Here is a 115343-nt window from a genome sequence, read left to right as displayed (position 1 = left end):
TAGCCACTACTCACAAACAAGAGCAAGTTGTCAAAATCTTGGAACGATATGGCGGCAGAATTGACGTCTACTAAGTAGGCCTTGTGTTAGCACTTAAATAACGTTCACAAGTGCCATTGTTTTAATTATGAATTGAGAATCACTTTTTAAAATAAATTTAGTGACTGCTTTTAGCGCAGGATGGGCACAATATTTTTCCATCCACTATTTGCCAGCCTGCTTTATGCGCTTTCAATGCAGACGGTAACGATGCCGCATCCCCCTCTAACGATTTATCGACTTCATCAACAAACTGCGCGTTGCAACCTTCGTTTTGACAAACCAATAATTTCTCTTGCTGAATATCTGCCATAACGTTTCTCTAGCTTATTCGTAATATATGTTTACACGCGCTACTCTGCGTCATCTATAAATGGCCGTCAACCTTATCGAATACCAGCTTGAATGGAAGACCATAAACATTTTCACCAACTCCACAATTTCAAATCAGCTAAATGTCGACAAGCCTGCCAATGGCGACTTGAAGCCAACTAAATAGCCTCTATATGATTGACCATCAACTGCAAGGAACGTCGACCACGAAATTCGTTTACGTCCAACTTATAGACGAGACGTACTTTTTTCGCGTCCATATTCGGCCATTCGTCAGTATCGATGTTAAATGCAATAGCATCGAAGATAATTTGGCTTTTTTCGGTTGCGGATAACACCATTTTCAAATGCTTTTGACCAACGATGCGTTGTTGCTGCAAATAGAATTCACCATCGAATAATGGTTCGGGGAAGTGCTGCCCCCAAGGACCGGCATCGCGGAGAAGCTCGGCTAACTTAAGTGAAAGATCGTCTTCTTCAAGCGTCCCATCTGTTAGGAGTCTTGCTTGCAGATTTTTTTCCGTAAGCTTTTCACGAACAACCCCATCAAACGCTTTTTGAAAAGCAGGGTAATTCTCTTCGCTTAAGGTAAGGCCCGCCGCCATTGCGTGACCGCCAAATTTTGTCACCAACCCTGGATTTTTAGCGGCAACTTCGTCAAGCACATCGCGAATATGTAGACCTTCAATTGATCGGGCAGATCCTTTAATTTCACCCTCTCCAGCTTCGGCAAACGCAATAACAGGGCGGTGAATTCTATCTTTAATTCGCGAAGCGAGGATTCCGATTACGCCCTGATGCCACGTCGGGTCGTAGAGACAATAGCCCCACGGCAATTCTTGATCTTCGTTTAGGTGCAATGCATTCAGCGTCTTAAGTGCTTCTTCCTGCATACTCCCTTCGATTGCTTTTCTATCACGATTTAAATCATCTAATTCAATCGCCATTTCCCGAGCAAGGTCAGTACTGTCGGTCAGTAGGCATTGAATGCCTAGAGAGATATCATCCAGTCGCCCCGCTGCATTTAAACGTGGCCCAATAACAAACCCCAAGTCGGTCGCTACGATGTTGTTAAACTTTCTATTTGCGACTTCAACTAATGCAAGAATGCCCGCACGTGCGCGCCCCACTCTAATCCTCTGCAACCCATGGTGCACTAACACTCTGTTGTTGTGGTCTAAAGGCACAACGTCTGCGACCGTACCCACCGCCACAAGATCTAAATAATCTGCCATGTTTGGCTGAGGGATATTTTTCTGCTGGAACCAGCTTGCCTCACGTAATGCTGTCCGCAAGCTGGTCATCACATAAAAGATAACGCCAACGCCCGCGAGATTTTTACTTGGAAAGTCACAACCGTGTTGATTGGGGTTGACGATCGCGTCTGCATTAGGCAACTGATCGCCAGGCAAGTGGTGATCTGTAACAACTACGCGAATACCTAATGTTTTCGCAGCATCTACACCGTCAATACTCGAGATGCCATTATCTACAGTAATGATGACATCAGGCTTATACCCTTTAGCGACATTGACGATTTCAGGCGTTAACCCATAACCAAACTCAAACCGGTTGGGCACAAGGTAGTCAACACTATCAAGTCCCATTGCCTTGAGCGCCAGAACGGCTAGTGCACAGCTTGTAGCCCCGTCAGCATCAAAATCTCCAATGATTAACACGCGCTGCTGCTGTGTAACAGCCGCTTTCAAAAGCGCAACAGATTTTTCGAGACCTTTTAACACTGTCGGCGTTAGTAAGTTCTGTAGATTGTTTTCAATTTCAGCATCACTCGTAATGCCGCGACCGAGATAAATCCGCTGCAAGACATCGGGAATAGGCGTTGAAAAATTAGCTTGGGTTAGATCGACTTCACGGCGTTCAATAATTGTTGTGGCTTTCATTACTCCACCATTACTTAACGTTGACTACAGATTAAAAGTAGCGCCGTGTATATAGAAACAATGAGGCAGCCTTCGCTGCCTCATCTATCGGGAGGGTTATGCAGTCAGATGCGAAGCAATATGTTGTTTAACCGCATCCAAATCATTTTTCACAACCGTGAATTTTTCTTCTCGGCTAAAAAGATCGCGCATATGCAGCGGTAAAGCAGGGTCTTCAGGGTAACCTGCTTTACGCACAGCTTCTGGGAACTTCGCCGGATGCGCAGTCGCCAAACACACGATCGGCTCCTTGCGATCACCACGCGTTGCTCTGGCCGCCTCTACACCAATGGCCGTATGCGGATCAGCTAAGTACTCAGTGTGTTCTAGAATATCAGCAATCGCGGCAATAGTTGCCTCATCGTCGAGCCGGTGACTTGAGAACAATGCACGTGCACGAGTTAATGCTTGCTCGCTTAATTGCATACCGCCCGTTTTGAGGTCACTCATTAACGCTTGAATGGCGTTGCCATCACGATCATATAAATCGAACAGCATGCGCTCAAAATTACTCGACACCATGATGTCCATACTCGGTGACAACGAGTGTACTAAATCATGTTTGGTGTGGTCGTTTTTGCTAATACAGCGATGCAAAATGTCATTAGCGTTAGTTGCAATAATTAAACGCTCAATAGGTAAACCCATTTGCTTGGCAAGGTAACCCGCAAAAATATCGCCAAAGTTCCCTGTGGGAACGGAAAAACTTACTTTCCTACCTGGCGCGCCAAGCGCAGCCGCCGCATAAAAGTAGTAAACGATTTGCGCCATGATACGCGCCCAATTGATCGAGTTAACCGCAACTAACTGGCGACCTTCTGGTAAAAATCCTTGATCGGCGAAACTTTGTTTTAAGATGTTCTGACAATCGTCAAAATTCCCTTCAATAGCCAAGGTGTGAACATTGTCTGCCAAGACTGTTGTCATCTGACGACGCTGAACTTCCGACACGCGCTCGTGGGGATACATGACAAAAATATCAACGTGGTCGCTGTGGCGACAACCTTCAATTGCAGCCGAACCAGTGTCTCCCGACGTCGCGCCAAGAATCACAACTTTTTGATCACGTTTTTTCAGTGCATAGTCTAATAGGCGACCAAGTAATTGCAGGGCAACATCTTTAAACGCTAACGTTGGGCCGTGAAATAACTCCAATATCCATTCGTTACTATCAGTTTGTACGAGTGGTGTAATAGCCTGATGGCGAAATGTTGAGTAAGTCTTGTCAATAATTGCTTTGAAATCAGCATCAGGAATGTCACCACCTACAAAGGGTGACATTATTTTAAATGCCAACTCTTTGTAGCTAAGGTCCGCCATTGCCGCAATCTCACTTTCAGAGAATTGCGGTAGTTTTTCCGGCACATAAAGACCTCCGTCACTTGCTAAGCCTGTCAACATGACTTCTTCAAATGAGAGGGATGGTGCTTCGCCTCGGGTACTGATGTATTTCACGATATTTCCCTTGAGCTTTTTACAAATTAGATTGCGTATCGACTTCGACCACTTAATCGCTTACTCGGTATTAACTTAAGTCTTCTACACGTATACGAGCGATATCACCCACTACACTATCGAGCGCTTCAATCTGCTCGATTGCTTGCTTCATTTTGCCTTCCTGCGTGCGGTTAGTAAGCAAAATAACAGGAACGACTGTCAGCCCTTCAGCGGCTTCTTTTTGAATTAACGCTTCGATACTGACACCGAGTTTACTGAGAATCTGCGTGATATCTGACAATACCCCCGGCTTATCTTCGGCGGTAATGCGCAAGTAGTATCCCGTTTCGGTTTCGTCCATTGATTGCACATTAAGCTTACTAACGTAGTCCGTACCAAAACCGAGGTGCGGCACACTCAATGTGGAGCCAACGGCGAGCTCGCGTGCTATATCAACAATATCGGCAACTACCGCAGAAGCAGTTGGCTCATCGCCAGCACCAGGGCCAGAATACATTGTGGAACCAACTGCATCGCCCTTGACCAAAACAGAATTCATTACGCCATTGACGTGAGCAATTAGCTGCTTTTCTGGAATTAATGTCGGATGCACGCGCATTTCAACTTTATCACCATGGCGGCGCGCGATGCCTAAATGCTTGACCCGATAACCTAGCTCTTCAGCAAACGCTAAATCACGTGGTTCAATTTTTGAGATCCCTTCCGTATAGGCACGCTCGTACTGAAGAGGCATTCCAAAGGCGATGGCTGCGAGAATCACTAATTTGTGAGCCGCATCAATACCTTCTACATCAAAGGTAGGGTCCGCCTCTGCATAGCCAAGCGCCTGTGCTTCAACCAAGACATCCGCAAATTCGCGGCCTTTTTCTGACATCTCAGTCAGAATATAGTTACCGGTACCATTGATGATCCCAGCCAACCATTCGATGCGATTCGCCACTAAGCCTTCGCGAAGGACTTTGATAATAGGTATGCCACCGGCCACACCGGCTTCGAAAGCAACACTGACATTGGCCTCTTCAGCCGCCGCAAAAATTTCATTTCCAAACTCAGCAATCAGGGCTTTATTAGCCGTAACAACATGCTTACCTTTGGCGATAGCTTGCAAGACGAGGTCTTTCGCGGTGGTGGTACCACCAATCAATTCGACAATGACATCAACGTTTGGGTCATTAACCACATCAAAGATATCACGACTGACTTTGACACCGGTTAAATCACAGGCGGGGTTATCTCGACGCGCGCCCACATGGGTTACGCTAACGGCGCAATTCGCGCTCGCTTGTATCTCTTTGCTGTTACGTTTGAGTACATTGAAGGTACCGCTACCTACTGTACCTAGACCACACAAGCCTATATTGACCTGTTTCACCGATTACTCCTGAGAATAGATAAGACGAGGTGCCAAGAAGCAGCATGAAGGCGCTGCCGCCCGACAAAAGACGGCAACGATACTGAGACTCTATAAGGGTGTCAATCGGTGATTAGAGGAGCTACTGTCGGTCTAATTGACCGCAGGGGCTGATGTAGATGGCGGAACGACACGGAGGTATTCAGCAAGCTTTGCAGCCGGCGCATAACCGCCAATCATCTCCCCTGTTTCGGTGACCATATTGGGCGTACCGGTCACCCCCATCATTAGGCCGAGGCGATATTGCTCTGCAACCGGATTGTTGTCGCAGACCTCACTATCAACATTTTGCCTATTCTTCAGCTTAGTGAGAGCGGCTTGCTTATCGTCGGCGCACCAAGCCTGAGCAAGCTTGTTAGCACTTTCTGAGTTAGGTCCAGACCGAGGGTAAGCCAAGTAACGCACTTCGATTCCAAGCGCGTTAATTTGCTCTATTTCCCTATGGAGTTTTTGGCAGTATCCGCAATCAATATCGGTGAAGACGTTGACGACAGCCTTGGTTTCACCTTCGGGAGAAAAAATAATCTGATCAGCCGGGTCGATGTCAGCCAAAAGGGCTACACGCTCTTTCTCGCGCTGCTGCTCTTGCAGATTGACCAGGCGCGTACCTTCAATTGCAAACAGGTCTCCACCAGCAATAAAGAACTCCCCCCCCTTTTCCACATAAAGGGTTGGCCCACCAATCACTTGAACCTGATATAAGCCCTCAATCGCGGCCGGTTTAGGGTCGCTAAACTCAAAATCTGGGCGCGCCGCTTGCAGCCGCTGCATGATCACCTCTTCGACGCTGGGCTCAGCTCCTGAAATTTGGCTTCCATTACCGTCACCCACTGAATCATCACAGCCAGCGATCATGATCAGACCTAAGGCCATCAGGGTTATACTTTTAATCTTGGTCACATCAACCTCGTAGTTTGCCTAGTGTTTTGGATATCTGCCGCAACGCCAGGCATCCTAACAGAAATTTTAGCCAAGTCGCTTGCGAAAAAACGGCAGCAAGAGACCTAACACAGATTAGAACATGATTTGGCCATTAGGTTCACCCTCGAGGGTGATGCTCTGCGTGCAGGGCTTGCAGGCGAGCATTTGCCACATGCGTATAGATCTGAGTGGTGGAAAGGTCACTGTGCCCGAGAAGCAGCTGAACAACTCGTAAGTCTGCGCCATGATTCAAAAGGTGCGTAGCAAAAGCATGCCGCAATGTGTGCGGAGATAGTGGCTGACTGATATCCGCAATCTGCGCCCAATATTTGATCCGGTGCCAAAACGTCTGCCGGGTCATCTGCTGGCCGCGTCGGCTCGGAAAGACGATGCCATCACTCCCAGCCGGCAACAACTGAGGTCGACCATCTCTCATGTACCGCTGCAACCAACTGACCGCCTCTTCACCTAAGGGAACAAGCCGCTCCTTACTGCCTTTCCCAATAATTCGCACCACGCCCTGGCGCAAGTTAATTTGACTGACACTGAGCGAGATAAGCTCACTGACGCGCAAACCGCAAGCGTAAAGCACCTCTAACATAGCCCTGTCACGCAACCCCAGTGGATCCTCTATATTTGGTGCCGATAGCAAGGCATCAACATCAGACTCCGTGAGTGATTTTGGGATTGGCTTCGGTAAACTGGGGTTCTCAATATGCAGCGTTGGATCAACGGCAATCTCGTTCTCTCTCAGAAGATACAAATAGAAACCGCGCAAACAGCTAAGGAACCGAGCCGTAGAGCGGGCAGACAGTTTTTTTTGGTGACGTCTAGCGAGGTGTCTCTGAATTGACTCAGAGGACACCGTTTTCAAATCAACACCATCGACCGCAAATTGCTCCAAGTCGCGACGGTAAGACGCCAAGGTGTTAGCACTTAGGCCTTTTTCCATCCACATCGCGTCAAGGTAACGGTCAATCAATTCAGCATTCACTCGCGCAATAACCCCAGCTCAATAGGATTGTTCAACGGTCATGTGATGCGTTATCAACTGATCACTGACGCCTGACGATACTCGCTTAACCATGTAGCATAATCATTGGAAGAAACGGGACGGGAAATAAAGAAACCTTGCGCATAATCGCACCCCAAGCGTCTCAACTCGTCAAGCACGTCAATAGTTTCTACACCTTCAGCAACAACACGCAGACCAAAACGGTGGGCCAGATCAATAATCAGCTGCGCAATATTTCTATCACCCTGACTGTTGGCCATATTCAACACAAAGGATTGATCAATTTTCAACTCGGTGGCAGGAATAGTTTTAAAGTATTGCAATGAGGAGTAACCAGTACCGAAGTCATCAATTGAGATTTCAATTCCCCGACCTTTTAAATAACTTAGGTTATTATAGCCGCCCTGCTGATCTTCAAAGATCGCGCTCTCAGTAATTTCTAATGTTAGTTGGCTCGGCTCAATTCGCCATAGCCTTATCGCATCTTCTACTAATTGCCTGAAATCTGGATGGTGCACAATATTCGCAGGAATATTCACAGCAACGCCATTGGCGCCCCAGTCAGTCGGCCACTGATTTACTTGACGTAATGCGGTATGCAGCACCCATTTAGTAAGCTCAAACTCTCGACTTAAACGCGCAATCATGTCGACCAAAAAGCTTGGAGCGATAGCGCCTCGTGTCGGGTGAGTCCAACGCAATAATGCTTCGGCGTGAGTCGGCTTTCCCGTATTTAAATCAATTTTCGGCTGAAAAACCATGGTCAGCTCGTTGTTATGCAACGCGCCGAGAAGCTCTTGCTCCAATTGCCAAATGTCGTCATCGTCACCATGCTGACTTTCGGTTGCATAACAGAGTGTACGGTTTTCTAGTTTTGCACGCTGCAATAAATGCTCGCAACTGCTCAGCAACTCTTCTGGAGAAGTCCGGTCGGCGGGCAATGCAATACACCCCATATTCACGTCGACATTTATTTCCTTGTCCTGCCAAAAGAACGGCATCCGTAATTTATCCAGCACGCTGTTAGCTTCGATGACTATTTCGCTTGGATTGCTCAGAGCGGGCACAATAATGGCAAACTCATCGCTACCTACTCGGTAGAAACAATTCGCATGGTCAACACATTCGGCAAGGCGCTGCGACATGAAGTACAACACTAAATCGCCGTACTTAAAATCAAACACGCGGTTAACGCTAGTGAAATTTTTTATATCAACCAATAACAGTCCAACACAGACACCAGCCTTGTTCGACGCAAGAACATAGTCGCCTAGAGACTTAAATAGGCCAAAACGATCACTCGGTGGGACACTTAATAAGGCCACAATTCCCCTCGATAAAACAATCAGATGTTAGGCGGGCTCGTAGGCAACCATTTCGGGGTTCACCCCGTATGCGCCGGGTTCAAGACTTTGAACAATATCAACCGGCTTGTTAGTTGCTGGGCAGAGCCTGTCAGCTAGATTTTGAACTTCCCACTTATTGAGTGGGTTCTTATTTTTATCTAATAGAAGTAAAACTTGTGGTTTAAGGCGTCGAGCCCGACCTTCAGAAAGCACAATGGCTACTTCACCCGTCGAGAGCAATACTAGTGTACCAGCTGGGTAAAGGCCAATAGCCTGAATAAACTCTTCTACTAAAATTGCGTCATATTCCACATCACGCAGATGGTAAAGCTTCTTTACAGCTTCGGAAGGAGAGACCGGCTTTTCGTAATACCGGTGGCTGATCATCGCATCGTAACTATCGACAATGCCAGCAATTCTCGCAAACAACGGTATTTCATCCGCCTGTAATCCACGCGGATAACCCGAACCATTATGGCGCTCGTGGTGATATGCCACCATATCCCATATATCTTGATTTAACAGCTGCGACTTTTCTAACGCCTGCAAACTAAAATTAACATGCTGCCTCAACTGCTTTTCTTCTTGGGCATTTAATGGGTCTGATTTATTGAGCAATTCGCTCGGTATTTGTAATTTGCCAACATCAAGCATTAGCGCACCCATTGCTAAAGACTTGAGATCTTGCGGAGGCAAGGCTAATTCCCGCCCCAACGCAACCGCCCATATCGACGTGGCCACCGAGTGCTTATAGATATAGCTGTCGCGATTTTTTAACCGCGCCAACCAGATACAGGCGTCGGGGTTTCGCTCAATACTATTGACTAACGGTGTTACGGATTGCTTAAGCTTGGCGTACGGATATCGCCGATTTTGACTCAACGCTTCAAACATTTCTTTGACCGTTGTCGTTAAGCCTTCAACCGCGCGATGCGCCTGCCCAACCTCCTTGCGCCACTCAGTAGTGTCGGTATAACGACGCTTAGTCCGCAGAGAAAGGATCTCCGCTGTCGTTTTCCCTGGAGAAGGTTTTTTGGAGGTTTTTAGATCTTTGTGGAAACTACGAATGGAATGGACAACAGAGACATCTAGCTTGCCTTTAGCCACATCTACGTAGACGTAATCACAGTAACGGGAAAGAGCCTCGATTTCCTCTTTCGACTCTATGAGAAAGCCCTGCATTAGAAAGGGAGTTTCTAGCCACGGACGGTCGAGCTCACAGACATACATGCCTACAGCTAAGTACCCAACATCAACCTTTTCTTTTTGCATTTGCATGGCATTGACCACTTTGCCCCGACTTAAGCAGACAGCCAGAGCGCAGCACTGCAGATCATCCATGGCAGTGAGTGAACATCACAAGCCGACATTTTGAGACCGAAAGGCCTAACGCCGGTCACCCTTATACTAAATAATTATTACTACACGCACATTAACTAGAATAAAGGCAAACTGCAATATCTTGAAAACAGGAAATTTCAACAGAAACAATCTATTAGCGCATAAAGTGCGCGTAGTCTGTAACTATTGATTATATTAATGTGGAATACGACGACAAACGACTACAGGTTATATGGCCAAGCCGCAATTCAAGAGGAGACGTGAGACAGAAAAAAGGCGGGGGAAACAGCGGCCCAAGGCCGCTGTATGACTTAAACTTAGTTTAGCTTTTCTTTAATTCGAGCCGCTTTACCAGTCAACTCACGCAAGTAGTAAAGCTTCGCCTGGCGAACATCACCACGACGCTTAACAGAAACACTGTCGATTAGCGGGCTGTGAGTCTGGAAGGTACGCTCGACGCCAACACCATGCGAGATTTTACGTACAGTAAACGCCGAGTTAAGACCGCGGTTTCGCTTACCGATTACTACACCTTCATAAGCCTGAAGACGCTCGCGATTACCTTCAATTACCTTCACTTGAACAACTACTGTGTCACCAGGGCTGAACTCTGGCAGATCGCTTTTCAGTTGCTCTTCTTCCAACTGCTGGATGATTTTGTTTTTGCTAGACATTGTCCATGCTCCTTAAATAAAACCGATTACAGCCACCCAAATTGGCCAACTGCGAATTTCGTAAATTACGTATGTTGCGATTGCTCCATCTGAAACTCGTTCAGTAGCGCTCGCTCTTCATCGCTGAACTCACGACCCGCCAACAGTTCCGGTCGAACTTGCCAGGTCTTTCCCAGCGCTTGTTTCAAACGCCAGCGACGTATTGCTTCATGATTGCCAGATAACAACACCGCCGGGACAATTTGCCCGTCGAGCACTTCCGGCCTAGTAAAGTGCGGCCAATCCAGCAGCCCATTACTAAAGGAGTCCTGCTGAGCAGACTCCGCATCCCCCAGTGCACCCGGCAACTGACGGATAAGCGCATCAATAAGTACCATAGCGGGCAGTTCGCCACCGCTCAGCACATAATCGCCGATAGATATCTCTTCATCGACTAGCTGATCAATTAATCGCTGATCCACACCTTCGTAACGACCAGCTATCAAAACCAAATTCTTTCCCAGCTGTCCGCCGCTCGCAAGCGATTCAACATACTGCTGGTTAAGGGTTTCCCCTTGCGGCGAGAGGTAAACAACTTTGCTCTCACCGGCCCACTCACTCGCAGCCGCGATGGCTTTGCGGAGAGGGTCGACCTTCATCACCATACCTGGACCACCACCGTATGGGCGATCATCCACCGTTTGATGCTTATCAGACGTAAAATCTCGAGGATTCCATACGCGTATCTCTAATAAACCGTTCTCGATCGCGCGACGGCTAATACCGCTTTCTGAGATGGCGGTAAACATCTCGGGGAAGAGGCTGATAACAGCTATCTTCATGACACATCTCTTTGCGAGCGGTGTTTAAAAATCGGGATCCCATTCCACATCGATCTGACCTTGCTCTAGGTCGATCTTGGTCACCACCTGCTCTGGCAGATAAGGGACAAGTCGTTCTCGCTTATCAATACTAGGAGCGGCTGTACTGTCGGGCGCCCCTTGCACAACAAGGACGTCGTTGGCACCAGTCTCTAATAACTTAGTAACCCGCCCAATCGGGGTAGACACCCCTTGATAGCAGGCAACGACCCGCAAACCTTCCAGCTGATGCCAGTAGTACTCGCCCACCGGCAATGCGGGAAACTGATCTGCAGATACCGCGATCTCGACATTGGTGAAGGCCTTCGCCGCATCACGATCTGACACGTTAGCTAATTTCACCAGCAGCCCATCGCTGTGTGGCTTAACTTGCTCCACACTGGCCTGCTTCACGCCGTGGCGAGTCTTTAACCACCACGGCTCGTACTCCAAAATTTGATCTGATGGTTCGGTGAATGACTGGAGCCTCATCCAACCTAGCACACCATTAGGAGCGCCAAGCTTACCGACCGTACGCAGCGAACTCCCTGATGGTTTTATCTCTGTCATAACGAGATTTAGCTCTCTAACCAGCAGTGCGCGTTTTACCCAAAAGCAATTTTAAGCAGCTTGAGTGTTAGCTTGTTCTTTTAATACAGAACGTACTCGATCAGATAGCTGAGCACCTTGGCTTACCCAGTAGTCCACACGCTCATTGTCAATGCGGATGCGCTCTTCTTGTCCACGAGCCAATGGGTTGTAGAAGCCAATACGCTCAATGAAAGCACCGTTACGTGCTTTGCGGCTATCAGCCACTGTGAAGTGGTAGAAAGGGCGTTTTTTAGAACCGCCTCGAGATAAACGAATAGTTACCATGGGTACCTGTTTCCTATTAATGCTTTAAGCTAGCTAATTCTGTCCTTCAGAGAGGTCCGCGTAATGAAATACGTCCTCTCCGCGTAACGAGCCAAGCCCGTTTAAGAAGGCGCGACATTGTACGGGAATCAATTTAGCGTGTATAGACTTTTTACGGCCCAATTTGATGGCTTTTCAGCCACAGATGCTGGCTATTTAACGACCAAAGCCAGGAGGTAGACCACCTCCGCCTCCCATCATGCCTTGCATGCCCTGCATCATTCTGGCCATGCCTCCGCCTTTCATTTTCTTCATCATCTTTGCCATTTGCTTGTGCTGCTTGATGAGACGATTAAGGTCTTGAAGCTCAGCCCCAGCACCCGCGACAATTCGACGCTTACGGGAACCATTGAGAATATCAGGATTGGAGCGCTCAGCAGGAGTCATGGAGTCGATCAACGCTTCCATACGCTTAAATTGCTTGCCAACATCGGCCTTCTCCATCATTTCAGAGACATTGCCCATGCCTGGCAACTTTTCGAGCATAGCTCCCATGCCACCCATATTACTCATTTGTTGCAACTGGTCTTTAAGGTCAACCAGATCAAACTTCTGGCCTTTCTTAACCTTTTGCACCAATTTTTCGGCTTTCTCTTTGTCGACTTTTTGCTCTACCTCTTCGATGAGAGATAAAACGTCGCCCATGCCCAGAATCCGGCTGGCCATCCGCTCAGGATGGAAAGGCTCTAACGCATCAACTTTTTCGCCAACACCTAAGAATTTGATGGGCTTGCCTGTGACATGACGAACCGACAGAGCTGCACCACCTCGTGCATCACCGTCGGCTTTGGTGAGAATCACACCGGTCAGCGGCAATGCTTCGTTGAATGCTTTGGCTGTATTCACCGCATCCTGGCCGATCATGGCGTCAATCACGAAAAGGGTTTCTTTGGGTGAAATAGCGCTATGGAGTCCCTGAATCTCTTCCATCAGCTGGTCATCAATATGTAAGCGACCTGCGGTGTCGACAATCACGACATCGCAAAATTGTCTCTTTGCATGATCGATAGCTGCGTTAGCAATATCGATGGGCTTCTGCTCAGTGGTTGATGGGAAACACTCCACTTCAATTTCATTGGCTAGCGTAGCCAACTGCTCAATTGCGGCGGGACGATAAACATCCGCACTGACAACCAAGACTTTCTTCTTTTCGCGGTCTTTTAAGAAACGCGCCAACTTGGCGACGGACGTCGTTTTACCCGCCCCCTGGAGACCGGCCATCAAGATCACTACGGGGGGCTTAGCGGCCAGATCGAGTGATTCATTCGCATCCCCCATTACTGCCGTTAACTCTGCCTCAACGATCTTTAAGAACTGCTGACCCGGGTTTAGCGCCCGAGAAACTTCCTGACCTAAGGCGCGCTTGCGCACATGGCCTACAAACTCCTTCACGACAGGTAGCGCAACATCCGCCTCAAGCAGCGCTTTGCGAACCTCACGAAGGGTGTCGGAGATGTTCTTTTCGGACAGCTTCGCCTTGCCAACTACGGTACGAAGCGATTTGTTAATTCGGTCGGAAAGATTTTCAAACATAGCAATAACGATGTTGGTTTCTTGAAAGGGCGCGGATTATACCTCATCTACTGCAAATACGGATGGGGCAATTGCGGATGGATTTACTTCTATTTGCTAGGACCTTATGACAAACTCCCTGTTCTATCACAACGAAACGATAATATCGCCTTAAGACTATGCTTTCGATCGCTTCTGCCGCTAACTTTGCTGCGATTGCCCTATATATCGCCGCCACTGCTTACCTGATCAGCGAATACAAGCGACAGAGAGCACCACGGCAAAGAATACTACTGGGGTTGACTCTCGTGGCCCTGACACTCCATGGTGCCGGCATGCAATCCACGGTCTTTGTGGACAACGGAGTAAACTCTAGCCTATTCAAGCTCCCCACCCTCTTCTTTTGGGTCATCAACCTGATTGTTTTGATCAGTGGGCTACGTAAGCCTTTATATAACCTCTTTATCTTCCTGTTCCCACTGACCACGGCCGCTATACTCGCCAGCCACTTCAGTGAAGGCGAGTTAATCAGCGCGACTCCGCTGCTAGGGCATATTTTTTTGGCGATCCTCGCATCGGGTTTTTTAACGATCGCGACGCTCCAGGCCCTGCTGCTAGCATTCCAAAACCGGCAACTTAAGCACAAGCACGCAACCGGCGTAATCAGAGTCCTGCCGCCTCTACAAACCATGGAACGCTTGATGTTTGAGCTACTGTGGATAGGCGAAATCATGCTGACGCTGCTTATCGCATCTGGGCTTTTCATCATTGATGATATTTTCGCTCAGCAACAGGCACACACCTTAGCCTTTTCAATCCTTGCATGGATTGTTTATGCCATTCTGCTGGCGGGGCGTTTTCGCTTGGGATGGCGAGGGAATACCGCCATCCGATGGACGCTTGGCGGATATGCGATTTTGATGCTGGCCTACATGGGTACCCAGCTAGTGTACCAAGTTGTCCTAGGTTAACTCCGAAAGTTGCCAAACGACCGAGATGACTGCAAGATGCCAATCTTCCTCACTTTTAAAATTCTAAATATTGCCGTTAAGGTTTCCCGTTGGACGACATTCCTGTAAGCGTTCTGCTCGCCATAATTATTGGGCTTATTATGTGCTCTGCCTTTTTCTCGAGTTCAGAGACTGGCATGATGGCACTGAACCGCTATCGCCTAAAACACTTGGTTAACAAGAAAAATAAAGGCGCAATGCGGGCAATGGAATTGCTCAAACGGCCTGACCGTTTGATCGGTGTAATACTTATTGGTAACAATCTGGTAAATATTCTGGCCGCACAGCTTGCAGGAATCTTGTGCGTGGAACTGTATGGCGAATATGGTCTTTGGGTTGCATCAATTGGCTTAACAGCCGTTTTATTGATTTTTGCAGAAGTCACGCCTAAGACAATCGCTGCGCTGCACCCCGAGAAAATCGCCTTCCCCGCTAGCATCTTACTTAGGCCGCTTTTAACCATACTCTACCCAGCAGTCTGGCTAATCAATCACGTTTCCAATTATCTAGCACGCTGCTTCGGTGTCGATCCTCACTCCCACAACACCGATGAGCACCTTCACCCTGACGAGCTAAGGACCGTCGTTAATGAAGCAGGCGAACTAATTCCCGATCAGCACCAGGCGATGCTGTTAAATATCCTGGACCTCGAAAAAGCTACGGTGGAAGACATTATGATTCCACGCAACGAAATCGTCGGCTTGGATCTCGACGAAGACATCCCCTCATTACTGCGAGTAATCCGCACTGCTGACTACACTCGCATGCCGGTCTATCACGGTGACATCAACAATGTTACCGGCATTCTCCACCTTCGTAACGCATCGCGATTTCTCTACGGTGAAGACCAAGAAATCACTCACGACGCGATAAAGCGCTTCACACGCGAGCCCTACTTTGTACCCATTAGCACGCCATTGCATACGCAACTAATGAATTTTCAAAAGCAAAAACGACGTATAGCGATGGTGGTGGATGAGTACGGCGATGTGCAAGGTATCGTAACGCTAGAAGATTTACTGGAAGAAATTGTTGGTGAGTTCACCACTAACCTCGCTGAAGATCAGCACCAGGAGATTACACCACAGGCGGATAACTGGTATCTAATTGATGCGAGCGCCTCGATTCGAGACATTAACCGCGCTTTAAACTGGGACTTGAATAGCACCGGACCGAAAACACTCAACGGTCTGATGATGGAATATCTCGAAAATATTCCTGACGGGAATACCAGTTTTCAGATTGGCAACTACCGGTTTGAAACGGACACCCTGTCCGAAAAAATGATCGAGCTTGCCAAGGTCAAGGCCATTCCCGTTCAGCGTCGATTACTTTAAACGCTGACGACCTTATTTCGTCTTAGCACGAAGAGGTTTTCGCTCAATTTCTGGCGCAGCGCTTTCTCTGCCTAAATCTAAGCCCCAACCACTGTTGACAAATTCCAGTAACATTTTTGCTGTTAGGCCCCAAATCTTATAGCCATGATAATGGTAAACAGGGGACCACCACTCTTCGCCATCACGAAAATACACATCAGTTTGTGTGCGTTTGTCCTCAACAAAGTGAGATAACGGCACGCGAAAAATTGCAGCAATTTCGTGCGGGTTAGGGCTTAACTGAACATCGTCAGGAACAATCCCAACGAAGGGCGTCACCTCAATCCCCCACCTTGAGATCATTGGTGGCTGCGAATTAATCACATCCACATCACCAGGTGGCAAACCAATTTCTTCGTAGCTTTCACGCAGCGCAGTATCCACCAAGGTGCGATCAGCTTCTTCCCACTTACCCCCTGGAAATGACACTTCGCCACTATGGGACGATAAATGCGCGGCACGTAGGGTTAAAATAATTTCGGGGTCATCATGCTGATCAGTTATCGCAATTAATACGCCTGCGTGATTGTTGAATGGACCGGGACGCTCAAACCTCTCCCTAGGGACCGCATACGATTCGCGTAATTGCCGTAACATGAAAACACCTAAATCACTCAGTTCTGCTATCACGGTAATCAGACCAATGATTTATGCGCAGAAAAAATTCTCAAAACGGGAAATATACCATATCAACTAGCGAAGGTTGTGACCGACTACACTGTGCTGTGCTGTGCTGTGCTGTGCTGTGCTGTGACAAGTTTAGAAAAGCTCAATATCTGACAATGAAGCACCGTCATCTGTCTGAGAAGGCGTGGTATGAATCGCGGTTTCGAGAATTTGATTTTGTTCGTCAGTCAAGTAACTTAGCAATCGTATTACCCCCTCCAATGACGCCTTTAGCCCCGTATTTTGATCTATCAAGGCTGCTGCTGACGCAAACGCCGTATCGACCGATTGAATAATGTAGGACTCCTGATCGTCTTCCAACCCCATTTTGGGCAAGGCCATTTCAAGCTTGTCCAACATATCCCGAACCACTTGCGTAACCGCCTCTTGGTTGCCCTGCATGTTACTAGTGATTTCTTTCAGTGTGGTTTTCACCGCATCAACAGAGCGCGATAGGTTTGCGGCCTGCTCTCGCAAGGCATGCTCTGTATTAAGTATTCGAACTTTTTCGTCCGAGGCGGCTAACACGAAGGGAATGAGGTCTTTGATTCGTCCATAGTTTTCACGATTATCGAGGGGCATGTTTTTGACCAATAATGCCACACTCGGATAATTGACCTGAGTGCGACAGCCAAAATCATAAAAGCGCTGTTCGGAGTGAAGCATCTTCATCAAATCTTGCTCCAACGGAGAGGCCACCCCACGTCCCTGCGTAAAGCACTCGTCACCCGCATCCGTTTTAAATAGCAGACAGCATTTGAGGCCAAGCCCCTCTAGCAGCTCAAATAGCTTGCTCGCCAATTCACTATAACTAGTTAAAGAAAAGCTCGATTCCACAAAGCGAATTGCTTTCCCAAGCTCCGAGCTACCCGCAATTGCCTGCAGCGCGGTTTGCTCAGCGGATTTGGCTTTGGTCGAAAGCTCGGTTTGCAACTCGACTCGCTCGGTCAACTTCTTGAGTTTAGCCTGAATAATTTCAGCACTCGCAGGTTTAGTCAGGTAGTCGTCCGCACCCACCTCGTAACCCAGCATGCGCTCCCGCAGTGAGCTGCGACTGGACAAAAAAACCACCGGAATATCCTTTGTGGACGCTTGGTTTTTCAACGCATCGCAGACTTCGTAGCCGTTCATTCCTGGCATTTCAACATCGAGCAGAATGACCTGTGGCGACTCCTGACTCGCTTCAAGGATTCCTGCTTTACCATCAAACGCGGAGTACACATCAAATTTATCCAGTAATGCCTTACTGATAACTTTGTGCGTTATTTTATCGTCGTCGATTACCAGTACTTTTTTCTTAAGATCCATTAAGAACCAGCCCAATAGCTCAGCGAAAAACACCCATATAGGCCCATACCTATACCTATTTCGGAACAGCAAACTTTACAACGGGGTCAGAGACGGCAATTTAATCGCCTCTCTAGTTAAATCTAGACAATATTGAGCATCTTGCCCGAAGAAAGGCACCAGAAAAAACACAGGATAACTATTGCGATGAAAAACAACATTTTTGATCTAAGACTAAGCCACCAGGTCATTTGGAAATATGACCCGAGCCCCGAAGGCAGTCTCAAATAACCGCAGATCAAAGATCGGTCACCAGATCATAAGCAATTGATAAATATAAGGTTTTACGGCGTACATTTATGTCCGCCCGGCCATTTTCACTTATAATTATTTGATCTAATATCATCCCTACACATTACATTCCGTGTTTTGTAGGATTCCTCTTGAGCTATCCGCGCTGGCATTACAACTCAGCACGATGAGCGAGCAAGACAGGTGGGGGCCTGTCTCGAGAACAAACTAGCGTCGACTGAGTCGCGCTGAAGATAGATCCATTACTTGGGGGAAACGAGGATGCAAGACTTGCCAGACTTCGACACATTGAAAAATTTAGCGGCAGAGGACCCAGACGCGCTGGAAGCTTTACGCCAACAGCATGTCGATGCGCTGATTTCTAGCGCGCCAGCGGAGCACCAACGCCGACTGCGGGGATTGCAATTCCAGATCGATGCACAGCGTCAAATCCACTCTCAGCCGATGTCAGCTTGCATCAAAATTTCGCAAATGATGTATGAGTCTTTCACCGAGATGCGCTATTTGCTTAACGAAATGACTGACCAAGGCGTGCAACGACCTCGCGTTGATACCCCGGCCACGGCAGAGCCAGCAAAAGTGTTGGATTTTTCCGCTCAGTAGCTCAACAGGCTCAACACCGTCTTGGCGTTTCTTCTTCGAAACGCCTCCTCTTCATACCACTTATAGTATACTGCCCTGCTAATAAACTACCTTTCACGCTAGTAGCTCCGACGAGCTACCTCAACCGGATAGCGTTTCATGAAGTTTTGCAGTAGTTGTGGCAGTACAGTAGAAATTCGCATTCCTGACGGCGATGATCGCGAACGACATATTTGCGTTGAGTGCGAGACAATCCATTATAGCAACCCACGGATCATTACCGGCTGCCTTCCCGTATACGAAGACAAGGTACTATTATGCAAACGCGCTATTGAGCCGCGTTATGGCTATTGGACGTTGCCCGCTGGCTTTATGGAAAACGGTGAAACCACAGAAGCAGGAGCCTTGCGTGAATCCTGGGAAGAGGCACGTGCAAATATTACTTCGCACTCTCTCTATACTTTGTTCAACTTGCCCCACATCAACCAGGTCTATCTGTTTTACTATGGCACCCTAAAAGATTTAGATTTTGCTGCTGGACCAGAGTCGCTCGAGGTCGAACTGTTTACCGAGGAGGAAATCCCCTGGTCAGAGCTTGCGTTTCCGGTTATCAAGCGAACGCTCGAGTTTTATTTTGAAGACCGAAAAAATAATAGTTTCCCTCTACACTCAGAGGATTTAATTTATAAGAAACGACCATAGAGATTAATTAGATTGGTACTTTTATCAACTCAATAATATCGAATGCTGGCTCTTCGTAAGGGTGAGCTAATCGCATTGCATAGATAGCCTCTCTCAAGTGCACGTTGTCACAAACCATCTCTACTTTATATTCGCAAACAGTCTCAACCTTTCCCTGCTGACCAATAAATGGGCTGCTACCAGCCAATGGCCTGAATTGTCCCTCCCCCTCTGTCTGCCACGCACAGCAGTCATAATCACCGACCTTCCCAGCACCAGCAGCAAACATTGCTGCCTTAACCGGCTCCAAATGATCACTTGGAATGAATACACTGATTTTGTACATACGATTGCCCCTCTATGGTTGCCCACTTTGATCAAGTGACAACCATCACAGTTTGAATATTGTATAAAACTGTCAATATATGACAGCGATGTTTACTAATATCCTATAATATCGTTTCGCTCAAGATTACAAAAAACGGCTGCCCGTTGTGCGCCCTCAATTTTCAGCTAAAAACGATACACAAGTTATGAGCAATTCTATTTATCGGAATGAAACTGCCGCAACAAACATAGCGGGCAAATACGGAGAATTACTGCGCCACTGGCCAGTAATGAAAGACGAGTCCACCATCAGCACTCGCCATGGCGATACCTTTATTATTGCTAGTGGCCACCCTGATAACCCACCGCTCATACTCTTTCATGGTATGGGTGTAAATTCGCTCATGTGGATTAACGACATTAATACCTTGAGTAAAAGCTATCGAATTTATTGCATAGACACGCTTGGCGAGCCAGGACGATCAGCAAGTAACCGCCCCTCGTTAAAAGGTGATGCATATGTCGAGTGGATCGAAGATATTTACGAGGCTCTAGGTATCCAGAGCGCAGCCCTGATCGGTATTTCTTTTGGCGGGTATCTCGCGCTGCGTTTTGCCTGTGAACACCCTGACAAAGTATCTCGCTTAATTACACTCTGCCCTGCAGGTATTGTGCGCCCCCGACTTTCATTTATTCTGAAAGCTCTTTTTAGTCACTTTATCTTTGGATCACTGGGAAGAAAATGGTTATTTAGACACATTCAAGGCCGCGACAACCTTGAAGCGAAAAACCAGGAGTTTTTTTCGACAATATTTCAAGAATTTAAAGGTAGAGGAAGCATTCCAATCATCCCGGATGAAAAACTGGCTCACCTGTACTGCCCGAAGCTACTCATTGTTGGCGGTAAAGACGTTATTTTCGATTGCAACAAAATATTGTTGCGCTTAGCACGAACAACTCGCGAACTCGAAATCATGTATAGAGCGACCAGTGGACATATGCTGACCGAGTGCACTCGTGAAATTGATCGATTTTTAATGACAGAGTTCGCACCAGATTAATTCCGTTTGCGTACTGAATAGAATCGGCTCGGCATACCCTACCTACTGAGTATGCCGCTCGATAAAATCCTGTAATTTACTTTCGGCGCTTCCATAGAATAATAACTTAGCAATGTCTCTTAGGCCGGGATGCTTAATTAGCTCTTCAGCGGACATGACCATTAACACCTTACTTCGGCGACGCAAGAAATCCTCAAGCGTAATAATCATTTCCGTTTTGGCCATTAACATAATCTCACCGCGAGTATATTCAATTTCTTGAATTGGTTTTTCAAGCAGCGTGTCATCTTCAATCATCGCATTCAGCAACTCATTGGCGAACGCCCCATAGCGGCGCCATATCCGTTCAGACAATGGTTCACCAGATAGCGTTTTCACCTTTTTATCAATGTTCAATTCCGCTGCTCTGGCTAGGAATACTTTTTTATCACTCGCAGGTGGTTCTCCATACCAAACCACAGGATTCTGAGCGGCTCCCACGCCGAAACCTGATACGATCTGCGCTACTTCTTCCCCAACATTAATACAGTCTGTTAACTTTCCGCCAAATATACTTAACAACCGTTTCGAGGCGTCGACTTCCGTTACGTGTTTTCTCGATAAGGTAAGCCAGTCATCTCCAGACTCCCGCGCTTTTTTGACCGCCAAAGGTCGGACACCGCAGCGCTCGGCGATGATGTCTTTGGTAGTTAATTTTCGGGGAAGGTTTAACATTTCGTTGGCATTGTCTAAGACAAATTGCCGGTCCGCTTCGCTCACTGTCGACGTCGGAGAATCGACGCGTGTGTCCGTTGTGCCAATGCAGGTTTTCGGCCCCATAGGCAATACGAAAAAAAGTCGTCCATCGCTGGCGAAAAATGCCAACACTTTATCTTCAGGCATGACCTCCCTGGGTATCACCCTGTCGACTATTAAATGAATACCTTTAGAAAATACGTGTTGGTAATTGGTTTCATGCTGAATCAGTTGGTTAAAATGATCAACATAGGGACCACAGGCATTGATCAACACGCGCGAGCGTATTTGAGTCGTTTCGCCGGTAAGACGATCCTCAACAGTCGCCAGCCAGCAACTTTCGCCTTGCTCTACAGTACCTAATTGCGCACTCTTAACCTCAGCATAGTTCACCGCGCAACAGCCGGCCTCCATGGCCTTACGAACAAACCGAAAAACGAACCTGGAATCATTGTCCGGCAAATAACAGTCAGAATACTCCAAACCGCCAACTATACTGTCGGCATTTATAGCCGATACGCGCCTAACAATATCCTTCTTCCGCAAATAACGAGGCGATTTAGTAAAACAAGCGCCGATAAACCAATAAAGCAAAGCACCAAGGTAAATAAAAAACGGAGGCATTCTAAACCCGCGTCGAATCGTGGTCAGAAAACGAATCTCCTTTACGCTTGACGGGTAGTGCTGCATTAAATGGTTTCGACTACGGCAAAGCTTGTTGACCAATAAAAATTCGCCGCTTTCTAAATACTTGATTCCACCCCATGCTAAATTTGATGACTGTGAACTGGAACCACTGGCAAAATCACTTCGCTCTACCAAAGCGACCTTAACGCCACGGGCCGCTAAGGACGCAGCGGCCACCGCTCCATTAATGCCCGCTCCGACAACCAACACATCGTAGTCAACGCTGGAAAGCGCTTGCCAATTATTCGCACGCGAAAATAAGTCGTCATTTATGCCTAAAATAGTGTCACCTTCGAAAGGTTAAAAGTGAATCAAGGGATAAGAACCATAGTGTGCAACGTGAGCCTTAGCTTGTACATAGCCAGCCTGCTGTTTAGTATACGCACCAATAAATAACATTAATTTATTCATGGAGATACAATGAACTTGAAAGTATGGACGATCATTGCGTTTGGACTACTCTGCGCAACACAAGCAAACGCTGGGGAGTGGAAGTTTGGAGCGCAGATCAGCTACGTGCCAGGTGTTGAAGATGTACTGGACATTTATGAAGACAACCTACGCTACGAACCTCCCGGGTTCTATTACGACGTCGACGTCGCAGAAACGCTCCCGATTGGGATTGGCTTTCGAGGGGTCTATCACGCCGACAATGGGCTCCGCACTGATCTATCCGTTGGCCCACTTTTTTTGATTGCAGGGGATGCGGACCATCTTCAACTACCTGTAGCAGCTACCATTGGATTCAATTTTAATCACGGCGGCACCGTCACGCCGTATGTGCGCGCGGGTTTATCCAACCATTTCACGAGCGGGGATTACGTGGAGGACACGTCAATTGGCGCACTAGGGGCAATTGGTATTGAGTTTGGTCATGGGAGGTTTTTCTCGTGGGGCTTAGAGCTAGCTGTCGACACCGCTAGCATCACATTGGAAGACTATGGCCCGCATAATGATGTCGGGTTTGGCCTGCGAGGACTCACAGAGGTAGAAGCTTACGATCGAGTCTTATCTTTCTACTTTACTTTTTAATGCAGCTCCTAATGTCATTTACCACATTTAGAAAATTTGAATACCCTACGAATAAACAGGGCATTCAGACTCTAGTAACGTTACTATTTTTTATTCAACGATAAGCTGTACAGATCAGTTCGACGCTGTTTCAAGTTACGAACCGATCCTTCGCTATGCAAAATCTTTAGCTTGTACATGTCGAGATCAGAGAAAAGTAACATTTCTGTATTTGGTGTCGCCTCAGACAAAACAGCATCATGCGGAAAGGAAAAGTCTGATGGCGACAGCACCGCCGATTGAGAGTATTGCACGTCTAGACTTTCAACCGCAGGTAAGTTGCCAACGCTTCCCGCTATCACTACATAACATTCGTTTTCAATCGCTCGCGCTTGTGCACAATGTCGAACACGTAAATAACTATTTTTAGTATCTGTCCAAAACGGAACAAATAAAATCTGCATTCCCTGATCGGCGAGAATTCGCGACAACTCAGGGAATTCTACATCATAGCAAATCAATATGCCGACTTTTCCAGCGTCTGTATCAAATACGGATATCTGATTCCCGCCTTCAATGACCCAGTCATTTTCTTCATGCGGTGTTACATGAATCTTACGCTGCTCATCTATTTTTCCACTGCGATGACAAAGATAGGTAACGTTGTATAACTTCCCTTCCTCTAACAAAGGCATTGACCCGGTAATAATATTGGCATTATATTCAATTGCCATTCCGGCCATTCTTTCTCGAATCTCATCGGTAAAACTCGCAAGATAACGAATAGCTTCCATTTGAGAGCTACTAGGTTCAATACCCATCAAGGGTGCATTAAAGAATTCCGGGAAGACAATAAAATCTGACTGGTAGTCAGAGACTGTATCGACGAAAAATTCCACTTGAGACATCAAATCTTCAAGTGATTTAACCCCGCGCATCTGCCACTGTACGGCCCCGACTCGCACGACGGGCTTTGCGGTTTCAAGCACAGTGGGCTCTGGGTCGAACAAAATATTGTTCCATTCTAATAATGTTGCGTAGCCTTCGGAGTCTTCGTCCTCTGGCAAATATTTTTTCAACAAGCGCTTAACTTGAAAATCATTCGACAATTGAAAAGACAAAATAGGATCGTACAACTCCTTGTTGTCGACCTTTTCGATGTACTGCATCGGCGTCATCTCATCACGCACTTTATGGTAATTAGGAATTCTTCCGCCAGCGAGAATAGCGCGCAAATTGTATTGTCGACATAGTTCCTTTCGCGCATCATACAGCCGTCTACCCAAACGTAAGCCTCGATGGCGGCTACCGATAACCACGTCTAACCCATAAAGCGCGTCACCTTTTTTGTCGGAATAAACGTTATCGTTACTATCGACAATGTCGTCGTAGGTATGTGGGTTAGAAAAGCGTTGGTAATCCACCTGTACACTAAGAGCTAAGCCAACGAGTTCCTCTCCATCTAAAATACCCAGCTGCCCTTCTGGAAACTCCTTTATCAGACGTTGAATAGTATGACGAGGCCACGCGCCACCTAATTCCGAATACACCTCATCCATTAACGACTTAATCTGTGGATACTGCGCCAATGTAAGATTGCAAATAGTAATGCGAGCATTTTCGATAGACATAACACTTTCCGGGATGTTTGAAGACATTTAGATTATCATAGACCGGCCATTCGTGGAAAAATGTGAAACCCCTTTTAGCCTTAGAAGCATGCTGGCTACACTCTCCTGTACCAGCATCAATGCCATGTTTGAATACTTGTTGCTTGCGTTTACCTCACTACTTGCTGCTACGCTGCTGCCGTTGTCGTCGGAGGCCGTCATCATCGGCATGCAGCTAGAGAGTTACTCTTTGTTTTGGCTTTGGATTAGTGCGACGGCGGGCAATACGCTAGGCGCGGTAATTAACTGGTGGCTAGGTCGTTACTGTCTGCACTTTCAAGATCGTCGATGGTTTCCTGCGAACAAGACAGACATGAATAAAGCCCAGCGATGGTTTCAGCGCTATGGACGATGGAGCTTATTGTTTTCGTGGCTGCCGCTCATTGGTGATGGGCTTACATTTGTTGCGGGCATTATGCGTGTACCGATTTGGCAACTCGCGATTCTCGCCGCAATGGGGAAAGGAGGCCGCTATGCGGTCCTAATGTGGCTAGTCGCTCAAGGGCAAATCATCGCACAATAAAAAACCCAGCCGAAGCTGGGTTTTTTTAAAACGTTTAATAGACGCTAAATTTAGCTCAGCACGCGCACGCTAATAACATGCTCAACGTCGCTAATCGCATTCACTACGTCTTCACCCGGCACGTCTTCAACATCAATAATGTTGTAAGCCACATCGCCACGGCTCTTGTTCATCATATCGACAACATTCACGTTATTGTCAGCCAATACTGTCAGAACATGACCGAGAACACCGCTAACATTGTCGTTTGCAAACGTAATACGCGCTTTACCGGCGCGAGACATTTGTACAGCAGGAAAATTTACCGAATTCAGGATATTACCGTTCTCTAGGTAATCCATTAATTGGTTTGCTGCCATTACCGCGCAATTTTCTTCAGCTTCGGCTGTACTCGCGCCGATGTGAGGCATTGCGATAACATCGCTACGACCGATCAAGCAAGGCTCAGGGAAATCACACACATACTGTCCGAGATGACCTTCATTGAGGCTTTCAACAATTGCTTCCGCATCAACAATTGCATCACGTGCGAAATTTACTAGCACCGCGCCTTTCTGCATAGACTTTAATGCTTCCGCATTAATCAAGCCTTTAGTGGCCTCCAGGGCTGGCACGTGAAGACTGATGTAATCGGCGTGCGCCAACAACGATTGTAAATTTTCTTTGCGAATTACTGCACTCGGTAAACGCCACGCCGCTTCGATTGAAATGGCAGGGTCGTAACCCGCAACATCCATTCCTAGGGCCAAGCCCATTTCCGCAACCATAGAACCAATAGCACCCAAGCCAACCACGCCTAGTTTTTTACCGTACAGCTCATTACCAGCAAAGCGCTTCTTTTCCGATTCTAGTAACTTGCTCATTTCACCCGCATCGGTCATTTCACCCAAGGTAGAAACAAAGTTCATACCGGAAACGATACCGCGCGAACTAAGCAATAAGCCAGCGAGCACCAACTCTTTTACCGCGTTAGCATTTGCACCAGGCGTATTAAATACAACGACACCTTTTTTAGTGTACTCATCCACGGGGATATTGTTGACACCTGCACCGGCACGAGCAACCGCTTTTACAGACGATGGAATTTCTTCGCCATGCAATTTGTGGCTACGCAAAATATAACCGTCGGCCGAAGTAATCTCGCTAGCGACTTCGTATTTCTCGCGACTGAAACGATCAAGGCCTTTTACAGAGATCGCATTGTACGTTTTGATCTTTAACATTGATTGATCCTTACCTATAAATTTGAAATCTTTTACCCAAGCGTGTTCGCTACTACGCTCTTACGACAAATATGCGCGTTAAGCTTTTGCCTCTTCGTAAGCCCAAGCCAGCCATGGACCAAGCGCTTCGAGATCTGCAGCTTCAACTGTCGCACCGCACCAAATACGAAGGCCCGCAGGCGCATCTCGGTAGGCACCAATGTCGTAGGCCACTCCTTGCTCGTCAAGCAAGGAAACCATTTTCTTAACCTGTTCCGGCGTTGCATCTACCGTTAAGCACACAGACGTGTTTGAAAGCGTTGCTTCGTCTTGCGCAAGGAAGCTGATCCAATCGTTGGCATCAACAAATTTTTTCAGCACCGCCAAGTTTTCTTCAGACTTCGCAATTGCTGCGTTCACACCACCGAGACTTTCGACCCACGCCAGTGCATCCAAGTAATCGGCTACTGCGAGCATTGATGGCGTGTTAATAGTCGCGCCAGTAAAGATGCCGTCAATTAGCTCACCGCCTTTTGTTAATCGAAATATCTTCGGCAGAGGCCACGCTGGCGTGTAACTCTCAAGACGCTCTACCGCACGCGGACTCAAAATCAGCATACCGTGGGCACCTTCGCCGCCGAGTACTTTCTGCCAAGAGAAGGTAATCACGTCTAACTTCTCCCAGGGAAGCTCCATGGCAAACACGGCGGAGGTTGCGTCACAAATAGTTAGGCCTTCGCGATCATCGGCAATCCAGTCACCGTTCGGGACTTTGACACCCGACGTAGTGCCATTCCAAGTGAAGATGACATCATTGTTAAAGTCGACCTGGGATAAATCCGGGAGCTGGCCGTAGTCAGCTTCAAGCGCGCGGACGTTATCCAACTTCAATTGTTTGGTGACATCCGTGAGCCAGCCTTTACCAAAAGACTCCCACTGCATGACGTCGACGCCACGAGAACCAAGCAGTGACCACATTGCCATCTCCATAGCGCCCGTGTCGGAGCCTGGAACAACACCGACTTTATATCCTTCAGGTAGACCTAATGCGGCAGCCGTATCGAGGCACACTTGCTTTAGTAACTGCTTGCCTAGCGAGGAGCGGTGCGATCGACCTAAACAGCGAGTATCCAAAGCACTAACACTGTACCCAGGGCGCTTGGCACATGGACCAGATGAAAAATTAGGATTGTTAGGTTTAACCGTCGGTTGCATAGTTTTCCTCAAGCTGCACAAATCGGTGGGACGTCGCTCGCCGCTGGCCAGATCTGGCTTAAGCGGGGCCAATTAAGAACCCCCAGTTTTGGGGCGCGTTATTATGCCAGCATTCGGTCTGAGAACCCAGCGCGAGAAACGGCTTTTCAATAAGAATATAGCGGAGATAAGTCTTCGTTATGGGGTGGCCCCCCTGGGGGTGGCGCTCTATTTTGCTTGGCTCCGCCTCGGAGCAGCAGCGGCCGGGCTATCAGCCGCACTTGCGTCAGATGGGTCAAGCTCAGGAAGATCTGGACGTGGATATCGGTCGAAAATTGCGTTTAAGCTAGCCTGCCGGACCCGACTGCGCTCCACTAACCGAGCGACTTGTCGCTGAAAGTGACGATTCCACTCCAGCGCACCTCCCACATCCCGAGCAATAATCGCAACAGAGTCACTATATTGGCTCAGGTCGTCGGCAAACTGGGCCTCCACCTCTTGCACCTGAGCCACAAGCTGGCGCGCATCAAACAGAACATACTGCGTATTTGGGTTTGCCAGCGTATTTTTCGTCGATTCGATGGATTCATCGAGCCTCATGACCGCCTCTCGATAATCGATGGTCAAAGTATTTACCTGATATACCGGCAAGTCTTTAAAGGCGGTTAGCGAGTTGCTGCCCGTATACCAAACCGTCGCTACCGCGCCAACACTCGTCACAACACCTAAAAATGCACAGACAAACGACACGATTCGCCAACGACCGAGGGACTTACGCAGAGTCGCGACTGGGTCGGCTGTCTCTGTATTGTCAATAGCGTCATCAGACATAATGTTCTCAGTGGAAATTTTTCGCTACTTTTTGGCCGACTTGTCGGCACTCACGTCCTCGGCACCTTCTTCGTCAGGCTCTCGTGGCGTCATCGATTCTTTGATAGCTTTTTCTCTATCTAGGGACCGCTTCTTGGCAGCCGCGGCGGTCTTTTTAAAGTCCTCCACCCAGCGCCTATTGCCGGGCATCATTGCCGCTATGCTTTCATGACCTGAAGCCATGATATCGAGCATTTTGCGTCGATCCTGCTCCTGACTCATCATCTGTTGGCGCAACAGATTGATTTCCTCGGTGGTATACAGCGCTTTGACTTCATCAAGGGTATCCTGGAAATCAAAGTAAACCCTAGCTTCCGAGTTATGTAGGACACTGATGTGCTCTAACTGAGAATTTAGCGTCGCCAATTGCTCCGCAAATTCTTCTGACGGCACCTCGTTGCGCTTCGACAATTGGATATTGATCACCACGACACTGGTGATCAATATGCTAACGATTACCAGCAAGGTCACCAGAACCGAGAAGAACAACGTCCGCGTTGTTTTCGCCGACTTTTGCAGTTTTTTGAGTTCGGCGCCTTCGCCGCCTCCCTCATCTTCCTCGTCTACCGCCACCTCGCCAGCCCCGTATACCGAATGATTAAATGAAAATACGGCTGCACCCTTAAAGTGAAACCTTTAATTAACTATAGGTAATGAGGATGGATTCAGCCATTCAAGCGTGCACTACTAAGCTAAGCTATTCTTTTCATTAGAAAATTTATAGCTACGAAATAATTGCAGACCACCTTAGCCATAGAGCTAAAGTAGAAAAACCGCTACTATCAGCATCCACCCATATCGCAAGAAAGAAGATCGAGTTTTGAGCCCTCCACAACAATGGCAAAACGCCGACGATAATCCCCTGCACCGATTCATCGGCGTTTTTCGCTACAGCCGACGCGCACTTGAGCTGGTGTGGAGCACCTCCCACAAGATGACCATCGCGCTGGCGGTACTGACCCTACTGACCGGGATCATGCCAGCCATCATTGCGTACATTGGCCAACTAATTGTCGATGGTGTTGTCGCCGCGATAGATGTCTATAAAGCCACACAAACAGTCGATGCGACCGAGGTGTTGTGGTTGGTGGTCTACGAAGGGCTGGCAATCATCGCGCTAACGGTTGGTCAGCGAGGGATATCTATCTGCCAATCACTATTACGCGCGCTCCTGGGTAATCGAGTGAATGTAATGATTCTCGAAAAAGCGCTAACACTGCAACTAACGCACTTCGAGGATTCAGAGTTTTACGACAAACTGACGCGCGCTCGGCGCGAGGCCTCGGCAAGACCATTGAGTTTGGTAAACCGCACCTTTAGCTTGATCCAAAACGGTATTTCATTAGTTAGTTTCGGTGTGCTACTCGCACAGTTCTCGCCGTGGGTTATTGTTATTTTAGTGCTCGGCGCCTTGCCTGTTTTTTTAGCGGAAACTAAATTTTCCGGTGATGCTTTTCGCTTATTTCGTTGGCGCTCGCCTGAGACCCGCATGCAAATGTATCTAGAAACAGTGCTTGCCCGCGAGGATAGCGCCAAAGAGGTCAAACTCTATCAACTTGGCCCACTCCTGCTTGACAGATACCGCGAAATTTTTGAAAAGCTGTACGCTGCTGACCGCTCGTTAACCATTCGACGGGATATTTGGGGCGGAATATTAGGCTTAGTTGGAGCCGCTGCTTTTTATGGCGCCTACGCCTGGATCGTATTCGCGACCATTATGAGCAAGATCACGCTCGGTCAGATGACAATGTACCTTGCCGTCTTTAAACAAGGTCAGTCGGCTGTTAGCGCTAGCTTAAGTGCCATTAGCGGTATGTACGAAGACAACTTGTACCTCTCCAATTTGTACGAATATCTAGAACAACCCGTCGACCCAGAGTATGGCACGGCAATATCTGGCCCAAATCCTGCCGACGGCATTCGTTTTGATAATGTCAGTTTCACCTACCCAGGTTCATCCAGCCCAGCCTTAGAAAATATTAATCTGCATTTAACGCCGGGCAGCAGCCTTGCCTTAGTCGGCGAAAATGGCTCAGGAAAAACCACCTTAATTAAATTGCTTACGCGGCTCTATACACCCAGTACGGGTCGAATTCTGATTGATGGTTTAGATGTTCACGAATGGGATGCTGAAAAACTGCGACAGCGTATCGGTGTTATTTTCCAGGACTTTGTTCGCTACCAAATGCTCGTCGGCGAGAACATCGGTGCTGGTGATGTTAACGCCTTTAGCGACGACCAACGTTGGCAAGATGCCGCACAAAAAGGCATGGCAGAAGACTTTATCCAACAATTAAATCAAGGGTACAACACCCAGCTGGGACGCTGGTTCAAAGGCGGACAAGAACTGTCTGGCGGGCAGTGGCAAAAGATCGCCTTGGCACGCGCGTTTATGCGCGAAGAAGCCGATATCTTGGTCCTCGACGAACCTACCGCTGCAATGGATGCACAAGCCGAAGCTACAATCTTTGAACATTTCCGGCAACACGCTGCCAATAAAATTGTAATTTTAATTTCTCACCGATTTTCCACTGTGCGCATGGCGGATCAAATCATCGTAATGGATCACGGTCGGATTATTGAACATGGCGATCACCAGCAGTTGTTGGAAAAAGAGGGCCAGTATGCGCATTTATTTAAACTGCAAGCGAAAGGCTACCAATAACCCAACTAATCCAGCAGCAGAAAACGTTTTTACGCAAAATTGCAACCGCAATAAGTTTTTGAGGAGAACATGATGATAGATGTCTACACCGCTGCGACACCAAATGGTAGAAAAGTTACCATCGCCCTAGAAGAGATGAGCGTCGACTATAACCTCATTGCGCTAAGCTTACAGAATAAAGAACAGCACACGCCGGAGTTTCTTAAAATCAACCCTAACGGGCGCATTCCTGCCATTGTTGACCGGGACGAAGGCGACTTTGCTGTATTTGAAAGCGGCGCCATCCTGATTTATCTCGCTGAAAAAACAGGCTTATTATTACCTAGCGATATGAAAGGCCGATCGCGTGTGATCCAGTGGTTGATGTTTCAAATGGGCGGTATTGGCCCGATGATGGGACAAGCCAATGTGTTCTATCGCTATATGCCAGAAAAAATTCCTGCCGCAATTGAACGCTACCACCGAGAAGTAAAACGACTATTTACCGTGCTGGACACCCATTTGGCCGAAAACGAATTTCTCGCCGGGGAATATAGTATTGCAGACATAGCCAACTGGGCTTGGGTAAGAACCTACAAATGGTCTGGCGTAGAAATTGATGACTTACCGCACTTAAAACGCTGGTCTTTTGCCATTGGCGAACGTCCCGCGGTCATAAAAGGTAACGCACTGCCGGAGGTCAAAGAAGATTCAGGCGCAAGAGTCAATAGAGCAAGAGACATGTTAGTTTAACTCAACAAAATCAGTGCATATTAATGAATCAACAGCTCATTTTTTTACCGTTGCTCGTCCAAATTGTTTTGGTATTTTGGCTTTACATAAAGCTCATTAATGCAAAGGTATCTGCATTAAAAAACAATATGGTCGACGAAACTCGTCGCGCACTTCACGACGATGCCTGGCCAGATAGCGTCATTCAAATTAATAACTGCATTCGAAATCAATTTGAAATACCGATGGTATTTGCACTGTTGTCCATTCTTATTTGGTTGCTGCAGGGCGTAAACATGTGGATATTAGCCATCGCCTCACTATTTACAGCCAGCAGAATCGTCCATGCATTTATACATACCGGTAGCAACCGAGTCTCTTTGCGCCGCAGAGCTTTTACGTTGGGTGTTGTACTAAACATGATACTCTGCGCGTACGCGTTTTATCTTGTATTACGTTAATTCCAGTGATCCGAAAGAGGTTAAACCATGACCATCCATGTCGACCACTTTTCTGACATTCTATGCATCTGGGCATATGTTGCTCAAATCCGCATGGATGAGCTAAAGCAAGAGTTTGGTGAACAGGTCCACATTGATCACCATGTGTTCCCGGTATTTGGTGACGTGCCATGTAAAATGGAGCGGCAATGGAACTCTCGAGGAGGAATTGAAGCCTATAATAAGCACGTACAATCAGTCGCGGCCAAATTTGACCACATCAATATACACCCGACCGTGTGGTCCGACGTTCAACCCAGCTCTTCGATGCCTGCCCATCTCTATTTATCCGCTATTCAGGAACTCATAAAATCCGATGTGCTCGAATGCGAAGCTTTTGACTTAGCGATCAACGCGTTCAGGCAGGCTTTTTTTGTCGAGGCAAAAGACATTAGTAATACCGCTGTACTTCATGGTGTTCTCAGCGATGCAGGATTTAAGCTTTCTGACATTCAGCAAACCATTGATGACGGCACAGCCTTTGCCAAACTCGAGCGTGATATTCAGCTATCGCAAACCAAACACGTCAAAGCCAGCCCTACTCTGATATTTAATGAAGATCGCCAACGATTAACAGGTAATGTCGGTTACAAAATTATTCAAGCCAACATTCGAGAACTTATCGATAGCCCGGTTGATAGTAGTTCGTGGTGTTAACCTACTACGTCGATAAAACACAAATGTAGTTTTCGCGTAGCGTCATCGCCTAACGTGACATGTCATTGCAGTATAGTGTTTTCAAATGTCTGTAAACAGTCCGACGACCCGATACAAAACGTACCGTGGTCGCCAGATTTGCTGTTTACAGTTAGCCTTCTCCACCTAAAAAGACTTTGCGTTGTTGACCATGCGGGTCATTAACGACCTTGGGCTCGACATCGAATACCATGGTCGCGCGTGTCTCTGCCTTGAATTCGGGCCAAGCGGGAAGGCCTTGGTGTTGCGGGTTGCCAGTTTTAGCGAAGGCCAACCAAGATTCACTCATTAAATCAGCAATGCGTTGTGCATCATCACTGAGCCCAGACATCGACGCTGACTTAGCCACATTGTCAAAAACCATGCCGATCTCTAGAGCATGAGGTGAGAACCATTTGCCGTTATCGACGGGGGTATCCCAGTTCAACAAATAGAAGTACACCGGAGCTCCTGGTTGCGCGCCTTTCTTATCCGCAAGCTCGATAGAGCGGTTTAAAAAACCTCGGTCGGTTGTTGCTGTAAAATACAGCTCTACAGCACCCATGTCTGGATGCAACTTGCGGTAAGTGTCGATCACCTTTTGCGGTTCCACTTCCGGTGCCACACTAGCCAAGGCCGCAGGCAAGGTTTCCCATGTTAAGTCGAATAATGCAGGGTTCCGCGAGCCTGATAGCAACGAGGTTTCAGTGCGCGTTGTACCAATTAACACAGGGACATTCGCTGATTGCGGAGGAGCGCCTTCGGCAAACGGGTGGCGAGGGATATTAGCCCCATCTACAGTGGGACTACTGGCGATGCGCATTTTAGTGGCTGCAGCTACACTACGAGCGGCCTCTTCGATGCGCTCAGCAGGCATCGTTAGAATTTCATTAATACTTTCTTGATTTAGACCCAGCGCCTCCACTACGAGTCGCGCTGCTTTTGCAGATTCATCAGCTGTCGACAAAGTCAACGCAGGACCACTTTGTACTACCGCTTTATGGAATAAACCTTGGGCTTTATCCATAGCGAGAAGCGTACTGACTTTCATTCCGCCGCCAGACTCGCCAAAAATAAGCACATTATCTGGGTCACCACCAAACTCTGTGATGTTGTCTCTCACCCATTCTAACGATGCGACCAAATCGAGCATACCGGCCGCACCGGAGTCGGCAAATTGCTCGCCATACTCAGCCAAATTTAAATAGCCGAAATAGTTAAGACGATGATTCACTGTTACTACAACGACGTCCCCTCGGTTTGCCAGGCGCACACCGTCATATGCCAAGCTTGAGCCAGAGCCTGAGGTAAACCCACCGCCGTGGAACCACACCATCACTGGCCGATTTTTGCCATCTCGCAATGCTGGTGTCCAAACATTAAGAAACAGTGAATCTTCACTTAGTTCGGGTACCGGTGTTGGTTTCCACGAAGCAAATAAACCGCCGCCACTTCCTGTGGGGACCTGGCGTGTTGAATTTCCATACTCTAGTGCGTCTTGTATTCCTTGCCACGATTCAGGTGCTTGAGGTGCTTGAAAGCGTGTATTCGCGGTATCAGCACCGTAGCGCACACCCTTGAAGACACTAACACCATCTTCAACGAATCCGCGCACTTTACCGTACTGAGTTTGTGCCACGGGTGCTTGCGCAGACATTTTTTGGTCTGTTTGATTTTTCGCAACTGGTTGTTGCGCATCAGCCGACACCTGTGACGAAACTTGTTCGCCGGTTTCTGTTTGAGTGGATTGACCACAACCTGCCAGCAACGTGCAGAGCAGCGCGGCACTTAGCAGAGGAGTGAAAAACGATGAGGGATTATCTGTCGACTTTAAATAGGGGTATTCGGATGAAATTCGCATGACAACCTCCGTTGTTATATCTGTTATTAAAAGAGAGGATGGATAGTAGAACTGCGCAATCAGTTTGCCACAGGCGTTATAAATTCACCTGACAAAGTTCGCAAAGTTATGTTATTGGGCAGCCGCGCGTGGCAATGAGCACATCGGTTGTTAGTCACACTAACCAAATGAAGAATTCAACGTCTTGAGATAAAAAAGGCGCTTTTAAGCGCCTTAGTAAATCACTTAGTTGTAGGGCTGTCTGAGCGCTATAACTCTTTTACTAGCTCTACATTCATCAAGGTTTTAAGGCAAGCATTGGCGGCTTCCTGCCCTTTAATTTTGAAATGATCAAAAAAGTAATCGTGGTGTGCTTGATGTTCATGGAAGTTATGTGGCGTTAACACGGCGGAGATAATGGGTACCTCTGTTTCCAACTGGACTTCCATAAAGCTTTTGATAATGGCATCCGCTACAAATTCATGACGATAAATACCACCATCTACGACTAAGCCACTCGCGACAACAATATTGTAACGACCCGTTTTAGCAAGCAGCTTGGCTTGAAGCGGAATTTCTAATGCACCTGGCACTTCGAAACAATCGATATTGGACGGTTCAATACCTTGCTCAATCACCGACGCGATAAACGAGTCGCGACATTGATCAACGATATCTTTACTCCAACATGATTGAATAAACGCGATGCGCGTGTCGCTCGGCAACTTACTAGCGACATAAGAGTTGACTTGGTTAATCTGATTCATGGTTTCCTCACTTAATTCACTATAACCAGAATCAGGGCGCACGGGAGTGTCTCGCACATAGGCAAGCCATATGCGGTTTGCTTTCCCATTCTCTTTCATCCGGACTATGACCGTCGGCTTCGGTTTCTCACCGAATCTGCTGACCTCACTGCGCTAAAAATCACTTAAGTTGACTAGGCTGACGCTTAGAAAACCTGGGAGATCTTTAGCGCAAGAGCGCTCGCGGGCTTATGACATGCTATCAATTGTATTGATTAATCACTTACCGCCGGTGGGGAATTCCGCCCCGCCCCGAGAACGAATTGCGGCGAGCAAAAAGCTCGCGCCGGCGCATTGTAAAGATGAATCGAGAAAAGGTACAGACTAGTCCTTAATAATGACATTCGCCTCAATAGGGTCACGATAAACACGAGTGCGATTTGCAGCCACGCTTTCATCCTCATACCCAAACGCGATACCGAATAGAATACGGGTTTGTGATGAAACACCAAAAGCCTCACGAACTAAGTCCGGATAGCTACGCATCGATCCCATTGCACAACTATGCAAACCAAACGCCCGCAAGGTCAGCATAAACGTTTGGGCATACATTCCGATATCTAGCGCAACAGGAGCACTAAACTTTTCATCCATACCGATAAACGCCATATAAGGCGCATCAAAGTATTCGTAGTTACGCATCACGCCGCGAATACGCCCTTCTTTATCACCGCGTTCAATGCCCATTTGGTTATATAACGCTACGGCACAATCCACTTGGCGACGACGGTACTGATCGACAAAATTTCCGCTGTATTCGTAATCTTGATTCTGATCGATACCCGCCTTAAGATTTTCAATCATAGTGCGACTGAGCCGATCTTTAGTTTCGCCCGTCGCGATGAATACTTGCCATGGTTGAATATTGCAATTCGATGGCGCGTGCTGTGCAATTTGAAGGATCCGCTCCAATTCGTTTTGAGGAATTTTTTTATCTAGAAAGCCACGAACGGAACGGCGGGAATATATGGCGTCCAGCAAACTCATCTTTGGATCATCATCAACAAGAGGATAAATCTCTTCGACCGGAGAGCTTGAAGGCAGTTGGAATTCTACATGATTCATAGCGCTTAACTCGCTTTAATTTGTTTAAACAACAGATAGATAAAATACCACTAAAAATAGTAGGCCGCTTGGAAGAAAAAGCCTAGATCAGATGAAAGAGGCACATCATTCACGCTCCCTGTAGTTTGTTTAAGACCACCGTACTCTGTGCCGCTACTCCCCACGGGTAAGTTGATGGCACCGATTATCTGAACATTCTGGGCTGCACTGTAACTTACACTAAGCTGAACCAGAGCCGACTGATCAGCCAAATTAACAAAGGCACTAGGTGAAAAGGTCATTAACGGGGTTAATTCAACTACACCAGATAGACCCAGGTAATGCCGACCAATGGTATAAAGTTCTCCTCTTTCTACGCGCTCGAACAATGCCGCGTCGCTCATCACTCTTTCAAGGCTATAGTCTCCGGTTAAACCAAAACCATTGTAATAGTATTCAACAATACCACTGACATTTTTACCTAACCAAACCCATGAATACGATAAATTGGTGACGAAAGACATTACCAATTTATCGCTTTCTGATGAGCGCAATGCGGAGGATCCCGAAGCGCTTGAATTTGCATAGCCCGTACTATGGCTCAACATTAACTCACCACGCCAAACTGCATCCCCCACATTATTAACAAGACCCGCAGCAATAATTTCATCGCGGTAGTGGCGCGCGATCACCACTTCGAGTTCCGCTCCCGAAAACCAGCTTTCACCATTAAGCCAGTTATCAACCCATGCGTGATATTTAATTGCTTCGCTAGCTACCGCTTCCCGTACATCACCCGCACCATTTCGGCGGATCACAGCGACCACTTGCACATCGTCACCATCGTTCGCAAGATATTGACCGAAAAGCATGTCATCGCCAATTTTATACTCTTTATCTAGTGACGCAGGATCGAACGGATTAAAGAAATCGACGGAGTTAAACAGCAAACCATTGCCCCAACTCACAATTTGCCGACCTAATCTAACGACCCAATCATCCCTAGCGTAACCAATATTAAATCTATCGAGACGATGCAGCGCGACCGACTTTTCCTCATCGTGGAAAACCTTAGTCAGATCAAACCATCGAAATTGGTCGTCAGGGTACAAAGCACGTTGAAGGTACTGTTCTGTTGATGGTTGTAAACCGAGGCGATCTCTGTAATACCCCACAATCTGATAGTCGACTTGAGCATCCCAAGCGCTCTTGTGAAATTGCCATTTTAGCCTCGAGGACGCGAAGTGATCATCCACACTCGCACCCAATAATGGTCTATAGAGACTTTCTTCAGGGAAGTGAGTCGCCTGCAACGTGTATTTTACATTACCGTGAAAAGTGTGATTCCAGGAGGCATTTTCTGATACGGACTGTTGCGATAGAACTAGCGCACTATAGTTGAGCGCAACGGCAATCACGAAAGCTTCGGCAACCCATTTAATTTGACTCATCGTTTACAATCTTACCGTCAACCATGGTTATTTTACGACGAGTGTAATCAATTACGCGCACATCATGAGTTGCAATAATAAAGGTGATTTCATGGTTTTGATTCAACTCGACAAAAAGATCCATTAGGTTTTTCATACTCACTGAATCTAAATTCGCGGTAGGTTCATCAGCTAACACGAGCGCGGGTTTCGAGACAATCGCACGAGCGACCGCTACGCGCTGTTGCTGCCCGCCCGACAACTCACCCGGGCGCCGGTGTTCCATACCTTCTAGACCCACCTCTTTCAATATTGCCATCGACTGCTCATGACGCTGATGAACAGGAACGCCTTGTACCTGCATGACGAATTCGACATTTTCTTTTGCGGTTAAAACAGGTATTAAATTATAGGCCTGAAAGACAAAACCAATTTTATGCAACCGCATATCCGCCATGGCACCTTTAGAGAATTGGTCAATACGCTCTCCAGCAACCGTAATCTTGCCGCTATCCGGCGTATCTAAACCACCAATAGCATTCAACAATGTGGTCTTCCCCGAACCCGAAGGGCCCGATAGACTAACGAAGTCACCCTTATTGATAACGACATCAACATGATCCAACCCAGTGATCACGGCATCACCTTGATGAAACGTTTTACACAAATTTTCACACTTTACCGCAATGACCATAGAGTAAAACTCTCATTAAAATTCGCGACTAGGATTTATTGAGTGCCCGAACTGGGTCGTAACGACTCGCCCGAAATGCTGGAAAAATTGCGGCTATTAGTCCCAATACAATCACCACACTGTTCGCAACGAACACATCTTGCGAATAGACCGCCGGATAAATTGTGCTTCCACCACCCATCATTGCCATTCCTTCTGCGACAATGGAAACATCTATTCCATCACGGATCGGCCATACGGTTATCAGCACAAGCAGATTGCCAAGCAATAGCCCCAACACCAACAAATAAAAAGTTTCGAGTAATATTTGGCGGAGTATAGCGTTCGGGCGCATCCCCAACGCTAGCATTAAACCAATTTCCCGCACTCTTTCGAACACAGCCATCACCAGGGTATTGACTAAACCAAACGACAACACCAAGAAAATAACAACAATATAAATATATATTGCACTGTCCATGACATTCAGCAGGCTCTCCATATAGGGATCGACGCTAGTCCAGGGTAGCACTTCTTGATCAGGTTCTAATATTGAAACCTGCGTTAAAAGCTCGTCTACATATCGGTAATCGCTACCCTGAATTTCAAGTTCAGAAATTTGATTATCGATATTAAGCATGGCCTGTGCTGTCGCCAGACCAACGAATACATACTGTTCCTCCTGGGCGGCTATTTCGGCGCTATAGATACCCACAATGCGAAAGCCTCTATCAGCGATGTTATTGTCGGGATCTTGAGACATTACAACGATGCGCTTTCCCAGCTCTGTATCGAGTCGGCGAGCCAGTTTAGCACCAATGACAATACCGCGATCTTCTGTGGACTCTAAGAAACGCCCAGATGAAATTTGCGAGTCAACCTTAGACAGCATTTTTTCTTTTTCTGGTTCCACGCCCATTAGCAGAACGCCGATAGACTCACGTTCGCTGGACACCACCGCAGGCACTCTCACGCGCGATCCCCAGTTGAGACTGGAAGCGTCGAGATAATCTTGCAGCGCATCAGAGGGCGCAGGCATAGAGTTGTTCACACTCGGATCATCACGATAAGAAGGATGATGAATCTGTACATGACCAAGAAACGTCTTGACACTACTTTCAATCATGTCATCGACCATACCTCGAGTAAGCGCGGTCATAAATATCATCGCCCACACACCGATAGAAATAGCAGCCAACATAATCAACGTTCGTCGATAATTGCGCCAGAGATACCGCCAAGCAAGACGCGCAACGACGGTCCAGTTCGTGCCAACGTTCTTTAATTCAACAGTGGGCTTAGCTTGGGAGTTCATTATGCCGCCCTCATTGCCGCGACAGGCTGCAAAAAGTGCAACCTGAATGCTGGATAAATTGCAGCAATCAAACTTCCCAAATAGATAACAGAAGGCCCACTTAATATTGAAAGAAACGAAAGCTGCGGATACATTACCGGTGACATATTGAAACGTTCCGCCATTTTATCCATACCCGCAATACTAAACCCTTCGACACTCAAGTATCCGACCACAGCTAAACCGCCCGCCACGCCCAAAATAAAACCTATACCCGCCATCAACGATGTTTCAAGCAATACGAGCTTGGTTAATCTACCGGCACACAAACCTAACGACATAATCACGCCAAATTCACGCGTGCGCTCAAGCACCGACATTAGCTGCGTATTCATCACACTAAATGCGACCAGAATAATCAAAATCGCGTACATAAATAGAGCGCTTCCCATATCCGCTTGAATGGCTTGTTTGAGCCCTGGATGCATCGCATTCCAGTCCTGCACGACCAGCGCTTGAGTAGAGAAAAAATCATTGTTAATGACAAGCTGGCTAATTTGCGAATAAATCTGCTCCACCTGATCAAAATTGTGGGCTTTTACAACCACGGCATGACCTTGCTCAGGCATCGAAAAAAGAGACTGGAAATGTTTCAAATTGATGTGAGCAATAGCTCTATCTAAATCAACCATTCCGCTGTCGTATATGCCGGTGACGCTTACAACGTCTGCGGCCATCGACCCATCGCGGCCAGAACCCAATAACGTGATTTCATCACCTACTGAAACACGCAAATTACGCGCTAGCACTTTCCCTATGACGATTCCATCAGCGACATTACTAGGAGAACTGTCGCCGTCAGCAAGGTAGCGTCCTTCGACAACGAGTCCCGGCAACGTTGATACAGAGGCCTCGAACTGAGGCTCAACACCTACAATTTGTACACCGTAGCTCCGCTCTTCACTTGAAAGCAGGGCAAAGCCTAACGCTCTAGAACTTACCTCTACGTCATTGATGTTTTCTCGAAGGTCTTGCGCCAGCGTTGTGGCGTTATGAAAGCTTTTACGTAAACTCGGCTCGTCCTGGTATCCTGCTTTTTGCACTTGAATATGACCGCTAAACGCTTGTAGCGTGTTATCGATCATCATTTGATAATTTCCTAGCTGAAGCGCTATCAGGAATATCAACAACACATTGCAAAACACCATGGCAGCGACGGTTAGCCATGTTCGGCGAGAATGTCTCCAGATATTACGCCACGCTAGTCGAAGCTCTAACACAGTTCACCCATCCATAAATGCCGCAGTCAAACGCTATTAATGTCGAGGATTCATTAAATTTGACTGCGTGAATAATCGATCACTTAACTCAATATTAAATTCCGCTGCATAGACCTGCATTTCAGTCCATTTTTCCGGTTCTTCGATGTTAGTCATACGCTGAATACTCGCAACGGTGCGCCCACCCAATTCTTTAATTTCAGTTGTGACCATACTCTTCACGAGAACACCGTCTTGGTCAAACAAGTCGTGTTGCAGCATAACGAAATCATCACGAATGGTGATCAACTCACGACCCCATACAACGGCAGCATCTTCGTGAGGTATCGATTCAATAACATACACTTGATGCCCGTCACGCAACTCGGTCTTCAATAAACTGTGTTCGTAGTCATCCAAAATATCATCACTACGTGCAATATCATTATTAGTAAAATCAGAACCCATCCAACTTTGGTTCATCATCGACCCTGGCAGCTTTATTGGCCTGTTGACTTTGGGACTATAAGTCCACATTTCATTTTTAAGCAACAAGGTACCGCTTCCTGCGTCTTTTACTGGTTCTACCACTCGTACCAAGCTTTTCTTTTCCCCTTTAGTCCAGCCTCGCATTACCATCTTACGCTCCCAATCGGGCCGATGAATAATCATAGCCATTTCAGAATAGGAGCTTAAGCCACGCCATTGGTCTAACGCGCCTTTTATAATTTTTCGCGCATCTAGCGAGCCATCACACACAGCTAAGGAGGAATATAGAAGAATAAAAAAAGTGCAGAACGCACGCTGGGAAAGCCGCATAGTAAACCTCAAGGATACTTGGGAACACCTGATGCAACTATACTACCTATTTACGCTTGACTTGATAACCTGTTTGGCAATTTTCTAAAGTGCAACACTGATCGCATCACATAACCGACTTAATTGCTCGGGCTTTATAATGTAAGGCGGCATTAAATACACATTCTTACCGAAGGGCCGTATCCACACACCGCGATCAACGAATTGTGATTGCAGCTTCGCGACATCCACTGGCGCCACCAGCTCTACCACACCAACCGCACCCAGCACTCGCACATCATGAACATTGGGTGATTGACGATAAATCGCTAATTCTTGGTTGAGTTGATTTTCGATATTATGAACTTGTCGTTGCCAATCATTCGCCAACAGCTCGTCGATGCTCGCGCAGGCCACCGCACAGGCTAGCGGGTTGCCCATGAAAGTAGGGCCATGCATCATCACATTCCCCTTCGCGCAAATGCCGTCTGCGACCTTGTCAGAGGTTAAGGTCGCAGCGAGCGTCATATAACCGCCAGTAATAGCTTTACCTAAACAAACAATATCTGGATCGACGCCAGCATGTTCACAGGCAAACATTTTTCCGGTGCGTCCGAAACCGGTCGCAATTTCATCGGCAATCAGCAACACACCGTATTGATCGCACAAAGCACGCAAGTGACGCAAATAGTCGGGAGAGTAAAACCACATGCCCCCAGCGCCCTGAACAATCGGTTCAATGATAACGGCAGCAATCTCTTCATGTCGTTGCTCAAAAATCGCATCAAGCGCTAGGAGTTGTTGAGGGTCAGCGTTGCTGTGGAAGGATGCGGAGGGTTTATCAGCGAAGATATGTTGCGGTAATACTTTATTAAACAGCGTATGCATACCCGTTACCGGGTCACACACAGACATTGCACCCAACGTATCACCGTGATAACCGCCGCGTAGCGTCAGCAGCTTTTGACGCAATGGCTTATCGCGATTTACTTGGTATTGAAACGCCATTTTGCAGGCCACCTCAACAGATACCGATCCGGAATCTGCTAAAAATACTTTTTGTAGGTGCGGTGGCGAAAGTGCCAATAATTTTTTGACTAAATCGACTGCGGGCTGATGAGTAATACCACCAAACATGACGTGCGACATTTTTTCAATCTGTGCATGCGCAGCTGAATTCAGTCGTGCATTATTGTAGCCGTGAATTGCACACCACCACGAGGACATACCATCAATCAACTCCCTGCCATCCGTCAGCTGCAACGTAACGCCAGATGCACTTTCTACGGGATAAACAGGCAGAGGGTGAGTTGTGGAGGTATAGGGGTGCCAAATATGATCGCGATCGAATTCAAGGTCGGTTGAATGCATAGAGAAACTCTAAGATAAACTATCTCAATTTATAACAGCGGTTCTACGTCTAGATGAGGTGAAGCTTCGTCGGTTATCGCAAATGGCAACTGCGAGTTTTTAATCTCACGTTGATCAAAATGGGGAACAACACCCAAACAAGGCGCATTGATACTACGCTTTAGAAAGTCAATATTATCCTCTACCACATCCGCATTTGGGTCGACACAATTCGCGACCCATCCTGCGAGCGTCAATCCACTTGCGGCGATAGCTTGCACGGTAAGCATTGCGTGATTTATACACCCTAGCCGAATACCAACCACTAAAACCACGGGCATCTGCAAGTTGGTAGCAATGTCACAAAAGAATTCGGTTTTATTGAGAGGGACAAGCCAACCTCCAGCGCCTTCAACCAACACCAAATCGGCAATCGAGACAGCATGCTCGGATTCACAATTGATCATCGCCGCATCTCGAATTGACGAGGCGATCTTCTCAACAGATAGTGTAACGTTCGCCTGCTCTGCCGCAATATGAGGCGCAATCGCCGCTTCTAACGCAAATGGATTTACTTGCTGGTAATCCAGTGTCACCGTGGAAGCGCTCATCAGCTGCAACGCATCTTCATTTTTCAACATGCCTTCTTGCATCTCACATCCTGCGGCAACCGGTTTTAAACCTAAACTGGTTTTGCCCTGCTCGCCTGCACATTTTAACAAGGCAGCCGCAATAGTCGTTTTCCCGATTTCCGTATCCGTACCGGTAATGAAATAGTATTTAGCCATGGGCAGAAAGCCTTTGATCCGCATTCATCAATTTTTGTAGACCTCGCGCTAACACTTCCACCAACTGCTCTATATGTTTGCGAGTATGTGACGCAGTAATTGTAATTCGTAATCGGGAGGTGTGCTGGGGGACGGTTGGCGGGCGTATCGCACTAACCCACAACCCCAGTTCGCTCAGATAATCGCTTAATAGCAGCGCGGTTTCCGCTTTGCCGATCATTATTGGCTGGATAGCCGTATTAGAATCGCCCAAGGGGATTGATGCAGCCGCTGCACACTCACGAAAATAACCGATCAATTCAGACAAGTTTTCGCGTCGCCAAGCTTCATGCTTAACCAGCTCTAAGCTTGTTAAACTCGCGTAGGCAATCGCTGCCGGCATGGCGGTGGAATAGATGTAGTTACGCGCTTTTTGAATTAAATAGTCGATCAACTCTGCATCGCCCGCGATAAAAGCACCCGCGGTACCGAATGCCTTGCCCAGAGTTCCCATTAAGATAGGCACCTCGGCGGAACTAAAGCGGCTAGGATCGATAGTCCCCGTACCTTGATTGCCTGTGCAGCCAATACCGTGGGCATCATCAATCATAAGAACGGCGCCATGATTCGCAGCCACATCCGCCAAGCCTTGGGTCGGGCACACATCGCCATCCATGCTGAAGACACCATCGCTCACAACCAGGGAAAGTGCTTGCGACTGTGGTTGTGGTTGTGCTACCTGACGCACCGACAGCTGTTCATCTAATGAAGCCATGTCGGCATGCTCAAACCAATGGCAATCAGCGCGACTAATCCATCCACCATCAAGAAGCGATGCATGATTGAGGCGATCTTGGTAAACCTGATCACCGATAGACACCAAGCCATTAATTGCAGCCATGTTCGCTGAATAACCGGAAGAAAACAGCAATGCCGCTTCCCTACCAGTGAATTCCGCTAGAGCCTCTTCAAGTTGATGATGGGGAGAGCTGTGACCACAAATGAGATGAGACGCCCCACTGCCAACTCCCCAGCGCGCTGCGCCTTGTGTTAGCGCTTGTATGACACGAGGGTCGTTGGCTAAGCCGAGGTAATCATTGCTACAAAAGTTGATGAGCTGCCGCCCATCAACCTGCACATTCGAGCCTTGCGGGCTAGTTAATACCTTGCGGGCACGGTATAAACGCTGCGCTTTGCGCTCAGCTAGCGTCGATTTAACGCGATTACGGAGTATTTGAGACTGGGTCATAGTTAACCAATTATACACAAACAGGTTAACTGCGCCAGAGAAAAATGAATCCAAAGAGGAACGGGTTTATATAGACCAGTCTATAATCCCGTAACTCTTTGAAAAATAGAAGAATTATATCTAGAGCTTGTAGTCGTCGAGGTAACCCTTCGCGTATTTACGGAGGCGAATACTGTATCCGCCCTCGGCCACGCGACGAACCGTGTCTGCATACTTACCATCACCCAACGCGGCCAGAGCCTTAGTCATATAGGCGTAGGTATTCGCAAACAACTTAGACTTATCTTCCGTTTGGTAATTTGCCAGTACGTCGGCATTGATGACCTCAAGTAGATAGTCGCTTTTGACATCATCCGTAATAACTCGCCGCACACCCAGCCGCTTTAGCTCAAGGTCATGACTACGGACCATATTGGCGAAGCGATTAACGTCTCCACTCTCCTCACTATTCCACTGACTCTGGTCGTTAATAATGCGGTTGTACTCGGCGTATTGGGAAATCATTTTGATGGCCGATTTCGCGTACTTCCTGTGCTTAAAATCTGTTGTCTCGTAGCGCACGGTGTCCAACGTGGTGATATATTTCGCATTCCCCGAATACCCTAGCCCCTTTATATACCAAGATACGGCATCACGAGCTAATTTTTCCTCAGCAGCTTGGTAATTTTCTAGCAACTTTTTTTCAATTTCATCGTAAACGCGCTCATCGGTGATTCCTCTCCACGCAAGCGGCTCAATGGCACGCTTCTGTGATAGCAGGTCACCATCTTGATAGAGAGCAACAAACGCATCGATTTCGGCGGATCGGTCCTCAGCAAACACAGCCGAACTCATGAATAAGACAACAAACAATATCCTTTGAAACATTCCGGTACTCCTAAATAACAATATTATTATCGTTTGATTTAACGCAGCGAATTTTATCGCAACTAGCACACTGAGACCAATCGAGAGCCACGTACTAGAGTCTATGGTGAAAGGCTAGAGCTTAATAATGAGGAGGTTTTTCATTGGCCAGGTCGGAAGGGCCATTCGAGGAATAGCGTAGATCTTCAAGTCGCTCCTCTAGTTCAGCGAGCTTGCGTTGCAAACTTTGAATGTAATCGGCTTGCCGCACAACAACATCATCGAGCTTTTGAATGACATCTTCTTGGAACAATGCACGAGATTGAAGTTCAGCGACGTCGTCTTGTACGGATTGTATAGTGGTTTCTAGATCGGTCGGTTGGGTCACGTAAATGCTCGACAATGGTAAATTTGCACACGGCAGGTATTAATACCGCGACATTATTTCGAGCTGTTGCCTGAATTGCAACTCCGTTGACAGTGGCTAGTCGTTTTCAACCGGCCAAACGCTCATTACCCCAACCTTCTTGACGCAGATACTCTCGCTGCTCTTGAATGATCGCCTGTTCTAAGCGGCGCTGCTCTGCGGCGGATAAGTTAACAAACTGCGCACCCACCCGTTGTGAGTTGCGACTTCCGGTTTGAACGTTTTTGACTCTGAGATTACATAAAATTGGCACACCGGCAAACTCAAATGACACCTCGCGCAGGGAATCGCCCACTGACAGCCCTTCCGCACTCTCTTCAACCTCCAAACACACCCCATGAATTGAGAGATCTTTGAGGCGAGCACTGTGTTCTTGTTGGTTTGGGGCCAAAAACCACGATTCTACAGGCGCTAAGGAGCTCAACGGCAGACGATAAGATGCACGTCGCTGATCAAAGTCGAGCTCGGCTGGCAATGCGACCACATAAATTGGCGATCCATCGTATTGATGCCGCTCCGAAATCTGCGTATCAAATTGAATATGCCGGCCGTTCGTTTGACGCAGCGTGCAGTGAATGTCCTGACCCGGCATGCCCACGAAATCACTCGGAAAGAGCTCATCAATCAGCATAGTGCCTTCGTCAGGATCAATCTCTAACAACATGCTCTGGTAGACACGATCATCGTTCGGCAGAGTGACTTCAAGAAATTCACGATTACGATGAGACTGGTGCAACGTGAGGTAGACATGATTTAGCCGATGATCAACCTTATCAACTTTATTCTTTTTAGCGCTAAACGGATATCTGAACATGCCCGCGTTCCCTTTTGCCGGATGGATTCAAAAAGTGCCTGATACCTGCATCGGCCAAACGCAGACTTTCTTTAGGATTGAAATGAGACGTGTTAGCTAAATAATGAAAGCTGAGGCGCGACGATGTCTTTAAAGGAAAGGTCTATAAACTGCAGCACGCTGTCTGCAACCGGTGCCAATTGTTTATCAACATAATGCTGATAATCAATTTGGCTGACAACGTGAGTGACGGGCTCGGGACCATTGACAGTCAACACATATTCCACCCAGTCGCCTCGGTACAATGCTTTCTGATCCGCTGCGGGCAAACGGCGCGCGGCTCTGACATGGGGTGGCGTGCTCTTTTGATAATCGGCAAGTTTCTGCCGCAGCCTTTTTCGATAGATTAGCGCGCTATCTCTTTCGCCGCGATTCAATTGCGCAACCACGTCTTTGACGTAGCCCTCAACGGCTTCACCAGAAAATACACGACGATATAAACTTTGCTGGAATTCTTTGGCCAACTCAGTCCAGTCGGTACGCACATTTTCCAAACCTTTGAATATCAGCTGTTCTTTACCTGACGATTCAATAATTCCCGCATAGCGCTTTTTACTACCTTCATTTGAACCTCGAATAGTTGGCATTAAGAATTTGCTGTAATGGGTTTCAAATTCAATTTCTAGCGCGCTTGCAATACCAAAACGCGCCGCGAGATCATCTTGCCAAAAAACATTGAGTCCTTTAGCAAGTTCACTCCCAACTACCTTTGCTTGCGCGGCATTGACCTCATCACCAATCCACACAAACACTGAATCGGTATCGCCATAAATAACTTGATACCCCTGTTTTTCAATCCACTCTTTACTCGCTCTAATAATTTCGTGACCACGGAGAGTAATCGAACTGCACACTCTAGGATCAAAAAACCGACAACCTGTGGAACCCAATACACCATAAAAAGAGTTCATTATGATTTTTATTGCCTGAGACAATGGCTGATTAGCATTCGCTTTCGCGCTGTCTCGAGCAGCCCACAATTTAGCAATAATATCAGGCAGCAAATAGTTGGACTTGGAAAAATACGCCTGATTAAAACCAGGGATGATATCGTCATCTTGCAACTGATTGTGCTTTGCGTGCCAATATGCGTAAGGGTCGATATTAAAGGTTCGGATGATACTGGGGTATAGGCTTTTAAAATCCAACACAAGCACATTGTTAAAGATGCCTGGGCGAGAATCCATTACGTAACCACCAGGGCTAACCACGTCGGACTCCAGCTCGCCAAGATTAGGTGCCACATACCCCCGCCTATGGAGCAGCGGGAGATAAGCGAAATCAAAAGACGCGACCGACCCACCAAACCGATCGAGTAGCAAACCGGTTAATTGAGTACGCTCAACGACAAAATCAATGAGCTTTTCTTGCTGAAAAATATCCCACACCAACTGACAATCAACGATATTGTATTCCGCGAGCGCTTGCTTGTTGTTGCCAAACAGCTCTGTAATCTCTTCCCCTCGATCGTTTGAGTCTAGCAATTTGCTTTCACCCAACAACTGGGCGGCGACGTTATTCAAGGAAAAACTTTGGAAGTTATAAAACGCGGTCTTTAAAATATCGATGCCATCAAGCGCAACGCGGCCGGGAATTTGAATATAACGCCGATTGGTTTCATCATCGCTTCGCCAGTGCGCAGGCTGACTAGCACGACCAATTGTCAGCGGCACTCGCAAGGCTTTTGACAAACTTTCTAACACCCAAAAGTCAAACTGAACGACGCTCCAGCCGACAAAAATATCGGGGTCGTATTCTTCGCACCAACTAAGAAACTGGCTTAAACAATCGGCTTGGTCGGCACACGCCCGAACCTCAAATTCGATCCCTTTAATAATACAATGTTGGTTGTTTTCCTTATCGCCAATCATGTAAACGATGGCGACATCACTACCGTAGACGGCAATCGAATAAAGTTCGGTCGCCGTCATATTGGTTTCAATATCCAGGGATATAATTTTTGCGCTGGGCCGGTAGTCTGACGGACGTAGTTGAGGATTACTGAACAACCGATAGTGAGGCATATATCGCGCTTCGCCCAGCACCTCAACCCCTCCGGTAATGAAACGCTCCATTAAATACCGTTCTGCGGGACGAACATCCGACTCCCAGTGTTGAAGGCCAAGAGAATCCAGCAGACGCGCAGCCTGTTTTAACTGCCGGTATTGGACAAAGTAAATCGGCGTGACGGGCTCGTTACAAAAATTTTTAAGCGCTGCCGAGCCGATGCGAAAACGAAAACCAGCGCGAGAATTTTTGCGAGACAGCAGAGTGGATTCTATGTGAGGCAAATCGTCGGTCTTGACGAAAAAGACGGCCTCTTGGCGTCCTATTTCAATTTTGCATGGACCATCGTCGCTGGTTAACCATAGTTCAATGACGATACCGTTAGGTGTATCTCGCCACTGCCGGGTTAATAGAAAACCATTCACCTTCGCTAGAACTCTTAGATTTGGATGTGCTTACCGTGAGAGGCTTTCCGCTTAGCCTTGCGATAACAAATCGCGAAGATCAATGATTGCTGCATTGGCACGCGAGATGTAAGACGCCATAACCAACGAGTGATTGGCCAAAAACCCAAAGCCGCCACCGTTGAGTATCATAGGGCTAAATATCGGATCTTGCGTGCCTTCTAACTCTCGAATGATTTGATCCAAACTGACCGAGGCATTTTTCTTTTCTAAAACATCACCGAAGTCGACCTGAACTGCGCGCAAGAAATGAAGTAACGCCCAAGCAGATCCACGTGCCTCATAAAACACATCATCAATTTCCGTCCAGGGTGTTTGAACAATCTGTTCGCTCGGCACATCGGTTGAACGCATCGCACCCGGTGCGCCAGCCAAGTCTGTATTAATGCGCCGCTGCCCAACACTGGCGCTGAGTCGCTGCGATAAATTCCCCAACCGAGTTTCAACGGTGCTCAACCAATACCGCAAATTATCGGCTCGTGAAAAATACTGTGCATTGGTTTGATCTTCATCACCCAAACGCTGTAGATAGCCTTCAAGGTAGCGGATACCCTCTTTGTATTCCGACTCCGATGGGGGCAACGCCCAACTCTCGTTGTCGAAATTAAAGCGTGACTCGGCAATCGCTAAATCAGAATCTTCTAAAGATTGAGATTGAGACCGACTAAACGACTCTCGCATCGCTTTCGACAGATCCCGCACCTGAATCAGCGCGCCATATTCCCAATTTGGCATATTATCGAGCCACACACCGGGAGGAAGGATATCGTTCGATAAAAAGCCACCGGGTTTTTCGAGCAGCGTATCAGCGACTGTAATCAGTGCAGCGGTAGTCGCTGACCCGGTTACAGGTTGGTGCCCGTATTTATTAACTAACTCGCGAGTAACATTATCTATTTCGAACTGATCTGGCTCCGAGCTCCAGTAAATGCCTACGCCGATTTGTATTAAGACAATAACCGCAACGAGAATAAAAACGTACTTTAACCAACCTCGAGCCATCTCAGCGTCTTCCGATAGCTCGGCGACATTATCAGAAAACATGCGTCGTACACTGATCCATAATTTTTTCATAACATTGTCGCGGTTAAGCGTCCTAGTCCTAAAGCTCTCGAAACATTCACAATGGGTTTACTCTATGGGAGGCATCAGCAATATTTTGGGTGTCTTGCCGATGCGCACATCACCTCGAATCCGATAACCAATCACCGCTTCTGCCATTTGACGATAAATCCAACGCGCCTCCTCGTCCGTGCGCGCTACAATCATCATCGACTTTTTGTTCTCTCGTAATTCTTCCGCTAGCGTTTTCAGCTCGGCCTTAATTTCATCATTACGCGCTCGCAAATTTTGTCGATCAAGAATAATTTCGTTCTCATTCGGAGGCGACAAGCGCACTACACGTTTGGCCGCAGGTCGTGTCGCTCGGGCTTGCTTTAACTCGCGCTCCAATACCTGCAATTCGGCAGCATTAGCATCTACGCTACGCGCACGGTCAATCATGTCGCTAGCATTGTAAAAGTTTCCTCGACGAATAGCGTCGCGGGCCAATTCGGCATAGCGGCCAAATATGGCAGTAATGCCCGTTAACGCTTGCTCATTGCCTTTATCTAACAATAACACTGCGCGATAGCGGTCATAGGCATTATCTTCTGCGGGTGTCGTTAAGCGGTTCGCGGCGAAGGCTTCTTCTGCCTGGTTCAGTATCAACTGAATGTTGGTCACCAAACTAGAACGTTTCCCCCTCCCGGATGCAGTATCTTCGGCGACAACGCCGGAATCGCGGCTGGTTGAGACCGTCCGTTCGGTGGCCGCTTGATGCTCGACAGTCGCGGACGAGCGATTTCCCGGCATGGATTCACACCCAAGCAGCACCGAAGCGGAACAGAGAATACTTCCTACCATGAATCTCATAGATCACCCAAAATCAGATCTTTTTTAGCCCTCGAGCCCCGCGAATTCAAGCTCAACCTACCTTACTCCTCTAGCCCCTGGTACGACAGTAAAACCATTTACCCTATCAAAAATGTGATGCTCGTAACAAAAGCAACGACCCTGGCACCACTCACGAAGCCCTCGTGCCATCAGGCGACCAAATCTCGTGCCTCCTATTGCTTATCGCTTACACTATAAACTTACATCGTTGGTGGTATAGCATAGGCGCATTCATCATAGGCACATGAAACACAACCACATAGGCAAAGACGCTGTCGATTGTGCCTCCGTGCGTATAAGCCCATCGGAATGAGGCATATCCGCGGCAAAGAAACAAACGCCTCGCGATGGGGTCTAGAAGTGCCCAACCAACGAAAAATCAGCTACCGTTGTAAAGCTCACATGTGAGCTTTTGCGAAGTTACAGACAGTCTATCATGCACAGGAATTCCATCTCCATGGCGTCACGAGTTTTTCCCACGCTGCCATCGTTCCCATCTAGTATCTTTGCGAGATGGATCAGCTTAGTCTTAACTTGCCTTGTGATCGCAATGCCGCAAGTCTCCAGCGCGCAGTTTGGAGACAAGCCAACATTTCAAAGCAACGCGGTCAGCAGCCAAGCCGCCGACTTTGGTGGCTCATCGCAAGAGGAGTTCCTCCGCGTCGAAGAGGCTTACACCCTAAGCATTGACGCCTCGCCTGACTCGCTCACTTTGCACTGGGATATTGAGCCCGGCTACTATCTTTACCAAGAGCGCTATAAAGTGAAAGCCTTCTCAGTTGACGGTGAAGTTGCATTAGACCTAGCTTTCGACAAGGCAAAAGAAAAATACGATGAGTACTTTGAAAAAGACATGCTCGTCTATTATCACGAGAGCAATATCAGCACGCCGCTGCCTACGGAGCTCAACAAAATCCAGCTGCAAATTACTTCGCAAGGCTGCGCCGACGCAGGCTTATGTTATCCGCCTTACACAGAACGTTACGAAGTCGACCTCAACACCGGCGATAGTTCATCTATCGATAGCATTACGTTTGGCAAAACTTCAGGCACGACTGGAGGCTCTGGCTTAGGGGGTGGCAGTGGTGTTAGCGACAACCAATCAACTGCATCACTTCCAAGCGCTGCCGAGAGCACCTATTTTCTGCCGTACATTCTACTCATGGCGTTACTCGGCGGCTTAATTTTGAACCTGATGCCGTGCGTCTTTCCCGTCTTATCCATCAAAGCGATGAGCTTTGTTTCTGCTCATGGCAATGACCACAGCCACCACGTCCACGGCTGGGCCTATACCGCCGGGGCCGTTCTGTCGTTTATGGTCATTGGCGGAATTATCGTTGCGATTCGAGCAGCCGGAGGAGAAGCGGACTGGGGGCGACAATTGCAATCGCCGCTATTTGTCAGCTTGACGTTTTACCTGTTCTTGGTGATGGGTTTAAGCCTATCTGGCTTTGTTCATTTTGGCTCGAGCCTAATGGGCGTCGGCCAATCACTCACGGCTCGACAAGGTTTACAAGGCTCTTTCTTTACCGGCGTCTTAGCCGTAGTCGTAGCCAGCCCGTGCACAGCACCCTTTATGGCTCCCGCAATGGGCGTCGCCTTGACACAATCTGCGCCGGTCGCCCTTTCTATATTTACAGCATTAGGCCTAGGAATGGCGCTCCCGTTCTTACTGCTAAGTTACAGCCCTAAACTTGCCAGCTTACTGCCTCAACCCGGCGCGTGGATGGAGACACTCAAGCAAGCACTCGCTTTCCCCTTGTACCTGACTGCTGTTTGGTTATTGTGGGTACTCGGTCGACAAACCAGTATCGATGCAGCGGCTGTAGTGATAAGCGGCGCTATCGCACTGGGATTTGCTATCTGGCTTTGGCAAAAACGCCCGCAATCTCTATTCGGCAAAAGCTTTAAATATACTGCGAGTACCCTGGCTGTAGCAGCGGCAATCATGATTGCCGTCAAAGCAGACAAATTATTTCAACACCACTTATGGGAAGATTATTCGCCAGAGTTCGTTGCCGAGATGCGCAGCCTCGGACACCCGGTATTTATCAATCTCACTGCAGCGTGGTGCATTACCTGCCACGCCAATGAGCGAGTCGCCTTGAGCCGCGAAAGTGTTATCGCCGCAGCGGACGAACTAGATATTGTCTTAGTCAAAGGCGACTACACCAATGAAGATCCAAAAATACATGCGCTACTCAACCAATATCAACGCCCCAGTGTGCCGTTATATTTAATGTACCCTGCGGATCCAAACCAACCGCCAGAAATTTTACCGCAGCTGTTAACACCATCGGTGGTTATTGAGGCAATGCAGCGCGCCGCTACGCGTCAGCTAGCCAGCAATTAATATTCATCTTTAAGAAGTCTTCGAGGCGCCTCAGCGCCTCCCGCACACAGCAGCACCTGCCACAACAGCACACTCAACATCATCAAGACAGCAACAATCAGCCATTGAGTGGCGGCCACGATGCTGACACTCATCAACCATCCTGTAATTGATAATCCTAACGCATGCCCTACAAGGTGACTGGTACTTAACACCACACTCAATGATGGTGGGGGCAATACATCCGCAAGCACTGCGCTATACAACGGAGTCAGCGACGCCAGCAACACACCGGCCACCACCACGAATACCGCCACACCCCATATAGAAAACAACGCCCCCTGATTGACACATACCAAACACACCAACAGCAATAACACCATCCAAACTAGTCGATAAACTGGTCTTGCTGGCGGCCTCATTATTTGTACACGATGCATAACAACACTGAATACGCCGACAACAACAAGTAAAAACGACAACCAATAAGTCGTGACTTGCGCGGAAACACCGAAAGACTGCAACAAGGGAGCGATTACAAGTTGCAACCCACTGACCAGCGTAGCGGTCAATAAGGGCAACAACAAAAGCATCCATACACCGCGAGCGGGCAGGTATTCTCGCCAAGATAGAGGTGAAGCGGGTGCGCTAGAGAGATCTTGCGGCAGTCGCCAAACCACAAACCCCATCATCAGACTGGCAACTCCCGCCAAACCCAGCAAACTAAATAAAGGATTAACAACTACCGCCGCCATCACCATGAGCGGCCCCAACAAGCGGCCCAGCGCTTGAAAAACCGATAGCCGCGCAAAGAACCGAAGGCGTTGGGTAGCTTCGGGTAAATGTATTACCAGCGAGTGCGCGCTGGGCAACAACCCGGAAGTCGCTACACCATAAAGACAGCGACTCAAAAGCACCCATAACAACAACATGAAACTCGTGGTTTGCAACTCAAGCGTACGCGCTACACCCCAATAAAGCGCCAACCATAGCATCAACCAGCTGAGAGAATTTCCCAGTAGCGCAAGCAACACACTACGCCTGACCCCCAACCTCGGGACCACCCAAGGCCACCAAAGTGAGCCCACAAAATACACTACCGTGCCGAAGGCAAACACCTGAGCCCAGGCGTTGTAGTCTAGCGGGCCAACGTCGACCAGAACCGGCAGCAAAACCAGTAAAGCACTTTGGCCCAAGCCAATAACAGACACAACGGGGGAGAATCCCGTCAGCCCCTTCTCGATTTTGTCGCTATTTATCTCATTCACGAAAAAACTCTAAACGAACCTCAAATATTATTGAGAATTATTTGCATTTGCGAATGATAAACGATAACTTCTCATAACCCAAACACAACTGAGAGCACAGATGAAAAATTTGATTGCGATGGCAGACTTTTTATCAGCCAACAGCTTCTTCAATGCGTATGTGCGTGAATTTGATAATTGGCGCCTGACAGATAAAACCGCGAATGACGACGACGGCAAATATCTCGCAATCTCAATGGAAAAGGGCGACCTATTCATTCCTATCCAATACTGGTCAACAGTTGGCAGGCATCGCTTTCTTAACCACTACCAGTTCTCACCGAGTACCGATTGCAAAACCCTAGCGCTGACGTTTACTTTGGCAGTGACATACATCGCTGAGTACTTGGCTGCATGCGATATTCAGGTCAGCGATGAGTTCGTCGCACGCGTCATCGAAAGTCGCGACAATGTAGCTCACAGCTTGATGGCGCACGAAAATCATCTGGATGACCTCTTTAAACCAAGTGCGACCCACGAGCAGGCTTTTCTGAATAGCGAACAGTCGCTACTTCTTGGACACTCGGTTCATCCAACCCCCAAAATTCGTCAACCCCTATCCCGAGAGGAGATGGCAACCTACTGTACAGAAAACCCAAACGGGTTCCGCTTACAATGGTTGGCCGTCAACCCTGAAAAAATTCTCTATCGCTGCGCGGATGAAATGAGATTAGACAAAAGAATCGAATCTCTTATTAGCTCAGACCCTGATATCAATCCTGACCACTGGAACCTTCCCGATGGTTTCCTGCTCGTGCCAACACACCCTTGGCAATTGCAGCAAATCCGGTCGTCGAAAGCATTAGCCAACGCATTTAATCATGGCGACATAATTGAACTTGGAGTTGCCGGTAGTCATTGGTATGCGACGTCATCTATACGCTCACTATACAATCCTCACAACCAATACATGCTGAAGTTTTCACTGAGTATCCGGCTAACAAATTCAATTCGGCATTTGCAGATAAAAGAGTTGGAACGTGGACGCCTTATCAGCCACCTACTAAACGCCAAACCAGGTCAACAGCTAAAACAAACTCAACCACAGTTTTCCATCATCGAAGAGCCAGCTTACCTATGTCTTTGCGATGATGACGGAAATCCTCTTGTAGAGACCGCCTTGGTTTTTCGCGACAACCCCTTTGTCGCGACCACCAGCCGCGATAACCGAAATCATATTCAACATCACGTACTCGCGGCCCTCACTCAGGATAATCCATCGAATAACCAGAGCAGCTTGTCGCATCTAGTGAAAAAGCTCGCTTCACAAAACAAGACCACAGACATACACGCCGCCAGTCACTGGTTCAACGCATTTTTACATTGCGTAGTCACTCCGCTAATGACTGCACAAGCTCAAGCGGGCTTATTATTTGGTGCACACCAACAAAATATCATTTTGACCACCACAAACTATTTACCTACACACGCTTATTTTCGAGATTGCCAAGGCACCGGCGTGAGCAAACTCGGTGAGAAGCTATTCGCCACTGAAATATTGGAGTCAAGCACCACCGCAGAAAACCAACTAGATCGTGAAATGGGTAACAAACTGTTTGGCTACTACTTGGTTATCAATAGTGTTTTTTCCGTCATCAGCACAATCGCCACCGACGGTCTGGGAGACGAAAGTGAATACCTACAATTTTTTAGAGATTCACTAGAAGAATTGAGACGGCAAGGGTTTGATGACCCCTCTTTTATTGAATACCTGCTAACAAGCCCAACGCTTTGGCAAAAAGGTAATTTTATTTGCTCGCTTTCCGATATTAACGAAAACACCATGAGCAATCCGCTAGAGCTATATCAAGCAATTGAAAACCCTCTTCTTACAAACATTTATCAAAGCCAACAGGTATCCGGAGCCTAATTAACCATGAGTGAAGCTCTAAGCACTCGCCTTCAGCGAAAAGTCAAAATCGCACCGAACGGTCATTGTTCAACAGCGCTTAACTATGAACACCCTACATTAGGCAGTGTTCACGTTCATTGGTCGAAAATACCAGGCGTACTCGCCGTAGTCGTGTCAAACGATTCCAGCATTATCAGCTTGTCATTTCGTCTCGATGACAATCTTCATTGCGCAAAGCTACACCAAGCTTCATCTTTTGGTTATGGCCCGGAGCAAAGCCGTCATAAAAAAATGATCTTCGGCTTAGCTATCGATACTCTCTTTTCAACTCAGCCTCAATACACGCAAGTCGAGGTGCCAAGCAATCTACAAACCTCACCAAATGAAAGAGAACACTTTGAATGTTTTGGCTCGACAATCTTTAGAGATACTTTCTATCAGCAACAAGAATTGTGGAGTGTTTCAACGTCGGCGGATTCACACTCGTTAGAGCTTGTTAACAACCATCAATCGCCACCGAGACCAAAACAACCGATAGGTGAATTTTATCGCCGCCATATTCCAACACTACATAAAACTTTAAGTTTTCGAACAATTCATCCAGAACAAGATCTGGATCTTTTTCACAACTGGATGAATCAGCGCCGCGTAGCCAAAATGTGGGAGCTAGATAAACCCAAGGCGGAACTACACCAGTATCTCGTGGAACGTCAAGAAGACCCGCACATCTTTTCCGTGATCGGGGAATTTGATGGAGAGCCTTTTGGATACTTTGAGATCTACTGGACGAAAGAAGATCGGCTTGGCCCCTACTATGATGCAGGCGACTATGATCGCGGCTTTCATTTACTGGTAGGCAACACGAGGTTTCTAGGCTTAGACAACTTTATTGCCTGGTTTTCAGGATTAACTCACGCGGTTTTTTTACTTGATCGTCGAACACCTCGAGTAATGGGCGAGCCACGGGCAGACAATCGTGGCTTGTTGCAATACACCCAAATTCTTAGCGCATATCGCGTTCTAAAGGAATTTGACTTCCCCCACAAACGCGCAGCGTTAGTCGAGTGCACAAGACAACGTTTTTTCAATCAAACCATATTACCTTAAGCCATCATGAACCAACCTAGCCATCTCTGCATAGAGCAAGCAGTTAATTCAGCCTCATCAGCGGCCACATTCAGTAATACACAAGCTGAAAGAAGCCGATGGTCAATCATCAATCGTAAGTTGATTGCAAAAATCATCGGTGAATTAAGCTATGAAGAATGTTTTCAGCCCGAGATTCATGACCATTCGCTAGAAGACGTAAATCACTACACGCTTGCTTTATCGAATGGGAGCGAATACACCTTTACCGGATGGGAAACATGCTGGGGCTTAATCCGCGTAGATGAGCAAAGCCTATTACGAAATGGCAATCCAATTACCGAGGCGACGCAATTTTTCATCGATGCGCAGCAGGACATAGGTGCTGACGACATTACCCTCGGCAACCTCATCGAGGAATGTTTACAAACGCTTGCCGGAGACTTGATTCAACATCAACAACTGCAATCGCAAACAGCAAAATCACTTGCCTCGTTATCCTGCGATGAACTTCAAGGCTATCTCGATGGGCACCCCAAAGCCACACTAAATAAGGGACGGCTCGGCTGGGGCAGCGACGAACTCCAACGCTACACACCAGAAGCTCGACAGCCTTTCCAATTACGTTGGATCGCTATTTCGAAACGGTTTTGTACCATTGGTGCTTCTGATCCGACTACCGTAACATCGATGGCTCAAACAGCAATGTCCGCCAACGATTGGCAGCAATGCGAGGCAGAATTTTCAAACCGTATTGAAAGCACCAGATTAACTCGCGACGATTATGTCGTCATTCCTGTGCATCCATGGCAATGGCAACAGGTTGTCAGTATCCATTATGCGAGCTTAATCTCATCTCAAGACATCGTTGATCTAGGATTTTGGGGCCATCAGTTTATACCACTGCAATCAATACGAACGCTGGCAAACATTAACGCCCCTGATTCACCGAATATAAAACTACCTGTTACGATCTTAAATACCTCGTGCTATCGCGGCATCCCGAGTAAATACATAAACATTGGCGCCCCCCTTTCAGAGTGGTTACAAAATATTTGCAAAACCGACCGCCGATTACAACAAGCTGGCACACGGGTTTTGCAAGAACCTCTCGGCATAAGCTGCACGCATCCACAGTTCAATCAGGTGCCCAGCGCCCCCTATCGCTACAAAGAAACACTCGGTGTTATTTGGCGCGAAAGCATTCATCAATCACTCAAAACCGGAGAAAAAGCAATGCTTGTCGCTGCCTTATTGCAGTGCGACAAAGAAGGAGACTCTATTATCGGTGAGCTCATCAAACAATCTAACGTAACCGCAGAAAACTGGTGTAGAGAATATTTTAAAGCCGTTGTTATTCCGCTCTATCATTTGATGTGCCGTTACGGCGTCGGACTTGTCGCACACGGCCAAAACCTTACACTAGTTTTAGAAAACAGCTTGCCTAATCGGCTTGCCATCAAGGACCTTCAGGGCGACCTAAGAATTGTTGACCAAGATTTTCCTGAGCTATCTACGCTACCCATTGAAGTGTACGACACTTTAGACAAATTACCCGCGATGCATTTACTCCATGATCTACTTACCGGGCACTTTGTTACAGTCTTAAGGCATTTATCCGCGTTATTACAAGAGCAAAATTTACTGCATGAATCATCATTCTATAGCGCACTGCGAGACGAAATAACGCAGTATCAAACTCAACATACTGAGCTTGCCGATCGATTCAGGTTATTTCCTCTGTGCTCAGACAAGGTTCACAAACTCTGCATCAACCGCGTTCGATTTGAGCAGGGCTATCAGGACACATCCCAACGCCCAGTGCCTATTCTGGGCTGCGACATTCCAAACCCTCTTACACAATTTTCATAGCAGGACAGCCATCATGACAACCCAGAACCTATTGCTAGCGGGCATTGGGGCCGGCCCATTTAATTTGAGCTTAGCGGCTCTATTGGAACATGCGACAGATAAAGCTATTCGTTTTTACGATCAAAAACCAACGTTTAACTGGCACCCTCACTTAATGTTGCCAGACGCAAAATTACAAACGTCGTGGCTGAAAGATTTAGTAACCCCGGTCGACCCAACAAACCCGATGAGCTTCACTAATTTTCTAGTCAAACATGGTCGATTTTACAGTTTTATAAATGCTGAGCAATCGGCAATTAGTCGCAAAGAGTTCGCGCAATACTTGGGCTGGGTTGCCAACCAATTAAAGTCCGTTGAGTACAATTCACCAATTTCGTCAATCACATATGACGGCAAGCAGTTTCAACTTCAAAAAGGCGAGCAAACAATTAGTGCTCAACACCTTTGTATTGGCACCGGCACCAAGCCGTTCATCCCAGAGTTCGCCATTCCACATATCGGTAGCAATGTTTTTCACGCAACAGAAATTCTGGCAAAGCCTCGAGACTTTTCTGGCAAACGCGTCGCGATTATTGGCGGCGGGCAAACGGGTGCCGAAGTATTTCTCAATACTATCCAAGAGCTTTGGGGTCGCTGTAACGAGGTAACTTGGTTTTCACGCCGTCCGAATTTCGAACCCCTAGATGAAACAGCGTTTACCAATGACTATTTTACACCAGGCTATGTTGAGCATTTTTTGAGTTTGAGCAAATCTCGAAAAGCTGATCGAGTGGCTTATCAGAAACTCGCCAGCGATGGCATTTCGCCGTCCACCTTATCTGACATTTATCAATGTATTTATCAACACACTTTTGTGGAGGGTAATGCCAATACACAGCTACTACCAGGTCGAGACGTCACCTCCATCGACGCAAAAGATGGCGGGTTTAACATTGTCACCCGCCATAACGACTTAGACACCGTAAATTGTGTCCATGCGGATATCATTATTCTATGTACCGGTTTTTCAACCGGCTTGCCGAGCTGCATTGACCCAATTGCAGAACTCATTGAAAAAGATGCTGACGGTGAACTAGTTGTTGAAGCGAATTACCAATTACGCTGGCAACACAGCGATAACAATCAGATTTACATTATGAACGGCAGTCGGCACTGCCACGGTATTGTCGATCCACAGACCAGTTTAATGGCATGGCGATCAGCACGCATCGCCAACCACCTGCTTAACATTAACAAGTATCCGACCACCCCCGCACAACTTGTGTCGTGGCAAGAACAACTCGCACCAGCCAATCCCAAAAGTAACAACGGGCCATCATTACGCGCTGTGGTTTAGCCTCCTCCAACCATAGACGCCCATTTCTCCCCTTTTGGCGCTGAGTCATCCGACAGCGAGATGGACAGCGCCGCTCTTTTTCGGCACACTTCGCGCGATATTAGCTAAAAACTTTCCAGCGTAGCGAAGCTTATGGCAACCATATTGGTTTTACACGGCCCGAACCTTAACTTGTTGGGCACACGCGAGCCTGAGGTCTATGGTACCGATACCATCGACTCCATCAATCGCTCGCTGACGGATATCTGCATTAATGCAGGCCATCATTTACAAGCATTACAAAGCAATGCCGAATATGAATTGATCGAGCGAATTCATGACGCAGGCAAAGATGATGTGGATTTCATTATTTTTAACCCTGCGGCATTTACTCACACGAGCGTCGCACTGCGTGACGCCCTCCTCGGTGTCAATATCCCATTCATCGAAGTGCATATTAGCAACGTTCACCGCCGTGACGCGTTTCGCCAGCACTCCTATTTCTCCGATATTGCCGTGGGCGTGATTTGCGGTTTAGGTGCTCAAGGTTACGAGCTAGCACTCCAGGCAGCACTGAAACACATCACTTCACAATAACTAGCGATCCCATTCCTTTTTAGTCAATGCGTTGGCTTAACGTTGCTATCACTATGCCTTGGTTACAACTTCACTTTCTAACAGACCCTGAACACGCGAGTGCAATAGAAGATGCACTACTAGAAATAGGCGCTGCCGCGGTCACCTTTCAGGACAACGAAGACCAACCCATACTAGAGCCCGCTCTTGGTGAGACACCCTTATGGAAAGCCACTCGTGTCACCGGGTTGTTTGATGCCAATGTCGATACCGCGGGCATTAGCGAAAATGTCGCTAAACAATTAGACATGGACATTTCAAACAGCCAGTGGGAGCAATTAGAAGACAAAGATTGGCAACGAGAATGGATGAGCCATTACCGTCCAATCCCATGTGGTCCCAACCTGTGGGTATGCCCGAGCTGGTGTGAGCCGCCCGAACCCGAGGCAGTCAACATTCTTCTCGATCCTGGCCTGGCGTTTGGCACCGGCACCCATCCAACCACACTGCAATGCCTGCAATGGTTGGCCGACCAAGATATGGCAGACCTTACCGTTTGCGATTACGGTTGTGGTTCAGGGATACTAGGCATAGCCGCTCTGCTCATGGGTGCACGCTCAATGAACGGTGTTGACATTGACCCACAGGCTCTCATCGCGACACGTGACAATGCCAATCGCAATCAAATCGATGAATCCAAAGTAAGCACCTTTTTGCCCAAAGGATTTAAGCCCTCACTGCACGATATAGTGTTCGCCAACATTCTCGCTGGCCCGCTGGTGGAGCTCGCCCCAACCTTAACGAGTTTGACCAAACCCGGAGGCAAATTGTGCTTGTCCGGCATCTTAGATTCCCAAGCACAAGCCGTAATGGACGCCTATCAGGATGAATTCGAATTCGAACCAATCCGTGAACTCGATCACTGGGTGCAGCTCGCAGCCACCCGGCGGACCACTAATTAACGCCTATAATCAGTATTAACGTTTACCGATCTCTCCGAAAGCACTAAACTTGCTGCTTAATCAAGCTGTTACGATACTTTGTTCATGTCAATTAAGAGCTTAAGTACTATTCGGGTCACGTTTTGGATACCCAAGCTTCTTTAGGCATACTCACACGACGGCCTAGCAGCCAATGAATAACGACCACATAATACGGATATGATTACTCGTTGCCCTAAATGCGACACGTCGTTTCGCATCACTGAAGCTCAGCTGAAAACGGCAAAGGGCGCAGTGCGCTGTGGCGCGTGCCTGCACATATTTAAAGCAATGGATCATATTGTCAGCAAAAGCGACGTGCCGGCAAAACCAGCGTCTAAGACCAAACCAGCCACACAACAACCGGCAGCCAAACCAAGTGTGACACCTGCACCGGCGCAAAGAACAACGGCAGCCAAGCCTGCGTCGCAACCCGCCGTCAGCTCACCGACACAAGCGCCTAAAAAATCAGCCCTTGATGCGCCAGCGCAAGAAAAGCCAGCAAGCGCTCAGATACCAGAGAAGGCCAAGCCAAGCGTCGCTCGCAAAAACCCCGTGCGTGACTTCCCCAAATTCGAATACCACAAGCCGACGGGGAAAACACAACCCACTCCAAGTGAGACCACCCCAACCGCCGCGGGCACCGAATTCGATATCGATGACCCCAAGAGCTTCGGTCTACCCGATGACATTATGGACGAAGCTAGCACCGCCGCTAACTCCGTTGTGCAAAGCCCAGTCACTGCGGACGAAGGCATGGAGAACATGCTCAAGTTCGATCAACATGCCATAGACGAAAATGATAACGAGAGAGACCTCTTTATAGATGATGATGATCTCCTCATCAGCGATGACCTTCAGTTAAGTGGTGAGGACGATGAGGAGCCAGCACGCGACGGCGCGTACGGAGACGACTTAAGCGAGAGCTTTATCGATCTTGGCCAGTGGAAACCACAAGGTAACTCTCTATTTGATCGCAAAGAAAAACCGCCAAAAGCAAGCCTTGGCGATGAAGACGATGACCTCAAGTCAATGGCGGACGAGTCATGGGCCGTTGAGCTGCTCGATGACGACGACGATGGCGAGCCGACACCTCAATTTAGTAGGCCGACACCGATATCGTCGCCCATTCTGGATCTAGACGAAGAAGGTGGGGACGATAAAGAAATAGACGATCAAATTTTTGATAGTGCTGAAGACGATGACCCTATTGCGGATTACTCGCGCGTCACTACCGGAAGCTTTAACGCACTCGAAGATGACGAAATCGAAGAGGCCCTAGGCGAGCCTTTATCAAATCGCAAAATTGAACCCAAGGTTACTGAACCCAGTGACTTCGATGACGAAGATGAGGAGAGCTATTCAGCAGGTGGCTACTCCGACGACTTCCAGCAAGCCATTGCTCAAAATGCTGAATCACGTCAGCGCCTTAGAGATGAAGATGAAGACGGCGAATATGACGAAGCCCTAGATTACTACCAAAGTGAGTATGACCAAGATCGCGGCGCTATGCTCCGAGGTATTCAGCCAGAACCGGTCGAATTTGAACATGGCTACGGCCATCTTGACTGGAAACCTAAAGCGATATGGGGTGGCCTCACTGCCGCGCTTTGCCTGGCCTTGGTTATTCAAGTTGGCTGGTTACAATACGACAAATTAAGCCGAGTTGAACCCTACCGAGGGTTATACGCGACGCTGGGGGTTAGCGTGCCCCCACTTCAGGCACCACATTTGATCAAGACAACCAACTTTTTCGTCCGTGAACACCCGAAAGCCGCGGACGCGCTAATGATAGACACTATCCTGCTCAATACTGCGCCGCACACTCAACAATTCCCGAACCTGGTCATTACCTTTACCAACCTCCACGGCAACGTGGTGGCCTCGCGGAGCTTCTCACCCGATGAGTATCTGAGCGGTGAATTAGCAGGGACCACAGAGATGCCCAGTAACCAGCCGGTTCATCTCGCGCTCGAAATACTCAATCCCGGTCCAGAGGCGGTCAATTACGCCGCCTACATCCAATAGCATTCGCCGGTTCATTCGGACGCTATCTAAGCGTTCATATCATTGAGTGCAAAGCAATCTAAAAAAACGCCTATAAATTCACCGATTTGTGCAAAATGCACTTTCCCATTCTCGCCGAGTGCAGGTATCATAGCAGCCTTTTTTCGGCACCCATATTTGCCGCCCTTTTGGGGATTTCTCAGACAGCATTTGCGGTGAACCCTTGTTAACGATCGGCCCACATCAACTGCCTAGCCAAGTACTGCTGGCACCGATGGCGGGAGTGAGCGACGCCCCTTTTCGTGCAATCTGCCAACAAATGGGTGCAGCGTTAACAACATCGGAAATGCTGACATCGGATACCCGACTATGGCAGAGCAGGAAGTCTAGCAACCGGTTAGTCACACAATCCGGCGAACAGTTAGTTCCTCGTAGTATCCAAATCGCAGGTAACGACCCTCAGATGATGGCCAACGCCGCGCGCGAATGCGTAGCGATGGGTGCTGAGCTCGTCGATATCAATATGGGATGCCCAGCAAAAAAAGTGTGTAAAAAGGCCGCAGGATCAGCCCTTTTACGCGATGAACAATTGGTAGAAGCGATTCTCGATGCAGTGGTTACTGCTGTCGATATCCCAGTTACCTTGAAAATTCGCACAGGTTGGTGCCCAGACACACGTAACGGAACGACCATCGCTAAGATTGCCGAACAGTCAGGCATTCAGGCGTTAACGGTTCACGGTCGTACGCGTGCGTGTCGGTTTACCGGCCATGCGGAATATCAAACCATTGCTGACATTGTGAGCTCAGTGAGCATTCCAGTTATCGCCAACGGAGATATCGATTCTCCTGAAAAAGCGAAGACTGTACTGCAACACACTGGCGCAAGCGCTGTGATGGTTGGCAGAAGTGTCCAGGGTAACCCTTGGTTAATTCGAGCGATTGATCAGTACTTAACGTCCGGCTCGCCAAGTTCATCGCCCACCCTGACAGAAATGCAGGAAGTGATGACCGAGCATTTGTCCGGTTTGTATCAATGCTACGGCGATCGGCAAGGTCCACGTATCGCTCGAAAGCACGTCAAGTGGTATCTCGAAGGGATGGCAGAAAGACATCCGTCGCTGTCAAATCGAGAATACTTAAAAACTTTTAATACTATGGAATCCGCCAGTGAGCAGCTGGCAAGCGTTCAACATTACCTTGAACGACTCAAAACAAGAGAGGAATTAGCCGCATGAACAACGCAGACCCGCTTTACGCAGAATCACCCGTCGAAATGACGTCGCAACCAAGCAACGTTACTTCGTTCGCAACGATAAGCAAGAATCAATCATTGCGCGATTGTGTTGAGCAGTCTATGGACAACTACTTTAAGCACCTCGACGGCCAGCCTGTAACCGATGTATACGACATGGTTCTCGCCGAAGTCGAAGCGCCAATGCTTGAAATCGTCATGAAGCACACCCGTCACAACCAAACCAAAGCGGCCCAAGTATTAGGTTTAAACCGAGGCACTTTGCGTAAGAAATTAAAGCAGTACGGCTTGCTCTAAGCACCACCCTCTTTTCAGCCGCCAAACGCGGCTGAAGCCAGCAGTAGTTTTCAAACTTGAAACTTATTACAACATCGAATCAGGCCACGCTCGATTCGATGTTGTCGTTTTTAATCTTCACAGAATATTCGGATAGATTGCGATGACATCAACCGCAGACCTCACAACCATTCGTCGCGCGCTAATCAGCGTCTCAGACAAAACCGGCATCGTCGATTTTGCAAAAGCCTTGCAAAGTTTTAACGTTGAAATACTTTCAACCGGTGGCACCTATAAATTGTTAACAGAAAGCGGCATCAACGCGGTTGAAGTGGCGAGCTACACCGGCCACCCAGAAATGATGGATGGCCGCGTTAAAACCTTGCACCCGAAAATTCACGGCGGCATTTTAGGTCGACGCGGTACCGACGATGCAGTAATGCAAGAGCATGGTATTGATGCGATTGATATGGTCGTCGTGAATCTTTATCCGTTTGAGCAAACCGTCGCCAACCCAGATTGCACCATAGAAGACGCCGTAGAAAACATTGATATCGGTGGCCCTACTATGGTTCGTGCGGCAGCCAAAAACCACAAGGATGTCGCAATCGTAGTCAACCCTGAAAATTACGACGCGCTCATTACTGAAATGCAAGCAAACAACGGCGCACTGTCGTTAGAAAAACGTTTTGATTTGGCGATCCAAGCCTACGAACACACGGCGGCATACGATGGCGCGATCGCGAATTATTTTGGTCGCTTAGTGCCTGGTGGCTCAGAAAAATTCCCACGCACATTCAACACACAATTTACAAAAGCACAAGATTTACGCTACGGCGAAAACCCGCATCAATCATCAGCATTTTACACCGAAGCACAACCCACCGAAGCCTCCATCGCGACTGCAGAACAATTACACGGCAAAGAACTATCGTACAACAACATTGCCGATACAGACGCAGCACTGGAAGCCGTCAAACAGTTTTCCGTACCCGCATGTGTGATTGTGAAACATGCCAACCCCTGCGGTGTAGCAACAGGCGCAAACATTTTTGAAGCGTATGAGCGCGCATTTGCAACCGACCCAGAGTCTGCGTTTGGCGGCATCTTGGCATTTAACCAAGAGTTTGATGCCACCACCGCACAAGCTATCGCCGATCGAGGTCACTTTGTTGAAGTGATTATCGCACCGAGTATCAGCCAAGAAGCGTTAGACATTACCGCGCAAAAGAAAAACATTCGCGTACTCCGATGTGGCGAATGGGATGCCTCAGCACCGGCGTGGGATTACAAACGCGTGAACGGTGGTCTACTCGTTCAAGATCGCGATTTAGGTGTAATCACAGCTGGCGATTTAAAGATCGTATCAAAGCGTCAGCCAACGCCGGAAGAAATCGATGACTTATTATTTGCGTGGAAAGTCGCAAAATTCGTTAAATCCAACGCTATTGTTTACGCATCTCAACAACAAACAGTAGGTATTGGTGCCGGCCAAATGTCACGCGTTAATTCTGCGCGTATCGCCGCGATCAAAGCTGAACATGCAGGCCTTGAGGTTAAAGGTTCCGTAATGGCCAGTGACGCTTTCTTCCCGTTCCGCGATGGTATTGATAACGCGGCGAAAGTTGGCATTAGCTGTGTAATCCAACCCGGCGGATCAATGCGCGATGAAGAAGTGATTGCCGCTGCCGACGAACACGGTATGGCAATGGTCTTTACTGGCATGCGTCACTTTAGACACTAATTCCCCGCTACGAAATAGAACACAGGATTTAGAACATGAATATTTTAGTTATCGGTAGCGGTGGTCGCGAACACGCACTGGCGTGGAAATGCGCACAAAGCGAGCGTGTCGAGAAAGTATTTGTCGCCCCAGGTAATGCCGGCACGGCTTTAGAAAACGGTATTGAAAATGTTGATATCGGTGTGGGTGATTTTGTTGCACTCGCAGATTTCGCTAAGAAAAATAATTGTGAACTCACCGTAGTTGGCCCAGAAGCTCCGTTGGTAGATGGTGTTGTCGATTATTTCGAGACGAAAAATTTACGTTGTTTTGGCCCGAGTAAAGGTGCAGCGCAACTCGAAGGCTCTAAAGCGTTCACCAAAGATTTTTTGGCGCGCCACAATATCCCTACAGCGGAATACCAAAGTTTTACCAATATTGATGAAGCTTTAGATTACATCGACGCTAAAGGCGCTCCAATTGTTGTCAAAGCCGACGGACTTGCGGCAGGTAAAGGCGTAATCGTTGCTGAAACCATCGAGCAAGCTAAAGATGCTGTTGAAGATATGTTATCGGGTAATGCGTTTGGCGATGCCGGTTGTCGCGTGGTTATCGAAGAGTTTCTTACCGGTGAAGAAGCCAGCTTTATTGTGGTAGCTGACGGTAAACATATTCTTCCAATGGCAACTAGCCAAGACCACAAACGTGTTGGCAATCAAGATACTGGTCCGAATACCGGCGGCATGGGCGCCTATTCACCGGCTCCCGTAGTTACACCGGAAGTTTACGAACGTGTAATGAATGAAGTTATCGTGCCTACCATTGAAGGCATGGCAGCAGAAGGCAATACATTTACCGGCTTTTTGTACGCAGGCTTAATGATTTCCGAAGATGGCGCTCCCAAAGTTATCGAATATAACTGCCGTATGGGGGACCCCGAAACACAGCCCATCATGATGCGCTTGCAATCAGACTTGGTCACCATTTTCGAAGCCGCGATCGACGGAGAACTTAACGAGTTGACCTCGGAATGGGATCCTCGCCCTGCAGTTGGCGTCGTAATGGCTGCGGGCGGCTATCCTGCCAGCTACGCCAAGGGTAAAGTGATTAGCGGTTTGCCAGAGAAAGAACTCGCTGGTGAAAAGGTGTTCCATGCAGGAACTCAAATGAATGGCGATGATGTCGTTACCAATGGCGGGCGCGTCCTCTGCGTAACGGCAATGGCCCCTACTATCACCGAAGCTCAACAACGCAGCTATGTACTCGCCAACAAAATAAGTTGGGAAGACTGCTACAAGCGTGATGATATCGCTTATCGCGCTATCGCCCGAGAAGAAAACAGCTAAAGCTGCCCCCCTCCCTAGCAGCGGGCGCGCATATTCCGCACGCTGCTATCCTCCCTTTCCCTGATCTTCAGGTTATGTGCTCGCAATCTACGCCTTAGCGACATCAATTTGGCACGCAAATCAACAACAAAGCCACTGTTAGAACAACTTGATATAACCAAAACGTTGGAGTCTGATTAAAAATATTCCTCATTGAAAAGTTTGCGGCTATAATGTGAACTATGTCACACACAGATTGCGAACTGGAGCGTTCGCGCATTCAAGAGGATTTACCCATGGCCAACCTAACTCCCCGCTCTATCAATGGTATTGCGATTGTTGCTGCCGTGTTGATTCTGCCACTCTTAAGCTACGGATCAGCTCTGCTACTTGATACTCAAAAAGTGGCTATTGAGCAGACAAAAACTCAGCTGGTCAAAGCACCTATAGCCGAACAACAGGAAGTTTCTAGCGATCTCAAATCTAAAATTGCTGCTGCAATTGCGCAAGCGGAAACGATATAAATCGAGGACCACCTCCGATACTAAAAAGCCCAGGTATTTACCTGGGCTTTTTAGTATCGGAGTCTTTCAAATGTTCAGTGTCACCGGGCGCCCACTATATCCTCAATAGCCTGAATCAACTGACTATACTCAAAGACAAAACCGCTATTTTCAATTTTAGTTGGCAATACTTTTTGACCTGTAATAAGCACTTCATCTGCAAGCTCACCCACTAACAAGCTCAAGATCTTGGTGGGCACGCGGACTCTAATAAAAGTTCTAAAACACTGCTCCAAAACATCGGCAAACCCCGCGTTAGTGACCGGATTCGGTGCGGTACCATTGATTGGCCCAGACAGCTTTGGCTCACATATTAAATGCAGCACCATAGCAATTAAGTCGTCACGATGAATCCAAGACATCCACTGTTGACCACTAGAAATTTGAGTCGACACACCAAATTTATAGGGCTGCAACAATTCTTTAAGAGGGCCACCGTCTTGACCCAGTACAATACCTATTCGTAATAAACAGACCCTACCCACAAAAGGCTTGGCCTGCAGAGCCTGCTCCTCCCAGCGCCGACATAAATTATGCGAGAAGCAGTCAACTGCTGCAGACTCTTCCGTTAATACGTCGTCACCATGTGGACCATAAAACCCAATCGCCGAGCCATTTATCAAAACATCCGGTTGATGTTTAAGTCTAGAGAGCAAATCACAAATAGAAGCAGTGGTTTGCACACGACTGTTTATAAACTCTTGTTTACGTTTAGCATTCCAACGCTTTTCGGCAAGAGGCTCTCCGGCTAGGTTGATGACTACATCAAACGCAGCGGTAGAGCCAATATTCGATAGGCCCTCAACGATAGAAACTTGCCCCTGAAACAGTTTTTCCGACGCTTCCGGGTTACGTGTCAGCACCGTGACTTTGCATTTTAGATTGAGTAGTACTTCAACAAGCCGCCGACCGATAAATCCTGTTCCACCCGTCAGCAATACCCTTTTCCCAATGCAATCAGAATATTTTTGAAAATTGTTCAAATCCATTACCGAGAATCCAAATTTAAAATTCACCTATATAAAGAGACAATTGAACATTACAAAGCACTTACTAGAGAGCTGAAAACTAACACCAGCAAAGTATTTTAAAGAATACGTAAAAGGGTTAATTTGCCGAGACGGTTCTTGTCGCAGCCCAACGACGCAATTCAGCAATTTTTTCCGACATCACGACAGACAACGGTGACGTATTGAAAATCTCTTGCAATAGCTGATCGGTAGTGACTTGTACTTGACTAGCTGCGGCCGAATAGGTTGCAGCAACAACGACCTGTTCTATTTCGGCACCTGAAAAACCATCACTGGATTCAGCAAGTTTAGCAAGATCAAAATAGTCCGGGTTGAGATCCCGCTTATTCAAATGAATAGTGAAAATCTGCTCTCGCGTTTTACTATCGGGCAAATCAACAAAGAAAATTTCATCTAAGCGACCTTTACGAATAAGCTCTGGTGGCAACCCACTGATATCATTGCTGGTAGCCACAACAAAAACACGAGAAGAACGTTCAGCCATCCACGTCAATAAGGTGCCTAAAATGCGTTTAGATGTCCCAGTGTCGTGATTATCGGAAGATAAGCCTTTTTCTATCTCATCCATCCACAACACACAAGGAGACATCATATCGGCTAGTTTTAACGCTTCACGTACATTTTTCTCCGTTTCGCCGATAAATTTATTGTACAGCGACCCAAAATCCATTCTTAGCAGAGGCAACCCCCACAACCCAGCCACACTTTTGGCTGCAAGACTTTTGCCACCCCCTTGCACACCAACAAGCAAAACCCCTTTCGGCATATCGTTTAAGCTATCTTTATCTGCATCAACAAAAGGGGTTCGACGTTGCTCCAGCCAACTTTTAAGCGCATTCAGCCCACCGACATTCGAAAACTTTTCAGTATTGTATTCAAAGCTCAGAACCCCATCCATGTCCATTAATTCAAACTTAGCTTTATTAATTTCAGGGATGTCATCATCGGTAATTGCGCCGTCGTCTACAATGGCGCTCCGAGCTAGGCGACGCACTTCGCTGTGAGTTAGTCCGCGCAAGTTGGCGATCAATTTATCAATAGTTGCACTGTCTGTTTTAATTCGGCTAATTCGAGCAGACTTAGTCCACTGTTTCGCTTCTTCCCGAATAATCGCCATAATCTCTTCATCAGTCGGCATAGATAATTTCACCACCGCACTATAGCGCGAGAGTTCCTCAGGCAGTCTCAGCTGGTGACTGAGCAATACCAATGTATTGGGAACGCTCGAATGCAGATGAATAATATCTTTAATCAATCGGATGTTGCGTGGTGATTCATGCAAATAAGGATGAAAGTCACATAACACATAAATTGCTGGGGTTACCGTTTGCTTGATATGCTCTAGTATCGTTTGCGGTTCAGTATGATCGGCAATACTGACGACTTGAGGCCCAAAACTTAACCGGGCCAAACCGTCGGTTATTGTCCAACGAAAGATATTTCTATCACGCTTGTTCGCCACACGAAGGAGCATATCGAGCGCTCTTTTTTCATCATATGTTTCAACAACAAGCAAGGGGACACGCGAATCTAACAGCAGCCCCACATCACGAGAATCATCCATAGGTTCACTTCTAGCTAACTATTTTAATTTTCAATTTCACACACTATGCAACTTGCGACAACCAGACATCAATACCTTGCGCGTTGAGGCGAATATCTGGCGCCAGAACTGCTCGCTGCTCGTCGACGGTTAGCGGGGAACCGATCTTTTCTAGTTCTGCTAATGCATAGTTCATCATTTCCGTCTCAATTAACTGCTGACGATTTTCTTTATTTTTAACAGATAATGCCATATCACAAACCCAGTCAATTTGTCGAAACAATTGTATCTGGTGGTCGATTAGATTTTCTACTTTGCCATAGTGTGTGAGGTACAGTGCCGCTGGGTTAAAGTCGATGACTCGATGAATAGACTCCTTCATTGCATCCGGATCAAATTGCACCGGTGTCGTAGAAATCAAACAAAAGTGTTTATCGGGTGTGGTCAGCTCAGCGTAGCGGAGGCCTAAGGTATCACCCGTAAAGAAACCCTGGCTTTCCGTGTCGTATACGCAAAAGTGATGCTTGGCGTGCCCTGGAGAATCAATGAAAATAAACTCACGCATCCCCAATTTAACTTTACTACCATCCTCTGCAATATGAATTTTATCTTCTGCGATAGGAATTAAATCGCCATAGGTTTCGTTATATTTTTCTTCACCATAGACTACTTTCGCTCCCGCCTGTAGTTTGGACGGGTCAATCATATGTCGAGCACCGCGAGGATGCACCACGAGTTTCGCATTCGGCAAATTGCTCATCAATAGTCCGGCTCCGCCTGCATGATCAAGATGCACATGTGTGATGATCACCCAATCGACATCGCTTAGCTGGTAGCCTTTCGCTTCGATAAGATTAATTAGCGTGTCAACCGTTTGCTTAATGCCAGTTTCAACAATAGCCAAACGCCCATTGCTCTCTATTAGATAGCACGCTGCCATGTGGGGGCGTGCCAGGCCAGTATCAATACAGGTAATACCATGCCCTAATGAACTACTTTTACTACTCATTTACATTTCCAATAATTGACTGTTTTTGATCGATATGCCGTTTTGGCTCGTATTATTTGTTAAAGGATAGTAACCAAGCCCAGCCGAATGCACCAGCACCTGAAATTTTACCGCTTTTAGATTACACTAGAGACGTTTCACGCCCAGACTGTTGACCAAAAAACACCGTTTACCCAAAAGACACCGTGCAATGACAAGCCAACGCCAACTCAGTTTTATCGACACTCTTTTAATTCAAGCAGATCACGCCTTACGAACCGTTGCCCTCGATAAGCGCCCAGTATCACGACCATCGCCAGCAGAAGCTAAAGAAGAACATGATTTGAGTGAAGCCGAAGCTAAGCATGTTTCGGGGCTGATGCGAGTTAACCACAGCGGGGAGGTGTGCGCGCAAGCGTTGTACCAAGGCCAAGCCTTAACGGCAAAGTTGCCTGAAGTCCGCGAAGAGATGGAACATGCAGCAATCGAAGAAATCGACCACCTTCAGTGGTGCGAAGAGCGTATACAGCAACTAGGCAGCCACCCAAGCTTTCTAAACCCTTTGTGGTACGGATTATCATTTGGAATTGGCGCAGGGGCTGGACTGATTAGCGATAAAATTAGCCTAGGGTTTGTGGCCGCGACCGAAGACCAAGTGTGTGATCATCTGGAAAGTCACCTGCAAATATTGCCAGAGCAAGATGAAAAAAGCCGGGCCATTGTTGAGCAAATGTTGCTCGACGAGCGGAAACATGGCCATACGGCACTAGCAGCTGGCGGCACGGAATTCCCGTACCCCATAAAAAAAGCCATGACCCTGGTATCCAAAGTCATGACTAGTATTACGTATCGCGTTTAAACCGCAAATTAATTAAAGGGACTCTCTAGGACTTCTCAACTATCTCGTAGTCGTGAGTCACCTTAACCCCTGCCGCTTCCATCATGATCGATGCCGAACAATACTTGGTAGCCGATAGTTCTACAGCGCGCTTTACTTGATTCTCTTTCAGGCCTTCGCCACTCACGACAAAATGTAGATGAATTGAAGTAAATACAGCGGGAACAGCGTCTGCGCGCTCTGCACTAATCTCCACGCGACAATCGCTAACCTTTTGCCGTGATTTCTCCAAAATACTCATCACGTCAAAATTTGAACAACCGCCCAGCCCTAAAAGAAGCATTTCCATCGGACGAACGCCCATATTACGACCACCGTGATCAGGAGGGCCGTCCATCACGACACTATGCCCACTACCCGACTCGGCGACAAACATCGCTCCATCAACCCATTTTACGGTTGCCTGCATATTGACCTCTTTGCGTAAACTGTGACACTGTTGGCGGATCAACTACCAACCAATCACCAGTTGGCGTCTCGCTCGTTGTGAATTGGGCGGCAAGGATACCATAATCTCCAGTGCCGCAGAGAGTTAGCGACGCCATCTAGTTGGGCTGCAATAAAAGGATGCCTCTCGTGCGATGGACGCTGTACAATTTGCATACAAATGCATACTGGATTCTCAGCTAATTTAAAGACATAATGTAGAAATTACAGAAACTTATCGCCATTTGTTGTCAAACTACAGCAAATAGTCTTGCATAAAAAAACACCTATAACTCGAGGACTGCACATTGGTCGCTGTATCTCTCACACCCCACATTAAAAACGTCGAAGAGTTTTTGAGCCACTGCCATCGTCGGCGCTACCCAGCCAAAAGCACGCTAATTTATGCTGGTGATAAAAGTGATTCGCTGTATTACATCATAAAAGGCTCTGTCACCGTGCTTATCGAGGATGACGAAGGTCGTGAAATGATCGTTGCCTACCTCAATGACGGGGATTTTTTTGGCGAAATGGGCTTATTCGGTGATGAGGATCCACGCAGTGCTTGGATTCGAGCCAAAACTGAATGTGAAGTTGCCGAAATCAGCTACGCCAAGTTTGAAGAGGTATCCGAAAGCCACCCTGAATTCTTGTTCGCCCTTGGCTCACAAATGGCTCGTCGCCTACGTGCCACCACGCGCAAGGTTGGTGACTTAGCATTCCTCGATGTAACCGGACGAGTTGCACGTACGCTGCTTGACCTCTGTAAAGAACCTGACGCAATGACCCACCCCGATGGCATGCAGATCAAAATCACTCGCCAGGAAATAGGTCGTATTGTGGGCTGCTCCCGAGAGATGGTCGGCCGGGTGCTCAAAACACTCGAAGACCAGGGACTTGTCTCGGTGAAAGGCAAAACTATGGTGGTATTTGGTACGCGCTAGCCCTAATTTGGAAAGCGAGTAGACATAAAAAAGCCCAGCTAAAATGCTGGGCTTTTTTATGTCTGTTTGAAGGCCCTATCGTTTTTGCAGGGTGATGTGTCGCAACGGCATCCCAGACTCATCGAGTAAGACATCGAAACCGTGGTCATTAAAAAATTTAGCCGTGGACGTTTTGTGCCAAGCCATAATAAACGGCTCATAAACAAACTTTGCCAACAGGCCATAGTACGCACCTCGCCAACCATAGCGCCTCAGTAACGCAAATATCCCTAGCTCCACCTGTTCTGGTGCCGGCTCACTAATGCATACTTTACCACCTGGTTTTAAGATCCGGCTGAACTCAGCCAAGGCTTGACCAATGTAGCGTGGCGGCATTTCATGAAAGAGAAAGCAGGCGGTAATTCCGTCAAAACGCTGAGCCGCAAACCCCGTATTCTCAGCGGTCCCTTGCACAAAATTCACATCGGGGTTATCGACAGCAGCGTGCTGTAGCAGGTACGGCGATGGGTCAAGCCCCCACACATCCTTCACACCGACGTCACGCAATGCGCGAGCCGTTCTACCGCCGCTACAGCCGACATCTAGAACTGATTGGCAACCGACAAACTGCTGGGCCATCTCAGCTCGCCCTACCTTCATCGAGCCCAACATTGAGTGCTCGAAGCCCGTGATATATCCACGGGTAATACGTTTAGAGTAATTACCATTGGGGAGGCGGTGGAATTCTTGAAGAATATACTTGGGAATTGAATCTTTACCTGGAAGCCCCTCCGGCAACGCCACCCCCTCTCGCTTGCGTCCCAGTACGGCGCGCATTAACTTGAATACATCCTTTGCACTAGAATAATCGATCTTATCAACCCAGGTATCGGGCAGCTCCATCGCCGACCAATCCATGACAGCGGGGTCTGATGCCAAGCTGGAGGGTTGTTGGGGGTTGTCTGATATCTCTTGGGTCATTTCCGTCATTCTACAGCGTATACGGCACTACCTAAATGTGGCCGCAGATTACCTACCAGCCGCATTGCCTGCCTTGATTTTGTTTATCCAGCCAAAGCTTCAAGGGGTGAAAATAATCGATTATGGCCGACGCGTCCAATGCCCTTTGACCAGTAACCGCCTCCATTGCCTCAGGCCAGGGTCGGCTTGCCCCCATGGCCAGCATAGCTCGCAGCTTTTCCCCAGCCGCTTCGTTGCCATAGATAGAGCAACGATGCAGCGGCCCTTGATGACCGGCCGCTTCACACAGTGCACGATGAAATTGGAACTGTTGGATAAACGCTAGGAAGTAGCGCATATAGGGAGTGTTCCCTGGTATGTGAAACTTTGCTCCCGGATCAAAATCAGACTCCGTTCGAGCTACCGGAGGCACCACACCTTGATACTCCTCTCGCAAGGCCCACCAAGCCGCATTATATTGCTCGGGGGTTATTTCTCCATTAAAAACTTGCCAGCGCCACTTATCAACTAGAAGCCCCCAAGGTAGGAATGCAATTTTATCTAACGCCATCTGCATTAAATACCCCATATCGTCCTCTGCCCCTGGCTCCTGCTCAAGCCAGCCAATATCGACTAGGTATTTTGGAGAGACTGACAGGGAAATCGTGTCACCCACTGCTTCGTGAAAACCGTCATTCGCACTCCCCTGGAACAGTACAGGCTGGTCTTTGTAGGCGCGTTGATAAAAATTGTGGCCTAGCTCGTGATGAATGGTTTCGAAATCCTCAGCCGATTTTTTAATACACATTTTTATGCGCAAATCGTCTTTGCCATCAAGACTCCATGCGCTGGCGTGGCAAATTGCTTTGTGATCGATTGGCTCGACAAACATTGAGCGTTCCCAAAACGTCTGCGGTAACGGATCGAACCCAAGTGACATAAAAAACTGCTCGGCAATTTTTACCATTTCAATTTCGTTATTAATGTTCTCGCTGACCAACTGATTCAGATCATAGCCACTGCCCGTTTTTGGCGGGGCCACTAGGTCATACAATTGCCCCCACTGCTGAGCCCATTGATTACCTAGCAAATGCGCAGGAATAGCACCCGTTGCTGGCACCACATCATCGCCATAAAATTCATTCAGTTCCGCTCGCACATGGCAGTGCAGCGCATCATAAAACGGCTTCACTTTTTCCCACTGCGCATCGACATCAGCGGCAAATTCATCAGGATCCATGTCATATTTTGATCGCCAATAGACACCAAGGTTTTCATAACCCAGTGCTTGCGCGCCCTCATTCCCAATTTCAACTTGCCTTTGGTACAAAGGCTTCATAGGCGGTGAGATAGTTCTCCAGCCTAGCCAATATTCTTTTAGCTCGTCTGGATTACGACTGGTACGCATCAATCGCTCTAAGGTATCCCCTGAAAAACACTCGCCATCAGCGCGGCAGTATTCTGATGAACCATACATCGCGCTCAATTGAGAGCTAATTTCCGCTAGCGCTTGAGCTTTCGCTGAATCTTGGGGGGAAGGAAAGGTTAAAACCTGCTTGAGTAACTCCAGCTTTCGACGATCAACTTCGTCAAGCTGAACTGTATTATATCGCGCGGCTCTATTCGCTAGTTCAACAGATAACTCTGTAAAGGCCTGGCTAGCTTTAGCTTCTAAAATTTGACTATCGTAAGAAATATAAGTGGACGCAATCCATGAGGCATGGGCAGCGTGTTTACCCGCGGATTCGATGCGTCCTTCAGCTTCAGCCAAAAAAACCTTCGCTTCCTGCACTGTGGGTGCCGCCACAATCGACCTAGTGTCGGGGGGCGGCGCATCGGAACCATCGCAGCCAATCAGTGTTAGCGCGCCAAATAGCACCAAAGTTGGTAATCGCATAGGGTCCCTCTACTGATCATCAGGTGTGAAGCACTTAAAAAGTTAAGCAATCAACTGAACAAATCCATTAGACGAATGCCCGGATCGTCAGCACGCATCAGCGCCTCGCCGACTAAAAAGCAATGCACGTCGTGCCCCCTCATGGCAGCAATGTCATCCGTAGTATGGATACCGCTTTCCGTTACCACAATACGATCCTTTGGAATCTTATCTAACAAACCGAATGTCGACTCCAAATTCACATCAAACGTTTTCAAATTACGATTATTGACGCCGATAAGGCGGGTATCAAGCGTCAGCGCCGATGCGAGTTCATCGCTATTATGAACCTCCACCAACACATCCAAACCAAGCTCAATCGCTAGCTTGCTTAACGCCTGCATTTTCGGCAATTCAAGGGCGGCTGCGATTAGCAAAATGCAATCCGCTCCAATGGCGCGAGACTCGTATATTTGATACTCATCGACCATAAAGTCTTTACGCAGTACCGGTAGACGAGTCGCGGCACGAACTTCTTTCAAATAAGCGTCACTACCTTGAAAAAAATCCACATCCGTCAATACAGAAATACATGCTGCATTACCTTTTTCGTAACTCTTAGCTATTTCAGCGGGAAAAAAGTCTTCTCGAATAACGCCTTTGCTTGGTGAAGCTTTTTTTATTTCAGCAATCACTGCCGCGTGGCCTGCACTGATTTTATTCTCGATTGCCTGCACAAAACCTCGGGCGGGGGTTTGTTCTGCAATAGCTACTTGTAGCTCATCGATGGAGACCTTCGCCTTTCGTTCAGCAACTTCTTCGAATTTTCTATCGATAATTTTTTGTAACACTGTAGGTGCGTTCACAACGAATTCCTATTCTTTAACTATTAACGCTTCAACCGTTCAAGCAGGATTAAAAGCACGATGACATTTCAACAAGCTCGGTAAGCTTGCCCAATGCTAAACCACTACCGATGGCATCTTGCGCTAGCGCCACGCCTGTTTTGAAGTCATCACTGAGACCACTCACGTAAATGGCAGCACCTGCGTTGTAGGCAATGATGTCGGCTGCCTTATTTGATATATCCGTACCTTGACGCGACAACGCACCACGAATTAACGCTAAGGATTCATCAGAACTACTGACACTCAAACCATCCAGAGACTGAGTTTCTATGCCAACATCTTCGGGCTTAATTGTATAAGTAGTAACTAGGCCATCTTTTAGTTCAGCGACAAATGTTTCACCCGCCAGCGTAAATTCATCCAAACCATCACTGGCATGGACGACCATCACATGCTCACTGCCTAACTGCTGTAAAGCTTTAGCTATAGGCTCACAAAGAGATTGATCATAAACACCAATCACTTGTCGCTTAACACCTGCAGGGTTTGTCATCGGACCAAGCACATTAAAAATCGTGCGCAAGCCTAATTCTTTACGCGGCCCAATGGCATGCTTCATTGCACCATGATGTTTTACCGCAAACATAAATCCGACACCGACTTCCGCAATACATTTCGCTACTTGTTCTGGTGTTAGATCTAAATTGACACCGGCGGTCTCCAACACATCAGCACTACCGGTGGAACTAGTAATCGAACGATTACCATGCTTCGCTACATGCCCGCCTGCGGCGGCGACAACAAACGCACCCGCGGTTGAAACGTTAAATAGGTTAGAGCCGTCCCCTCCGGTACCGCAGGTATCCACCATATTCGGCACATCGATTTCAACTTTACTAGACAGCTCTCGCATGACCTGCGCTGCGCCAGCAATTTCTTCGATAGTTTCGCCTTTAATTTTCAGTGCAACCAAGAACCCACCAATTTGTGCAGGCGTCGCTTCACCGGTCATAATCAATCGCATCGCAGCGATCATTTCATCAGTTGACAAATCGTGCCCATCAACCACTTTGGCAATCGTATTTTGGATACTCATGATGATCCCTTTACCATGTATTTTAAATGTCGACTCGATAACTTAAGGAGGCTTCATCACCATGAATGCCGCGAAAGCTCCAATTACACGCAGGGCTTTCAGTTATCACGATTTCAATGTCTTGCAGTGAGATGCCTAAGTCACGGTGAATGCGGTCATTAAGCAAACGGATTAACTGTTTACGTGTCGCTACCGTTCGACCTTCCATCATCATAATTTCAATAATGATGTAGTCATCACTGCGCCCGCCAGGATATAGAAAATCATCTTTATCCATTGGGAAAAATCGATGTGCTCTTTTATCAGCCGGAAACTCTAACGCTTCCATCACACACTCATGAATAACGTTTGACAATTGGGCACGCCGAGGGATTAGAGTGCCTCTAATCCCATATATTTTTATTTGCGCCATCATTCACCGCGGTATTACAAATGAATATCGAGGAAATTTTGCAACAAGTCATGGCCGTGTTCGGTCAATATCGATTCGGGATGGAATTGCACACCTTCGATGGGCAATTCTTTATGACGCACACCCATAATTTCGTCGATCTCGCCGTCTTCCGTTTGCGTCCAGGACGTGATCTCCAAGCAATCCGGCAGCGACTCTTTCTCAATCACTAACGAATGGTAACGCGTTGCGGTAAACGGATTTTCGAGGCCTTTGAATACGCCTTTATTATTGTGATGCATCAGTGATGTTTTACCATGCATGACGTGCTTGGCTCGCACAATGTTACCACCAAACGCTTGCCCTATGCTTTGGTGCCCTAAACATATCCCAAGAACGGGTATCTTCCCGGCAAAATGCTTAATCACCGCGACAGAAACACCGGCTTCGTTCGGGGTACAAGGACCGGGTGACACCACAAGCCGCTCGGGGTTTAGCGCAACAATTTCTTCTAACGTTAATTCGTCGTTGCGTACAACGTGAACATCAGCTTTCAACTCGCCGAGGTATTGCACAACGTTGTAGGTAAAGGAATCGTAATTATCAATCATTAACAACATGTTATTTCTCCTGGAAGTTGGGCTAGTTCTGAACCATGTCGACTGCGCGGAAAATCGCGCGTGCCTTATTCATGGTTTCTTTCCATTCCAGCGCGGGAATGGAATCTGCCACAACCCCTCCTCCAGCTTGCGCATATAACACGTTATTTTTAATGACCGCCGTGCGGATGGCGATAGCGGTATCCATATTGCCATTCCAAGACAAATAACCCACTGCACCACCATAGACACCACGTTTTTCACTTTCTAACTCGTCGATAATTTCCATCGCACGAATTTTTGGCGCTCCCGACAGGGTGCCTGCCGGTAGTACCGCTCGCAATATATCCATCGCTGAAACGTCCGGTTTCACCTTGCCTGTCACATTCGACGTGATGTGCATAACGTGAGAATAGCGCTCTACCACCATTTGCTCGGTGACATTAACTTGCCCGGTTTGTGCCACACGTCCCACATCATTCCGACCCAGATCAATAAGCATCAAATGCTCCGCAATTTCTTTAGGATCGTTGACCAGCTCCTTCTCCATTGCCAGGTCTTCTTCCACCGTGCGACCACGACGGCGAGTACCAGCTATCGGCCTCACTGTCACTTCGCCGTTTTCCAGACGCGCTAAGATTTCCGGGCTCGAGCCAACCACATAGTGATCGTTCAGATTGAGGAAATACATATAGGGGGATGGATTTAAATTACGCAGTGCGCGGTATAAGTTGATTGGATCGGCATGAAAGTCAATCGACAGGCGTTGCGACGGCACCACCTGCATGATGTCACCCGCTAGCGCGTACTCTTTGATTTTTTCAACCGCCTCTTCATAACGATCACGCCCATAATGGGACTTGAATGAGTCCTCTGCTATTTCGTCCGGACGAAGCTTCATCGGTTGAGTTTTAGGCTCTGCGGTCGCCATTAGTTCGACCAGTTGATCAAGGCGCGCCTGCGCATCACTTAACGCATTGTCTTGCGCTGGATCTGCATGGACAACAATGCTGAGCTTACCCGACAAATTATCAAAGACCACTACTTCGTCTGAAACCATGAGCAGTATGTCGGGGTTACCAATAATGTCTTCCGGTTGCGTTTTTTTGAGGCGCGCTTCAACATAGCGAACACAATCGTAGCCAAAATAGCCAACGAGACCACCGTTGAACATTGGTAGGCCTTCGACCTCGGGAACTCTGTACCTGCTTTGGAATTCAGTGACGAAATCCAACGGGTCTGCAAGCTGGTAACGCTCAACGACTTCGCCTTGTTCTTCGACCAAGACTTCCTCTCCAAACGCCTTAAGCACGGTGCTGGCAGGTAAACCAATCATGGAGTAGCGGCCCCATTTCTCGCCACCCTGAACAGACTCAAATAAGTAACTGTAGGGGCCATCAGCAAGCTTAAGATAGCTTGATAAAGGGGTCTCTAGGTCAGCTAAAATTTCACGTACGACCGGTATTCGGTTGTAGCCTTGTTGTTTTAATTCTTCAAATTGTACGTTATTCATGGTCCTTCCTCAGGATCAATACCCGTCCGTCGAGCATTATGATTTAAGCGAATATGCAGTTTTAAGAATCGCCGATTAGCGATGATAGGCGCGAAACAGAGGTGCGCCGAGGCACTAGCGTCGCCAACGCCACACTGAGGAAAAGAACTGAGAAGTGAAGTGCAGAGAAATCACGGTGTTGCCATGTCTCATCATTATTGTGCACCTACCGGAGAGGAAGGCTGCACCGGGTTAAATTTGGCTGGTAGTTTATCTAGGCTAACCTCATTTGGCTAGCCTAGATCAGAGATTTTAGCATTTGCCGTTTGCATTGCCCCTACGGAGCACAAACACCATCAGCTAGAGGGAAGTCGCAGGATTCAGTCTCGCCCTCCGCTAGGGTCAACTCAACCACCTGAAGCACCGGTGATGGCACCGGAATTTCATCCCACAATATGGGGTTGTCATCAGTGGCCTCACACGAAATCGCCAAGGTGTAATCACCCGGCTCAACGTAGGAGAAGATGTAGCTGACTTCGCTATTATCAATAATAGAACTGCCATAAGGCGCAATAATGTCTGCCGGAACATCAGAATCATAGTCGACATCAGGCACACTTGGCTCGCCGTTCACCAATTCACCTGGCTCTGGGCCGCGTACAAATACATCACCAAGTAAATTAGTATCCAAATCATGACCTTGGTAAAGATAGGCAATATTGTCCACGGTCTGCACAGGTTTCGTATCGCACGGCGTGATGGCGTGGAGCGCATCAAGGTCGACTGTCCCTTGAAGTGTTGCCGCCTCCTGAAGATCAACCACACGTACACCGTGCGGCTTGAGGATATAGCGCTCAGGTGTGGGGTTGTGCGCTAATGCTCTTGTAAGATCAAACTCCACAACAAAATTTTGTGTGGTCGTTTCTGAGACAGTGAATCCACCCAATTTTAATTCGTCACTTGGAACTTTGATTTCATAGGCATTTCCACCAACCACGACGTATGAGAACGCCAAGTTTTCATCCAGGATTCCAAGACGAAGATTAGAATACTCACCGACCGGTAATTTAACGCTGTCGAGCACCAAGACGCTATCAGCCCCCTGATAATCCAACAGATCCAGGGTAAAAGTATCGGCATCTTCAATCCCTAGCTCGTCACTGGTGAAGGTATCTACGACGATATCATCCTCACCTGAGCGATTGAACGTGATGGTATCAACGGTAATGACTACCTCTTGCGCATCCTGTACCGGCGCGTCAGAAAAACTTAACGAGACATCCGTACCTGAACTGCCCGAATCACTGCCGCCTGAGCCACCACACCCGGCCAGCAAAACACCCACACAACTTACGGCTAAAACACTTGGTAAATACTTCATCATCAACTTCCCTACACCTAGTAAAACTCTATTTTGTTAATTCGTTTCTCATCGCGGCAATGGCATCTGCATAGCTGTCCTGCCCGAAAATTGCGGTTCCAGCGACGAACGTATCAGCACCCGCATCGGCCGCGGCGCGAATATTCTCTACTTTAATCCCTCCGTCCACCTCAAGTCTGATAGGCCTGTCACATTGGTCAATCAACGCTCGCGCCTCACGAAGCTTATCCAGCGTGTAAGGAATAAACGACTGACCACCAAAACCGGGGTTTACTGACATTAGCAATAACATATCAAGCTGTGGCAAGACATGCTTGATAGTATCGAGGGGCACTGCCGGGTTTAGCACCAAACCAGGTTTGCACCCCGCATCGCGAATCAACTGCAATGACCGGTCAACATGCTTAGATGCATCCGGATGAAAGGTTATGTAATCGGCACCTGCATCGGCAAACATACCGATAAGGTCATCTACCGGCTCAACCATGAGATGCACATCTATCTCAGCCTGAATCCCAAATTTACGTAACGCTTGGCATACAACGGGGCCAATGGTGAGGTTGGGGACATAGTGATTGTCCATTACGTCAAAGTGGATGATATCCGCCCCGGCATCCAGAACAGACTGGCATTCTTCACCCAAACGGGCGAAATCAGCGGCAAGTATTGATGGGGCAATTTTGTAATCTTGTTTCATAGGGGTGAACTTATCTTTGAGAGGAATTAACACGCAGAGCAAAAGCTGTAATTGTACTTGAATCCACATGCAGCCGGAATGCTCAGGTCTATACTAAAGGGCATGAACTATTTAGCGATTAGCCCTCAACCCAGGACGACGCCCAGCCTAATGGCCCGCCGCCTTATTCAAACAACCTTGCTGGTGGGGATATCCTGCCTTTCAAGCCTGGGGGCAAGCCAAGACTCAAATAACGATGAAGAGCAAACAGCGCCCGCTGTGACCACCTCACGCCCACCACCACAACAGAGCGAAATGGAACAGATGCGCCTGCTCGCGAAGTCACTTCCTAAGGAACATGTAAAGTGGCTCAAGGTGGCCGATAAATACTTTCTCACAAAAAGAGTGATTGCAACGAGCGCGAAGCCCAAGGGCTGGATAGTCATTCTGCCAGATGCGGGAGAGAAGCCAGGCTCACCCGGCACTTTAGCAACACTGGAACAATTCTTACCTTCCAAAGGATGGAATATCCTCTCTCTGAGCTTGCCGGCACCGCATATCCCTGACCCGCCTGCACGCCCTCAAACGACCTCAAGCGGGCCCCGGGGCGAATCTGAAGACAGCGAACAAGCCGCTGAATCAACCGAATCTGACGAGCCTCAAGCAGGCCCCAACGAGAAGAACGAAATCTTTGACGACTCGACCAATAGTATTGGTGATGGATCATTCATCCCTGAAGAAGAGCGGGAGCCAGAACAATCAGAAAAAACTGATCAGGAACAAATAGTACAAGATCGTATTATCGCCGCCCTGGAATTCATCACTAGTGAAGCAAATTCGGGCAGTCAATTAATTCTGTATGGCCAAGGCGCTGGCGCGGCCAGGGTGGCCAATTATTTTGCCGAAGTAGGACGCCCCAACCGATTAACGGCTGTCATCTTAGTGAATGCCCGCAATAGCATCCCCCACCAAGCATCAGGCATGACCACCTTGCTGGGGAACGTCAACCTACCGTTGCTGGACATCGTGAGCGCCCCTTCACCAGAACAGCGCCATGAGGCAGAGCAGCGCTCGAGAGTTGCACGTCGCAATGGCCTGCGCTATTACGAACAACGAACGGTGATAACACCTCCGTACGACAATACAAATAGGGCGGTATGGGGTTTTTTATCGCGCAAACGCTAACCCCTGAACTATGAGCCTTCGCTCGGGGGAGCTGTTTGCTCTTTACTTTTGGCCGCCGCGGCCGCCTTTGCAGCAGCTTCTACCGCACCGGCAGCACGCAGAGATATAACGGGAATAAAGCACGTAATCAAAAACGCTGCCAGGACAATCCACAAGGCTGCGGAAAACATGCTGGTAATAGAATTAGAGAACGCAACCTTTAAACCTCGCTCCATGTTATCCGCTGTCTGCTTCGCCTGCCCCGCAAGCATGGTTTTCACATTAGTTAACGTTTTTTCTAGCTCCGCCTCAGGCTTCCCCTGACCTTGGGCAACCAGCTGTTTCAGAATTGGCGGCACCAATGCATTATTATTCACCGACGCAATCGCCTCCTGGTCGCCATGAAAGGCTTTATCAATAACGACATAAAACTCGTCGAAACGCTCGATGATTCCAGCGCGCATCTGCTCGAGATTCATCGCGTTCGACTGAGCCTGGTCAAGGTTAGCGGTTTGCTCAGAGCCAGCATTGAGGTTAGGTAACTGTTTGGGAAGCTCGATAGTCAAATTGTGCGTCAAAAACGTACCAAACAGCGCAATCCCCACGGTAGAGCCTATCTGACGGAAAAACTGCGTAGCACTCGTGGCGGCCCCCATGTGAGCCATAGACACCGCATTTTGCACAACCAAATTGGCCAAACCTTGCATTGGCCCCAGACCAATGCCCACAATGACCATCCGCCACGCCAAGTCCCAAGCACTAGCATCTGGGCCAACTTGCGTTAGAAGCGCCACACCAACGATCGCAATAGCACCCCCACCAACCATGAAAGACTTATAAACGCCTAGGCGAGACACCAACCGACCACTTGCAATACTCGCCGTCATCATGCCAAGCATGAGGGGAAACATCGCAAAACCACTGTTTGTGGCACTCACCCCAATAACCACCTGCATATAGAGCGGCATAAACATGACGATACCCAAGAACGCCATGCCAGTAACAAAGGCTGCAAGGTTGGTGACCGTAAACGCGCGAATCGCAAACAGCTGCAACGGCATGATCGGGTTACTTGCCAACTTTTCCACCACCACAAATGCCGCCAACGACATCAATGCGCCTCCGAAGAGCGCAGAAATTTGCCACGACTGCCATTCGTATTTGTGTCCACCCCAAGTTAACGCCAGAAGCAACGGAATAAATGCACCGATAAACAATGCAGCGCCGAGATAATCAATCTTGCCACCAGCTGCGTGATTGGTACGCGGGGTTTTGCGCACAATCAAATAGAGCGAAAACAGCCCTAATGGCAGGTTCACATAGAACACCCAGCGCCAACCTGGAATTTCATGGCCAAACAATGTGACGGTTGCGTAGTCAGTTAACAACCCTCCGACAAACGGCCCAATGACGCTGGAGACACCGAAAACAGCACCGAACAGCCCCATAAACTTAGCTCGCTGCAGCGGCGGATAAAGATCAGCAATGACTGCAATGACACAGGTAAATAGCGCTGCGCCGCCAACGCCTTTCAATGCCCGAAAGACAATCAGCTGATGAATTCCATCACCAATAATTGGCAGCGTACCGAACTCGCCACTCAAGCCAGAAAGCGCAGAACCCAGCAAGAAAATTGAGATACCCCAGACCAAAATCACTTTGCGACCATAAATATCACCGAGCTTACCAAAGATCGGTACCAGTACTGTGGAGGTCAGCATGTAAGCGGTAGTTACCCAAGCGTATAGCTCTATGCCGTTTAGCTCTTCGATAATGCGCGGCATGGCCGTAGACAGGATCGTCATATCCAACGCCCCCAAGAAGAACACGACTAATGACGCAATTAAGGTGAGCCGACGCTGTTCGTCGGTAATTGAAATTGTACTCATGTAAACAACCTATCCACCCGCCGTCTCATAGACACAGAGTGACTGGGGAGAAACTCAAGATTCTCTGATTTAAATGATGGCAACGTTGGGTCGCCTAGATTTGAAGGTGGGCAAGGATAGCGGCTTGATGGAAAGTCGAGCAACAAGGAAACCCAACTATTTGCGACTGGTTTCCCCTATTTGGTCAACAGCAGATGGTGTTCCAGCGATGCGAGACGCTCAGGTGTGCCAATATCGCGCCAGTCGCAAGACGCATACTGACCGGACAGCGCTTGCTTCGAGATAGCGTATTCAAACGCTTCAAGCAGCGGAAAGACTTCTCGTTTTTTCGGGTATTCACTCACCAGACGAGGATGCAAAATGGCAATTCCGCTATACGTTAACCGCTCGCCTTCACCTCGACCCAACAAGCGCTCAACACCTGCGTAAGGCGATTCTTCATCAGTCGCCGCCCAGCTAAAGTCACCAGCGGGATTGTGTTCGGGGTTATCGACTAACACGAGATGGCCCAGCTCACCAGACCTTAGGCCTCGCTCAACCAGCCCATGCAAGGGCATGTCACACCAGACATCTGCGTTAATCACGAGAAAGGGTTGATTCCCGAGCAGCGGCAACGCACTGAGAATACCACCTCCCGTTTCCAAAGGATAAGGCTCTCGCGAATATTCGATGTTGACCCCGTAACGACTTCCATCACCGAGGCGATCTGCGATTTGTTCACCCAGATACGCTAGGTTAATGACCAACTGATGGATACCCGTCGTAGCGATGCGCTCGATGACGTATTCAATCAACGGGCGCCCTGCCACTTCGAGTAACGGCTTAGGTGTAGCGTCAGTTAGCTTACCCATGCGCTGGCCTCGACCAGCGGCGAAAATAAAAGCTTTCATAAGATCTTTACGCAGGCGTATAACCCGCCAACTGATAGTTGCTATACCAGGTCTGGGCTTTGCATTGCGGTAACAACACATCACAAAACCACTGATGAAACTCGGCTAATTCGGGATAGCGCTCGGCGACCTCAAGGGTATAACGAATCACCAAAGGCAGATCCGTTAAATAACGAGGTTTTTTATCACGCAGATGTAAACGCGCAAAAATACCCAGTACCTTGATATGTCGCTGCAACCCCATCCAGTCAAACCAACGCTGAAGCTGTTCCGGCGAAGTGGTTCCTATAATGCCAACATCCATGGCCATATTTGCGTAGGTCATTAACCAGTGATTAACGCGCTCTGCAGGCCAACGCACGTAGCAATCACGCAATAACGACACGAGGTCGTAGGTAAAAGGCCCCCACACACCATCTTGAAAGTCGATCACACCCGGCTGCCCGACCTTTCGGTGAATAAGATTCCGCGAGTGAAAGTCGCGATGAACGAAACAAGTTGGCTGTTCGAGCGCGCTGCCCACAATTTTGCTGAACACATCATCGAGCAGGCGCTTTTCGCCATCGCTGAGCGTTTTACCCAGTAGCCCGCCCACAAACCATTCTGGGAATAGCGACATTTCAGCAAGTAATTTTTCGCTAGAGTAATCCTCTAATGTATCGAGATTTCTAGCACTTTGCTGCATATTAAGCAGAGCCAGCATCGCCTCACCGTATAGCACCTCGACATTGTCTTGGGTCAATTCAGCCAGAAAAAGCTGATCACCCATGTGCTCTATGAGCAAGAAGCCTTGTGTAAAATCTACCGCGTAGACCTGCGGCGCGTGAATGCCCTGCTCACGAAGGTAATTCGCAATTGCCACAAATTGCTGGCTGTCTTCTGAATCTATTGGCGCATATACCGCCAACAACGAAGGGATTTTAGGGAGCGTAAAGTAACAGCGCGCTCCCGCATCGCCGGAAAGCGGCACAAGCTCTATTGGGGCTTCAGATAAGGTGATGTGTAAATCTGACAGCGTTGGAAGCTGCGCTTCTACCCATGCCGTCAACGTATCGGTTACTACAGAATCGCTGGCCATGCTAAACATTGTTCCTACTGGTTTTCACTGGACAAGTTCTCAATGTACGAGCGTCGACGCTGAACGGAAGCACCCGGACGATGTGCACCTTATACCATTGATGCCACAGATTTGCTTGTAATTCATTAACTTGCGAGACATAGGTCAAAACAACTTCAGCTGTTCTAAAGCTGGGATGACTCCGCGCTTTCCAGTAGAATCCTCGACGGCGCAACAAGGTGGCTTCAGCGCAGTAAAATCAAGTGGAATAAAGCCCTCTACGAAATAGATTAATAAGGCCAATCGATTGTTCACACAGTGTTTCCAGCAGAGCGCGTTGTTCGCATTCAAACTATCCCTACCTTGCATCTTGCTCGCTCTCGACACCCCCGCCTTTGCCGCCAAGCCGCAACACCTGTGCCGCGCAGTGGACGGACAGTGGCAGTGCGAAACGCTCACTACACGGACTGAAATTCGAACAAAGCTTGCCGCAGAAACCTCAAGTAAAGACCGAGCCAATCATCCCCTCTACTGGGTTCCAAAAGAAAGCTTAGATGTCGAATCGCTATCAGCAGAACAGCAACAGCGAATCAAACAAGGCTGTTGTGGTGCCTACTTGGTGCCCGACACCGGAGACACCACGCCACCCGAGAACGCCGAAACACGCATCACGGCGGGAGGGAACCTCAGCGGCAACCCTAACAGCGTCTTGCGCGTCGATGGCGGCGTTGAAATTACGCAGGGTAGCCTTCGCCTTCAATCCGATAGCGTGGAAATTGACCGCGAAACTAATACCAACCGGGCTCAAGGCAATATAGAGATTCTCAACGCGGGCAGCCTAATGGTCGGGTCTGCAGCCACGGTCAATGGCGATACGGGCGAAGCGGTTGTCACTGATGGGCAATTTTTGGTTGTCGACCAGCACTTGCGAGGCAGCGCTGAGCAGATTCGCCGAGATGAGAACGACAATCTCACGCTGTCGCGCGGAGCCTTCACCCAATGTGAACCCGGCCATGAGATTTGGACAATACGCGGTAGCGAAATCCACCTCGACAAAGAAAATGAACAAGGCACCGCCAAGCACCTGCGCCTTGAGCTCGGTGGGATACCAGTGTTTTACTTTCCTTACGTCAGTTTTCCGACTGGCGACAAGCCGAAAACGGGTATTTTATATCCCAGTTTTTCTAGCAAAGACTTTGCGCTGCCCTATTACATTTCAATAGCGCCCAACCTAGACTTCACCATCACCCCCCGCTATATCACTCAACGCGGTTTAAGCACTGAGTTGGAGGTCCGCCACCTCAATCGCTGGTTTGAAACGACGCTCGCCGGCGCTTGGCTCGGCGGCGGTAAAGACGGTGTTTCAGAGAGTGAGCAGGACGCGATCGACAACTCAGCGCTGACCCCATCCCCTACTGATGACTTCACTACCGCCGATGCCACAGTGTATGACGGCCAAGACCGCTGGGTCGGCAGCATCCAACAACGCGGCGAGGGTGAGCATTGGTTTTCAACGATTGACTACACAAAGGTTAGTGATATCGATTACTTCCGCCACATTGATACCGCCAACCTGGACATCAATCGCAGCACCAATCTACGCCAACTGGGTTTGTTTGGGGTCGATCTCAATCGCTGGCGACTAACGGCTCAGCTGGAAGAGTTTCAAAATTTGGTTCCGACTGCGAGAGAGCCCTATCAACAAAAACCCCGTCTTGAAGCGAACGGCCGCTATCAATTGAGTAAGCTCGATATTCAGCTCGATAATCAATGGACTCGCTTTGCCCTTGATAACAACCAAACACTGCCACGCAATGAAGGCGACCGCTTGCGTCTCGATTACAGCGCGACCTGGAATCAAGAATGGGTCTGGGGCTTTGTGAAACCTACCGCTATAGTCCGCGCAATCGATTATTCACTGGACGAAGACTTCCTCGCCAGCGGCGAAGAGGCGAAACCGAGTGTCGCGGCAGCCGGTGGTGCCCTCGACATGGGGCTTTTCTTTGAGCGAGATGGTACTCTCGCCGATAGCGGGTACTTACAAACTTTCGAGCCTAGACTATTCTATTTTTACAATGATTACGAAAATCAGGGCGAGCTAGACAATATAAATTTTGATACAAGCGAAATGACCTTCAGCTACAACCAGCTGTTTCGAACCACCCGCTTTAGCGGCGGTGATCGCATTGATGATGCCAATCAGATCTCGGTAGGCCTAACCTCTCGCTTTATTGGAAACAAGTCTGGTAAAGAGCGCCTAAGCCTAAGTCTTGGCCAAATTTACTACTTTGATGACCGAAAAGTGTCGTTAAATAGTAGCCAGATTCCACTGACGGAAAAGAAATCACAAGTTGCCGGGCAAATATCCGGACAAATTACCGACTCTCTTCGCCTAAGCAGTGACATTCTCTACGACCCAGAGACACAAAAAACGGACAAAGGTAGCGTTACGATCCGCTACTTCGATGATAAAAATCGCATCTTCAACCTCGGATATCGCTATAATCGCCAACCCTCGGCCAATCATGACAGTCAAGGCGAGCTTTCGGTTGCCTGGCCCATCACCGCAAACTTGAGCCTGATTGCCCGTGGCTATCACGATTTTACGCGGAACCGTGAACTCGATACGCTTGGCGGTATCGAATACACGAGCTGTTGCTATCGGCTGAGGATAGTCGGCCGACGCTGGCTGGATAACGAACTAACGACGCAAGTTGACCCTCAACTATTGGAATATGATCGCGGCATATTCATTGAGTTTCAGCTTCGCGGCATCGGCCTGAACATAGGTGATCGACTCGATAGCGCCTTGAGTGAAGCCATTTATAACTTTGAACGTCGCAACCCCTAACGAGGGTTGCAAAATACGCTTGAAAACAAATAAGACTGATTATGAAAGCACATCGATTGATTATTGCCTCGCTAACTATAGTGGCGACTGTTTCCCTAAACCAACAAACCTTCGCCGAACAAATCGTCTTGGATCGCATCGCGGCTGTTGTTGACGAAGGCGTCGTCATGGAAAGTGACCTGCGAACGCAATTGAGAGCAATCAAAGCACGTATGGCTAGCCAGGGTGGCGAGGTGCCGCCAGCTGAAGTATTAGAACAGCAGGTACTCGAACACTTGATCGTGCAAGAACTCCAAATGCAAATGGCCGCACGAGCCGGTGTTAAAATCGATGACGCAGAAATCAATCAGGCACTTGATGAGATTCGCCGCCGTAATGGCCTGAACGATGAGCAATTCGCTGCACAATTGCAAAGTGAAGGGTTAACCATTGCGGATCTTCGAGAGGACCTTCGTAAAGAATTGATCGTGGCACGCGTACAACGTGGCGCTGTCGGAAACCGGCTGGACGTCACACAAACGGACATCGACAATTTCCTCAACTCGAAAGAAGGCCAGTTTTGGCGCGCGCCGGAGTATCACCTAGGCCATATTTTGATTGCCGTCAGCAGCGGCGCATCCGATGAAGACGTCTCGACAGCATTGGCGAAAGCAAACGATATTCGCGAAAAAGCAATATCTGGTGCTGACTTCGGTCAACTGGCGACCACTTATTCAGCGGGTCAAAACGCACTGGAAGGCGGAGACCTCGGCTGGCGCAAACCTGCTCAACTACCCGGACTATTCGCTCAACAGCTAGAAGACGCGCAGGCCGGACTGATAACCGAGCCGTTTCGAAGTGGCGCTGGCTTTCATATTTTGAAAGTGTTGGAGCAACGCGGTGGTGGAGAACAAATGATCGAACAAACCAAAGTTCGACATATCCTAGTGCAACCCTCTGTCATTCTTAGCAGCGAGGACGCACGAAAATTATTAGTGGAAGTCCGCCAGAAAATTCTCGAAGGTGCTGACTTTGCAGAGATGGCAAAAGAACACTCGAAAGATCCTGGCTCGATGTTATCGGGTGGCGATTTAGGCTGGTCCGTGCCAGGGCAGTTTGTGCCAGAGTTTGAGCAAACCATGCAAGAGACCAACATCGGCGAGATCTCAGAACCGTTTCTATCACAACACGGCTGGCACATACTTCGGGTCGATGATCGCCGCGAACAGGATATGAGCGAAGCCGTCGTACGCAATCAAGCCTTGAATTTACTGCGCAGTCGCCGGTTTGAAGAGGAATTGCCCATCTGGCTACAAGAGATCCGTGATGATGCGTATGTTGACATCAAAGTCGGTGAAGTAGATCGCGACATAAACGCGGGTAGTTAATCGTTGAAAATCCAACGTATTGCAGTCACTCCCGGCGAGCCTGCGGGCATCGGGCCGGATCTGTTGGTCACACTATCCCAGTACGGCAGCGATCACGAGCTGGTGGTCGTGGGCGACGCGGATTTATTGTCCGAGCGAGCAAAATTGCTTGGCTTACCGCTATCACTGCGTGAGTTTGACCCCAATTTGCCACCCCAGGCCTTAAAGTCTGGCGAGCTGTGTATTTGCAAAGTTCCCCTGGCGGCTCCTGTACAACCTGGCGTTGTCAGCACGCAAAACGCCCGCTACGTGCTCGCCACACTCGATAAAGCGATCCAGTTATGCCAACAAAAACTCGTGGCAGCAATGGTTACTGCGCCAGTGCACAAAGGCGTTATCAATGACGCTGGCATAATGTTCAGCGGGCATACTGAATATCTCGCCGACCAAACTCAAACAGATCACGTCGTCATGATGCTGGCCACGAAAGGCCTACGTGTTGCACTAGCAACCACACACCTACCGCTCGCTGACGTATCCGCCGCTATCACCAAAGAGAGCTTAACCACCGTTATCCGCATTCTCGATGAGTCGTTACGCCAGCGGTTTGGTATTAAACAGCCACGCATTTTAGTCTGCGGTCTCAACCCTCATGCGGGTGAAGGCGGACACATGGGTCGGGAAGAAATCGACGTCATTGAGCCAGTAATGCAATCTCTTCGCGATCAACACACCTTAAATTTGATAGGCCCTTTACCGGCCGATACTTTATTCACCCCCAAAGTGCTTCAAGATGCCGATGCGGTTTTAGCAATGTATCACGATCAAGGCTTACCCGTATTGAAGTACAAAGGCTTTGGAAATGCGGTTAATATCACTTTAGGCCTGCCCATCATTCGCACATCTGTTGATCATGGTACCGCGCTTGATTTAGTCGGAACCGGGAAGGCAGACACCGGTAGCCTGACTACCGCTATCGCCGTAGCATGCGAAATGGCAAGTGCCAGTACATAACCGCCAGACATTAAGTAGGATCTATGGACGCGCATAAACCTCGCAAGCGGTTTGGGCAAAACTTTCTCACCGATAGCGGCATCATTAATAAAATTGTTCGCTCCATCGCGCCACATGCTGACCAACGTATTGTCGAAATTGGCCCAGGCCAAGCGGCCATCACCAAGCCATTACTCGAGAGTTGCCCATCGCTTCACGTGGTAGAGCTAGATCGAGACCTTGTCGAACGCCTAGAGTCGCTGCAGAGCACTTACCCGCAATTAACCATCCACAGCGCTGATGCGTTAAAATTTAATTTTGCCGCCCTGGCTGATGGTCCTCACTCTCTGCGTGTAGTGGGTAACCTGCCTTACAACATATCCACGCCACTCATCATGCACTTATTGGCAAGTTCTGCACTGATTAAAGACATGCACTTTATGTTGCAAAAAGAAGTCGTGGATCGCATTGCCGCGTCACCCGGTAACAAAAACTTTGGTCGACTGTCAGTGATGGTGCAATATTTTTGTGATGCCCAATCTCTTTTTCCTGTACCACCGGAGTTCTTCTATCCACCACCCAAAGTGAATTCCGCGATTGTGCGCTTAGCACCTTACGAATCTCCGCCACATACCGCTGAAAACTTTTCGTTGTTTAGGCGCCTAGTCGCCTCGTGCTTCCAACACCGGCGCAAGACCCTGCGTAATAATTTAAAGAGCCTTTTACCTGTTGAGATAATTGAGCAGCTTAGTATCGATGTAAAACAGCGCCCTGATCAATTTGGGGTGGAACAGTATGTCGCTTTGGCCAACGAAATTAGCACGCAACATGCGAGCGCGATACTATGAATCCCAATATCGACGTCCAAGTACTAGCGGAGTATCGCGAACAGCCGTCGAAGCCTGATCGAGGCCGCTTCGTTTTTAGTTACACCATTACGATTACCAACAACGGTGACGAACCAGCAAAGCTAATCAGTCGTCATTGGGTAATTCGCAACGCCCGAGAGGAACAAAAAGAGGTAAAGGGCGAAGGCGTGGTCGGCGAACAGCCCACTATACAACCAGGCAGTGCCTACACTTATACCAGCGGCGCAGTGCTAGAAACTGAAGTGGGAACCATGGGAGGCAGTTACCTCATGCGACGTAGTAATGGCGATGAGTTTTCCGTCACCATACCGACCTTCGTGCTTGCCTCACCGATGGCAATTCACTGACCTTCCTGGCCGACACAAGGAACTCATTACTTCACCATGGCAACCTATGCAATTGGCGACATCCAAGGCTGCTACGACTCATTTATGGCGTTGCTCGATAAGCTGGCTTTTGACCCATCACAAGATGAGCTTTGGCTGTGCGGCGACTTGGTTAATCGGGGACCAGGCTCTCTGGAGACTCTTCGATTTATCGTCAAACACCAACAATCCATTCGCGCCGTTTTGGGAAACCACGACCTCCATATGCTGGCGGTGGCTTACGGCTCGTCGTTACCGAAAAACAAGGACTCTCTCGACGCCGTGTTGGACGCGCCGGATAGCGAAGAATTACTCGATTGGGTCCAGCACCTTCCTTTAGTCTACCGCTGCAAAAATAGAGGGTACTTAATGGTCCATGCGGGAATTCCTCCCATTTGGAGTACCAAAGACGCAATGAAACATGCGGCCGAGGTGGAAGCGGTGTTACAAGGCCCGAAATTTCCTAAATTTCTCAATGCAATGTATGGCAACATCCCCGACAAATGGAACGATTCGCTAGAAGGCATGGCGCGATTGCGAACCATAACCAACTATTTCACACGAATGAGAGTCTGCCAAGCAGATGGACGACTAGACCTAGTATACAAAGGCCCAGCAGCGAACGCGCCACAAGGCTACCTTCCCTGGTTCGAACACACACCGGTCAAACCAAGAAAAGAAACGATCCTGTTTGGTCACTGGGCCAGCTTGGAAGGTAAGGTGTTTGACCAATACTGCATAGCGCTAGATACCGGATGTGTTTGGGGGGGAGAACTCTCGGCTTACTGTTTAGAAACCGGCGCCTGGACTCGCCAGCGCGCCATCGACTAGCAACTTGAACCTCTAAAACTACTCCTCGTAGCCACGAGGGTTATTGGACTGCCAGCGCCAGGTGTCTGCCATCATACGAGGCAACTCAAACTCAGCTTTCCAGCCCAGTATCTCAGCAGCTAACGCCGGATCGGCAAAGCACTCTGCAATGTCACCGGGACGTCGAGGGGACACACAAAAAGGCACACTGGCCCCACTAGCGGCTTCAAAGGCTTTGATTACCTCCAAGACACTATAGCCATTGCCGGTTCCTAGATTAAAGGTGTAACACTCTGGCGCCGCACCAATAAGGTGCTGCAAAGCGGCAACATGCCCCTTAGCGAGGTCCACAACGTGAATATAATCCCGCACACCGGTACCATCGCGGGTTGGGTAGTCATCGCCAAACACATTCAGTTGAGGCAGTTTACCGACGGCTACCTGTGCCACGTAAGGCAACAAATTATTGGGAATACCTTGAGGATCTTCACCAATCAAGCCACTTTCATGCGCTCCCACAGGATTAAAATAGCGTAGCAAGGTGACTTTCCACTGATTGTCCGGCACTCGGCATACATCACGCATAATCTCCTCAACCATTAACTTACTGTATCCGTAAGGATTGGTTGCGGACGTTGGAAAACTTTCAACAATAGGTACTGACGATGGATCACCATAGACGGTGGCGGATGAACTGAAGATCAAAGAATACACATCATGAGCGGCCATCACTTCCGCTAACGCAATACTGCCTTCAACGTTGTTATGGTAATAGCGTAACGGAATAGTTGTGGACTCCCCCACCGCCTTGAGCCCAGCAAAGTGCAAAACCGCTTTAAAATCATGCTCTTGAAAAACTTTTGCAAGAGATTCACGGTCACAGACATCGACTTCATAATGCGGAATTGCCTGGCCGGTAATCTGTTCAACACGAGATAGCGCGAGTGGCTTACTGTTACAGAAGTTATCGACCACTATCGGTGAAAAGCCTGCGGCAATTAGCTCTACACAGGTATGACTTCCGATATACCCTGCGCCCCCGGTCACCAATATTTTTTGACTATTCAATACTACGTTCCTTAGCTTTAAAGAATTTATCGTTGCCGTTCTATCGTCTGGTACAGATTCAATAGCGACCCAATTGCCGCGCATACTATCACACAGCGATGGCGCTAGCTGCACTAGTACTTTTGGACAAATACCAATCAAACCACGCTCCACAAAACCATTACTGGCTCTATGAAATGATCTCGCGTTTTGGTTGTCCAACCTCTAGACCCAACATTCATTGTTACTTAAAAAAAGAAATAGATTTGGCCCAAATTTTGAACCTATTTTTAAGGAAGGGTCTTAAGTTACGTCATTTTTAGATAAACGGGGCAAAAACGTTAATTATTTGACGCAATTAGTTGTACTCGCGCGCCCTTTTAGGACTATATTTAAGTTTACCTAGTCATCCAACAGCACGACCACAAAACTATTTTGAAGTTTGGTTTATTGATAATTGGTTTTACAGGTAATTGGGGGCCATTTAGTATTGTATAAACAATGCGTCCCTAACTACTCCCCGAAGTCTCCGATTAACCGGTAATGGAGGTACATCATGAGTAGTATTTTTAGCCACTACCGTGAGCGATACGAAACAACGCAGCAAGAAGAATTTACCATTCAAGAATACCTTGATCTGTGCAAATCAGACCCGACGGTATACGCCTCCGCAGCAGAACGAATGCTTGCGGCTATCGGCGAACCAGATTTAGTCGACACTTCGCGTGATTCTCGACTTAGCCGAATTTTTTCAAATAAAGTCATCAAGCGTTACAAAGCGTTTGAAGAATTCTATGGCATGGAAGAATGTATTGAACAAATAGTGTCATTCTTCAGACATGCAGCCCAAGGCCTTGAAGAGAAAAAACAAATACTGTATTTACTTGGGCCAGTCGGCGGTGGCAAATCCTCATTAGCCGAACGCCTTAAAGAATTAATGCAAAAAGAACCCATCTATTGCATTAAAGGCTCGCCGGTTTTTGAGTCTCCGCTCGGCTTATTTGATCCCAACGAAGATGGCCACATTCTCGAAGAAGACTACGGAATACCACAGCGTTATGTAAAACAAATAATGTCGCCTTGGGCGGTAAAACGCTTGCATGAATACAATGGTGATATTAGCCAATTTAAAGTCGTTAAAATGTATCCATCGGTACTCGACCAAATAGGCATTACCAAAACAGAACCCGGTGATGAAAACAATCAAGATATTTCATCCTTGGTCGGCAAGGTGGATATCCGAAAACTCGAAGACTTTCCTCAAAACGACCCAGATGCGTACAGCTTCTCCGGCGGACTCTGTCGTGCCAACCAAGGCATTATGGAATTTGTCGAGATGTTTAAAGCGCCAATCAAAGTGTTGCATCCTTTGCTGACCGCCACACAAGAAGGCAATTTTAATTCCACTGAGGGACTAGGCGCTATTCCTTTCGAAGGTGTGATACTTGCCCACTCAAACGAATCAGAGTGGCGAACATTTAAAAACAACAAAAACAATGAGGCATTCATCGACAGGGTTTACATCGTAAAAGTCCCTTATTGTTTGCGGGTCTCAGAAGAGATCAAAATTTACGACAAGCTTCTGCAGCACAGTTCGTTACAAAAAGCTCCTTGTGCTCCCGACACACTAAAAATGCTAGCTCAGTTCACAATTCTATCGCGCATTAAAGAACCGGAAAATTCTAGCCTGTTTTCGAAGATGCGCATTTATGATGGCGAAAACCTAAAAGATACCGATCCGAAAGCCAAATCTTTGCAGGAATATAAAGATGCAGCAGGTGTTGACGAAGGCATGGCCGGATTGTCGACACGTTTTGCGTTCAAAATTTTATCAAAAGTGTTCAACTTCGACGCGACAGAAGTATCTGCAAACCCCGTGCATTTACTCTACGTCCTCGAGCAGCAAATAGAGCAAGAACAATTTCAGCCTGAACTACAAGAAAAATATTTAACGTTCCTGAAAGAATATCTGGCTCCGCGTTACGTCGAATTTATCGGCAAAGAAATTCAAACTGCTTATCTAGAAAGCTATGCTGAGTACGGCCAGAATATTTTTGATCGCTATGTTACCTATGCAGACTTCTGGATCCAGGATCAAGAATATCGTGATCCAGAAACAGGGGAAATTCTTGATCGGGCATCATTAAACGAAGAACTAGAGAAAATCGAAAAGCCTGCTGGCATCAGCAACCCGAAAGATTTCCGCAACGAAGTCGTTAACTTTGTGTTGCGTGCCAGAGCCAACAATAACGGTCAGAACCCAGTATGGAATAGCTACGAAAAGCTTCGCACCGTAATCGAGAAGAAAATGTTCTCTAACACAGAAGACCTACTTCCCGTTATTTCATTTAATGCCAAAGCATCGGCATCTGATCAGAAGAAACACCAAGACTTTGTCGAACGCATGAAAGAGCGAGGATATACAGAGAAACAAGTGCGCTTACTATCGGAGTGGTATCTGAGAGTAAGAAAATCACAGTAGTCCACAAGGTGGGCGAGATTGCGCTCGCCCAGCATTGGTGATTCATGAGCTACATTGTCGACAGACGACTCAATTCCAAAAACAAAAGCGCCGTAAACCGCCAGCGCTTTCTGCGTCGGTACCGCCAACATATCAAAAAGGCAGTATCGGAAGCGGTAAGTCGGCGCTCGATTACGGATATTGAGCACGGCGAGAAAATTAAGATCCCGACAAAGGACATTAGCGAGCCGGTTTTTCACCACGGCAACGGTGGTGTTCAAGGCCGTGTTCTACCCGGCAACAAACAATTCAACCAAGGCGACCGAATCCCAAGACCTCCGTCTGGTGGCGGAGGGGGTGGTGGCTCAAACGCTAGCGATAGCGGCGAAGGTATGGATGACTTCGTATTTCAAATCACTCAAGAAGAATTCTTGGACTTCATGTTCGAGGATCTCGAGCTTCCCAACTTGGTAAAACGGCAGTTAGCGGGCAGCGAAGAGTTTCGTATGCGCCGTGCTGGGATCAGCAATGAAGGAAATCCTGGCCAAATCAATATTGTTCGCTCTTTACGTTCCGCCAATGCACGACGTATAGCGCTGACAGGTGGAAAGCGTAAACGACTAAATGCACTCGAAAAAGAGTTAGCCGAGCTAGAAGCGGTCCCAATTGAATTGCGTAACCACTCCCGGATCGAAGAATTACTCGCAGAGATCGCCAAGCTACGCTCTCGGATTAGTAAAGTCCCGTGGCTCGATGATTTTGATATCAAGTACAACTTGCATGTAAAAGAGCCAGAACCCAGCTCCAAAGCAGTGATGTTTTGTTTGATGGATGTATCAGGTTCTATGAACCAAGCCACCAAAGATATCGCCAAACGCTTTTTCATTTTGCTGTATCTGTTCTTACAACGAAATTATGAAAAAACAGAAGTGGTTTTTATCCGTCATCATACATCGGCAAAGGAAGTCGATGAAGAGGAGTTTTTCTATTCTCGAGAAACCGGCGGCACTATCGTTTCCAGTGCCCTGCAACTCACAAAAGAAGTCTTAGAGCAGCGGTTTCCGACCAACGAGTGGAATGTCTACATCGCTCAGGCATCCGATGGCGACAACTGGAACGACGATAGCTCTATCTGCTACGACCTGCTCGTCAACGACATCATGCCTAAAGTGCAATACTACTCGTATATCGAAATCACCCCTCGCGACCATCAAGCCTTGTGGGAAGAGTATGAAGGTGTCCACGCAGCCCACCCAGAAACCTTTGCCATGCAACACATTGTCGACATTGGTGACATTTACCCGGTATTTCGTGAGCTATTTCAGAAGAAAACATCATGAGCAATCAATCTAGTTACGAATACAATCCAATTTCCACCAGTTCAGAGTGGACCTTCGAACTGATCAATGAATACGATCGCGAAATCGCGGCGCTTGCTGACGAATTTCGTCTCGACACTTATCCAAATCAAATAGAAATCATTAGCAGCGAACAAATGATGGATGCCTACGCATCGGTTGGCATGCCCTTGGGTTACCATCACTGGTCCTATGGAAAGCAGTTTTTAAATATTGAAAACTCTTATAAACGCGGCCAAATGGGTTTAGCCTACGAGATTGTGATTAATTCCAACCCTTGCATCGCCTATCTCATGGAAGAAAATACCATGACAATGCAGGCATTGGTAATCGCTCATGCATGCTATGGTCACAATTCATTCTTTAAAGGTAATTATCTCTTTCGCACCTGGACTGATGCGGACTCAATCATCGATTACCTAGTTTTCGCAAAAAACTACATTACTCAGTGTGAAGAGCGCTATGGAATAGACGAAGTGGAATCATTTTTAGATTCCTGTCACGCCATCATGAACTACGGTGTCGACCGATATAAACGTCCGCACCCAATCTCAGCAGCCGAAGAACGGCAGCGGCAGAAAGAACGTGAAGAATATTTACAGAAGCAAGTCAACGACTTATGGCGAACCATCCCTACCTCGGATAATGCGGGTGACGAACACTTGCGCGTACGCTTCCCTCCAGAGCCAGAGGAAAATCTACTTTACTTCTTTGAAAAAAATGCACCATTGCTCGAACCGTGGCAACGAGAGATCGCACGTATTGTGCGAAAAATCGCGCAATATTTTTATCCCCAGCGCCAAACTCAAGTGATGAATGAAGGCTGGGCAACTTTCTGGCACTACACTTTGCTAAATACACTGTTCGAACGAGGCAAGGTGACCGAAGGTTTTATGCTAGAGTTTTTGCAATCACATACGAGTGTCATTTATCAGCCGCCATACGACAGCCCCTATTTTAGTGGTATTAACCCCTATACATTAGGCTTTACCATGATGACTGACATTCGTCGTATTTGCGAAAATCCAACAGAAGAAGACAAGCACTGGTTTCCAGATATTGCAGGCAGCGACTGGCTAACGACCCTACATTTCGCTATGCAAAACTTTAAGGACGAAAGCTTTATCCTCCAATATCTATCCCCCAAAGTAATCCGTGACTTAAAACTATTCTGCATTGTTGATGACGATAATGAAAAAGAGATTGAAGTTACGGCCATACACGACGAAAGTGGCTACCACGAAATTCGCCAGCAGCTCGCAGGCAATTATAATCTCGGTAATCGTGAACCCAACATCCAAGTCTACAATGTCGATATTCGTGGAGATCGCTCAATCACCCTAAGGCACAACCAATTTTCCCGCAAACCCTTGGGAGAATCGACTCTCGAAGTGCTTAAACATATCCACCGTCTCTGGGGGTTCGATGTGCATCTCGAATCGGTTCACAACGACGAAGTCGTGGAGACCTATCATTGCCCGCCACGGACCCAAGAAGAAAGCGCCGCCTAAGGCGCTTTAGCTTCAGAGGCCACATCCATTAATGGCTCGTGACGCCGGCGTTTTTTAAACGACACTTCTGCAATTCGCCAAAGTTTCAAAGGTATTCCTTCAAACACTAGCAATGATAGCAATACCATAACGGCACCCATAAGCAGCGTCGCAGAAACATGTTCGCCCCAAAAAACAACACCGATACCTATCGCCAAAATGGGTGTAATCAACGTAATGAGCGAAACACTCACGATATTCATTCGCTGCATGACAAAGAAATATAAGCTTGACCCAACGATAGAGCCGATACTGGCAAGATAGCTGACAGCAACCAAACTCGTTGTTGAAATTGACTCAGGCACCCTGCCATCAAACACCCACCACATAACACCAAATACTGGTAGCGAAAACAGCAAGCTGCCACCGCTTTGGCAAACCGGGTCCAACACATAATTTTGTGATAATTTTTTTAGCACAACGGTCCCCAACGCAAATATGACGACCGACAGCAACACAGCTAACATACCCCAGACGGCTACCTCACCCAAAGTTAACTGATCGGCATAAATGACAACAATGCCGAGCACGGCGCAAATCAAAGCCAGCACTTGATAAAAGGCTATCTTGGTATCACGCAAAATAAGCAATGAAGCCAAGCAAGTAAGGCATGGAGACAATGCAAAAATAATCGAAATCACCCCACTCGTCACATGTTGCGCAGCCCAGTAAACTAATGACATTTGTGGCGCAAACGCCAACGCTGCCGTGATGTAAGACAAGACGGCGGTTCGGTGAGGAAATAAAGGCTTTCGTCGAAGCATAATAATCATTATCGCCAAGCAGGTCGCCGCTAACAAACGTAGCCCTGCCGCACTCCAAAATGTTAAGCTATCATTACTAGCAGTAATTCCTAACGGCGTGGTGGCCCAAATTAAAACCACCCCCCAATACGCAAACACGACAGACACAGCGTTACCCTCGCAAATTAATCCGATATAAAAATCACCGCCAAAACCGTGACATTAATGGCGGCAGAAATCCCAAAAACAAAAAAGGCCGCAGGTTTTACGCTGCGGCCTTTTTAAGAAAATCGTTCTAGACGTTAAATATTAACTATGACTTTCTCCTCTTGGCCGCCAGGCTCACCAGCATTGCAATACACTTAGGCGCACGCACGGCACGACCGACGCGCCACGCTGACGTACGTCCGGCTGTCGGGGTGTTCTGGTTAGCAAAAGAATTCAAACGGGCCATTAAAAAACCAATGATTAAATAATTTAAATACGTTCGATTGATTTAAGCAGAGGCCAGTTTAAAAAGCAACAACTCAATTCAATTTGACTGTTGTTTCTATTATTGGTGAGTGCTTTATAATGACAGCCACCAATAAAAATAGTGTTTAAACAGAGCTATGGACATCTTTCTGGTAGGCGGTGCAGTCCGCGATCAATTACTAGACTACCCATTTACTGAGCGCGACTGGGTGGTAGTTGGCTGTGATCCTGAAACCATGCTCGCGCAAGGCTTCACACCGGTTGGCAAAGACTTTCCCGTGTTTCTCCACCCCGACACTCATGAAGAGTACGCACTGGCCCGGACCGAAAGGAAATCTGGACACGGTTATAAAGGCTTTCAGTTTCATACATCGCCGGATGTTTCCTTAGAAGAAGACCTGCAACGCCGCGACCTCACCATCAATGCCATTGCACGAGATAGCGCTGGCAACATAGTCGATCCGTATGGTGGAGCGAATGACATTCACAACAAAGTATTACGCCATGTTTCCGCGCACTTCGCGGAGGACCCTGTACGTATTCTTCGCGTAGCCCGGTTCGCGGCTCGCTATGCTCACCTTGGATTTACCATTGCACCAGAAACGCTAGAGCTAATGTCCAGCATGGTCACTAACGGTGAAGTGACTCACCTTGTCAGCGAGCGTGTATGGAAAGAAACTGAGCGCTCACTCAGCGAACGAGCACCCCATATTTTTTTTAGCACCTTGCGTCAATGTGGAGCGCTACAATTTCTATTCCCAGAATTGGATCGCCTGTTTGGCATTCCACAACCCAAACAGCATCATCCAGAAATTGATTGCGGAGTTCATAGCTTAATGAGCCTAGAGCAGGCCAGTATTTTAAGTCAATCGCCAACTGTGCGATTCGCCAGTCTAATGCATGACCTAGGCAAAGGCATTACACCCGAAGAGTTCTGGCCAAGTCATAAAGGCCACGAAAAGATGGGGGTTAACGAAGTCAAACAGCTGTGCAAGCGCATCAAAGCCCCAAATAATTTTCGTGAACTCACTGAGCTGGTCAGTGAGTTTCATACCCACTGCCATCGAGCGACGGAACTAAAGCCTAAAACCCTTCTGAAAACCCTAGAGAAGCTCGACGCGTTCCGCCGCCCTGAACGATTTAGGGAGTTTCTGTTAAGCTGTGAAGCTGACTCGCGAGGCAGAACCGGATTTGAAAACCGCGATTACCCACAGGCTAAATACTATAGCGACGCACTGGATGCCTGCCTAAAAATTTCACCCAAAGAAATTGATGCAAGCATTTATAAGGGCAAAGCCTTTGGAGATGAATTAAGCCGCCGAAGAACATCGGCTTTAATGGACTTTAAAGCCAGTCGGCTGACTGCACAATAACCACATCACACTATTGGATTAATAACACATGAGTTATCAACCTGTCGTTCTAATTACGGGCGCTGCACGCAGGATAGGTGCCGAGGTAAGCTCTCTTCTTCACTCCTCTGGCTTTAATATCATTATCCACTGCAACCAATCCCTATCGGAGGCGGAGGCATTGTGTGAACAATTAAATCGTGCTCGTCAGGACTCGGCTGCCATTGTCTCCGCCGATCTTTGCGACTTACACAGCATCAACAACCTAGCCAAACAAGCGACCGAAAAATGGGGACGGCTCGATGCCTTAGTCAACAATGCTTCCAGCTTTTATCCAACTGCCGTGGGAGAAATCAGTGAAAGCACGTATGACGACCTGTTTGGCACAAATTTGAAAGCCCCGCTTTTTTTGAGTCAAGCCTGCGCACCCGCACTCAAAGAAGCTCAGGGTTGCATTATTAACATGGCGGACATTCATGGAGAGCGGCCTCTTACCGGTTATCCAGTTTACTGCATGGCCAAAGCGGCAAACATTATGCTAACCAAAGCACTCGCTAAAGAATTAGCTCCCGATATCCGTGTCAACGGCGTAGCCCCTGGCGCTATTTTGTGGCCTGAGAACGCTGCGGAGTTAGACGAGCGAGCCAAAGATATTATTATTGACCGAGCCGCACTAAAGCGCATAGGCAACCCGCAAGATATTGCGCAAACAATTCTATTTCTTATTAAAAACTCACCGTATATAACTGGACAGATTATTGCGGTCGACGGTGGAAGAAATCTCATAAGTTAGTGACTAGTTAGAAAAAATAATCATCCTTTGATTTAGCGCAACACCCCTTGTAATTCTAAAAGCTACCCTAAAGTTAGTCAGTAGAGTTTGATGTCATTGTTTTCTACAGCACTAATACTGAAGGAGGCTAGCATGAGCTTAATACCACGTAGCAGTTTATTTAATTTAGATGATCTGTTTGACGGCTTTTGGGCACCGGCGAGGTTGTCACCAGAGTCACCGAGTGCAGCGTTTTCGCCTCGGGTTGATGTCACTGATAAGGACGATCGAATCGAAATCACCGCCGAGCTACCCGGCGTTAAAAAGGATGATATACACATCCACCTTGAGAATGGTGTTCTCACGTTGAGCGCTGAAAGCCAACAAGAAAACAAAGAAGAAAAGAACGGCAAAGTTATTCGCCAGGAACGTCGCTATGGTACGTACATGCGCAGTTTTCAGCTTGGCAGTGGCATTCAAGAGTCTGATATAACCGCGCAATTTACTGACGGCGTATTAATCCTTTCAGCCCCTAAAGCAAAAACAGCTGAGCCGGAGCGCAAACGTATAGAGATTAGCTAGCGATGTAGGTTGCGCCTCGGTAGTTTCGGGGCGCACGATAACTTCTCCAGCCTTCCGTTTATTTGCTCCCCTCCATTATTAGGAACAACATGAAAACCGACGAAATTAAAAGTCTTTTAGCAAAGCAAGAATCAGAACTTACCACGCGAATTAGCAAGATAGAATTAGATTTACGGCGTGAGCACAGTCGTGACTCCGAAGAGCAAGCGCAAGAAAGAGAAAATGACGAAGTGCTAGAAGCTCTCGCAACTGAAGCCAAAGAATCTCTAACGCACATTCAAGCTGCGCTTCAGCGAATTGAAGATGGGTCGTATGGTCGATGTGAGAGCTGCGGTGAGGATATTGGCACGGCAAGGTTAGAAGCGATTCCTGATACCGTGTTGTGTATTCAGTGTGCCGATTAGTTTGGCAAACTTTTTATTAATCAATAAAAAAACCGGCCAAATCAGCCGGTTTTTTCTTAGAAGGAAGACGAATCAGTTCAACGTCATTACATCCATATCTAAGCGCGATAGCAACTTCTCAGATGTATTACCTCGCATAGCCGCTAACATACCCTGTCTTGCCATGGTACCAATCACGACTACATCCGCATCGAGTTCTTTAGCCACGTCTGCAATCACATCGACAGGCTCACCTTGCTTCACGTGAATATGATCTGCTGAAACATTGGCCTTGCGCGCTAGTTGGCCTTTATCTGGATATTTCATCGAATCCGAATACGCCGTGACTAAATGTAAGTCAGCGCCATAGCGCTCAGCCATCCAGGCAGCTCGAACCACAATAGCGACATTTAACTCGCGATAGCGTTCAGAGTCAGAGCTAGTATTGATCGCGGCCAAAACAGTTTTGCGCTGCGCGTCAGCATTGGGGCGCACTATAAGCACCGGGCATTCCGAGTTGCGCAATACCATCCACTTCGCATCAGTAAACCAGGTTTTACGCTCAGAGGGGTAGTCAGGTAATAAAATTAAACTGGGCTTGATGCGGGCTGAGGTATGCAAAATGGCATCTCGCCATTCTAAGCTCCAGCAAAACTCGGTTTGGTAAGATAAATTTTCTTCCTGGAACGGTTTAATCAAGTCTAAAAACCATTCACCAGGTCGATAGACTTTTCCATTTTCCGCTTTGGTATCAACCGCATCTGGATCAACGCAGATTAAAATATGAACCTTAGGCTTTTCTGGGCGGATCCGCGAGGTTAACAGAGCACGTTCCAGCGCGGGGTGCTCATCTTGGGTGGGATCGACAATAACAAGTAACTGCTCTTGATCAGACATATAAAACGAAATCCTCCGTGTATTCTGGCAGCCGTCGATCAGACGACAACCCTTGATAATAATGTTAGTAACAGTAAACCAGGCTAAGGGTCTATAAAACAAGCTAAAAGAACATGAACCACTCTAAGTGACTAAAAGCCCAGCACTAGCCAACAGCGCCCACTACGGTTAAAAAATCAATCCGAACGCTCAAAGTCGTGAAAGCTTCAGGTGTGTACGCGTCGCTATTGCCTTCATTCATCATTAGTAAGTGTAGTGGAAAACGACGGCACGCAAAATGATATACATCAGCTGCGCCGTATCTGATATAGCTCGCAACCACAACTGGTACAAGGCGCTAAAGTCACAGTTCCGTCGACAACACGTAGCTTGCCACAGCCAACACAACGTAACTCAACGTCCGTCGCGATTTCCCCCGCCATTAAACGGTTCTCGCCTTTCTCCATGTATTGATCGAGCTTGACCCAGTCAAGCGGCGTAGGATTAGCAGCCTGGAGCAGCCACTGCCCTGCGAACTCCTCCAGGGTGTGAGTTTCAGCTTTTAAGTCTTCCCAAAACTCTTGTACGCCATGCAGATCGTCTTTCAGGTATTGTTTCAATAGACCGGCTTTACGTTGCGCCAAGTCTTCAACATCCAACTCAAGCTTTACCAGCTCGTCAACCTCCTCTTTGAAGGTATCTCGCAAGCGCTCCAGTGGATTGCGCTGCTGTCTTTCTTCTGTCTCGTCCATATCATATTCGGCCATTTAATCTACTCCGGCACATCTACTTACTGCGTTAAAACTCTGTGTAGGCCCTGTCTTGCCGCTACTTGAACGTCACCCCGACAATTCCTTAGGGAATTCCACATAAGGCCTACAGTGGTTCGGTGTGATGAGGGTATAATGCGGCCCTTTCTGGCCAGAGTCCATGCCCTGGCGCAAGACTTCGATAATTAGAAGCCTTGCCTCAAAAGATTGGCGATCAGCTACATCGCTCTAACGCCAGTTTGAGCACACCAATGCGACCACTTTGCAAGTATAGGTCGTGATCCATCGTTAAATTAGGTCGAAATACATAATGGAAGAGCATTACAACCACGCCACCATCGATGCCGAAGCACAGGCTTACTGGCAAGAAAATCGCAGCTTTGAGGTAACCGAAGACCCCAGCAAAGATAAGTTCTATTGCCTGGCGATGTTCCCCTACCCCAGCGGCCGCCTGCATATGGGGCATGTCCGTAACTACACCATCACCGATGTAATCGCTCGCCACCAACGTATGTTGGGCAAAAACGTCCTCCACCCAATGGGCTGGGATGCTTTCGGTTTACCCGCAGAAAATGCCGCAATCCAGAATAAACTAGCGCCCGCCAGCTGGACGTACTCCAACACGGACTATATGCGCAAGCAGCTCCAGGCCCTGGGCTTTGGTCTAGACTGGAGCCGCGAAGTCACCACCTGCAAACCGGACTACTATCGCTGGGAGCAATGGTTCTTCACTCGCCTTTATGAGAAAGGTTTGGCCTATAAAAAAGTCTCCGCTGTGAACTGGTGCCCTAAAGACCAGACTGTATTAGCAAACGAGCAGGTCGTCGATGGATGTTGCTGGCGCTGTGACTCACCCGTAGAGCGAAAAGAAATCCCACAGTGGTTTATTAAAATTACCGAGTACGCAGAAGAGTTGCTTGAAGGCCTGGATGAGTTAGAAGGCTGGCCAGAGCAGGTCAAAACCATGCAGCGTAATTGGATCGGCAAGAGCCGTGGCGTGGAGATGACCTTCGATTTAGCACAGCCTACCGCCGGCATCGAGCAGTTTTCAATTTACACAACTCGCCCTGATACCCTAATGGGCGTGACTTACATGTGCTTAGCCGCCGAACACCCACTGTCACTAGCGCTCGCCAAAGATAATGCTGAGCTGGCAGCATTCATCGAATCCTGTAAGGTTCAATCGGTCGCCGAAGCCGATATGGCAGCGATGGAAAAACGTGGTATCGCAACGGGTCTGTCTGCCAAGCATCCGATTACCGGCGAAGAAATTCCAGTGTGGATCGCCAACTACGTGTTGATGGACTATGGCTCAGGCGCGGTCATGGCGGTGCCCGCTCACGACCAGCGCGACTGGGAGTTTGCCACCAAATACGGCCTACCCATCAAGCAAGTGATTGCTCCAAGCAGCGGCGAAGAGTGCGATGTCGAGACCGCCGCGTTTGTAGATCATGGCCAATTAATTAACTCTGGCGAGTTCGACGGTCTAGGCTTCGACTCTGGCTTAGAGGCCATCGCCGCCAAACTGGAAAGCTTGGGCCGTGGCAAAATCACCACCAACTTCCGCTTACGTGATTGGGGTGTGTCGCGCCAACGCTATTGGGGTTCTCCCATTCCCATGCTTTACCTTAACGATGGTCAAGAAATCCCGGTACCCGCTGACCGCTTGCCTGTACTGCTTCCCGAAGAAGTCACTATGGATGGCGTTCAATCACCCATCAAGCAAGATGAGAGCTGGCGAAAAACTGACTACAACGGTCAACCGGCGGAACACGAAACCGATACGTTCGATACTTTTATGGAATCGTCTTGGTATTACGCGCGTTTTACCTGCGCCCAATACGACCAGGGCATGATCGATAAAGAAGCTGCTGACTACTGGCTACCCGTCGATCAATATGTGGGCGGCATCGAGCACGCTATTTTACATTTACTTTACGCACGCTTCTTCCATAAATTAATGCGCGATGAAGGCCTTGTATCCTCCAACGAACCATTCAAGCGTTTGCTCTGCCAAGGTATGGTGCTCGCACCGTCGTTTTATCGCATTGCTGACAATGGCTCAAAAGAGTGGATTTCGCCCAGTGAAGTCGATTTCGAAAAAGACGATAAAGGTAAAATGTTAAGCGCAGTGCGGCGTAGTGACGGTGCGCCGGTAGAAATCGGCGGCACTGTGAAAATGTCGAAGTCGAAAAATAACGGAATCGACCCGCAAGAAATCGTCGACCGATATGGCGCAGACACCGTTCGCTTATATACCATGTTTACCTCGCCGCCGGACCAAACCCTGGAGTGGACCGATAGTGCTGTAGAAGGTAGCCATCGATTCATTCGGAAACTTTGGAAAATGGTTCACGGTCATCTCGATGCGGGAACTCCATCGGCATTAGAGGTCAGCAATTTAGATAGCCAGCAAAAAGACTTGCGCCGTAAAACCCATGAAACAATTGCCAAAGTCAATGACGACTATGGTCGCCGCCACACGTTTAACACGGCAATTGCTGCGGTGATGGAATTGCTCAACGAAGTGAATAAATTAGCAGACCGCTCAACACCTAACCATTTAGCTGTTGAGCGTGAAGCGCTAAACGCCGCCGTTTTGCTACTCGCACCTATCACGCCTCATGTATCGCACAAACTTTGGCATTATCTGGGCAATGATAACGACGTGCTTAACGTACCCTTCCCTCAAGCAGACGAAAAAGCGTTAGTCCGCTCAGAAATTGAGGTCGTTGCCCAAGTCAACGGAAAGGTACGGGCGAAGTTAACCGTGGCTGCTGACGCGGACAAAGCAACTATCGAGCAATCAGCTCTGAATGACGAACGCGTACAGAAATTCACTGATGGCATGACCGTTGTCAAAACCATCGTTGTACCAGGCAAGCTTGTCAATATCGTGGTAAAGCCGCAATGATGCGACGCGCAATTGTTCTAGGCTTGAGTCTCTGTATGATCGCCAGCTGCGGCTGGCGCTTACGCGGCTCCGTTGACTTGCCGGAAGGTCTATCGTCTATATATATCAAATCAGAAAACCGCGACTTTGCGAGAGAGTTGACGCAACTATTCCAGGCCAATGGGGTAGTGATATCAGACAGCAGTAGCGCTTCCGATTTAGTCATTGAAGTCGGCGAACTACAACAGGATCGCCGCGTTGCAACGACTGGCGCGGACACACTTGTTACGGAATACGAGCTAAGCTATCAAGCCCCCTTCTCGATTAAAAGCGCTCAGGGTGAAACACTGCAAGAAACTGACACGCTGTATGTATCACGCGCCTATGAATTTAATAATGACGAAGTAGTGAGTCGATCAGAAGAAGAGCGCGTCATTTTGCGCGAAATGCGTATTGACCTCGCGCAACAACTGGTCCGGCGTTTGCGATTTTTAACCACACCTTAACCATTATCTGAGGCTAGCTTGACTAAAATCTACAGCGACAAGTTACCCCAGCATCTGCGCAGTGACTATGCACCTATCTATATCGTCAGCGGCGATGAGCCTCTGCTGATGCAAGAAAGCTGTGATCTAATCCGCAACAAAGCCCGCGACCTGGGCTTTAACGATCGAGAATTACATCACGCCGACAACAGTTTTGATTGGCACACAGTCCAACAGAGCGCACAAAGCTTATCACTTTTTGCCGACAAAAAATTAATCGAGATTCGCTGCACAACCAAGCTAAACGACAAAGCACGCAAAGCACTCGGCGAATACGCAGAGAGCCCGCCACCGGATAATGTACTGCTCCTCGTTTTACCAAAGCTGGAACGCGCCACCTTAAATGCTAAATGGTTTAAACCTCTTGAAGCTGCGGGAGTCCTTATTCAAGTATGGCCGATTACTCTAGGCCAGCTACCACGATGGATTAAATCTCGGGCACAACAAATGGGCCTAGACATAGCACAAGACGCCCTAGATATTTTGTCGTCTCGTGTCGAAGGCAACTTACTTGCCGCCACTCAGGAGTTGGAAAAATTAACTCTGCTAACTGACGACGGCAAAATAGATGCTGCCTTAATGGCCCACGCTGTGGCGGACAGCGCACGCTATGATGTATTTACACTCATCGACCGCGCGCTACACGGTGACGCGCGGGGCGCCGTCAAAAATCTACATGGATTGCGGGGAGAAGGCTCCGAAGTACTGTCAATACTCTGGGCATTATCGAGGGAAATACGCAATTTAATTCAGCTTAAGCGTGCCGTAAGCGAAGGAAAATCATTGCAAAGTGTGGCAAAGAGTTTTGGCATCTGGGACAACCGTCTACCCATGGTGAAAGCCGCTCTGCAGCGGTTAAATACCCGCCAGCTGAATCAACTCCTTCGCACTGCAGCACTAGTTGATCGCGCCACTAAAGGTATGCACAACGCCGACCCGTGGGAGGGGTGCCTAGAAATAATTTTAGGAATAGCCGGTGTACATCCTCTAAACGACACAAATCAAAAGCTTGCCGTAAAAAGCCGCCGCTAGCCAGCTGGCAATGACGAAAATCAATGCTTAGTATTTAATACCTATTTCAACACTGTACTCTCTTCCCTGCCGAGTTTCATACATTCGAACGCCGACCATAGCCATCAAGTGGTAATTAAAATAAAAACCGACATTCTCATGTAA

General features: G+C 47.9%; 105 protein-coding genes, 1 pseudogene and 1 riboswitch (2 of these 107 running past the window's edge). Of the genes and pseudogenes, 45 read left to right on the top strand and 61 right to left on the bottom strand.

Annotated elements, in window-relative coordinates; translation table 11 throughout:
• On the top strand, positions 1-74 hold the final stretch of the coding sequence (locus tag ACZ5NB_RS05080) for an ankyrin repeat domain-containing protein (RefSeq protein ID WP_460231923.1). Its footprint begins 310 nt before the window's first position; 74 of the gene's 384 nt are visible here — the last part of the coding sequence; the start codon falls outside the window, past its left edge; its stop codon occupies positions 72-74.
• 83 nt (positions 75-157) lie between these two features.
• Here the strand turns inward: ACZ5NB_RS05080 and ACZ5NB_RS05075 are convergent, their stop codons facing one another.
• From ACZ5NB_RS05075 to ffh, 13 genes are all read right to left on the bottom strand, one after another.
• Positions 158-352 (bottom strand): hypothetical protein, encoded by a 195-nt coding sequence (locus ACZ5NB_RS05075; protein ID WP_460231922.1) that lies wholly within the window; start codon positions 350-352, stop codon positions 158-160.
• Positions 353-530: 178 nt separating this feature from the next.
• The gene (gene recJ / locus ACZ5NB_RS05070; RefSeq protein WP_460231921.1) at positions 531-2273 is read right to left on the bottom strand and encodes a single-stranded-DNA-specific exonuclease RecJ; all 1743 of its coding nucleotides are present in this window, start codon (positions 2271-2273) and stop codon (positions 531-533) included.
• 96 nt (positions 2274-2369) lie between these two features.
• Positions 2370-3767, bottom strand: coding sequence for a threonine synthase (thrC, locus tag ACZ5NB_RS05065; protein WP_460231920.1), 1398 nt, complete (start codon positions 3765-3767; stop codon positions 2370-2372).
• A 70-nt stretch (positions 3768-3837) separates the two neighbouring features.
• Positions 3838-5142, bottom strand: coding sequence for a homoserine dehydrogenase (locus ACZ5NB_RS05060; RefSeq protein ID WP_460231919.1), 1305 nt, complete (start codon positions 5140-5142; stop codon positions 3838-3840).
• 132 nt (positions 5143-5274) lie between these two features.
• The gene (locus ACZ5NB_RS05055; RefSeq protein ID WP_460231918.1) at positions 5275-6081 is read right to left on the bottom strand and encodes a DsbC family protein; all 807 of its coding nucleotides are present in this window, start codon (positions 6079-6081) and stop codon (positions 5275-5277) included.
• A gap of 139 nt (positions 6082-6220) precedes the next feature.
• Positions 6221-7105: a site-specific tyrosine recombinase XerD gene (gene xerD / locus ACZ5NB_RS05050; RefSeq protein ID WP_460232090.1), complete on the bottom strand. Its 885-nt coding sequence runs from the start codon at positions 7103-7105 to the stop codon at positions 6221-6223.
• Between the two features lie 44 nt (positions 7106-7149).
• A complete protein-coding gene (locus ACZ5NB_RS05045; protein ID WP_460231917.1) occupies positions 7150-8442 on the bottom strand; it encodes a putative bifunctional diguanylate cyclase/phosphodiesterase in 1293 nt (430 codons plus the stop codon).
• 27 nt (positions 8443-8469) lie between these two features.
• Positions 8470-9741 (bottom strand): HD-GYP domain-containing protein, encoded by a 1272-nt coding sequence (locus ACZ5NB_RS05040; protein WP_460231916.1) that lies wholly within the window; start codon positions 9739-9741, stop codon positions 8470-8472.
• Between the two features lie 380 nt (positions 9742-10121).
• Positions 10122-10478, bottom strand: a complete 357-nt coding sequence (gene rplS, locus ACZ5NB_RS05035) for a 50S ribosomal protein L19 (RefSeq protein ID WP_460231915.1) — start codon at positions 10476-10478, stop codon at positions 10122-10124.
• Positions 10479-10543: 65 nt separating this feature from the next.
• On the bottom strand, positions 10544-11299 hold the full coding sequence (trmD, locus tag ACZ5NB_RS05030) for a tRNA (guanosine(37)-N1)-methyltransferase TrmD (protein WP_460231914.1): 756 nt from the start codon (positions 11297-11299) through the stop codon (positions 10544-10546).
• A 24-nt stretch (positions 11300-11323) separates the two neighbouring features.
• Positions 11324-11887, bottom strand: coding sequence for a ribosome maturation factor RimM (rimM, locus tag ACZ5NB_RS05025; RefSeq protein ID WP_460231913.1), 564 nt, complete (start codon positions 11885-11887; stop codon positions 11324-11326).
• Positions 11888-11938: 51 nt separating this feature from the next.
• A complete protein-coding gene (gene rpsP, locus ACZ5NB_RS05020; RefSeq protein ID WP_460231912.1) occupies positions 11939-12193 on the bottom strand; it encodes a 30S ribosomal protein S16 in 255 nt (84 codons plus the stop codon).
• A gap of 195 nt (positions 12194-12388) precedes the next feature.
• On the bottom strand, positions 12389-13765 hold the full coding sequence (gene ffh, locus ACZ5NB_RS05015) for a signal recognition particle protein (protein WP_460231911.1): 1377 nt from the start codon (positions 13763-13765) through the stop codon (positions 12389-12391).
• Positions 13766-13923: 158 nt separating this feature from the next.
• Between ffh and ACZ5NB_RS05010 the strand changes: the two genes are divergently transcribed.
• Positions 13924-14715 carry a cytochrome C assembly family protein gene (locus tag ACZ5NB_RS05010; protein WP_460231910.1) on the top strand — a complete coding sequence of 264 codons (792 nt, stop codon included), beginning with the start codon at positions 13924-13926 and terminating at the stop codon, positions 14713-14715.
• A gap of 89 nt (positions 14716-14804) precedes the next feature.
• A complete protein-coding gene (locus tag ACZ5NB_RS05005; RefSeq protein WP_460231909.1) occupies positions 14805-16091 on the top strand; it encodes an HlyC/CorC family transporter in 1287 nt (428 codons plus the stop codon).
• Between the two features lie 12 nt (positions 16092-16103).
• Here ACZ5NB_RS05005 and ACZ5NB_RS05000 read toward each other — a convergent pair whose 3' ends face one another.
• Positions 16104-16727 carry an NUDIX hydrolase gene (locus ACZ5NB_RS05000; RefSeq protein WP_460231908.1) on the bottom strand — a complete coding sequence of 208 codons (624 nt, stop codon included), beginning with the start codon at positions 16725-16727 and terminating at the stop codon, positions 16104-16106.
• A gap of 162 nt (positions 16728-16889) precedes the next feature.
• Positions 16890-18104, bottom strand: a complete 1215-nt coding sequence (locus ACZ5NB_RS04995) for a response regulator transcription factor (RefSeq protein ID WP_460231907.1) — start codon at positions 18102-18104, stop codon at positions 16890-16892.
• Between the two features lie 552 nt (positions 18105-18656).
• Here ACZ5NB_RS04995 and ACZ5NB_RS04990 point away from each other — a divergent pair.
• Both ACZ5NB_RS04990 and ACZ5NB_RS04985 read left to right on the top strand, forming a co-directional pair.
• Positions 18657-18998, top strand: a complete 342-nt coding sequence (locus tag ACZ5NB_RS04990; protein WP_460231906.1) for a DUF3135 domain-containing protein — start codon at positions 18657-18659, stop codon at positions 18996-18998.
• Between the two features lie 138 nt (positions 18999-19136).
• Complete coding sequence (locus tag ACZ5NB_RS04985; protein ID WP_460231905.1) at positions 19137-19679, top strand: NUDIX hydrolase; 543 nt, start codon at positions 19137-19139, stop codon at positions 19677-19679.
• A 7-nt stretch (positions 19680-19686) separates the two neighbouring features.
• Here ACZ5NB_RS04985 and ACZ5NB_RS04980 read toward each other — a convergent pair whose 3' ends face one another.
• Positions 19687-20004, bottom strand: a complete 318-nt coding sequence (locus tag ACZ5NB_RS04980) for a YqfO family protein (RefSeq protein WP_460231904.1) — start codon at positions 20002-20004, stop codon at positions 19687-19689.
• Between the two features lie 187 nt (positions 20005-20191).
• On the opposite strand from ACZ5NB_RS04980, the gene ACZ5NB_RS04975 reads away from it, so the two are divergent.
• The gene (locus ACZ5NB_RS04975; RefSeq protein WP_460231903.1) at positions 20192-21046 is read left to right on the top strand and encodes an alpha/beta fold hydrolase; all 855 of its coding nucleotides are present in this window, start codon (positions 20192-20194) and stop codon (positions 21044-21046) included.
• A 42-nt stretch (positions 21047-21088) separates the two neighbouring features.
• On the opposite strand, the gene ACZ5NB_RS04970 is transcribed toward ACZ5NB_RS04975, so the two are convergent.
• Positions 21089-22678 carry a glycerol-3-phosphate dehydrogenase/oxidase gene (locus ACZ5NB_RS04970; RefSeq protein ID WP_460231902.1) on the bottom strand — a complete coding sequence of 530 codons (1590 nt, stop codon included), beginning with the start codon at positions 22676-22678 and terminating at the stop codon, positions 21089-21091.
• Between the two features lie 210 nt (positions 22679-22888).
• Between ACZ5NB_RS04970 and ACZ5NB_RS04965 the strand changes: the two genes are divergently transcribed.
• Positions 22889-23500 carry a hypothetical protein gene (locus ACZ5NB_RS04965; protein ID WP_460231901.1) on the top strand — a complete coding sequence of 204 codons (612 nt, stop codon included), beginning with the start codon at positions 22889-22891 and terminating at the stop codon, positions 23498-23500.
• A gap of 83 nt (positions 23501-23583) precedes the next feature.
• On the opposite strand, the gene ACZ5NB_RS04960 is transcribed toward ACZ5NB_RS04965, so the two are convergent.
• Complete coding sequence (locus ACZ5NB_RS04960; RefSeq protein ID WP_460231900.1) at positions 23584-25110, bottom strand: carbon-nitrogen hydrolase family protein; 1527 nt, start codon at positions 25108-25110, stop codon at positions 23584-23586.
• An 88-nt stretch (positions 25111-25198) separates the two neighbouring features.
• On the opposite strand from ACZ5NB_RS04960, the gene ACZ5NB_RS04955 reads away from it, so the two are divergent.
• The gene (locus ACZ5NB_RS04955) at positions 25199-25672 is read left to right on the top strand and encodes a YqaA family protein (protein WP_460231899.1); all 474 of its coding nucleotides are present in this window, start codon (positions 25199-25201) and stop codon (positions 25670-25672) included.
• Positions 25673-25722: 50 nt separating this feature from the next.
• Here ACZ5NB_RS04955 and ACZ5NB_RS04950 read toward each other — a convergent pair whose 3' ends face one another.
• The 4 genes from ACZ5NB_RS04950 to ACZ5NB_RS04935 form a co-directional block, all read right to left on the bottom strand.
• Complete coding sequence (locus ACZ5NB_RS04950; protein WP_460231898.1) at positions 25723-26895, bottom strand: phosphoglycerate dehydrogenase; 1173 nt, start codon at positions 26893-26895, stop codon at positions 25723-25725.
• A gap of 78 nt (positions 26896-26973) precedes the next feature.
• On the bottom strand, positions 26974-28089 hold the full coding sequence (locus ACZ5NB_RS04945; protein WP_460231897.1) for a phosphoserine transaminase: 1116 nt from the start codon (positions 28087-28089) through the stop codon (positions 26974-26976).
• 207 nt (positions 28090-28296) lie between these two features.
• Complete coding sequence (locus tag ACZ5NB_RS04940) at positions 28297-28899, bottom strand: hypothetical protein (RefSeq protein ID WP_460231896.1); 603 nt, start codon at positions 28897-28899, stop codon at positions 28297-28299.
• 24 nt (positions 28900-28923) lie between these two features.
• The gene (locus ACZ5NB_RS04935; RefSeq protein ID WP_460231895.1) at positions 28924-29511 is read right to left on the bottom strand and encodes a hypothetical protein; all 588 of its coding nucleotides are present in this window, start codon (positions 29509-29511) and stop codon (positions 28924-28926) included.
• Between the two features lie 247 nt (positions 29512-29758).
• On the opposite strand from ACZ5NB_RS04935, the gene ACZ5NB_RS04930 reads away from it, so the two are divergent.
• The 4 genes from ACZ5NB_RS04930 (at position 29759) to ACZ5NB_RS04915 (ending at position 33471) form a co-directional block, all read left to right on the top strand.
• Positions 29759-31603, top strand: a complete 1845-nt coding sequence (locus ACZ5NB_RS04930; protein WP_460231894.1) for an ABC transporter ATP-binding protein — start codon at positions 29759-29761, stop codon at positions 31601-31603.
• 69 nt (positions 31604-31672) lie between these two features.
• Positions 31673-32335 carry a glutathione S-transferase family protein gene (locus ACZ5NB_RS04925; RefSeq protein ID WP_460231893.1) on the top strand — a complete coding sequence of 221 codons (663 nt, stop codon included), beginning with the start codon at positions 31673-31675 and terminating at the stop codon, positions 32333-32335.
• A 23-nt stretch (positions 32336-32358) separates the two neighbouring features.
• Positions 32359-32775 (top strand): MAPEG family protein, encoded by a 417-nt coding sequence (locus tag ACZ5NB_RS04920; RefSeq protein WP_460231892.1) that lies wholly within the window; start codon positions 32359-32361, stop codon positions 32773-32775.
• Between the two features lie 27 nt (positions 32776-32802).
• Positions 32803-33471, top strand: a complete 669-nt coding sequence (locus ACZ5NB_RS04915; RefSeq protein ID WP_460231890.1) for a DsbA family oxidoreductase — start codon at positions 32803-32805, stop codon at positions 33469-33471.
• 151 nt (positions 33472-33622) lie between these two features.
• On the opposite strand, the gene ACZ5NB_RS04910 is transcribed toward ACZ5NB_RS04915, so the two are convergent.
• From ACZ5NB_RS04910 to ACZ5NB_RS04830, 17 genes are all read right to left on the bottom strand, one after another.
• On the bottom strand, positions 33623-35350 hold the full coding sequence (locus ACZ5NB_RS04910) for a carboxylesterase/lipase family protein (RefSeq protein WP_460231889.1): 1728 nt from the start codon (positions 35348-35350) through the stop codon (positions 33623-33625).
• 248 nt (positions 35351-35598) lie between these two features.
• The gene (locus tag ACZ5NB_RS04905) at positions 35599-36195 is read right to left on the bottom strand and encodes a 6,7-dimethyl-8-ribityllumazine synthase (protein ID WP_460231888.1); all 597 of its coding nucleotides are present in this window, start codon (positions 36193-36195) and stop codon (positions 35599-35601) included.
• A riboswitch (FMN riboswitch) is annotated at positions 36180-36399 on the bottom strand. It overlaps the preceding gene by 16 nt.
• A gap of 60 nt (positions 36400-36459) precedes the next feature.
• Positions 36460-37200, bottom strand: coding sequence for a nitroreductase (locus ACZ5NB_RS04900; protein ID WP_460231887.1), 741 nt, complete (start codon positions 37198-37200; stop codon positions 36460-36462).
• Between the two features lie 50 nt (positions 37201-37250).
• Positions 37251-38630, bottom strand: a complete 1380-nt coding sequence (locus ACZ5NB_RS04895; RefSeq protein WP_460231886.1) for a DUF1302 family protein — start codon at positions 38628-38630, stop codon at positions 37251-37253.
• Entirely contained in the window at positions 38617-39303 is a 687-nt protein-coding gene (locus ACZ5NB_RS04890) for an ABC transporter ATP-binding protein (protein ID WP_460231884.1), read from the bottom strand. The genes ACZ5NB_RS04895 and ACZ5NB_RS04890 overlap by 14 nt, the downstream gene beginning before the upstream one ends.
• 28 nt (positions 39304-39331) lie before the next feature.
• Positions 39332-40597 carry an ABC transporter permease gene (locus tag ACZ5NB_RS04885; protein ID WP_460231882.1) on the bottom strand — a complete coding sequence of 422 codons (1266 nt, stop codon included), beginning with the start codon at positions 40595-40597 and terminating at the stop codon, positions 39332-39334.
• Complete coding sequence (locus ACZ5NB_RS04880; protein ID WP_460231878.1) at positions 40597-41856, bottom strand: ABC transporter permease; 1260 nt, start codon at positions 41854-41856, stop codon at positions 40597-40599. The genes ACZ5NB_RS04885 and ACZ5NB_RS04880 overlap by 1 nt, the downstream gene beginning before the upstream one ends.
• 36 nt (positions 41857-41892) lie before the next feature.
• The gene (locus ACZ5NB_RS04875; RefSeq protein ID WP_460231876.1) at positions 41893-42654 is read right to left on the bottom strand and encodes an outer membrane lipoprotein-sorting protein; all 762 of its coding nucleotides are present in this window, start codon (positions 42652-42654) and stop codon (positions 41893-41895) included.
• Between the two features lie 84 nt (positions 42655-42738).
• On the bottom strand, positions 42739-44004 hold the full coding sequence (bioA, locus tag ACZ5NB_RS04870) for an adenosylmethionine--8-amino-7-oxononanoate transaminase (RefSeq protein WP_460231874.1): 1266 nt from the start codon (positions 44002-44004) through the stop codon (positions 42739-42741).
• Between the two features lie 29 nt (positions 44005-44033).
• Positions 44034-44771, bottom strand: coding sequence for a dethiobiotin synthase (gene bioD, locus ACZ5NB_RS04865; RefSeq protein WP_460231872.1), 738 nt, complete (start codon positions 44769-44771; stop codon positions 44034-44036).
• On the bottom strand, positions 44764-45999 hold the full coding sequence (bioF, locus tag ACZ5NB_RS04860) for an 8-amino-7-oxononanoate synthase (RefSeq protein ID WP_460231869.1): 1236 nt from the start codon (positions 45997-45999) through the stop codon (positions 44764-44766). Before bioF ends, bioD begins: the two co-directional genes overlap by 8 nt.
• A gap of 120 nt (positions 46000-46119) precedes the next feature.
• Entirely contained in the window at positions 46120-46866 is a 747-nt protein-coding gene (locus ACZ5NB_RS04855) for a hypothetical protein (protein WP_460231867.1), read from the bottom strand.
• 121 nt (positions 46867-46987) lie between these two features.
• Positions 46988-47233: a SlyX family protein gene (locus ACZ5NB_RS04850; protein WP_460231865.1), complete on the bottom strand. Its 246-nt coding sequence runs from the start codon at positions 47231-47233 to the stop codon at positions 46988-46990.
• Between the two features lie 106 nt (positions 47234-47339).
• Entirely contained in the window at positions 47340-48086 is a 747-nt protein-coding gene (locus tag ACZ5NB_RS04845; RefSeq protein ID WP_460231864.1) for a flagellar brake protein, read from the bottom strand.
• Positions 48087-48178: 92 nt separating this feature from the next.
• Entirely contained in the window at positions 48179-50557 is a 2379-nt protein-coding gene (locus tag ACZ5NB_RS04840) for a DNA polymerase II (RefSeq protein ID WP_460231863.1), read from the bottom strand.
• A 51-nt stretch (positions 50558-50608) separates the two neighbouring features.
• Positions 50609-51670 (bottom strand): DUF2333 family protein, encoded by a 1062-nt coding sequence (locus tag ACZ5NB_RS04835; RefSeq protein WP_460231862.1) that lies wholly within the window; start codon positions 51668-51670, stop codon positions 50609-50611.
• Between the two features lie 57 nt (positions 51671-51727).
• The gene (locus ACZ5NB_RS04830; RefSeq protein WP_460231861.1) at positions 51728-52510 is read right to left on the bottom strand and encodes a hypothetical protein; all 783 of its coding nucleotides are present in this window, start codon (positions 52508-52510) and stop codon (positions 51728-51730) included.
• 478 nt (positions 52511-52988) lie between these two features.
• Here ACZ5NB_RS04830 and ACZ5NB_RS04825 point away from each other — a divergent pair, with 478 nt between their 5' ends.
• Positions 52989-54884: a protein-disulfide reductase DsbD family protein gene (locus tag ACZ5NB_RS04825; protein WP_460231860.1), complete on the top strand. Its 1896-nt coding sequence runs from the start codon at positions 52989-52991 to the stop codon at positions 54882-54884.
• On the opposite strand, the gene ACZ5NB_RS04820 is transcribed toward ACZ5NB_RS04825, so the two are convergent.
• Complete coding sequence (locus tag ACZ5NB_RS04820; protein WP_460231859.1) at positions 54881-56131, bottom strand: MFS transporter; 1251 nt, start codon at positions 56129-56131, stop codon at positions 54881-54883. The genes ACZ5NB_RS04825 and ACZ5NB_RS04820 overlap by 4 nt on opposite strands.
• Positions 56132-56231: 100 nt before the next feature.
• Between ACZ5NB_RS04820 and ACZ5NB_RS04815 the strand changes: the two genes are divergently transcribed.
• The 13 genes and pseudogenes from ACZ5NB_RS04815 to ACZ5NB_RS04755 all read left to right on the top strand — a co-directional run bounded on the left by ACZ5NB_RS04815 (position 56232) and on the right by ACZ5NB_RS04755 (position 70960).
• Entirely contained in the window at positions 56232-58040 is a 1809-nt protein-coding gene (locus ACZ5NB_RS04815; RefSeq protein ID WP_460231858.1) for an IucA/IucC family protein, read from the top strand.
• Positions 58041-58046: 6 nt separating this feature from the next.
• Positions 58047-59129, top strand: a complete 1083-nt coding sequence (locus ACZ5NB_RS04810; RefSeq protein WP_460231857.1) for a GNAT family N-acetyltransferase — start codon at positions 58047-58049, stop codon at positions 59127-59129.
• Between the two features lie 6 nt (positions 59130-59135).
• Positions 59136-60980 (top strand): IucA/IucC family protein, encoded by a 1845-nt coding sequence (locus ACZ5NB_RS04805; RefSeq protein ID WP_460231856.1) that lies wholly within the window; start codon positions 59136-59138, stop codon positions 60978-60980.
• A gap of 13 nt (positions 60981-60993) precedes the next feature.
• On the top strand, positions 60994-62316 hold the full coding sequence (locus ACZ5NB_RS04800) for a lysine N(6)-hydroxylase/L-ornithine N(5)-oxygenase family protein (RefSeq protein ID WP_460231855.1): 1323 nt from the start codon (positions 60994-60996) through the stop codon (positions 62314-62316).
• Positions 62317-62448: 132 nt separating this feature from the next.
• Positions 62449-62892: a type II 3-dehydroquinate dehydratase gene (aroQ, locus tag ACZ5NB_RS04795; RefSeq protein ID WP_460231854.1), complete on the top strand. Its 444-nt coding sequence runs from the start codon at positions 62449-62451 to the stop codon at positions 62890-62892.
• A gap of 53 nt (positions 62893-62945) precedes the next feature.
• Complete coding sequence (prmA, locus tag ACZ5NB_RS04790) at positions 62946-63833, top strand: 50S ribosomal protein L11 methyltransferase (protein WP_460231853.1); 888 nt, start codon at positions 62946-62948, stop codon at positions 63831-63833.
• 198 nt (positions 63834-64031) lie between these two features.
• Positions 64032-64130: pseudogene (locus ACZ5NB_RS04785) on the top strand (MJ0042-type zinc finger domain-containing protein); the annotation flags it as partial.
• 12 nt (positions 64131-64142) lie between these two features.
• Positions 64143-65879, top strand: a complete 1737-nt coding sequence (locus ACZ5NB_RS04780) for a DUF3426 domain-containing protein (RefSeq protein WP_460232089.1) — start codon at positions 64143-64145, stop codon at positions 65877-65879.
• Positions 65880-66081: 202 nt separating this feature from the next.
• The gene (gene dusB, locus ACZ5NB_RS04775) at positions 66082-67095 is read left to right on the top strand and encodes a tRNA dihydrouridine synthase DusB (RefSeq protein WP_460231852.1); all 1014 of its coding nucleotides are present in this window, start codon (positions 66082-66084) and stop codon (positions 67093-67095) included.
• 38 nt (positions 67096-67133) lie between these two features.
• Positions 67134-67409: a DNA-binding transcriptional regulator Fis gene (gene fis / locus ACZ5NB_RS04770; protein ID WP_460232088.1), complete on the top strand. Its 276-nt coding sequence runs from the start codon at positions 67134-67136 to the stop codon at positions 67407-67409.
• 142 nt (positions 67410-67551) lie between these two features.
• Complete coding sequence (gene purH / locus ACZ5NB_RS04765) at positions 67552-69132, top strand: bifunctional phosphoribosylaminoimidazolecarboxamide formyltransferase/IMP cyclohydrolase (protein ID WP_460231851.1); 1581 nt, start codon at positions 67552-67554, stop codon at positions 69130-69132.
• A gap of 35 nt (positions 69133-69167) precedes the next feature.
• Positions 69168-70457: a phosphoribosylamine--glycine ligase gene (gene purD, locus ACZ5NB_RS04760; RefSeq protein WP_460231850.1), complete on the top strand. Its 1290-nt coding sequence runs from the start codon at positions 69168-69170 to the stop codon at positions 70455-70457.
• Between the two features lie 221 nt (positions 70458-70678).
• On the top strand, positions 70679-70960 hold the full coding sequence (locus ACZ5NB_RS04755; RefSeq protein WP_460231849.1) for a hypothetical protein: 282 nt from the start codon (positions 70679-70681) through the stop codon (positions 70958-70960).
• An 80-nt stretch (positions 70961-71040) separates the two neighbouring features.
• On the opposite strand, the gene ACZ5NB_RS04750 is transcribed toward ACZ5NB_RS04755, so the two are convergent.
• The 3 genes from ACZ5NB_RS04750 to ACZ5NB_RS04740 form a co-directional block, all read right to left on the bottom strand.
• Complete coding sequence (locus tag ACZ5NB_RS04750; RefSeq protein ID WP_460231848.1) at positions 71041-71988, bottom strand: TIGR01777 family oxidoreductase; 948 nt, start codon at positions 71986-71988, stop codon at positions 71041-71043.
• Between the two features lie 118 nt (positions 71989-72106).
• Positions 72107-73594, bottom strand: coding sequence for an AAA family ATPase (locus ACZ5NB_RS04745; RefSeq protein WP_460231847.1), 1488 nt, complete (start codon positions 73592-73594; stop codon positions 72107-72109).
• 43 nt (positions 73595-73637) lie between these two features.
• Positions 73638-74582, bottom strand: coding sequence for an MBL fold metallo-hydrolase (locus ACZ5NB_RS04740; protein WP_460231846.1), 945 nt, complete (start codon positions 74580-74582; stop codon positions 73638-73640).
• A gap of 190 nt (positions 74583-74772) precedes the next feature.
• On the opposite strand from ACZ5NB_RS04740, the gene coq7 reads away from it, so the two are divergent.
• A complete protein-coding gene (gene coq7, locus ACZ5NB_RS04735) occupies positions 74773-75420 on the top strand; it encodes a 2-polyprenyl-3-methyl-6-methoxy-1,4-benzoquinone monooxygenase (RefSeq protein WP_460231845.1) in 648 nt (215 codons plus the stop codon).
• A 25-nt stretch (positions 75421-75445) separates the two neighbouring features.
• On the opposite strand, the gene ACZ5NB_RS04730 is transcribed toward coq7, so the two are convergent.
• Positions 75446-75868, bottom strand: a complete 423-nt coding sequence (locus ACZ5NB_RS04730; protein WP_460231844.1) for an OsmC family protein — start codon at positions 75866-75868, stop codon at positions 75446-75448.
• A gap of 325 nt (positions 75869-76193) precedes the next feature.
• Here ACZ5NB_RS04730 and crp point away from each other — a divergent pair, with 325 nt between their 5' ends.
• Positions 76194-76829, top strand: coding sequence for a cAMP-activated global transcriptional regulator CRP (gene crp / locus ACZ5NB_RS04725; RefSeq protein ID WP_460231843.1), 636 nt, complete (start codon positions 76194-76196; stop codon positions 76827-76829).
• Between the two features lie 75 nt (positions 76830-76904).
• Here crp and ACZ5NB_RS04720 read toward each other — a convergent pair whose 3' ends face one another.
• The 9 genes from ACZ5NB_RS04720 to rpe all read right to left on the bottom strand — a co-directional run bounded on the left by ACZ5NB_RS04720 (position 76905) and on the right by rpe (position 86148).
• A complete protein-coding gene (locus ACZ5NB_RS04720; RefSeq protein WP_460231842.1) occupies positions 76905-77789 on the bottom strand; it encodes a class I SAM-dependent methyltransferase in 885 nt (294 codons plus the stop codon).
• Between the two features lie 52 nt (positions 77790-77841).
• Positions 77842-79665, bottom strand: coding sequence for a M2 family metallopeptidase (locus tag ACZ5NB_RS04715; RefSeq protein ID WP_460231841.1), 1824 nt, complete (start codon positions 79663-79665; stop codon positions 77842-77844).
• A gap of 50 nt (positions 79666-79715) precedes the next feature.
• On the bottom strand, positions 79716-80510 hold the full coding sequence (trpC, locus tag ACZ5NB_RS04710; RefSeq protein ID WP_460231840.1) for an indole-3-glycerol phosphate synthase TrpC: 795 nt from the start codon (positions 80508-80510) through the stop codon (positions 79716-79718).
• Between the two features lie 49 nt (positions 80511-80559).
• Entirely contained in the window at positions 80560-81588 is a 1029-nt protein-coding gene (trpD, locus tag ACZ5NB_RS04705) for an anthranilate phosphoribosyltransferase (RefSeq protein ID WP_460231838.1), read from the bottom strand.
• Positions 81589-81610: 22 nt separating this feature from the next.
• The gene (locus ACZ5NB_RS04700; protein ID WP_460231837.1) at positions 81611-81943 is read right to left on the bottom strand and encodes a tautomerase family protein; all 333 of its coding nucleotides are present in this window, start codon (positions 81941-81943) and stop codon (positions 81611-81613) included.
• A gap of 71 nt (positions 81944-82014) precedes the next feature.
• Positions 82015-82599 (bottom strand): aminodeoxychorismate/anthranilate synthase component II, encoded by a 585-nt coding sequence (locus ACZ5NB_RS04695; RefSeq protein WP_460231836.1) that lies wholly within the window; start codon positions 82597-82599, stop codon positions 82015-82017.
• A gap of 22 nt (positions 82600-82621) precedes the next feature.
• A complete protein-coding gene (gene trpE / locus ACZ5NB_RS04690) occupies positions 82622-84091 on the bottom strand; it encodes an anthranilate synthase component I (protein ID WP_460231835.1) in 1470 nt (489 codons plus the stop codon).
• A gap of 316 nt (positions 84092-84407) precedes the next feature.
• Positions 84408-85454, bottom strand: coding sequence for a DUF4382 domain-containing protein (locus tag ACZ5NB_RS04685; RefSeq protein ID WP_460231834.1), 1047 nt, complete (start codon positions 85452-85454; stop codon positions 84408-84410).
• A 25-nt stretch (positions 85455-85479) separates the two neighbouring features.
• A complete protein-coding gene (gene rpe / locus ACZ5NB_RS04680) occupies positions 85480-86148 on the bottom strand; it encodes a ribulose-phosphate 3-epimerase (protein ID WP_460231833.1) in 669 nt (222 codons plus the stop codon).
• Positions 86149-86250: 102 nt separating this feature from the next.
• Here rpe and ACZ5NB_RS04675 point away from each other — a divergent pair, with 102 nt between their 5' ends.
• Positions 86251-87312, top strand: a complete 1062-nt coding sequence (locus ACZ5NB_RS04675) for a DUF3530 family protein (protein WP_460231832.1) — start codon at positions 86251-86253, stop codon at positions 87310-87312.
• 8 nt (positions 87313-87320) lie between these two features.
• On the opposite strand, the gene ACZ5NB_RS04670 is transcribed toward ACZ5NB_RS04675, so the two are convergent.
• The 3 genes from ACZ5NB_RS04670 to ACZ5NB_RS04660 form a co-directional block, all read right to left on the bottom strand.
• Positions 87321-89180, bottom strand: a complete 1860-nt coding sequence (locus tag ACZ5NB_RS04670; protein ID WP_460231831.1) for an MDR family MFS transporter — start codon at positions 89178-89180, stop codon at positions 87321-87323.
• Between the two features lie 176 nt (positions 89181-89356).
• Positions 89357-90070 (bottom strand): N-acetylmuramate alpha-1-phosphate uridylyltransferase MurU, encoded by a 714-nt coding sequence (gene murU / locus ACZ5NB_RS04665; RefSeq protein ID WP_460231830.1) that lies wholly within the window; start codon positions 90068-90070, stop codon positions 89357-89359.
• 7 nt (positions 90071-90077) lie between these two features.
• Positions 90078-91148 (bottom strand): aminoglycoside phosphotransferase family protein, encoded by a 1071-nt coding sequence (locus ACZ5NB_RS04660; protein ID WP_460231829.1) that lies wholly within the window; start codon positions 91146-91148, stop codon positions 90078-90080.
• Positions 91149-91464: 316 nt separating this feature from the next.
• Here ACZ5NB_RS04660 and ACZ5NB_RS04655 point away from each other — a divergent pair, with 316 nt between their 5' ends.
• From ACZ5NB_RS04655 to ACZ5NB_RS04630, 6 genes are read left to right on the top strand one after another with little or no spacing between them, the layout of a single operon-like run.
• A complete protein-coding gene (locus ACZ5NB_RS04655; protein ID WP_460231828.1) occupies positions 91465-93978 on the top strand; it encodes an LPS-assembly protein LptD in 2514 nt (837 codons plus the stop codon).
• A gap of 41 nt (positions 93979-94019) precedes the next feature.
• Positions 94020-95345 carry a peptidylprolyl isomerase gene (locus ACZ5NB_RS04650; RefSeq protein WP_460231827.1) on the top strand — a complete coding sequence of 442 codons (1326 nt, stop codon included), beginning with the start codon at positions 94020-94022 and terminating at the stop codon, positions 95343-95345.
• Positions 95346-95348: 3 nt separating this feature from the next.
• Positions 95349-96338, top strand: coding sequence for a 4-hydroxythreonine-4-phosphate dehydrogenase PdxA (gene pdxA / locus ACZ5NB_RS04645; protein WP_460231826.1), 990 nt, complete (start codon positions 95349-95351; stop codon positions 96336-96338).
• Between the two features lie 23 nt (positions 96339-96361).
• Positions 96362-97165, top strand: coding sequence for a 16S rRNA (adenine(1518)-N(6)/adenine(1519)-N(6))-dimethyltransferase RsmA (rsmA, locus tag ACZ5NB_RS04640; protein WP_460231825.1), 804 nt, complete (start codon positions 96362-96364; stop codon positions 97163-97165).
• Positions 97162-97533: a Co2+/Mg2+ efflux protein ApaG gene (apaG, locus tag ACZ5NB_RS04635; RefSeq protein WP_460231824.1), complete on the top strand. Its 372-nt coding sequence runs from the start codon at positions 97162-97164 to the stop codon at positions 97531-97533. The genes rsmA and apaG overlap by 4 nt, the downstream gene beginning before the upstream one ends.
• Before the next feature lie 36 nt (positions 97534-97569).
• On the top strand, positions 97570-98382 hold the full coding sequence (locus ACZ5NB_RS04630) for a symmetrical bis(5'-nucleosyl)-tetraphosphatase (protein WP_460231823.1): 813 nt from the start codon (positions 97570-97572) through the stop codon (positions 98380-98382).
• Positions 98383-98400: 18 nt separating this feature from the next.
• On the opposite strand, the gene galE is transcribed toward ACZ5NB_RS04630, so the two are convergent.
• On the bottom strand, positions 98401-99630 hold the full coding sequence (gene galE / locus ACZ5NB_RS04625) for a UDP-glucose 4-epimerase GalE (protein WP_460231822.1): 1230 nt from the start codon (positions 99628-99630) through the stop codon (positions 98401-98403).
• 334 nt (positions 99631-99964) lie between these two features.
• On the opposite strand from galE, the gene ACZ5NB_RS04620 reads away from it, so the two are divergent.
• Genes ACZ5NB_RS04620 through ACZ5NB_RS04610 form a run of 3 tightly spaced genes read left to right on the top strand, consistent with a single transcriptional unit; the run spans position 99965 to position 104738 of the window.
• Positions 99965-101890, top strand: coding sequence for a PrkA family serine protein kinase (locus ACZ5NB_RS04620; protein WP_460231821.1), 1926 nt, complete (start codon positions 99965-99967; stop codon positions 101888-101890).
• A 44-nt stretch (positions 101891-101934) separates the two neighbouring features.
• Positions 101935-103209 carry a YeaH/YhbH family protein gene (locus ACZ5NB_RS04615; RefSeq protein ID WP_460231820.1) on the top strand — a complete coding sequence of 425 codons (1275 nt, stop codon included), beginning with the start codon at positions 101935-101937 and terminating at the stop codon, positions 103207-103209.
• Entirely contained in the window at positions 103206-104738 is a 1533-nt protein-coding gene (locus tag ACZ5NB_RS04610; RefSeq protein ID WP_460231819.1) for a SpoVR family protein, read from the top strand. Before ACZ5NB_RS04615 ends, ACZ5NB_RS04610 begins: the two co-directional genes overlap by 4 nt.
• Here ACZ5NB_RS04610 and ACZ5NB_RS04605 read toward each other — a convergent pair.
• Positions 104735-105688: a DMT family transporter gene (locus ACZ5NB_RS04605; protein ID WP_460231818.1), complete on the bottom strand. Its 954-nt coding sequence runs from the start codon at positions 105686-105688 to the stop codon at positions 104735-104737. The genes ACZ5NB_RS04610 and ACZ5NB_RS04605 overlap by 4 nt on opposite strands.
• Positions 105689-106131: 443 nt before the next feature.
• On the opposite strand from ACZ5NB_RS04605, the gene ACZ5NB_RS04600 reads away from it, so the two are divergent.
• The 4 genes from ACZ5NB_RS04600 (at position 106132) to ACZ5NB_RS04585 (ending at position 109104) form a co-directional block, all read left to right on the top strand.
• Positions 106132-107367 (top strand): multifunctional CCA addition/repair protein, encoded by a 1236-nt coding sequence (locus ACZ5NB_RS04600; RefSeq protein ID WP_460231817.1) that lies wholly within the window; start codon positions 106132-106134, stop codon positions 107365-107367.
• 28 nt (positions 107368-107395) lie between these two features.
• Positions 107396-108139 (top strand): pteridine reductase, encoded by a 744-nt coding sequence (locus ACZ5NB_RS04595; RefSeq protein ID WP_460231816.1) that lies wholly within the window; start codon positions 107396-107398, stop codon positions 108137-108139.
• 132 nt (positions 108140-108271) lie between these two features.
• Positions 108272-108700, top strand: coding sequence for an Hsp20/alpha crystallin family protein (locus ACZ5NB_RS04590; protein ID WP_460231815.1), 429 nt, complete (start codon positions 108272-108274; stop codon positions 108698-108700).
• An 89-nt stretch (positions 108701-108789) separates the two neighbouring features.
• The gene (locus ACZ5NB_RS04585; protein ID WP_460231813.1) at positions 108790-109104 is read left to right on the top strand and encodes a TraR/DksA family transcriptional regulator; all 315 of its coding nucleotides are present in this window, start codon (positions 108790-108792) and stop codon (positions 109102-109104) included.
• Between the two features lie 72 nt (positions 109105-109176).
• Here the strand turns inward: ACZ5NB_RS04585 and ACZ5NB_RS04580 are convergent, their stop codons facing one another.
• A complete protein-coding gene (locus ACZ5NB_RS04580; RefSeq protein ID WP_460231812.1) occupies positions 109177-109980 on the bottom strand; it encodes a universal stress protein in 804 nt (267 codons plus the stop codon).
• Between the two features lie 287 nt (positions 109981-110267).
• Entirely contained in the window at positions 110268-110726 is a 459-nt protein-coding gene (locus ACZ5NB_RS04575; protein ID WP_460231811.1) for a zinc ribbon-containing protein, read from the bottom strand.
• Positions 110727-111039: 313 nt separating this feature from the next.
• Between ACZ5NB_RS04575 and leuS the strand changes: the two genes are divergently transcribed.
• Genes leuS through holA form a run of 3 tightly spaced genes read left to right on the top strand, consistent with a single transcriptional unit; the run spans position 111040 to position 115199 of the window.
• The gene (gene leuS, locus ACZ5NB_RS04570; protein ID WP_460231810.1) at positions 111040-113643 is read left to right on the top strand and encodes a leucine--tRNA ligase; all 2604 of its coding nucleotides are present in this window, start codon (positions 111040-111042) and stop codon (positions 113641-113643) included.
• Complete coding sequence (locus tag ACZ5NB_RS04565; protein WP_460231809.1) at positions 113640-114128, top strand: LPS-assembly lipoprotein LptE; 489 nt, start codon at positions 113640-113642, stop codon at positions 114126-114128. Before leuS ends, ACZ5NB_RS04565 begins: the two co-directional genes overlap by 4 nt.
• An 18-nt stretch (positions 114129-114146) precedes the next feature.
• Positions 114147-115199: a DNA polymerase III subunit delta gene (holA, locus tag ACZ5NB_RS04560; RefSeq protein WP_460231808.1), complete on the top strand. Its 1053-nt coding sequence runs from the start codon at positions 114147-114149 to the stop codon at positions 115197-115199.
• A gap of 27 nt (positions 115200-115226) precedes the next feature.
• Here holA and ACZ5NB_RS04555 read toward each other — a convergent pair whose 3' ends face one another.
• Positions 115227-115343, bottom strand: the end of a protein-coding gene (locus ACZ5NB_RS04555; protein ID WP_460231807.1) for a hypothetical protein. 297 nt of this gene lie beyond the right edge of the window; only the last 117 of its 414 coding nucleotides appear in the window; its start codon lies beyond the right edge, outside the window; its stop codon occupies positions 115227-115229.

This window comes from Aurantivibrio plasticivorans, from assembly GCF_055392955.1.
The sequence above is the reverse complement of the archived record's forward strand: the minus strand, read 5'-3'. Positions and strand labels throughout refer to the sequence as shown.

Coding starts and splice junctions, on each gene's coding strand:
- ACZ5NB_RS05075 (WP_460231922.1), bottom strand. CDS start 352: ATGGCAGATATTCAGCAAGAGAAATTATTGGTTTGTCAAAACGAAGGT.
- recJ (WP_460231921.1), bottom strand. CDS start 2,273: ATGAAAGCCACAACAATTATTGAACGCCGTGAAGTCGATCTAACCCAA.
- ACZ5NB_RS05040 (WP_460231916.1), bottom strand. CDS start 9,741: ATGCAAATGCAAAAAGAAAAGGTTGATGTTGGGTACTTAGCTGTAGGC.
- rplS (WP_460231915.1), bottom strand. CDS start 10,478: ATGTCTAGCAAAAACAAAATCATCCAGCAGTTGGAAGAAGAGCAACTG.
- trmD (WP_460231914.1), bottom strand. CDS start 11,299: ATGAAGATAGCTGTTATCAGCCTCTTCCCCGAGATGTTTACCGCCATC.
- rimM (WP_460231913.1), bottom strand. CDS start 11,887: ATGACAGAGATAAAACCATCAGGGAGTTCGCTGCGTACGGTCGGTAAG.
- rpsP (WP_460231912.1), bottom strand. CDS start 12,193: ATGGTAACTATTCGTTTATCTCGAGGCGGTTCTAAAAAACGCCCTTTC.
- ffh (WP_460231911.1), bottom strand. CDS start 13,765: ATGTTTGAAAATCTTTCCGACCGAATTAACAAATCGCTTCGTACCGTA.
- ACZ5NB_RS05010 (WP_460231910.1), top strand. CDS start 13,924: ATGCTTTCGATCGCTTCTGCCGCTAACTTTGCTGCGATTGCCCTATAT.
- ACZ5NB_RS05000 (WP_460231908.1), bottom strand. CDS start 16,727: ATGTTACGGCAATTACGCGAATCGTATGCGGTCCCTAGGGAGAGGTTT.
- ACZ5NB_RS04995 (WP_460231907.1), bottom strand. CDS start 18,104: ATGGATCTTAAGAAAAAAGTACTGGTAATCGACGACGATAAAATAACG.
- ACZ5NB_RS04990 (WP_460231906.1), top strand. CDS start 18,657: ATGCAAGACTTGCCAGACTTCGACACATTGAAAAATTTAGCGGCAGAG.
- ACZ5NB_RS04985 (WP_460231905.1), top strand. CDS start 19,137: ATGAAGTTTTGCAGTAGTTGTGGCAGTACAGTAGAAATTCGCATTCCT.
- ACZ5NB_RS04980 (WP_460231904.1), bottom strand. CDS start 20,004: ATGTACAAAATCAGTGTATTCATTCCAAGTGATCATTTGGAGCCGGTT.
- ACZ5NB_RS04975 (WP_460231903.1), top strand. CDS start 20,192: ATGAGCAATTCTATTTATCGGAATGAAACTGCCGCAACAAACATAGCG.
- ACZ5NB_RS04965 (WP_460231901.1), top strand. CDS start 22,889: ATGAACTTGAAAGTATGGACGATCATTGCGTTTGGACTACTCTGCGCA.
- ACZ5NB_RS04960 (WP_460231900.1), bottom strand. CDS start 25,110: ATGTCTATCGAAAATGCTCGCATTACTATTTGCAATCTTACATTGGCG.
- ACZ5NB_RS04955 (WP_460231899.1), top strand. CDS start 25,199: ATGCTGGCTACACTCTCCTGTACCAGCATCAATGCCATGTTTGAATAC.
- ACZ5NB_RS04950 (WP_460231898.1), bottom strand. CDS start 26,895: ATGTTAAAGATCAAAACGTACAATGCGATCTCTGTAAAAGGCCTTGAT.
- ACZ5NB_RS04945 (WP_460231897.1), bottom strand. CDS start 28,089: ATGCAACCGACGGTTAAACCTAACAATCCTAATTTTTCATCTGGTCCA.
- ACZ5NB_RS04940 (WP_460231896.1), bottom strand. CDS start 28,899: ATGTCTGATGACGCTATTGACAATACAGAGACAGCCGACCCAGTCGCG.
- ACZ5NB_RS04925 (WP_460231893.1), top strand. CDS start 31,673: ATGATGATAGATGTCTACACCGCTGCGACACCAAATGGTAGAAAAGTT.
- ACZ5NB_RS04920 (WP_460231892.1), top strand. CDS start 32,359: ATGAATCAACAGCTCATTTTTTTACCGTTGCTCGTCCAAATTGTTTTG.
- ACZ5NB_RS04915 (WP_460231890.1), top strand. CDS start 32,803: ATGACCATCCATGTCGACCACTTTTCTGACATTCTATGCATCTGGGCA.
- ACZ5NB_RS04910 (WP_460231889.1), bottom strand. CDS start 35,350: ATGCGAATTTCATCCGAATACCCCTATTTAAAGTCGACAGATAATCCC.
- ACZ5NB_RS04905 (WP_460231888.1), bottom strand. CDS start 36,195: ATGAAAGAGAATGGGAAAGCAAACCGCATATGGCTTGCCTATGTGCGA.
- ACZ5NB_RS04900 (WP_460231887.1), bottom strand. CDS start 37,200: ATGAATCATGTAGAATTCCAACTGCCTTCAAGCTCTCCGGTCGAAGAG.
- ACZ5NB_RS04895 (WP_460231886.1), bottom strand. CDS start 38,630: ATGAGTCAAATTAAATGGGTTGCCGAAGCTTTCGTGATTGCCGTTGCG.
- ACZ5NB_RS04890 (WP_460231884.1), bottom strand. CDS start 39,303: ATGGTCATTGCGGTAAAGTGTGAAAATTTGTGTAAAACGTTTCATCAA.
- ACZ5NB_RS04885 (WP_460231882.1), bottom strand. CDS start 40,597: ATGAACTCCCAAGCTAAGCCCACTGTTGAATTAAAGAACGTTGGCACG.
- ACZ5NB_RS04875 (WP_460231876.1), bottom strand. CDS start 42,654: ATGCGGCTTTCCCAGCGTGCGTTCTGCACTTTTTTTATTCTTCTATAT.
- bioA (WP_460231874.1), bottom strand. CDS start 44,004: ATGCATTCAACCGACCTTGAATTCGATCGCGATCATATTTGGCACCCC.
- bioD (WP_460231872.1), bottom strand. CDS start 44,771: ATGGCTAAATACTATTTCATTACCGGTACGGATACGGAAATCGGGAAA.
- bioF (WP_460231869.1), bottom strand. CDS start 45,999: ATGACCCAGTCTCAAATACTCCGTAATCGCGTTAAATCGACGCTAGCT.
- ACZ5NB_RS04855 (WP_460231867.1), bottom strand. CDS start 46,866: ATGTTTCAAAGGATATTGTTTGTTGTCTTATTCATGAGTTCGGCTGTG.
- ACZ5NB_RS04845 (WP_460231864.1), bottom strand. CDS start 48,086: ATGTTCAGATATCCGTTTAGCGCTAAAAAGAATAAAGTTGATAAGGTT.
- ACZ5NB_RS04835 (WP_460231862.1), bottom strand. CDS start 51,670: ATGAAAAAATTATGGATCAGTGTACGACGCATGTTTTCTGATAATGTC.
- ACZ5NB_RS04830 (WP_460231861.1), bottom strand. CDS start 52,510: ATGAGATTCATGGTAGGAAGTATTCTCTGTTCCGCTTCGGTGCTGCTT.
- ACZ5NB_RS04825 (WP_460231860.1), top strand. CDS start 52,989: ATGGCGTCACGAGTTTTTCCCACGCTGCCATCGTTCCCATCTAGTATC.
- ACZ5NB_RS04815 (WP_460231858.1), top strand. CDS start 56,232: ATGAAAAATTTGATTGCGATGGCAGACTTTTTATCAGCCAACAGCTTC.
- ACZ5NB_RS04810 (WP_460231857.1), top strand. CDS start 58,047: ATGAGTGAAGCTCTAAGCACTCGCCTTCAGCGAAAAGTCAAAATCGCA.
- ACZ5NB_RS04805 (WP_460231856.1), top strand. CDS start 59,136: ATGAACCAACCTAGCCATCTCTGCATAGAGCAAGCAGTTAATTCAGCC.
- ACZ5NB_RS04800 (WP_460231855.1), top strand. CDS start 60,994: ATGACAACCCAGAACCTATTGCTAGCGGGCATTGGGGCCGGCCCATTT.
- aroQ (WP_460231854.1), top strand. CDS start 62,449: ATGGCAACCATATTGGTTTTACACGGCCCGAACCTTAACTTGTTGGGC.
- prmA (WP_460231853.1), top strand. CDS start 62,946: ATGCCTTGGTTACAACTTCACTTTCTAACAGACCCTGAACACGCGAGT.
- ACZ5NB_RS04780 (WP_460232089.1), top strand. CDS start 64,143: ATGGATCATATTGTCAGCAAAAGCGACGTGCCGGCAAAACCAGCGTCT.
- fis (WP_460232088.1), top strand. CDS start 67,134: ATGACGTCGCAACCAAGCAACGTTACTTCGTTCGCAACGATAAGCAAG.
- purH (WP_460231851.1), top strand. CDS start 67,552: ATGACATCAACCGCAGACCTCACAACCATTCGTCGCGCGCTAATCAGC.
- purD (WP_460231850.1), top strand. CDS start 69,168: ATGAATATTTTAGTTATCGGTAGCGGTGGTCGCGAACACGCACTGGCG.
- ACZ5NB_RS04755 (WP_460231849.1), top strand. CDS start 70,679: ATGTCACACACAGATTGCGAACTGGAGCGTTCGCGCATTCAAGAGGAT.
- ACZ5NB_RS04750 (WP_460231848.1), bottom strand. CDS start 71,988: ATGGATTTGAACAATTTTCAAAAATATTCTGATTGCATTGGGAAAAGG.
- ACZ5NB_RS04745 (WP_460231847.1), bottom strand. CDS start 73,594: ATGGATGATTCTCGTGATGTGGGGCTGCTGTTAGATTCGCGTGTCCCC.
- ACZ5NB_RS04740 (WP_460231846.1), bottom strand. CDS start 74,582: ATGAGTAGTAAAAGTAGTTCATTAGGGCATGGTATTACCTGTATTGAT.
- coq7 (WP_460231845.1), top strand. CDS start 74,773: ATGACAAGCCAACGCCAACTCAGTTTTATCGACACTCTTTTAATTCAA.
- ACZ5NB_RS04730 (WP_460231844.1), bottom strand. CDS start 75,868: ATGCAGGCAACCGTAAAATGGGTTGATGGAGCGATGTTTGTCGCCGAG.
- ACZ5NB_RS04720 (WP_460231842.1), bottom strand. CDS start 77,789: ATGACCCAAGAGATATCAGACAACCCCCAACAACCCTCCAGCTTGGCA.
- ACZ5NB_RS04715 (WP_460231841.1), bottom strand. CDS start 79,665: ATGCGATTACCAACTTTGGTGCTATTTGGCGCGCTAACACTGATTGGC.
- trpD (WP_460231838.1), bottom strand. CDS start 81,588: ATGAGTATCCAAAATACGATTGCCAAAGTGGTTGATGGGCACGATTTG.
- ACZ5NB_RS04695 (WP_460231836.1), bottom strand. CDS start 82,599: ATGTTGTTAATGATTGATAATTACGATTCCTTTACCTACAACGTTGTG.
- trpE (WP_460231835.1), bottom strand. CDS start 84,091: ATGAATAACGTACAATTTGAAGAATTAAAACAACAAGGCTACAACCGA.
- ACZ5NB_RS04685 (WP_460231834.1), bottom strand. CDS start 85,454: ATGATGAAGTATTTACCAAGTGTTTTAGCCGTAAGTTGTGTGGGTGTT.
- rpe (WP_460231833.1), bottom strand. CDS start 86,148: ATGAAACAAGATTACAAAATTGCCCCATCAATACTTGCCGCTGATTTC.
- ACZ5NB_RS04675 (WP_460231832.1), top strand. CDS start 86,251: ATGAACTATTTAGCGATTAGCCCTCAACCCAGGACGACGCCCAGCCTA.
- ACZ5NB_RS04670 (WP_460231831.1), bottom strand. CDS start 89,180: ATGAGTACAATTTCAATTACCGACGAACAGCGTCGGCTCACCTTAATT.
- murU (WP_460231830.1), bottom strand. CDS start 90,070: ATGAAAGCTTTTATTTTCGCCGCTGGTCGAGGCCAGCGCATGGGTAAG.
- ACZ5NB_RS04660 (WP_460231829.1), bottom strand. CDS start 91,148: ATGGCCAGCGATTCTGTAGTAACCGATACGTTGACGGCATGGGTAGAA.
- ACZ5NB_RS04650 (WP_460231827.1), top strand. CDS start 94,020: ATGAAAGCACATCGATTGATTATTGCCTCGCTAACTATAGTGGCGACT.
- rsmA (WP_460231825.1), top strand. CDS start 96,362: ATGGACGCGCATAAACCTCGCAAGCGGTTTGGGCAAAACTTTCTCACC.
- apaG (WP_460231824.1), top strand. CDS start 97,162: ATGAATCCCAATATCGACGTCCAAGTACTAGCGGAGTATCGCGAACAG.
- ACZ5NB_RS04630 (WP_460231823.1), top strand. CDS start 97,570: ATGGCAACCTATGCAATTGGCGACATCCAAGGCTGCTACGACTCATTT.
- ACZ5NB_RS04620 (WP_460231821.1), top strand. CDS start 99,965: ATGAGTAGTATTTTTAGCCACTACCGTGAGCGATACGAAACAACGCAG.
- ACZ5NB_RS04615 (WP_460231820.1), top strand. CDS start 101,935: ATGAGCTACATTGTCGACAGACGACTCAATTCCAAAAACAAAAGCGCC.
- ACZ5NB_RS04610 (WP_460231819.1), top strand. CDS start 103,206: ATGAGCAATCAATCTAGTTACGAATACAATCCAATTTCCACCAGTTCA.
- ACZ5NB_RS04600 (WP_460231817.1), top strand. CDS start 106,132: ATGGACATCTTTCTGGTAGGCGGTGCAGTCCGCGATCAATTACTAGAC.
- ACZ5NB_RS04595 (WP_460231816.1), top strand. CDS start 107,396: ATGAGTTATCAACCTGTCGTTCTAATTACGGGCGCTGCACGCAGGATA.
- ACZ5NB_RS04590 (WP_460231815.1), top strand. CDS start 108,272: ATGAGCTTAATACCACGTAGCAGTTTATTTAATTTAGATGATCTGTTT.
- ACZ5NB_RS04585 (WP_460231813.1), top strand. CDS start 108,790: ATGAAAACCGACGAAATTAAAAGTCTTTTAGCAAAGCAAGAATCAGAA.
- ACZ5NB_RS04580 (WP_460231812.1), bottom strand. CDS start 109,980: ATGTCTGATCAAGAGCAGTTACTTGTTATTGTCGATCCCACCCAAGAT.
- ACZ5NB_RS04575 (WP_460231811.1), bottom strand. CDS start 110,726: ATGGCCGAATATGATATGGACGAGACAGAAGAAAGACAGCAGCGCAAT.
- leuS (WP_460231810.1), top strand. CDS start 111,040: ATGGAAGAGCATTACAACCACGCCACCATCGATGCCGAAGCACAGGCT.
- ACZ5NB_RS04565 (WP_460231809.1), top strand. CDS start 113,640: ATGATGCGACGCGCAATTGTTCTAGGCTTGAGTCTCTGTATGATCGCC.